This is a genomic window from Streptomyces sp. NBC_01635, from assembly GCF_045209715.1.
Classification (GTDB): domain Bacteria; phylum Actinomycetota; class Actinomycetes; order Streptomycetales; family Streptomycetaceae; genus Streptomyces; species Streptomyces hirsutus.
On the sequence record NZ_CP109277.1, the window covers coordinates 5866907 to 5982249 of the forward strand.

General features: G+C 70.9%; 107 protein-coding genes and 4 pseudogenes (2 of these 111 running past the window's edge). 66 read left to right on the forward strand and 45 right to left on the reverse strand.

Features of this window, described 5'->3' with window-relative positions:
- The 9 genes and pseudogenes from OHB56_RS27370 to OHB56_RS27410 form a co-directional block, all read right to left on the reverse strand.
- Positions 1-30, reverse strand: a pseudogene (locus OHB56_RS27370) (transposase family protein) (it extends 735 nt beyond the left edge of the window).
- 339 nt (positions 31-369) lie between these two features.
- Complete coding sequence (locus OHB56_RS27375) at positions 370-1512, reverse strand: Fic family protein (RefSeq protein WP_406356198.1); 1143 nt, start codon at positions 1510-1512, stop codon at positions 370-372.
- Between the two features lie 50 nt (positions 1513-1562).
- Complete coding sequence (locus OHB56_RS27380) at positions 1563-2249, reverse strand: hypothetical protein (protein ID WP_406356200.1); 687 nt, start codon at positions 2247-2249, stop codon at positions 1563-1565.
- On the reverse strand, positions 2246-2764 hold the full coding sequence (locus tag OHB56_RS27385; protein WP_406356201.1) for a hypothetical protein: 519 nt from the start codon (positions 2762-2764) through the stop codon (positions 2246-2248). The genes OHB56_RS27380 and OHB56_RS27385 overlap by 4 nt, the downstream gene beginning before the upstream one ends.
- Positions 2761-3261, reverse strand: coding sequence for a hypothetical protein (locus OHB56_RS27390; protein WP_406356203.1), 501 nt, complete (start codon positions 3259-3261; stop codon positions 2761-2763). Before OHB56_RS27390 ends, OHB56_RS27385 begins: the two co-directional genes overlap by 4 nt.
- A 341-nt stretch (positions 3262-3602) precedes the next feature.
- On the reverse strand, positions 3603-3911 hold the full coding sequence (locus OHB56_RS27395; RefSeq protein WP_406356205.1) for a HEAT repeat domain-containing protein: 309 nt from the start codon (positions 3909-3911) through the stop codon (positions 3603-3605).
- Positions 3908-4288 carry a CPCC family cysteine-rich protein gene (locus OHB56_RS27400; protein WP_406356207.1) on the reverse strand — a complete coding sequence of 127 codons (381 nt, stop codon included), beginning with the start codon at positions 4286-4288 and terminating at the stop codon, positions 3908-3910. The genes OHB56_RS27395 and OHB56_RS27400 overlap by 4 nt, the downstream gene beginning before the upstream one ends.
- 383 nt (positions 4289-4671) lie before the next feature.
- Positions 4672-5064 carry a twitching motility protein PilT gene (locus tag OHB56_RS27405; RefSeq protein WP_065002042.1) on the reverse strand — a complete coding sequence of 131 codons (393 nt, stop codon included), beginning with the start codon at positions 5062-5064 and terminating at the stop codon, positions 4672-4674.
- Complete coding sequence (locus OHB56_RS27410) at positions 5061-5327, reverse strand: hypothetical protein (protein ID WP_109376801.1); 267 nt, start codon at positions 5325-5327, stop codon at positions 5061-5063. The genes OHB56_RS27405 and OHB56_RS27410 overlap by 4 nt, the downstream gene beginning before the upstream one ends.
- Before the next feature lie 335 nt (positions 5328-5662).
- Between OHB56_RS27410 and OHB56_RS27415 the strand changes: the two genes are divergently transcribed.
- The 9 genes from OHB56_RS27415 (at position 5663) to OHB56_RS27455 (ending at position 17343) form a co-directional block, all read left to right on the forward strand.
- Positions 5663-8035: a 2OG-Fe(II) oxygenase gene (locus tag OHB56_RS27415; RefSeq protein ID WP_406356210.1), complete on the forward strand. Its 2373-nt coding sequence runs from the start codon at positions 5663-5665 to the stop codon at positions 8033-8035.
- A 514-nt stretch (positions 8036-8549) separates the two neighbouring features.
- Entirely contained in the window at positions 8550-9968 is a 1419-nt protein-coding gene (locus tag OHB56_RS27420; RefSeq protein ID WP_326754539.1) for a DUF234 domain-containing protein, read from the forward strand.
- A 513-nt stretch (positions 9969-10481) separates the two neighbouring features.
- Positions 10482-10610 carry a hypothetical protein gene (locus OHB56_RS27425; protein ID WP_406356212.1) on the forward strand — a complete coding sequence of 43 codons (129 nt, stop codon included), beginning with the start codon at positions 10482-10484 and terminating at the stop codon, positions 10608-10610.
- Positions 10607-12805: a DUF4132 domain-containing protein gene (locus OHB56_RS27430; RefSeq protein ID WP_406356214.1), complete on the forward strand. Its 2199-nt coding sequence runs from the start codon at positions 10607-10609 to the stop codon at positions 12803-12805. The genes OHB56_RS27425 and OHB56_RS27430 overlap by 4 nt, the downstream gene beginning before the upstream one ends.
- Positions 12805-13197, forward strand: a complete 393-nt coding sequence (locus OHB56_RS27435; protein WP_326754541.1) for a hypothetical protein — start codon at positions 12805-12807, stop codon at positions 13195-13197. Before OHB56_RS27430 ends, OHB56_RS27435 begins: the two co-directional genes overlap by 1 nt.
- A 297-nt stretch (positions 13198-13494) precedes the next feature.
- A complete protein-coding gene (locus OHB56_RS27440; protein ID WP_307824990.1) occupies positions 13495-15615 on the forward strand; it encodes a carbon starvation CstA family protein in 2121 nt (706 codons plus the stop codon).
- Positions 15612-15851, forward strand: a complete 240-nt coding sequence (locus tag OHB56_RS27445; protein WP_326754542.1) for a YbdD/YjiX family protein — start codon at positions 15612-15614, stop codon at positions 15849-15851. Before OHB56_RS27440 ends, OHB56_RS27445 begins: the two co-directional genes overlap by 4 nt.
- A gap of 812 nt (positions 15852-16663) precedes the next feature.
- Complete coding sequence (locus OHB56_RS27450) at positions 16664-16948, forward strand: hypothetical protein (RefSeq protein ID WP_406356217.1); 285 nt, start codon at positions 16664-16666, stop codon at positions 16946-16948.
- The gene (locus OHB56_RS27455; RefSeq protein WP_406356219.1) at positions 16930-17343 is read left to right on the forward strand and encodes a PIN domain-containing protein; all 414 of its coding nucleotides are present in this window, start codon (positions 16930-16932) and stop codon (positions 17341-17343) included. The genes OHB56_RS27450 and OHB56_RS27455 overlap by 19 nt, the downstream gene beginning before the upstream one ends.
- A 343-nt stretch (positions 17344-17686) precedes the next feature.
- Here OHB56_RS27455 and OHB56_RS27460 read toward each other — a convergent pair whose 3' ends face one another.
- From OHB56_RS27460 to OHB56_RS27475, 4 genes and pseudogenes are all read right to left on the reverse strand, one after another.
- A complete protein-coding gene (locus OHB56_RS27460) occupies positions 17687-18307 on the reverse strand; it encodes a DUF6000 family protein (RefSeq protein WP_406356221.1) in 621 nt (206 codons plus the stop codon).
- 6 nt (positions 18308-18313) lie between these two features.
- Positions 18314-18508, reverse strand: a complete 195-nt coding sequence (locus OHB56_RS27465) for a hypothetical protein (RefSeq protein ID WP_406359325.1) — start codon at positions 18506-18508, stop codon at positions 18314-18316.
- Between the two features lie 79 nt (positions 18509-18587).
- A pseudogene (locus OHB56_RS27470) lies at positions 18588-18764 on the reverse strand (CPCC family cysteine-rich protein); the annotation flags it as partial.
- Positions 18765-19099: 335 nt separating this feature from the next.
- Positions 19100-19492 (reverse strand): DNA-binding protein, encoded by a 393-nt coding sequence (locus OHB56_RS27475; RefSeq protein WP_326754543.1) that lies wholly within the window; start codon positions 19490-19492, stop codon positions 19100-19102.
- Between the two features lie 192 nt (positions 19493-19684).
- On the opposite strand from OHB56_RS27475, the gene OHB56_RS27480 reads away from it, so the two are divergent.
- Complete coding sequence (locus tag OHB56_RS27480; RefSeq protein ID WP_326754544.1) at positions 19685-21400, forward strand: aldehyde dehydrogenase; 1716 nt, start codon at positions 19685-19687, stop codon at positions 21398-21400.
- Entirely contained in the window at positions 21397-21960 is a 564-nt protein-coding gene (locus OHB56_RS27485; RefSeq protein WP_326754545.1) for an EF-hand domain-containing protein, read from the forward strand. The genes OHB56_RS27480 and OHB56_RS27485 overlap by 4 nt, the downstream gene beginning before the upstream one ends.
- A 152-nt stretch (positions 21961-22112) precedes the next feature.
- On the opposite strand, the gene OHB56_RS27490 is transcribed toward OHB56_RS27485, so the two are convergent.
- Genes OHB56_RS27490 through OHB56_RS27505 form a run of 4 tightly spaced genes read right to left on the reverse strand, consistent with a single transcriptional unit; the run spans position 22113 to position 24819 of the window.
- Positions 22113-22949, reverse strand: coding sequence for a GvpL/GvpF family gas vesicle protein (locus tag OHB56_RS27490; RefSeq protein WP_406356224.1), 837 nt, complete (start codon positions 22947-22949; stop codon positions 22113-22115).
- Positions 22946-23260, reverse strand: coding sequence for a gas vesicle protein K (locus OHB56_RS27495; RefSeq protein WP_055592082.1), 315 nt, complete (start codon positions 23258-23260; stop codon positions 22946-22948). The genes OHB56_RS27490 and OHB56_RS27495 overlap by 4 nt, the downstream gene beginning before the upstream one ends.
- Before the next feature lie 37 nt (positions 23261-23297).
- Positions 23298-24248, reverse strand: a complete 951-nt coding sequence (locus OHB56_RS27500) for a gas vesicle protein (protein WP_406356226.1) — start codon at positions 24246-24248, stop codon at positions 23298-23300.
- Positions 24238-24819, reverse strand: a complete 582-nt coding sequence (locus tag OHB56_RS27505; RefSeq protein WP_406356228.1) for a gas vesicle protein — start codon at positions 24817-24819, stop codon at positions 24238-24240. The genes OHB56_RS27500 and OHB56_RS27505 overlap by 11 nt, the downstream gene beginning before the upstream one ends.
- A 70-nt stretch (positions 24820-24889) precedes the next feature.
- Between OHB56_RS27505 and OHB56_RS27510 the strand changes: the two genes are divergently transcribed.
- The 18 genes from OHB56_RS27510 to OHB56_RS27595 all read left to right on the forward strand — a co-directional run bounded on the left by OHB56_RS27510 (position 24890) and on the right by OHB56_RS27595 (position 45640).
- The gene (locus OHB56_RS27510) at positions 24890-25213 is read left to right on the forward strand and encodes a zinc-binding dehydrogenase (RefSeq protein ID WP_406359229.1); all 324 of its coding nucleotides are present in this window, start codon (positions 24890-24892) and stop codon (positions 25211-25213) included.
- 449 nt (positions 25214-25662) lie between these two features.
- Positions 25663-26637 carry a phosphotriesterase gene (locus OHB56_RS27515; protein WP_406356229.1) on the forward strand — a complete coding sequence of 325 codons (975 nt, stop codon included), beginning with the start codon at positions 25663-25665 and terminating at the stop codon, positions 26635-26637.
- A 48-nt stretch (positions 26638-26685) separates the two neighbouring features.
- Entirely contained in the window at positions 26686-27645 is a 960-nt protein-coding gene (locus tag OHB56_RS27520; RefSeq protein WP_326754550.1) for a phosphotriesterase, read from the forward strand.
- A gap of 139 nt (positions 27646-27784) precedes the next feature.
- Positions 27785-28900, forward strand: coding sequence for an FAD-dependent oxidoreductase (locus OHB56_RS27525; protein ID WP_406356231.1), 1116 nt, complete (start codon positions 27785-27787; stop codon positions 28898-28900).
- Between the two features lie 4 nt (positions 28901-28904).
- The gene (locus OHB56_RS27530; RefSeq protein ID WP_406356233.1) at positions 28905-29828 is read left to right on the forward strand and encodes an alpha/beta hydrolase; all 924 of its coding nucleotides are present in this window, start codon (positions 28905-28907) and stop codon (positions 29826-29828) included.
- Positions 29829-29863: 35 nt separating this feature from the next.
- Positions 29864-30859, forward strand: a complete 996-nt coding sequence (locus tag OHB56_RS27535; RefSeq protein WP_326754553.1) for an MBL fold metallo-hydrolase — start codon at positions 29864-29866, stop codon at positions 30857-30859.
- On the forward strand, positions 30856-32595 hold the full coding sequence (locus OHB56_RS27540) for a CocE/NonD family hydrolase (protein WP_326754554.1): 1740 nt from the start codon (positions 30856-30858) through the stop codon (positions 32593-32595). Before OHB56_RS27535 ends, OHB56_RS27540 begins: the two co-directional genes overlap by 4 nt.
- A 409-nt stretch (positions 32596-33004) precedes the next feature.
- Positions 33005-34585, forward strand: a complete 1581-nt coding sequence (locus tag OHB56_RS27545) for a S8 family peptidase (protein WP_326754555.1) — start codon at positions 33005-33007, stop codon at positions 34583-34585.
- Positions 34586-34854: 269 nt separating this feature from the next.
- A complete protein-coding gene (locus tag OHB56_RS27550) occupies positions 34855-36111 on the forward strand; it encodes a DUF4190 domain-containing protein (RefSeq protein ID WP_406356236.1) in 1257 nt (418 codons plus the stop codon).
- Positions 36112-36258: 147 nt separating this feature from the next.
- The gene (locus tag OHB56_RS27555; protein WP_326754557.1) at positions 36259-37011 is read left to right on the forward strand and encodes a GntR family transcriptional regulator; all 753 of its coding nucleotides are present in this window, start codon (positions 36259-36261) and stop codon (positions 37009-37011) included.
- A 365-nt stretch (positions 37012-37376) separates the two neighbouring features.
- The gene (locus OHB56_RS27560; protein ID WP_326754558.1) at positions 37377-37565 is read left to right on the forward strand and encodes an SPOR domain-containing protein; all 189 of its coding nucleotides are present in this window, start codon (positions 37377-37379) and stop codon (positions 37563-37565) included.
- Positions 37566-37845: 280 nt separating this feature from the next.
- A complete protein-coding gene (locus OHB56_RS27565; RefSeq protein ID WP_326754559.1) occupies positions 37846-38247 on the forward strand; it encodes an NUDIX domain-containing protein in 402 nt (133 codons plus the stop codon).
- Positions 38248-38514: 267 nt separating this feature from the next.
- Complete coding sequence (locus tag OHB56_RS27570; protein WP_406356239.1) at positions 38515-38949, forward strand: hypothetical protein; 435 nt, start codon at positions 38515-38517, stop codon at positions 38947-38949.
- Positions 38950-39088: 139 nt separating this feature from the next.
- A complete protein-coding gene (locus OHB56_RS27575; protein WP_406356241.1) occupies positions 39089-39541 on the forward strand; it encodes an ATP-binding protein in 453 nt (150 codons plus the stop codon).
- Between the two features lie 290 nt (positions 39542-39831).
- Positions 39832-42603, forward strand: coding sequence for a SpoIIE family protein phosphatase (locus tag OHB56_RS27580; protein ID WP_406356243.1), 2772 nt, complete (start codon positions 39832-39834; stop codon positions 42601-42603).
- A gap of 68 nt (positions 42604-42671) precedes the next feature.
- Entirely contained in the window at positions 42672-43265 is a 594-nt protein-coding gene (locus OHB56_RS27585) for a GNAT family N-acetyltransferase (RefSeq protein WP_406356245.1), read from the forward strand.
- Between the two features lie 85 nt (positions 43266-43350).
- On the forward strand, positions 43351-44568 hold the full coding sequence (locus tag OHB56_RS27590) for a hypothetical protein (protein ID WP_406356247.1): 1218 nt from the start codon (positions 43351-43353) through the stop codon (positions 44566-44568).
- Positions 44569-44683: 115 nt separating this feature from the next.
- A complete protein-coding gene (locus OHB56_RS27595; RefSeq protein WP_406356249.1) occupies positions 44684-45640 on the forward strand; it encodes a class I SAM-dependent methyltransferase in 957 nt (318 codons plus the stop codon).
- 141 nt (positions 45641-45781) lie between these two features.
- On the opposite strand, the gene OHB56_RS27600 is transcribed toward OHB56_RS27595, so the two are convergent.
- The 4 genes from OHB56_RS27600 to OHB56_RS27615 form a co-directional block, all read right to left on the reverse strand.
- Positions 45782-46558 (reverse strand): succinate dehydrogenase/fumarate reductase iron-sulfur subunit, encoded by a 777-nt coding sequence (locus tag OHB56_RS27600; protein WP_388444367.1) that lies wholly within the window; start codon positions 46556-46558, stop codon positions 45782-45784.
- Positions 46555-48498, reverse strand: a complete 1944-nt coding sequence (locus tag OHB56_RS27605; protein ID WP_406356251.1) for a fumarate reductase/succinate dehydrogenase flavoprotein subunit — start codon at positions 48496-48498, stop codon at positions 46555-46557. Before OHB56_RS27605 ends, OHB56_RS27600 begins: the two co-directional genes overlap by 4 nt.
- 99 nt (positions 48499-48597) lie before the next feature.
- A complete protein-coding gene (locus tag OHB56_RS27610) occupies positions 48598-49434 on the reverse strand; it encodes a hypothetical protein (protein WP_055598074.1) in 837 nt (278 codons plus the stop codon).
- A gap of 66 nt (positions 49435-49500) precedes the next feature.
- On the reverse strand, positions 49501-49794 hold the full coding sequence (locus OHB56_RS27615; RefSeq protein ID WP_055594642.1) for a hypothetical protein: 294 nt from the start codon (positions 49792-49794) through the stop codon (positions 49501-49503).
- Between the two features lie 301 nt (positions 49795-50095).
- Between OHB56_RS27615 and OHB56_RS27620 the strand changes: the two genes are divergently transcribed.
- The 12 genes from OHB56_RS27620 (at position 50096) to OHB56_RS27675 (ending at position 67786) form a co-directional block, all read left to right on the forward strand.
- Positions 50096-52534, forward strand: a complete 2439-nt coding sequence (locus tag OHB56_RS27620) for an ABC transporter family substrate-binding protein (protein ID WP_406356253.1) — start codon at positions 50096-50098, stop codon at positions 52532-52534.
- Between the two features lie 179 nt (positions 52535-52713).
- A complete protein-coding gene (gene typA / locus OHB56_RS27625) occupies positions 52714-54630 on the forward strand; it encodes a translational GTPase TypA (protein WP_406356255.1) in 1917 nt (638 codons plus the stop codon).
- A gap of 1085 nt (positions 54631-55715) precedes the next feature.
- Positions 55716-56753, forward strand: coding sequence for an ABC transporter permease (locus OHB56_RS27630; protein ID WP_055594640.1), 1038 nt, complete (start codon positions 55716-55718; stop codon positions 56751-56753).
- Between the two features lie 101 nt (positions 56754-56854).
- The gene (locus tag OHB56_RS27635) at positions 56855-58657 is read left to right on the forward strand and encodes an ABC transporter substrate-binding protein (RefSeq protein WP_055594639.1); all 1803 of its coding nucleotides are present in this window, start codon (positions 56855-56857) and stop codon (positions 58655-58657) included.
- Positions 58658-58761: 104 nt separating this feature from the next.
- Positions 58762-59739, forward strand: a complete 978-nt coding sequence (locus OHB56_RS27640) for an ABC transporter permease (RefSeq protein WP_055594638.1) — start codon at positions 58762-58764, stop codon at positions 59737-59739.
- Positions 59740-59749: 10 nt separating this feature from the next.
- A complete protein-coding gene (locus OHB56_RS27645; protein ID WP_406356259.1) occupies positions 59750-60811 on the forward strand; it encodes an ABC transporter ATP-binding protein in 1062 nt (353 codons plus the stop codon).
- A gap of 13 nt (positions 60812-60824) precedes the next feature.
- Positions 60825-61946, forward strand: a complete 1122-nt coding sequence (locus OHB56_RS27650) for an ABC transporter ATP-binding protein (RefSeq protein WP_055598180.1) — start codon at positions 60825-60827, stop codon at positions 61944-61946.
- A 237-nt stretch (positions 61947-62183) separates the two neighbouring features.
- Complete coding sequence (locus tag OHB56_RS27655) at positions 62184-63815, forward strand: ABC transporter substrate-binding protein (protein ID WP_406356261.1); 1632 nt, start codon at positions 62184-62186, stop codon at positions 63813-63815.
- A 6-nt stretch (positions 63816-63821) separates the two neighbouring features.
- Positions 63822-64745 (forward strand): ABC transporter permease, encoded by a 924-nt coding sequence (locus OHB56_RS27660; protein ID WP_326754571.1) that lies wholly within the window; start codon positions 63822-63824, stop codon positions 64743-64745.
- Positions 64738-65718, forward strand: a complete 981-nt coding sequence (locus OHB56_RS27665; RefSeq protein WP_406356263.1) for an ABC transporter permease — start codon at positions 64738-64740, stop codon at positions 65716-65718. The genes OHB56_RS27660 and OHB56_RS27665 overlap by 8 nt, the downstream gene beginning before the upstream one ends.
- A gap of 9 nt (positions 65719-65727) precedes the next feature.
- Positions 65728-66723 (forward strand): ABC transporter ATP-binding protein, encoded by a 996-nt coding sequence (locus OHB56_RS27670; RefSeq protein ID WP_406356265.1) that lies wholly within the window; start codon positions 65728-65730, stop codon positions 66721-66723.
- Positions 66704-67786 (forward strand): ABC transporter ATP-binding protein, encoded by a 1083-nt coding sequence (locus OHB56_RS27675; RefSeq protein ID WP_406356267.1) that lies wholly within the window; start codon positions 66704-66706, stop codon positions 67784-67786. Before OHB56_RS27670 ends, OHB56_RS27675 begins: the two co-directional genes overlap by 20 nt.
- Positions 67787-67841: 55 nt before the next feature.
- Here OHB56_RS27675 and OHB56_RS27680 read toward each other — a convergent pair whose 3' ends face one another.
- Positions 67842-69629 carry an ABC-F family ATP-binding cassette domain-containing protein gene (locus tag OHB56_RS27680; RefSeq protein ID WP_406356269.1) on the reverse strand — a complete coding sequence of 596 codons (1788 nt, stop codon included), beginning with the start codon at positions 69627-69629 and terminating at the stop codon, positions 67842-67844.
- Positions 69630-69990: 361 nt separating this feature from the next.
- Entirely contained in the window at positions 69991-72147 is a 2157-nt protein-coding gene (locus OHB56_RS27685; protein WP_406356271.1) for a prolyl oligopeptidase family serine peptidase, read from the reverse strand.
- Positions 72148-72325: 178 nt separating this feature from the next.
- Here OHB56_RS27685 and OHB56_RS27690 point away from each other — a divergent pair, with 178 nt between their 5' ends.
- From OHB56_RS27690 to OHB56_RS27700, 3 genes and pseudogenes are all read left to right on the forward strand, one after another.
- Positions 72326-72520 (forward strand): hypothetical protein, encoded by a 195-nt coding sequence (locus OHB56_RS27690; protein WP_055593820.1) that lies wholly within the window; start codon positions 72326-72328, stop codon positions 72518-72520.
- A gap of 88 nt (positions 72521-72608) precedes the next feature.
- Complete coding sequence (locus OHB56_RS27695; RefSeq protein WP_095534253.1) at positions 72609-73109, forward strand: hypothetical protein; 501 nt, start codon at positions 72609-72611, stop codon at positions 73107-73109.
- Positions 73110-73156: 47 nt separating this feature from the next.
- Positions 73157-73441, forward strand: a pseudogene (locus OHB56_RS27700) (amidase); the annotation flags it as partial.
- A gap of 173 nt (positions 73442-73614) precedes the next feature.
- On the opposite strand, the gene OHB56_RS27705 reads toward OHB56_RS27700, so the two are convergent.
- Positions 73615-74838 (reverse strand): serine hydrolase domain-containing protein, encoded by a 1224-nt coding sequence (locus tag OHB56_RS27705; protein ID WP_406359230.1) that lies wholly within the window; start codon positions 74836-74838, stop codon positions 73615-73617.
- A gap of 495 nt (positions 74839-75333) precedes the next feature.
- Here OHB56_RS27705 and OHB56_RS27710 point away from each other — a divergent pair, with 495 nt between their 5' ends.
- The 3 genes from OHB56_RS27710 to OHB56_RS27720 are packed head-to-tail and all read left to right on the forward strand — an operon-like array spanning position 75334 to position 77734.
- Complete coding sequence (locus OHB56_RS27710) at positions 75334-75567, forward strand: hypothetical protein (RefSeq protein ID WP_141666142.1); 234 nt, start codon at positions 75334-75336, stop codon at positions 75565-75567.
- 47 nt (positions 75568-75614) lie between these two features.
- Entirely contained in the window at positions 75615-77036 is a 1422-nt protein-coding gene (locus OHB56_RS27715) for an amidase (RefSeq protein ID WP_406356274.1), read from the forward strand.
- A complete protein-coding gene (locus tag OHB56_RS27720) occupies positions 77033-77734 on the forward strand; it encodes a class I SAM-dependent DNA methyltransferase (protein WP_406356276.1) in 702 nt (233 codons plus the stop codon). The genes OHB56_RS27715 and OHB56_RS27720 overlap by 4 nt, the downstream gene beginning before the upstream one ends.
- Positions 77735-77744: 10 nt before the next feature.
- On the opposite strand, the gene OHB56_RS27725 is transcribed toward OHB56_RS27720, so the two are convergent.
- Together OHB56_RS27725 and OHB56_RS27730 are read right to left on the reverse strand one after the other, a co-directional pair.
- A complete protein-coding gene (locus tag OHB56_RS27725) occupies positions 77745-77954 on the reverse strand; it encodes a DUF397 domain-containing protein (protein ID WP_406356278.1) in 210 nt (69 codons plus the stop codon).
- Positions 77951-78835: a helix-turn-helix domain-containing protein gene (locus OHB56_RS27730; RefSeq protein ID WP_406356280.1), complete on the reverse strand. Its 885-nt coding sequence runs from the start codon at positions 78833-78835 to the stop codon at positions 77951-77953. The genes OHB56_RS27725 and OHB56_RS27730 overlap by 4 nt, the downstream gene beginning before the upstream one ends.
- 155 nt (positions 78836-78990) lie before the next feature.
- Between OHB56_RS27730 and OHB56_RS27735 the strand changes: the two genes are divergently transcribed.
- From OHB56_RS27735 to OHB56_RS27750, 4 genes are all read left to right on the forward strand, one after another.
- Positions 78991-79467: an ATP-binding protein gene (locus OHB56_RS27735; protein WP_406356282.1), complete on the forward strand. Its 477-nt coding sequence runs from the start codon at positions 78991-78993 to the stop codon at positions 79465-79467.
- Between the two features lie 219 nt (positions 79468-79686).
- Entirely contained in the window at positions 79687-80571 is an 885-nt protein-coding gene (locus OHB56_RS27740; RefSeq protein ID WP_406356284.1) for a helix-turn-helix domain-containing protein, read from the forward strand.
- A gap of 52 nt (positions 80572-80623) precedes the next feature.
- Entirely contained in the window at positions 80624-81286 is a 663-nt protein-coding gene (locus OHB56_RS27745; RefSeq protein ID WP_406356286.1) for a Uma2 family endonuclease, read from the forward strand.
- Positions 81287-81413: 127 nt separating this feature from the next.
- Positions 81414-82076: a hypothetical protein gene (locus OHB56_RS27750; RefSeq protein ID WP_406356288.1), complete on the forward strand. Its 663-nt coding sequence runs from the start codon at positions 81414-81416 to the stop codon at positions 82074-82076.
- Positions 82077-82166: 90 nt separating this feature from the next.
- Here the strand turns inward: OHB56_RS27750 and OHB56_RS27755 are convergent, their stop codons facing one another.
- Positions 82167-82922 (reverse strand): DUF6585 family protein, encoded by a 756-nt coding sequence (locus OHB56_RS27755; RefSeq protein WP_326754590.1) that lies wholly within the window; start codon positions 82920-82922, stop codon positions 82167-82169.
- Between the two features lie 236 nt (positions 82923-83158).
- Positions 83159-83262 (reverse strand): annotated as a pseudogene (locus OHB56_RS27760) (DUF397 domain-containing protein); the annotation flags it as partial.
- 188 nt (positions 83263-83450) lie between these two features.
- Between OHB56_RS27760 and OHB56_RS27765 the strand changes: the two are divergent.
- Positions 83451-83699, forward strand: coding sequence for a hypothetical protein (locus tag OHB56_RS27765; RefSeq protein ID WP_326757302.1), 249 nt, complete (start codon positions 83451-83453; stop codon positions 83697-83699).
- An 81-nt stretch (positions 83700-83780) separates the two neighbouring features.
- Here OHB56_RS27765 and OHB56_RS27770 read toward each other — a convergent pair whose 3' ends face one another.
- A complete protein-coding gene (locus OHB56_RS27770; RefSeq protein WP_406356290.1) occupies positions 83781-84461 on the reverse strand; it encodes a response regulator in 681 nt (226 codons plus the stop codon).
- On the reverse strand, positions 84458-86926 hold the full coding sequence (locus OHB56_RS27775; protein WP_326754592.1) for a histidine kinase: 2469 nt from the start codon (positions 86924-86926) through the stop codon (positions 84458-84460). The genes OHB56_RS27770 and OHB56_RS27775 overlap by 4 nt, the downstream gene beginning before the upstream one ends.
- 394 nt (positions 86927-87320) lie before the next feature.
- Here OHB56_RS27775 and OHB56_RS27780 point away from each other — a divergent pair, with 394 nt between their 5' ends.
- Both OHB56_RS27780 and OHB56_RS27785 read left to right on the forward strand, forming a co-directional pair.
- Complete coding sequence (locus tag OHB56_RS27780; RefSeq protein WP_326754593.1) at positions 87321-87647, forward strand: SCO4225 family membrane protein; 327 nt, start codon at positions 87321-87323, stop codon at positions 87645-87647.
- Between the two features lie 17 nt (positions 87648-87664).
- Entirely contained in the window at positions 87665-87850 is a 186-nt protein-coding gene (locus tag OHB56_RS27785) for a hypothetical protein (RefSeq protein WP_406356293.1), read from the forward strand.
- 119 nt (positions 87851-87969) lie between these two features.
- On the opposite strand, the gene OHB56_RS27790 is transcribed toward OHB56_RS27785, so the two are convergent.
- From OHB56_RS27790 to OHB56_RS27800, 3 genes are all read right to left on the reverse strand, one after another.
- Positions 87970-89160 carry an SPFH domain-containing protein gene (locus tag OHB56_RS27790; RefSeq protein ID WP_364739939.1) on the reverse strand — a complete coding sequence of 397 codons (1191 nt, stop codon included), beginning with the start codon at positions 89158-89160 and terminating at the stop codon, positions 87970-87972.
- A 61-nt stretch (positions 89161-89221) separates the two neighbouring features.
- The gene (locus tag OHB56_RS27795; protein ID WP_406356296.1) at positions 89222-89392 is read right to left on the reverse strand and encodes a hypothetical protein; all 171 of its coding nucleotides are present in this window, start codon (positions 89390-89392) and stop codon (positions 89222-89224) included.
- A 209-nt stretch (positions 89393-89601) separates the two neighbouring features.
- Positions 89602-89844 (reverse strand): hypothetical protein, encoded by a 243-nt coding sequence (locus tag OHB56_RS27800; RefSeq protein ID WP_055629929.1) that lies wholly within the window; start codon positions 89842-89844, stop codon positions 89602-89604.
- 195 nt (positions 89845-90039) lie between these two features.
- Between OHB56_RS27800 and mshB the strand changes: the two genes are divergently transcribed.
- The 5 genes from mshB to OHB56_RS27825 all read left to right on the forward strand — a co-directional run bounded on the left by mshB (position 90040) and on the right by OHB56_RS27825 (position 96031).
- Positions 90040-90984 (forward strand): N-acetyl-1-D-myo-inositol-2-amino-2-deoxy-alpha-D-glucopyranoside deacetylase, encoded by a 945-nt coding sequence (gene mshB / locus OHB56_RS27805; RefSeq protein ID WP_406356298.1) that lies wholly within the window; start codon positions 90040-90042, stop codon positions 90982-90984.
- The gene (locus OHB56_RS27810) at positions 90981-91409 is read left to right on the forward strand and encodes a DUF6113 family protein (protein ID WP_326754598.1); all 429 of its coding nucleotides are present in this window, start codon (positions 90981-90983) and stop codon (positions 91407-91409) included. Before mshB ends, OHB56_RS27810 begins: the two co-directional genes overlap by 4 nt.
- Positions 91410-91605: 196 nt before the next feature.
- Positions 91606-93987, forward strand: a complete 2382-nt coding sequence (locus tag OHB56_RS27815) for a hypothetical protein (protein ID WP_406356300.1) — start codon at positions 91606-91608, stop codon at positions 93985-93987.
- 104 nt (positions 93988-94091) lie between these two features.
- On the forward strand, positions 94092-95417 hold the full coding sequence (locus tag OHB56_RS27820) for a sensor histidine kinase (protein WP_406356302.1): 1326 nt from the start codon (positions 94092-94094) through the stop codon (positions 95415-95417).
- A complete protein-coding gene (locus OHB56_RS27825; RefSeq protein WP_326754601.1) occupies positions 95414-96031 on the forward strand; it encodes a response regulator transcription factor in 618 nt (205 codons plus the stop codon). Before OHB56_RS27820 ends, OHB56_RS27825 begins: the two co-directional genes overlap by 4 nt.
- A gap of 119 nt (positions 96032-96150) precedes the next feature.
- Here OHB56_RS27825 and OHB56_RS27830 read toward each other — a convergent pair whose 3' ends face one another.
- Positions 96151-96588 carry a hypothetical protein gene (locus OHB56_RS27830; protein WP_326754602.1) on the reverse strand — a complete coding sequence of 146 codons (438 nt, stop codon included), beginning with the start codon at positions 96586-96588 and terminating at the stop codon, positions 96151-96153.
- A gap of 63 nt (positions 96589-96651) precedes the next feature.
- Positions 96652-97095, reverse strand: a complete 444-nt coding sequence (locus tag OHB56_RS27835) for a PLDc N-terminal domain-containing protein (protein WP_406356305.1) — start codon at positions 97093-97095, stop codon at positions 96652-96654.
- 156 nt (positions 97096-97251) lie between these two features.
- Here OHB56_RS27835 and OHB56_RS27840 point away from each other — a divergent pair, with 156 nt between their 5' ends.
- Complete coding sequence (locus OHB56_RS27840) at positions 97252-98661, forward strand: DUF2252 domain-containing protein (protein ID WP_406356307.1); 1410 nt, start codon at positions 97252-97254, stop codon at positions 98659-98661.
- 86 nt (positions 98662-98747) lie between these two features.
- Here the strand turns inward: OHB56_RS27840 and OHB56_RS27845 are convergent, their stop codons facing one another.
- The 6 genes from OHB56_RS27845 to OHB56_RS27870 all read right to left on the reverse strand — a co-directional run bounded on the left by OHB56_RS27845 (position 98748) and on the right by OHB56_RS27870 (position 106759).
- Positions 98748-98945, reverse strand: coding sequence for a hypothetical protein (locus OHB56_RS27845; RefSeq protein WP_055597428.1), 198 nt, complete (start codon positions 98943-98945; stop codon positions 98748-98750).
- A 118-nt stretch (positions 98946-99063) separates the two neighbouring features.
- Complete coding sequence (locus tag OHB56_RS27850; RefSeq protein ID WP_406359231.1) at positions 99064-101781, reverse strand: LuxR C-terminal-related transcriptional regulator; 2718 nt, start codon at positions 101779-101781, stop codon at positions 99064-99066.
- Positions 101782-102269: 488 nt separating this feature from the next.
- Positions 102270-103907 (reverse strand): MFS transporter, encoded by a 1638-nt coding sequence (locus tag OHB56_RS27855; protein WP_326754605.1) that lies wholly within the window; start codon positions 103905-103907, stop codon positions 102270-102272.
- Between the two features lie 238 nt (positions 103908-104145).
- A complete protein-coding gene (locus tag OHB56_RS27860; RefSeq protein ID WP_055597426.1) occupies positions 104146-104619 on the reverse strand; it encodes a MarR family winged helix-turn-helix transcriptional regulator in 474 nt (157 codons plus the stop codon).
- Positions 104620-104711: 92 nt separating this feature from the next.
- On the reverse strand, positions 104712-105626 hold the full coding sequence (locus OHB56_RS27865) for a transglutaminase-like domain-containing protein (RefSeq protein ID WP_326754606.1): 915 nt from the start codon (positions 105624-105626) through the stop codon (positions 104712-104714).
- Between the two features lie 17 nt (positions 105627-105643).
- Positions 105644-106759, reverse strand: a complete 1116-nt coding sequence (locus OHB56_RS27870) for a GNAT family N-acetyltransferase (RefSeq protein WP_326754607.1) — start codon at positions 106757-106759, stop codon at positions 105644-105646.
- A gap of 140 nt (positions 106760-106899) precedes the next feature.
- Between OHB56_RS27870 and fdxA the strand changes: the two genes are divergently transcribed.
- Together fdxA and OHB56_RS27880 are read left to right on the forward strand one after the other, a co-directional pair.
- Positions 106900-107217, forward strand: a complete 318-nt coding sequence (gene fdxA, locus OHB56_RS27875; RefSeq protein WP_055572727.1) for a ferredoxin — start codon at positions 106900-106902, stop codon at positions 107215-107217.
- Between the two features lie 144 nt (positions 107218-107361).
- Complete coding sequence (locus tag OHB56_RS27880) at positions 107362-108459, forward strand: bifunctional succinyldiaminopimelate transaminase/glutamate-prephenate aminotransferase (RefSeq protein ID WP_055597056.1); 1098 nt, start codon at positions 107362-107364, stop codon at positions 108457-108459.
- A gap of 85 nt (positions 108460-108544) precedes the next feature.
- Here the strand turns inward: OHB56_RS27880 and OHB56_RS27885 are convergent, their stop codons facing one another.
- Together OHB56_RS27885 and OHB56_RS27890 are read right to left on the reverse strand one after the other, a co-directional pair.
- Entirely contained in the window at positions 108545-108892 is a 348-nt protein-coding gene (locus OHB56_RS27885; protein WP_326754608.1) for an ATP-binding protein, read from the reverse strand.
- A 399-nt stretch (positions 108893-109291) separates the two neighbouring features.
- Positions 109292-110302, reverse strand: coding sequence for a heavy metal transporter (locus OHB56_RS27890; protein ID WP_326754609.1), 1011 nt, complete (start codon positions 110300-110302; stop codon positions 109292-109294).
- An 80-nt stretch (positions 110303-110382) separates the two neighbouring features.
- On the opposite strand from OHB56_RS27890, the gene dapE reads away from it, so the two are divergent.
- A complete protein-coding gene (gene dapE / locus OHB56_RS27895; RefSeq protein WP_326754610.1) occupies positions 110383-111462 on the forward strand; it encodes a succinyl-diaminopimelate desuccinylase in 1080 nt (359 codons plus the stop codon).
- A gap of 157 nt (positions 111463-111619) precedes the next feature.
- Positions 111620-112378 (forward strand): TIGR00730 family Rossman fold protein, encoded by a 759-nt coding sequence (locus OHB56_RS27900; RefSeq protein ID WP_326754611.1) that lies wholly within the window; start codon positions 111620-111622, stop codon positions 112376-112378.
- A 246-nt stretch (positions 112379-112624) separates the two neighbouring features.
- Here OHB56_RS27900 and folP read toward each other — a convergent pair whose 3' ends face one another.
- Positions 112625-113485, reverse strand: a complete 861-nt coding sequence (folP, locus tag OHB56_RS27905) for a dihydropteroate synthase (RefSeq protein ID WP_055597290.1) — start codon at positions 113483-113485, stop codon at positions 112625-112627.
- A gap of 134 nt (positions 113486-113619) precedes the next feature.
- Here folP and OHB56_RS27910 point away from each other — a divergent pair, with 134 nt between their 5' ends.
- Positions 113620-113982, forward strand: coding sequence for a DivIVA domain protein (locus OHB56_RS27910; RefSeq protein ID WP_326754612.1), 363 nt, complete (start codon positions 113620-113622; stop codon positions 113980-113982).
- Positions 113979-114563: a DNA-3-methyladenine glycosylase I gene (locus tag OHB56_RS27915; protein WP_326754613.1), complete on the forward strand. Its 585-nt coding sequence runs from the start codon at positions 113979-113981 to the stop codon at positions 114561-114563. The genes OHB56_RS27910 and OHB56_RS27915 overlap by 4 nt, the downstream gene beginning before the upstream one ends.
- Before the next feature lie 71 nt (positions 114564-114634).
- On the opposite strand, the gene OHB56_RS27920 is transcribed toward OHB56_RS27915, so the two are convergent.
- On the reverse strand, positions 114635-115343 hold the 3' portion of the coding sequence (locus OHB56_RS27920) for an enoyl-CoA hydratase/isomerase family protein (protein ID WP_055597287.1). The gene runs 95 nt beyond the window's last position; 709 of the gene's 804 nt are visible here — the last part of the coding sequence; its start codon lies beyond the right edge, outside the window; it ends in the stop codon at positions 114635-114637.

Genomic DNA, 115343 nt, shown 5'->3' on the forward strand with positions numbered 1-115343 from the left:
CAGATCGAGTGCGGCAGGATAGGAGACCAACGAGGCACCTGCGCTGATGAGTTGAGACGTCGAACACCTCCCTCAACAGCACGGGTGCCTCGTGCGTTGCGCACACCGACTCCGTCACCTCATCGGTGGCCACATTGAAAATGCTCAATGTGTAGCCGCTGACATGTCACCACGTCGCTGATCTCGCAAATGCGCAGGTCAAAAGGGGTCTGACTCTTCGGGGTTAGGCCCCTTGATTTTTACGGTGCTGGATATCCTGACCTCTCGTCACCCGTCATCACCCCGCATATCTGTACCGTGCTGGACGAGAGCACATATGCTGGCGCGTACACCGTCCAGAGTCTGGCGGTCGTGGGAATTGCGGATGGGTCAGCGCTCCCGCCGATAGGGGTCCACGTACGGCTCCATGGATTGGCGGACCTCTTCCCGGACCGGGGCCATGCGCGGCCCTGGGGCGTAGTAGCGGGCACGGGCCTTCCCATGAGGGACGAGCCAGCCGCGGGCGACGAGTTCCCGGATGTCGCGGATGGCTTGCTGGTCGCTGAGGTCGGCATCCTGCTGGTAGACGGTGCGGCGGACCTTTGCGTCAGAGAACGCGGGCAGCAGGGCGTAGACGACCCGCTCGTCCAGGCCGGTTGCCTCGACGCTTTCGGCCAGGCGGGTCCAGGCCTGCGACATGACATCGAAGCGCCGCTGGGCCTGCTGGGCTTGCCGGTGGTGGGCGGTCAGGCAGAACCGGATCCAGGGCCGGGTGTCCCGCTCCGGACTCCAGTGCGGGCCGCCCACGTCCTCCAGAACTTGGTAATACGCGTAGGTGTTCTGTCCCCGGCCGAGCCACTCCTCGATGGACGAGAACTCCGGCGGCATCAGGGCCTCGCGGGAGAAAACGAGGGTGGACAGGGCGCGGGACATGCGCCCGTTGCCGTCCTTCCACGGGTGAATCTTGACGAGGTTGAGGTGGGCCATGGAGGCACGGACGTGGACGGGTGCGTCGAGGTCGCCCTCGTTGAGCCAGTCGATGAACTCCTTCATCAGAGCGGGAAAGTCCGCCTGGTCGGGCGCGGTGTAGGCGGGGACCAAGGGGTCGTCGGGGCTGGTGACGTAGACGGGTCCGTCGCGCCAGCGGCCGGGGCGCTTGTCGAGGTGGTGGCCCTGGAGCATGAAGTGCAGGCCGTTGAGCAGGCCAGCGTCGTAGCGGAAGTCGTCTCCGGCGTCGGCTAGGGCCTGGATGTAGGTCATGCCGCGTTGGTAGCCCTCCAGCTCGGCACGTGTCTTCTCTCCGGTCTCCAGCGGTTCCTCGCCGGACATGAGGGCTTCCACGTCATCGACTGTTGCGGTGTATCCCTCGATGGTGTTCGATCCCGCGATCGCGCGGGCGGTGAGGTTGCGGCGCAGTTGGCGGGTCCAGCGCGGGGTGGCCCGGAGCATGTGGCGCAGGGATCGGCGCATGCTCTCGATCTCGTCGAGGGCCTGCCGGTCGTCGGGGTCCAGGGAGGGAGTCGCGTACAGCATGTCTCCATGGCACGATGATTATGTCATCAAGTCAAGTGTGCGTGTCTGGATCAGATCACCGTGGACGGAGCGGTCTTGCCGAGGTAGATCTTGAACGCCTCGCGGATCTGGCCACGCGTGTAGCCGACGGTGTTGACGTTGGCCGGCACGACTTCCCGCTCGTATCCGCGCTTGCGGGCGGACAGATACTTGACCACGCTCGATGCTCCCGTGTTGGAGACGAACAGGTTGCGGGCGGTCCGCAGGTCGCTGTGCAGCCCTTCGAAATTGCGCGCGTGGCCGATGCCGACCCGGCTGGCGGTGTAGTACTTGCACTCGATGGCCAGCAGGCACTTGTTGCCCCGCGGCGCCATCCGGATCTGCCGTGAGAGCGCCGCCTCGTCGGCGGGCAGGATCAGGACGTCGCACTCGTGCAGCACGCCGGAGTTCCCCTGGACCTGGACGCCGAGGTGCACCTCCAGTGCGGGGGCGCGGTCGAATTCCACCACGGCATGGGTGTAGGGGTGCGTGGTGCTGTAGAGCTGGCCGGGGCTGGTGCGAAATACCAGATTGTTGACGGCGTTTCCGCCGACGTCCCTGTAGTGGACGGAGGCTCCCAGGCTGCTCGCGGTGGAGGTTGCCAGGGAGAAAAGGTACCCCTCATAGACGTCCCAGGGCTGGGAGGCGGAGGTGTAGGAGACCCCAGGGCCGGCGAGCAGGGTCTGGATCTCGTGGAGCAGGGTGCTGACGGCGCTCATCGGTTGATCTCCTCGCGAGCTTCGTGGAACAGGCTCTGAAGGTGGGCGCGGGTGTCCTCGGGGAGGCGCGCCGTGACGTCATGGGTCTGGTCGCGGCGCCCGGTGAGTTCCTCATCGGGGACGAACCGAATGCTGTGCACGGGTGCGCGGTGCGGATCACCCTCGGCGCTCACGATCTTGAGGGTTTCCGCTTCGATCTCGGGCAGTTCCAGGAACACTCGGCGCAGGGCATCGAGATGCAACTCTGTACGCTCGTGGGCGTTCATGGGGCGGGTCGTGACCACGACGGACGCCCCGCGCTTGAGGGACCTGTGAAAGATGTCCGTGCCCACGTCGGCGACGGAGAGTGCTTCGTATTCCTCGGTGGACGTTCCGCGGCGGCGCTGCAGGAGCTTCTCCTCCGCGACGCCTGTGGCGATGGCCTCGTCCAGCTCGTCGAGCAGCCAGTCGAGTCCGGCGGACCTGATGCGGTCCCTAAGCAGGTCCTCTACTTCACGCATTTCGAGTGCGTTCACTTTGTCCTCCGGTCTCGTGTGGAACGGGGGTGGGCGGGGCGACTCAAAGTCGGTTGAACTGCCCCGCCCACGTGGGCGTCAGAATCCATGGCGGTGTCCTGGGAGCCATTCGGCCTTCTGCGGGCACCCCTCTGTAACCAGCCCCGGATCCGGCGGCCGTGGTCCGTGTCCGGGCTTAGGATCGCGTCGGCCACCCGGCCGCCGGAATCCTTGGCGCCGCCGCCGAAGTTGAGAGTGCCGGAGGCGCTGGCGGCGACCCCATTCCAGTAGCGGGCCTCGCGCTCGAACCGCACCGGTTCGAGAAGGCGCACAAGCTCGTCCGGGCTCAGACGCGTGCCGGTCGTCGGCCAGCTCGTTGCCTGATGAGTGGCGATGCCGATACCGGCGAGTACGGTGGGAGCGCTGATGGCTTCGCAGATGAACTGCTCGAACCCGTCCCTCTGCCCGCCAGCGCCCAGGGCGCGGATCCGGGTGAGGTCGATATCGGGAAGATGCATTCCCGCCACCCCCTTGCCGCAACGTATGACCAGCGCCGCAGTGGAGAGCAGAAGCGGAATGCCCCCGTGCAGCTGGCAGAAGGGGAGCCCGTTCCGCCTACACCTGGGGCACGACGATATACCGCACCAGAGGGCCTGGACCCCAAGAGCTCCCAGGGCCCGTCCAGTTCCGTGATCGATGGGGTAACAGGCAGGTCGAGTGTTGGGTCGGACCTGGTGTATCGGGCCTACCGTCGACTCTCAGCGTGGACCCCGAACGGAGTGATCTCGCAGCTCTCGAGGCGTCAACCGCGGGTCCACCCGTTGGCGAAGTCGCATTGGAGGTCCGTCCAGCGGCGAAGCTAGGTGCGGCGTACGGGCTCGACCGCGCCGTCGATCCTCAGGCTCGCCAGGGCCATCGCCGCCCATTCTCGGACGGTGCAGTCGTCGCTGCCCAGGAGGGCGATCAGGGCGGGGCCGCAGCGTGGGTCCGCCACCTCTTCGAAGACCTCGATGGCGGTCAGCTGACCGAAGTCGTCGAGGGAGGGCAGTCCGTCGATGATGGCGGGGATGGCGTCGGAGCCGATGCCGATCAGTTCTGCGCGGGCGTCGTACGACGGGCCGGTCGAGTCGTCGAGCTGCTGGATGAGTCTCTCGATGTGAGTGGTCATGGGTGATCGCGCCGCCAGAAGGTGGGCGGCCACCAGCAGAGCACCGAGCGGTCGTCGGGCCACGGGGCGCGGTTCTCGGCTGCCCAGTCCTCGAAGGAGTCGTGTGTCAGATCGATGGGTCGCCAGGCGGGGTCGCGCGGCTCGTCCTCGGTCGGCGGGCGAACGTACTGGCGGCCGTGCTCGTCGCAGGCGCCGAAGTCCTGGTAGTTCCGCTGGGCCTCGATCAGGGAGACCTTGTTCGCCCCTCCGGCCATGGTCGGCCAGCGGAACTGGACCCCGTCGTCCTCCCAGAAGCAGACGGGGCAGATCTCGTAGGAGCCGGGCATGGCGTCGAGCACGCGGTGCCTGCAGCAGGGGCAGGGGTAGCGGTCGCTCACCTGCGCAGTCTCGTTGCAGGACCGGCCGGTGCGCCATGGAATTCTCGGCTTCCGTACGCCCGGCCAGTCCGCAGCCAGTCCGCAGGACACCCGTAAACGGCCGTCGGGTGCCAACGTATGCCAACGAGGAAATCCCAGGTCAGGGCCCTGGGTGGGGCTCCGCCGCAGGTCAGGATCAGACCGCAGGCGTTCCGTTTCAACGTCTAGCGCCTGATTCCTTGATCGCCGGAAGCGGCTGGTCGGGGTAGGGAACCCCAGGTCAGGGGCCAGGTCTTCGGGCCTGGCCCCTTCCTGTTTTCTCCTGCGGATTTGGGCCGTTTCCGGGTCGTGTGCTGACTTGGTGCTGACCCTCCGGCCGGGTGTCGGCCGGGGATCACGGGAGGTCAGACGGTGCGGATGACGGGGGCGGGCTTGATGTCCTGGGCGTCGATGAGGGTGCGGATGTCGTCCGGGTCGGAGGTCCAGATGATGGCGCCGAGGGTGGCGGCCATGACGACGACGGTGGCGTCGACGACGTCGGCAGTGCCTGCCTTGCCGCACAGGATGCCCGCAGCCTTGGCGGTCTCCAGACCCACGGGCGCGACATCGCATCCGGCGAGGAACTTGCCGAGCCGGACCTGGCGCCGGGCGTCCCGCCACGCTTGGCTCACGACGACAGAGGGGACGTGGATGTCCCGGCCGTCCTCCAGAGCCAGATGGTGGCGGGCCCACATGTGCCGGTCACCGTTGTCGATGGCGATGAGCGCACCGGCGTCGTACAAGTAGGGGATGTTCACGCGGCCGAGGCCCTCGAGCTGCTGAGGTACTCGGCGTCGGCGTCGGCCATCTCGGAGCGGGCGGCGGCGAGCTCTTCGGGGGTGAAGCCTCCGTGCTCCGCCTGCCACTCCTGGACCACGGCCCGTCCGGCTCGCAGCCGCAACTCTCGCTCAGCTGCTCCGGCGACGAGCCGGGACAGCGGGATGCCTTCTTCCTCGGCGGCGCCCGCCAGGGCCGCGACCAAGGATTCATCGAGGGTGATCGTCACCTTCTTGGTAGCCATACCAGCACCATACCCCTGTATGGCGTCGATGTGGGGCGGGTTTCGAAGAGGTGGGGGGATGACCCCCTGAGCCTCTTCCGCTCGACCGCCGGGTCTGGGTGTGTCAATTTAACGGCCCTGTCTCACATGCGGTGGTAACGGAAAGCCATTGCTGATGTGCCTGGTCCGAGCTTCAAGGGGGAGCAGCCGCAGGCACGCCATCGAGCAGGACCAGCACGGTGCCGACGGTCGGTCGTTCGCGCGGGAGCGGTGCCCGCCGTCACTACGATCGTCAGGGAAGCCGGAGTGTCCCCGGTGGCACGAAGCGGGGCATGGACGTGAAAAGGGGACGGGGCATGGCGATCTCGGCACGGGAGCGGCTGGCGCGACTGCTTGGTGGCTCGGCCCCGGGCGGCTCGTTCGCCGCCCGGATGAACGCGCCGGCCGACGCGTTCAGGCTGGACGTGGAGGGCGTTGGGCCGGTGGCGCTTCCGCTGCGCGCGCCGCGTACGAAGAAGCTGATCGAGGTGGCGCGGTCGGCGAAGTTCGGGCGCGGTGAGGAGACGTTGAGCGACCCCGGTGTCCGCGACACCTGGGAGATCACTCCAAACCGGTTCGAGCTGGGCGGGACAGGGTGGGTGCCGATGCTGGACGCCGCCCTGGAGTACTTCCGTGACGAGCTCGGGCTGCCGGCGAAGACCCGGCTGCGGGCCGAGCCGCACGCGCTCCTCGTGTACGGCAAGGGTCAGTTCTTCCTTCCCCACCAGGACTCCGAGAAGGACGACGCGATGGTGGGCACGCTGGTGGTGTCGCTGCCTTCGGCGCACACCGGCGGCGAACTGGTGGTGGAGCACGGCGGTGAGAGCAGGGTCTACCAGGCGTCGAAGGAGCGGCTGACCTTCGTCGCCTTCTACGCCGACTGCCGGCACGAGGTCAAGCCGGTGAAGTCGGGCTATCGGGTGACCCTCACCTTCAATCTGCTAGCCGAAGCCGAAGCCGAGGACGCGTCCGGGGACGTCGGCCCGGTCGCCGACCTCGCGGTTTGCCTGACCGAACACTTCGCCGAGCCGGCCCTCCCGCGCTGGGGAGGCCGGGAACTGCCTCCGCCGAACCGGCTGGTCTACCTGCTCGACCACGAGTACACCCAGCGCGGACTGTCCTGGAGCCGCCTCAAGGGTGCGGACGCCGAGCGCGCCGCGCTGCTGCGTGCCGCCGCGGCGCGGGCCGGCTGCGAGGCGGTGCTCGCGCTTGCCGAGGTGAAGGAAACCTGGGACGCCTACCCGCCCGGCGGCGGTGACCCGTGGGACCGCGACTACTACGACGACTCCTATGACGAGGAGGACGAGGAGGACTTGGCCCCCGGCACTGGGAGCGGCGCCGACGACTATGCGGACTACGAGCTCAACGACCTGATCGACGACGAGATCACTCTCGGCTGGTGGACCCGCCCGGACGGCGGGGGCGGCGAGGCGATCTGTCTGCCCGTCTCCTACGAGGAGCGGTGTGCCTCCACGCCGAACAAGAACCTGGAGCCCTTCCAGTCGGAGTACGAGGGCTACATGGGTAACTACGGCAACACCCTTGACCGCTGGTACCGACGTTCCGCGGTCCTGCTGTGGCCGCACGAGCGGGCGTTCGCGGCCCGGGCCGAGGCCGGATCCGAAGGCGCGCTGGCCGAGCTGCGCGACCGGATCGAGGCTGGGGAGCTGGACAGGGTCCGGGCCGATGCGGCCTCGCTGGCGTCGTTCTGGCCGCATACCGAGCCGCGGGCCGAAGCGCTGGGTACGGCCCTTGAGGTCGCGGCCGGCCTGGGCGTGCCCGGGACGGCGGCGATGCTGCTGGAGCCGTTCCACGCGGAGGTGCTCACCCCGGACCATGCGGATGCGCTGGCCGCGGTGGCCGGGGCGTACGGCCGAGAGTGGATGCGTGAACTCGTCGGGGGATGGTTCTCCGCACAGCGCGTCTGGCGCGTGTCCGGGGCCGACCGTGGAGAGTGGGTGCAGGGCCTGCCCCAGCTGTGCGACGCACTGCGCGCCGCTGGGGACTCGTACACGGCACGGCTGCTCGCGGACGCTGCCTGGCGCTGGCTGGAGGAAGAGCTGGGCCTGTGGTGCGCCCGGGCGCGGGCCGAGGAGCGCGGGCCGCGCCTGGCCGAACTCGGCCCGCCCTTGGCACGCGTCTGGCAGGCGGCCGAGGACGAGCGGCGGGCCGCGATTGCGCAGGCGCTGCGCGGATACCCGGACACCGTCCTGGAGTGCGTGGTCCCGGCCCTGCGCGCGGCGGCGAAGCTGCCGGCACAAGTGCGCGGGGCGGCGGGGTTCGCGCTACTCGCGCGGGACTGCGTCGGGCGTCTCGAGGCGTTCCTCGCCACCCCGCAGCGCGCCGAGGGCGACTGGTCGATCACCTGGGCGGGCTGCGGGGCGGGCCGGGGGCTCGTCGCCGGGAGAGGGCGGACGCACGCGGGCGGGTGCGAGCTGTGCGACACGTTGGCCGCGTTCCTCGCTTCCTCCACCGAGCGGGTTCGGGAGTGGCCGCTGGCCAAGGACGGACGGCGGCACGTGCACAGTGCCATCGGCCTGGCGGGCCTTCCGGTGAGCCACTCGACCCGGCGCCAGGGCCGCCCGTACACGCTTGTCCTGACCAAGACCGATGCACTGTTCACGCGCGAGCGGCAGACTCGGCGCACTGCGGGCACGGACCTGACCTGGCTGAAGGCGACCTGGGCGTAGGCCGGAAGGCAAAGGTGGGGAGGGCGCGAGCACGCAGGCGTCTGCCGGCGGATCCGTCATGTATTTCCAGGCAGGTGGAGGACCAGCCAGTCCGCACACAGTCCGCAGGACGCTCGTAAACGCCCGTCGGAGGCCAACGCAGCCAGATGGTGAAACCCCAGGTCAGCGCCCTGGTTTGGACTCCGCCGCAGGTCAGGCTCGGCCCTCAGGCATTCCGCTTCAACGTGTAGCGGGTGACGTACCACTCGACGCCGATCTGGCAAACATGCAGGTCAGATGGGGCCCGACTCTTTGGAGTCGGGCCCCTGGTCCTTCCGTGCCGGGACGGCGCCGGGAAACCTGCCCCCGTCACCCGTCATCACCCCTGCTCGTCCCTGCTGTGCCGAGAGCGCGCAGGGATGACGTGAAGCGCCCGTGCCGGGTGGTGTGCTCATGCCGTCACCGCGGGTGCTCTTGATGCTAACGTCAACGTTACTAACATTTTTGTTAGTGACATGCGTGGAGGTCGGCAGGCATGGTGGATTTTGTGGGCCGTCGCCAGGAGCTGGCGACGCTTGAGCGCGAGCTGCAGAAGGTGGCGGCAGGGGTTGGCGGGGAGCGGCCCGGTCGGTGCGTGATGTTGCGTGGGCGGCGCCGGGTGGGCAAGTCGCGGCTGGTCGAGCGGTTCGCGGAGCGCTCCGGGGCCCCGTTCTTGTTCTACGCGGCGACCGGTGCGTCCCCTGGGGATGATCTGGCACGGCTGGCCCGGGACGCCCAGGCGTCGACGCTGCCGCTGGCGCGGCTGGTGGCCGCCGCGCGGCCGGAGAGCTGGGACGCCGCGTTCGATGTGCTGGCGGCCGCGCTGCCCGCCGACCGGGTGAGTGTGCTGGTCATCGACGAGGTGCCGTACCTGATGGATGCCGGTGGTGCCTTTGAGGGGATGCTGCAACGGGCCTGGGACCGGGTGCTGGAGACCAAGCCGGTGCTGCTGGTCCTCATCGGCTCCGATCTGTCGATGATGGAGGCTTTGAACAGCTACGGCCGACCCTTCCATCAGCGTGGCCGGGAGATGGTGCTGGGACCGCTGAACCCCGCCGAGGTGGGGCGGATGCTCGGACTGGAACCGGCGGAAGCCTTCGACGCCGCGCTGGTCACCGGCGGGCTGCCGCTGATCTGCGCGGAGTGGCCGCGGGGCGCAGGGCTGTGGGACTTCCTGGGCGAGGCGCTGAGCGACCCGGTCTCGGCCCTGCTGGTTTCTGCGGAGCGCTCGCTGGCTGCCGAATTCCCCCCGCAGGCTCAGGCGCGTACGGTGCTGGCGGCCGTCGGCAGTGGTGAGCGGACCTTCACCAACATCGCCCGTGCGGCCGGCGGGATCGGGGCCACGCCCCTGCAGCGAGCCCTGGAACTGCTCACGAACAGGCGGATCGTCGCTGCGGAGCTGCCCGTATCGCTGCGTCCGTCGAAGGATCGCCGCTACCGGGTGACAGATCCCTACCTGCGGTTTTGGCTGCACCTGCTCGGCCCGTCCATGGAGGAGATCGAGCGGGGGCGGGGCGATCTGACCTTGGCGCGGGTTTGGGAGAATTGGACCAGTTGGCGCGGCCGGGCGATCGAGCCGCTCATCCGCGAGGCGCTCGCCCGGATACTGCCCGACGACCGGCTCCCCGCGGCCCCCGCAGTGGGCGGCTACTGGACCCGCACCAACGACGTCGAGATCGACATCGTCGGGGCGGACCGGGCTCCCATTGCCAAGGAGCTGATCTTCGTCGGCTCCGTCAAGTGGCTGGAGCAGTCGCCCTTCGACCGGCACGACCTGGCAGCCCTCCATCGACACCGGGCCGCCCTCACCGACGCCCCTGTTCCCGTCGTGGCGGTCTCCCGCAGCGGAGTCGACTGTCCGGGGCTCGATGCCGCCTACGGCCCCGGCGATCTGCTGACCGCTTGGCCGCTGTGAGTGGCGGATGGCAGGCGAAGCAAGGGAGTCGGTGAGCGGGATCAGGCCGCAGACGTTGCGGAGAAGTCCCACGGACCTCGGCTCCTTGTCGGCGCTGTTGTGCAGCGTCGGCGATCCCGAGTCTTCTCGTACTCTGTTGCGGATCCCGTGCTGGGACGGTGCTGGGAAGGCCCCCTCGAACGAACCGCCTCGACCGTGGGGACCGGGCGCCAGTGGAGGCAGAGCGCCGGCAGGATCAGGACGAGGTCGACCGTGTCGAGATCGATCGCCCGGTGGTCGACGCCGCGGACGACGAGGGCGATCTCCTTCGCCAGGATGGCGGTGCCCGTCCGGCCCGCGGTCGGGCGTTGTCGGCACCGGCCGGACCCGCTGTCCGAGGGGCACTACTGCCCATGAGGCGCCGGATCGGATTGTCAGTCCGGCCTGCCATGATCGCGTCATGCCGTTTCCACCCGACCCCCGCACCGCGACCGCCGGCGTGATGCCCCTGTGCCCGGTACGGAGGAGCGTCTGATGGACTTCGCCACTCAGCTGCTGCACGTGATGACCGATCCGGACTTCGCATGCGACATCAGGTACCGCGACGTGCCGCGGATCTCCGACCAGGAGCTCGGCGCTCTGCTCCCGGCGGCCACACCGTGAGCTTCTCCGCCGGGCGCTCGGCCAGGGTGATCGGCTCCGCCGTCAGGGGCGAGGGCCGGGAGCGGCAGCCGCGCTACACGACCGAGGCGTGTCGCCGGATGTTCGAGGCGCTCGTCGCGCAGCTGAAGGAGCGCCTGGGGGCGGACCTCGCGTTCGGAGCGTCCGCCGTGGTGCGCTGCACGGGCCCCTTGCCCGACCTCGCCGACCTCGCCCGCACACTGGTCGACTTCGGTGTGCAGAAAGGTGACATGCGCCAGCCGTACGCACTGCTCGCGGTGGCGGGGCTCGCCGGTGACAAGGTGCTGCGCCGTGCCGCGGAGCGCCTCTGCCGGGACCAGGGCCCCATCGCCGTGGACGAGATCGTGGTGCTCGCCGGCCTCGACGTCGACCCGGTCGACCGGGCGCTGCTGGCCGAGACCGAGCGCGACGGTTCGTTCAACGCGCCGCCGCCGCTCCCGGACCTGTGGCGGCGGATCGCCGGCATACCGGCCTACGCCGCGTTCGCCCACCGTGCCCTCACGGCGGCGGTGGACCGCGCCGACGCGATCCACGCGGGCGAGATCCCGTACCGGGCGGACAAGGCCTTCACGGCCCGGGAGGTCGTCGTGCTCGGGCACGCCGCGCGGGTGGCGCTGCTGCGTGACGAGCCGTGGCTGCCGGAGCTGCTCGACCGGTTGCTGCCCCGGATCGCCCTCGCCCCGACGGCTGCCAGGACCCTGCCGTCGCAGGCGCTGCTGTACGAACTGGTTCGCGCCGGGCAGGACTTCCCCACTCCGGAACTGGTGACCGCGATCCGTACCGTGCGTACGGCCGTACGGCACGCCGGAGTGCCCAAGCAACTCGACAAGATGCTCAAGAAACTCGAGGCGGCCCTGGCCGAACGGGCCGAAGTGGCGCTGCGGCTCCCGATGTCGGGGTTCGAAGCCGACGGTGTGCTGCGCAGGGAGGCGGGCGACTGCACTGCGGTCGTCACGGTCACCGAGACCGCCGAACTGACCTGGCACAAGGACGGCCGCCCGCTGCGCGGTGTCCCGGCCGCCGTACGCCGCGACCACGGCGGCCTGGTGAAGGAGCTGCGGGACCTGGTCAAGCGAGTGGCCGTCCAACTCTCCACTCTTGCACGTGCGTTGGAGGGTGGCTTCACCGTCGAAGCCGTCCACCCGTACGGGTGGTGGCGCACCGAGCTGGCCGGGCATCCGCTCGCGCGGTCCGTCGTACGGCGACTGATCTGGGAGATCGAGGTCGCCCCCGGTGAATGGCGAGCTGTGCTCCCCGAGGCCGGGGATCTCCCCGTCGCGCCCGACGACGCCTCGGTACGGCTCTGGCACCCGGTCCGTTCCGAGCCCGCCACCGTGCGGGCCTGGCGGGACCTGCTCATCGAGCGGCGGATCCGGCAGCCGTTCAAGCAGGCGTTCCGCGAGATCTACCTCCTCACCCCGGCCGAGGAGGAGACCCGTGTCTACTCCAACCGCTTCGCCGCGCACCTCGTCCACTACCGCAGGATGTTCGCCCTGTTCAGGTCTCGTGGGTGGTCGAGCGACCTGCTGGGCCCCTGGGACGGCGGCAGCGAGGACGAGGCCGTGCGGACCCTGGCGGCGGGGCAGTGGCAGGTCCGCTTCTTCCACTCCCTGGCGGACGGAACGCACGACCACGAGTTGGCCGCGACCGATCAGGTGCGCTTCTCCCGCCATAAGGACGGCGCATGGCGGGAGGCGCCGCTCGCCGACGTGCCGGCGATGGTGTTCAGCGAGGCGATGCGCGACGTGGACCTTTTCGTGGGCGTGACCTCGATCGCGGCCGATCCCGACTGGAGCGACCGGGGCCCCGAGCGCGCCTATTGGGAGCGGGCCTCTTTCGCCGAGCTGACGGAAAGCGCCGAGGCGCGCCGCGACGCCCTGGAGCGGATCCTGCCGCGCCTGAAGATCGCCGACCGGTGCTCACTCGACGGCCGCTTCCTCGTCGTCCGCGGAGACCTGCGTACGTACCGGATCCATATCGGTTCGTCCAACATCCTCATGGAACCGGACAACGCCTATCTGTGCATCGTTCCGGCACGCCCCAAGGGAGGCGGCACGGTGTTCCTGCCGTTCGAGGACGACCGCCTCTCGCTGATCCTCAGCAAGGCGTTCCTTCTCGCCGCCGACACCGCGATCACCGACGAGTCCATCCGCAGGCAGATCGAGCGAGGCGCCTGATGGCCACCGTGACGTTCCGGGACGAGACCGCGGCGGGCCGGCCGGTCACCGAGTGGCAGGTCGCCGGACTGCCGGAACGGATGACCGTACGGGAGCTGATCAGGCTCCGGGTCCGCGAGGAGGTCGCCCGGCACAACGCCCGCCCGACCGATCGCTTCAACGGACTCGTCCGCCCCGACGACGCCGAGACGGAACTGAACGGCTACCGCCTCCGCGAGCCCCGCCGCATCGACTGGGAGCGCCAGGCGGAGATCGCCGAGCACGCCTTCCTGGTCAACGGGTTCTTCGTGCTGGCCGGTGACCGTCAGGTGGAGAGCCTCGACGAGACCGTGGACCTCACGGCCGACCCGGGCCTGGTCTTCGTCAAGCTCGTAGCCCTCGCCGGCGGCTGATGCCGGGCCGTTCGTCTCCGCCTGGGCGGACGGACAGCGGTCCTGTACGCGCCGGGGAAAGATGTGGGATACAAGCACATTATTGACGTCGCAACTACTCGCGCTTAAGTTCTCCGTTGCGGAATACATCATTCCGCGATGGTGGACGGCGATACGGCTGGGTGTCGCGTCCGATGCCGACAGTCGTGCCGTTCGGCAGGCCGCGTGTTGTCCGACCGACGTCGGCTCCGCCCGTGGCCGGACGCTGCCCTGGCACCAACCCGCCGGCCGGCTACGAGAGAAGCAGGGAACGTAACAGTGCGCAGATTCAACCCCGCCCAAGTGGCGATCTGGGCGGCCGTCGCCGCGCTCGGCGCAACGGGCTGGTCCGTGCTCGCGCTCTCCCGTGGTGAGAAGGTTTCCGCGATCTGGATCGTGGCCGCCGCGATCGGCTCGTACCTGATCGCCCAGCGCTTCTACGCGCGGTTCATCGCGCGCAAGGTCCTCAAGGTCGACGACCGGCGCGCCACCCCCGCCGAGCGGTTCAACGACGGCGTCGACTATCACCCGACGGACAAGCGCGTCCTCTTCGGCCACCACTTCGCGGCCATCGCGGGCGCCGGCCCCCTGGTCGGTCCCGTGCTCGCCGCGCAGATGGGCTATCTTCCCGGCACCATCTGGATCATCGTCGGTGTGATCTTCGCAGGCGCGGTCCAGGACATGGTGGTCCTGTTCTTCTCGATGCGCCGCAACGGCAAGTCGCTCGGGCAGATGGCCCGCGACGAGATCGGTCGCGTCGGTGGCATCGCGGCCCTGATCTCGGTCTTCGCCATCATGATCATCATTCTGGCCGTGCTCGCGATGATCGTGGTCAACGCCCTCGCCGAGTCCGCGTGGGGCACCTTCTCGATCGCGATGACCATTCCGATCGCCCTGTTCATGGGCTGCTACCTGCGCTATCTGCGGCCGGGCAGGGTCACCGAGGTCAGTGTGATCGGGTTCGTCCTGCTGATCGCGGCGATCCTCGGCGGCAACTGGGTCTCGGAGTCCTCGTTCGCCGACGTCTTCGTCCTGTCGCCCACCGCGCTGGCGTTCTGCCTGGTGGCCTACGGCTTCGTGGCTTCCGTCCTGCCCGTGTGGCTGCTGCTCGCACCGCGGGACTACCTCTCCACCTTCATGAAGGTCGGAGTGATCGTGCTGCTCGCGCTCGGTGTCCTGTTCGCGATGCCGGAGCTCGCGGTCGACCCTGTCTCCAGCTTCGCCCGCGAGGGCAACGGGCCGGTCTTCGCCGGCGGGCTCTTCCCCTTCGCCTTCATCACCATCGCGTGTGGCGCCCTCTCCGGCTTCCACGCGCTGATCTCCTCGGGCACCACCCCGAAGATGATCGAGAAGGAGTCGCACGTCCCCCTCATCGGCTACGGCTCGATGCTGATGGAGTCCTTCGTCGCGATCATGGCTCTGGTGGCCGCGTGCATTCTCGACCCGGGCCTGTACTACGCGATGAACGCCCCGGCGGGAGTCCTCGGCGACACCTTGCAGTCCGCGTCCGACGCGGTCGCCGGCTTCGGCTTCCACATCACCCCCGAGTACCTGCAGCAGATGGCGGACTCGGTCGGTGAGGAGTCGCTCGTCTCCCGTACCGGCGGCGCGCCGACGCTCGCGGTCGGTATCGCGGTGATCCTCGCGGATGCTTTCGGCAGCACCGGCATGATGTCGTTCTGGTATCACTTCGCGATCATGTTCGAGGCGCTGTTCATCCTCACCGCGGTGGACGCCGGCACCCGCGTGGGCCGCTTCATGCTCCAGGACACGCTCGGCAACGTCGCACCGCGGTTCCGGGACAAGGACTGGCGGCCCGGCATCTGGATCACGTCGGCCGTGGTCGTCCTCGCCTGGGGTTATTTCCTCTGGGTCGGTGTCACCGATCCGCTCGGCGGCATCAACCAGCTCTTCCCGCTCTTCGGCACCGCCAACCAGCTGCTCGCCTCCATCGCCCTGGCCATCTCCACCACCCTGCTGATCAAGTCGGGTCGCCTCAAGTGGGCCTGGGTGACCGGGGTTCCGCTGGCCTGGGCGCTCGCGATCACCATGACCGCCTCCTGGCAGAAGGTGTTCTCCGACGACCCGGCGATCGGCTTCTTCGCGCAGCGCGCCAAGTACCAGGACGCGCTCGACCAGGGCACCGTCCTGGCCCCGGCCAAGTCCCTGGACGACATGGCGACCGTCGTCACCAACTCGACGGTCACCGGCACGCTGTCGGTGGTGTTCGCGGTCCTGACCATCGTCGTGGTGCTCGCCTGCGCCCGGACCGCCGTCAAGGCGATCCGCAACGGCGGATCACTGCCGCTCGCGGAGTCCGAGTACGTGGAGTCCCGGATTCCGGGCCGGCCCGAAGCGGAGACCGCCGACGCCGTGCGCACCCCGGCGGGCTCCCGGTGACCGCCCCCGGAGCCGTCGCGTCTGCCACGGCACGGGGCGGTGCCCTCGCGCGCGCCCGCCGCGGTGCGGCGTGGCTCCGCTGGTACCTGGGTGAACTCAACGGCGAGCACGCATACGACCGTTACGTCGAGCGGGCCCGGGCGTCCGGCCAGCGGGTCCTGAGCCGCCGGGAGTTCGAGCACGACCGGACCGACCGCCGGGACAGCGACCCGCGTGAGGGCGGATGCTGCTGCTGACGAAACGGCGCCGTTCGCGGAGCCGAGGTGTGGAATGCCGGGCCGCGTTCAGTCCGCGTGGGGTGGCCAGTGGCGGGCGGAAAGGGGATCGTCATCCTTGCCGTCCGTCATCTACGAGGCCGTGCGAGCGCAGTTCGACCCGCAGCTCGGGTACATACTGCGTCCTTTCCATCGCAGGTGAGCCCGGCGTAACGAAGTCAAGTACCGGTCTTCGGAAGCTCCAGCCGTGACGCCGGAGGAGGTCGAGGCCGACTCGACGAAGGTTGAGGCGCTCATCGAGCTCGCGGAGAAGGTGATCCCGAACATGCCGCGCCGTGGAGGCTGCCCCACCTCTGTGGGGTGCCCGCCGGTCCGCAGACAGTCCGCAGGACACTCGTAGAAGTTCGTCGAAGGCCAACGCAACCAAACGGTGAAATGCCCGGTCAGGGGCTCGATTGCGGCTCCGCCGCAGGTCAGGGTCGGACGTCGGACATTCCGCTTCAACGTGTAGCGGGCGCTGTACCGTCACGTCACTGATCTAATAAACATGCAGGTCAGGAGGGGTCCGACCTTTCGGGGTCGGGCCCCGGGTCGTTTCCCGTGCTGGGATGGTGCTGGGAAGCCTGCCTGGTCTTCACCTGTCATCATCCCTGGTCATCCCCGCCGTGCTGAGATGGTGCCGGGATGGTGGCCGGCTCCTGTGCTGAGTCGCGGACTGTGCGGCGTGCGACGAGAGGGGGCGGGGACGACTCTTTCCCGACCTTTCCCGGGTGGCTCCCGCGTGGGTGGCGCGGGCCGTAGCAGTTTTCCTACTCGTTTGACACACTTGGGTCATGGGTGAGACGGCGTACAGCATCGGGGAAGGGCCGGCGACGCGGGTGAGCCTGTCGCTTCCGGAGGGGACCGCGGAGGCGATCCGTGCGCGGGTGGGCAAGCGGGAGTTCTCTGCGTTCATCGCCGCGGCGGTCGAGCGTGAGCTGCGCGGCCAGGTGCTGGACGAGTACCTGGCGGACTACGAGAACCGCAAGGGGCCGGTCTCCGAGCAGGCTCGTCAGCGGGCGCGGCAGGTCTTCGACGAGGTGTTCGCGGAGGAGGCCGAGTGGCCCGCCGCAAGCTGAGTCACGAGGGGACGCTGGTCCTCGACAGCGAGGGGCTCTCGAAGCTCCTCGCCGACGACGAGCAGGTGGTGGCTCTGGTTGCTGAGGCGCGCTCGCGGGGCATGGAGGTCGTGATCAGTGCGCTCACCGTCATCGAGGTCGTCCATGTCCGTACGAACAAGTCCCGTCTGAAATGGGTGCTTTCCGGACTGCGCGTGGTCCCGGTGGGCGACGAGGAGGCGAGGGCGGCCTCGAAGCTGCTGATGGATGCCGGTTTGCACGGGCACAAGTATGCGATCGATGCCGCGGTCGCCGAGGCCGCGTTGCGGCAGCACCGCCCCGTGGTCATGTTGACCTCCGATATCGACGACATGGTCAAGCTGTGCGGCGATCGCGTCCGGCTCGTGGCGGTGTGATGTCCCTTTGTCCGGCTCACCCACGCAGTCTCATCCGGCACCGACCGCATCACCTTCCGCGGGGCTGATGCAGAGAGCGACAACGCGGTTGACATGGGTGAGGACTTCGACTTCGACGACGACAAGGAGATGAGCCGTCGGCTTCCCCGTCTGGCCGCTCTGTTCCTTGACTCAAACCCCTGAAAGGTGGGTGGGTCGGCGAGACCGAACGCGTGCCCTGGGCATGACGCGAGGTCCACTCCGGCGAACCTGTGAAGAGGAAGACAGCCGAGGCGGACGACAGGCACCGGCAAAGCGACATCTTCGGCGCGTCCCGCAGCGCTCCTCGGTATCAAAGACGTGACTACCCGTTGGCGAACTCGCACTGGAGATCGACCCAGCGCCGCTGTTCGTCGGGGGTGTAACCGGACTGGTCGCGGAGGTGGACGAGGGCATTGACCCACTGGCCCCAGAGGCCGTCGGGCTGGGTGAAGCGGTCGGCGTGGTGGGTGCCGAGGTGGGCGTCGAGACGGAGGAGGGCGCCGAGGGCTGCGGGCTGGTCGTAGCGGAGGTCGGTGCGGGGCAGGTAACGGTCGAGGTAAGCGGTAAGGATCTCGGCGTCCGCGTGCGTGCCGAGGCGGGCGAGGGCGAAGCAGTATCCGCGGCCGGAGTAGCAGACCTCGCTGGCCAGGAGCAGATCGCCGAGGGGATCGCGGAACGCTTCGCGGCGGTCGATGCCGATCAGCCAGGCCGCAGTCAGTCGCGCACGCCACTCGAAGCCGAGGAGAGCCACCAGTTCGGCGTCGGTGATCGTGGCCGCGTCGTCGAGCAGACGGCGCGTGAAGCGCTTGGAGTGTGGCCATCCGGGGCGTAGGAACCGGTAGCTGTTCAGTTCGAGGTAGCGCGGATGAGGCGAGTCTTTCCTCGTCACGTAGCGCTTGATCACATGGCCGAAGCCGATCTCCTCAGGGTGCTGGAACGGCATGGGTTCTCACCTTTCCGGGTGCAGGTCGGTGCGGTCGATCCAGGCGGGGGTGACGAAGATGCTGTCTCCGGCAGGGGCTTCGGAGGATTCCAGCAGGCACCAGGTGCGGGCCTCTTCGGCCAGGTGCTCCCAGGGCGCGGTCCAGTCGGGTTCCCAGTCCGGGCCGGTGCCGGAGATGCCGTACGTGCGACTGGCGTCCACCCGCCAGAACTGCGAGCGGCTCGTTCGCGGCCGGAGGGCGGGCGTACCGCCGGCTGGGTTGGTCGCAGGCGCCGAGGTCCCGGTAGTCGTGCTGGGCCTCGATCAGGGAGACCTGGTCCGCTCCGCCGGGCATGGTCGGCCGGCGGAACTGGACCCCGTCGTCCTCCCGGAAGCAGACGGGGCAGATCCCGGAGGAGCCGGGCACGGCGTCGAGCACGCGGTGCCCGCAGCAGGGACAGGGGGAGCGGTCGCTCACGTGCGCAGTCTCGTTGCAGGTCCGGCCGGTGCGCCATGGATTTCTCTGCTCGGCGCCCCGGCCAGTCCGCAGCCAGTCCGCAGGACACTCGTAAACAGCCGTCGGGAGTCAACGCATGCCAACGCGGAAATCCCAGGTCAGAGGCCTAGATGGGGCTTCGCCGCAGGTCAGGATCGGGGCTCGGGCATTCCGCTTCAACGTCTGACGAGCCGTCGAGGACGTTGCCCGGCCCGCCTCTTGGCGGTCGGGCGCAGGTTTCTGTCTGCCGGGGCCCTCGTCTCATGAAGTGCTGTGGCCGACGGCCGACCCGGTGGGCGGGGCTGTGGCCGGCGTTTTCAGACCTTGACGACCTCTACGGAAGGGCCGCACAGGAGCGTCAGGTCCTCGGGGTCGGAAGTGAGGGCGGTGACCGGCTGGGACGTGCTGCGGGCGATGACGGCGAAGGCGGCGTCGATGGCGTACTTGTGGCCGTGGAGACGATGGGCGCGAAGGAGAGCGGCGGCCTCGTCGGTGATCTCCTCGGTGACGTCGTGAACGTCGACGCGGGAGAGGACCCACTTGATGCGGGCCGGGTGGATCCGCTCGTAATCGGCCTCGAGGGTGGTCATGGCGCTGGTGGCAACGCGGATGCCCTCCTCCGATGCCGCTTGGACCAGGGCCACGACGGTGCGGTCCTTGCGGTAGGGCTTGGAGAGTCCTTCGCTGTCGAGCAGCAGGGTTCCGGGCATCAGGCGGCGACACCTTGACGTGTTCGGGCTGGTCAGTGGCGCACTTCTGACCGTCGGGCGGTGCCTCGGCCGGCACTGGTGCTTACCACGCCAGGGAGACGGGCCGGGCGGCAATGGGTGGATTTCCCCTGTTCCGGGTGGAGGGTGCCGTAACAGGGCTGAAGCTGGGCCCCGATGCGAAGAATCCGGGATGTGAATGCTTCCTCGGGGACCGCGCTTCGGAGCTATCCGGTCCTGCTGGCCGGCGTACCCGCCGACGGCGAGAGTTGGGTGCACTGGCCCAGGAGCAGCGCCGTGCTGCTCGACACCTACGAGACGGTCGCGCTCAAAGCGCGTCTCGACCACGACCGGGCCGGCCCGGCGGACCACGACGACCCCCGGCTGGTCGGCAGGGTGGCGCGGTCCACCGGCGAGCAGGCCCTCGCGGCGCTCGCCGCGGCGCGCGAGGCGCAGCCGGCCTGGGCGCGCGTCCCGCTCGATCACCGGCTGGACTTCGTCCGCGCCTTCCACCGCCTGCTGCGGGAGCGGGCTGAGGAACTCATGTCGGTCCTCGTCGCCGAAGGGAACCCGCGGCAGGTGAGTCGGTGGGCCCTGTCCGCCGCGCTGAATCTGACGCACCCCGACTCGGTCGCGTACGCGCGTGCCGCCATGGTCTGGGAGGGCGGTCATGCGGGCCGGCTGGTGCGGCTGGTGCGCAAGCCCGACGGGGTGGTCTGCCTGGACCCGGCGCGCAACGCCCCGATGCTCACCGCTCTGTCAGGGGTGCCGACGCTGGCGGCGGGCAACGCGCTGGTGGTCAACGCCCCGCCGACGGTCCCGCTGAGCACCGCCTACCTCTTCCACGAGCTGGTCGCTCCGCTGCTGGCCGACCACGGGGCGCCGCCCGGCACGCTGAGCGTGCTGTGCGCGCCGGCCCGGCCGATGCTGCGCACGTGGCTCGCCTCCCCGCACTGCGACGACATCTTCTTCTTCGGCGGTTCGGCCCAGGGCGCCGAACTCACCCGCTCCTGCCTGGAGCACGGCAAGAAGCCCATCATGGAGCTGGCCGGCAACGACGCCCTCGTGGTCTGGCGGGACGCCGACCTGGACGGCGCCGTCGAAGCGGCACTGGAGCGCTACCTGGGGTCCGGACAGCTCTGCCTGGCACCGAAGTTCGCCCTGGTGCATCCCGCCGTTGCGGACGACTTCACCGAGCGGCTGCACCGGAAGGTGGCCGCCCTGCGCGTGGGGCTGCCGGACGACCCGGAGGTCGTGCTCACCCCGGTGATCAAGCGGAACCAGTGCAAGGAGGTGCTGGACGACGCCGTGGCCCGGGACGCCGAGCTGCTCTGCGGTGGTGACCTGGTCGACGTGCACGGCCGTCCCTCCCCGCGGGGCCCGTTCGTCCGGCCCGCGCTGCTGCGCGTACGGGGTCTCGAGCGGGCGGCGACCATGAACGCCGTCACCGAGGAGACGTTCTTCCCCCTGATGTGCGTGGTCGTGCCGGAGGCCGCCACGTCTCCGGCAGCGGCCTCGGACGACGCGCTGCTGGACGCGGTCCTCACGTTCGTCAACGCCAATCGGTACGGGCTGCGCAACTCGCTGTGGGCGCGTGATCCGCACGTCGTCCACCGGTTCACGGACGAAGTGACCAACGGTGGTGTGCTGAAGGTCAACGACAGCCACATCGGGACCCTGCCCGTGCTGCCCATCGTCGGCGGCACGGGGCTGTCGGGCGGTGTCTTCGGGGAGGCCAACGTCTCCTTTCTGCGCACCACCCGCCTCCAGGGCATCAGCCTCGCCACCGGGACCGGTGAGCCCTTCGACCACCTCGCCGCCGCCGGAATGCCCCTGGAGGCCCGGCCGGCTCCCTCCACCCGTATCCCTCTGCCGGGACAGTCCGGTACCAGCAGAAAGGCCGACACATGACCATGCTCTCGGGCATGCCCCTGCTCCACCGCAAGATCGACCTGTGCTTCCGGCACTTCGACACCGACGACAACGGCTCCATCGACCGCGAGGACCTCCTGACCCTGGGATCGCAGCTGCTGTCCAAGTTCGGCGAGCCCGTCACCTCGCCCAAGGGCACCGCGCTGATGGACGGCATGACCCGCTTCTGGGATGCCCTGGTCGCCGCCGCGGACCAGGACGGCGACGAGCGGCTCACCCGCGACGAGTACCGGGACTGCATGACCGGCGCCTTCGTCGAGTCGCCCGAGGGCTTCGACACCTCGTTCCGGCCCCTGGCGGAGGCGGTGTGCGCGCTGCTGGACACCGACGGGGACGGTGAGGTGGACGAGCGGGAGTTCGAGGCATGGCAGGAGGTGTTCCGTACCGCGCCCGAGAACAGGGCCGATGCCTTCCGCAAGCTGGACGCCGACGGGAACGGCAGGCTCACGGTCGACGAGCTGCTGGCCGCCGTCCGCCAGTACTACCTCAGCCCCGACGCCGACGCGGCCGGCAATTGGCTCTACGGCGCGGTCGCCTGAAGCAAGCACGGGCCGGGGCCCGGCGGGTAGCGGCCTCGCCGTCTGCCGGCCCCCGGTTCCCCGGCCGCCCGTCCGCCGACGGCCGTCACTTCAGGCAGGATGTCCCCACCGCAGCGCCGAACACCGGCAAGGATCGGTTCGTTCACGGCCGTTCAGGGGGCCATTTCCTCCGCCCGGGCGCGGTGGCGGGTGTCGATGAAGGAGTACGGGGGCCAGGGGCCCAGGAAGCGGATGCGGACGGCGGGCTGCCGGGCCCGCAGTTCGGTCAGGACGGTGCCGACGGTGTCGATGTCCTCCCGCCGGACGAGCAGGGCCGCGCACAGGACGTCCGTCTCGCCCGCGACGCGGTGGGTGGGGCCGCGGTCGCGGTAGTCCTCGGCGATGGACAGCAGCCGGTGCCTGATCTCGGCGTGCAGGGTGTCGGCGAACTGCCCGGCCGCGTTGCGGGCCCGGTGCTCCCGCTGCTTGGCCATCAGCCTGCGCATGCCGGGCGACAGGCCGTCCGGCCCGTCCTCCGGTGCGTCCTCCCCCGCGTCGCCCGCGTCGCCCGCGGTGGCGGCCGTACGGTCCACGGTGATGTCGACCCGCAGTTCGCACCGGCCGGCCAGCTCCTCCAACTGGCCCCCGATGTCCGCCGCCTGCTCGGTGACCCACTCCGTCAGGCGCCGTTCGGCGCTCCGCCCGGCCGCGGGCCGGTCCTCGGGTGACGGTTCGTCGGCGACCAGAACGTTGAAGGTCATCGGCAGGATGCTGCCGGTGCGTTCCCACACGGTGTCCACCGCCCGGCTCTGCTCCTCCACCCAGCGGCGCACCTGGTCGTCGCCGCCCTCGAGGGGGGCCGGCGCGGCGTCGTGCACCAGTGCCGCGACGGAGGTGCCGGGAACGCGTACCAGCCGCAGGGGGCGACCGTCGATCCCGGTGACACCGTCGGCCGCGGCGGGCCGGTCCGGGAGCAGTGCGTACACGTACAACGCCGTGTCCTCGGTCATCGGTCCGCCTCCTCCGCCCAGCGCTGCGGGTTGATCAGCTTGTCCACGACGTCGTCGACCACTTCGTCCAGTCCCCTGTGCAGATCGGCGACCGAGGAGACGATGCCGTGGTCCTCCTTGATCTGCTCCATCGCCTCGTCCAGTTCCAGCAGGGCGTTCGCCAGGCGTTCGGCCTCCTGGGGGGTCAGGTCGTGGCCGTTCATGCGGCGCAGCGCCTGGCGGTCCAGCGCCTCCTGGATGACCTCCACCAAGGTGACCACCAAGGACAGCACCCCGTGTTTGAGGCTCTTCTCGTCGACGGTCAACGGCATGTCGGCTCTCCCTCCTCCTGCTGTCGTACTCGGTCGCTCATCCGGCCGCCGCCACGGGCCCCGCCATGGACCCCGTCGCGCGCAGCCGTTCCGTCCAGGCCTCCGGATCGTCCGCGGCCAGCCGCACCTCGTCGCCCGCGGTGGTGTGGACCGCGATGACGCTGCCCTCCCCGGCAGGGCTGTACGCGGGTACCCGCCGCACGGCGGTGACGTCCGCCGTGGACAGCACGAGCGCCGGCCTGGAATCCACGGGGGACTTCCACGTCAGCCTGTCGGCGGTCAGGCGTCCCTGCCCGCCGCGCCACAACGGTCCGCCCCGGCGCGGCTCGTGGTACCACAGATGCCCCTCGGCGAGAGGCGGATCCTCCTCGGCGGAGGGCGTGAACGTGAAGGGGAGGGCGGGCGTCGCGCGGCCCGCGCACGCCTCGGTGAGGAGGGCGTGCAGCTCTCCGGGCTCCCGGGCCGAGAGGCGTTCCCGACCGCCGTCGGCCAGCGCCACGTCCAGGCGCAGCCGTTCCTCGCCCCCGACCGTCCTCTCCGGTTCGAGCCGCACGGCGGTGACGGCGTCGAGTCCGGTCTCCCACAGGATCTCCCGTGGTTCGTCACGCAGGACGACGAGGCGCCGGTCGGTGAGGTAGACGGTGCCGGGCCGCCATCCGTGGTAGAGCCCCTCCGTCAGGAGGTGGCCGCCGCTCATCCGGCAGACGACGTTCTCGTCCTCCCTCAGGTCGAGGGCGCGGCGGGCGACGGACCGCTCGGCCCAGGCGCGGGTGTCCTCGTCCCAGTGGCGCATCATCCCGTACTCCAGCATCGTCTCCATCCCGGCGATGGCCGCCCGGAGGGAGACGCCGATCAACGGGATGTCGGCCACGGCGACGATCAGGTCCAGGTGCAGGACCGCGCCCTTGTTCAGCACGACTTCCAGCAGGTCGTCCAGGGTGACCCGCGGGTCCCGCGTGGGACGCATCGGGGACAGGTCAGCCGTCACGCCGTTCCGCCTCGCCCTCGGCCGGGGACGGTTCGGCCGCCCGGCGGTCCTGGGCCTCGTCGCCCTCGTCGTCGGCGGCGGGCTCCTCCCCGCGCGCGGTCACCGCCGGCCGGGTGGGCTCGGGGAGGTCCCGCATCCGGGCCTGCGCGCTGAGCCACCCGCACCAGGGGCACCACTTCTCCAGCAGTTGCTCGACCGGGGAGCGCTTGCCGCAGGCCGGGCAGCTCTCCTTCTCCTCGCGCGTGTCGCGCCACGCGGCGGTCTCCGTGTCCGTGCCGGACGGGAACTCCAGCCCGTAGCGGGCGGCCGTCTCGAAAGAGGCCAGCGCCGCGCGCAGACGGATGCCCAGCAGTTCCACCCCGGCCACCGAGACCATGATGTCGGCGTTGAGCACGAGGCCCTTGTCCAGCAGGGTTTCCACCACGTGGGCGAGGCTGCCGTCGCCGTCCCGCCGTGGCTGCATCGGGGACAGGCCCGCGCTCGGCGCCCCGCCCTGCGGCGGGCCGGACCGGGAGACCGTGGACGGGAATCCGCTGTCGCTCGGGGTGATCCTCTCGGGGTAGCTGCTCATTCCGCGCGTCTGTCCGCTCTCCTGTCACTTACACCCCCGGGCCCGGGGGTGAGGGTGCGGGCCCGAGGGGCTGGACGCCGTCGCGGACGTGGCCGGCGGACCGTGGCTCGAAGGGCTGCTGCCCGCGCTGCGCGACGGGGCCCGCCGGGTCATCGCCGGAGCCGTCGCCGGGCCCGTCGTCACCTTCGACCTGCGCCGCCTGTACCTGCACAACCTCAGCCTCATCGGCTCCTCGATGCACACCCGCGCCCACTTCGCGTCCTTGGCGGACCCGGCCCGGACCGGCACCGTACGGCCGCGCATCGCCGGCAGCCATCGACTGACCGAACTCCACGCCGCCCAGGAGGAATTCCGGCGCGGCACGCACGTAGGAAAGATCACCGTCACCCCGTGAGGACCGTCGGCACCTCGCGACCGCGGAAAGGACCTTGCGCGCTGCTCTGCCCGTACGAACCGAAGCCCGCCGGTTCCCCCCGGACCGGACGGTGCCGTCGTGGTCGGTACCTCGGCAGCCCCCCGTACCGCGCTGGCCGTGGTCGGCGGACGGGGCCGGCCCCGTCGGCACGTGCCGAAGCAGGCGCTGCCGAGTTAGTACAATTCAGGCATCTTGCCCACGGTGAGATGCTCGTAACGGGGAGTCCGCGTCAGTGGCGCCGGCCGTTTTTCGGGGCGTCGTCGCAGGGTGGGCGGGCTGTGTCGGACGTGCGACCCGCCTTCCATGAATTGTTTTTTCGTGGTGTCAGTTTCATTGACGCAATGTAAAGCGAATGGCTACCTTGACATCAGCCACAAGGGTGCGGTGCGCCCCTGCGGCGTACCCCACCCCGGACACGTGAGGCAGGCATGAGCGTCGAGAGCAACACTGTGAACACCGTCCTCGGCCCGGTGGCAGCCGAGGAGCTGGGCGTCGTGTCGGTCCACGAGGCGCTGCTGTCGGTGGTCCCGGGCGCGGAGTACGCCTATGACGTCACCCTCGACCGTGCCGAGATCTTCGAGACGCTCGCCGCCAAGCTGAAGGACTTCCGCGCCCACGGCGGCGGCACCCTCGTCGACAGCACCGGTATGTTCCACGGCCGGGACGTCCGGTTGTACGAGGCCCTCTCCCGCACGACCGGTGTCCACATCGTCGCCTCGACGGGCCAGGGCCCCGAGGAGATGCTCGGCGGCTACTTCCTGACGCCGCAGACCAACCCGCCGACGCCGTGGCCGGCCGAGAAGTTCGCCGACCTCTTCACCAAGGAGATCACCGAGGGCATGGTGGTGCCCCGCGTGGAGCGACGCGGCGCCGCCGGCCTGGTGGCCACCACCGCGACCCCCGACGGCATGACCGCGACCGACGAGAGCCTGTTCCGCGGTGCGGCCCGGACCGCGCTGAGCACCGGCGTCGCGGTCTCCATCCGTTACGGGAGCGACGCCCTCCACGACCTCGACGTCGTCCTGGACGAGAAGCTGCCCGCCGACCGCGTCGTCGTCGGCGGACTCGACCGCAAGGACGCCGTCGCCGCCGGCGCGCCCCTCGAGATCGCCCGACGCGGGGCCTATGTCGCCCTGGACCACGTCGGTGCGCAGGACGACGCCCACCTCACCGATGACGAGCGTGCCGTTCTGGTCGCCGAGCTCGTGCGGGCCGGCTTCGGCAACCGGATCCTGCTCTCGAGCAGCGCGACCGGTGTGGCCAAGGGCCACTCGGGCAACGACCTGCCGTACAGCTACGTCCTGACCACCTTCGTCCCGCTCCTGAAGGCACGGGGTCTCAGCGACGAGGACACGCGGCGGATTCTCGTGGAGAACCCGCGCGACCTGCTGTCGGCGCGCTGAGCGCCCCCGCGAGCGACCGTCAAGTCTCTTTTCTCAAAGGTGAGTGTTGTGTCGAGAGTGAACACCGTTCTGGGGCAGATCCCGGCCGAGGAGCTGGGTCTCGTGGCCATCCACGAGCACATCGGCTACGGCATGCCCGGCTCCGAGCTGGACACGAAGTGGTGGAAGACCCCCGAGCAGCGGTACGAGGAAACCGTGCCGAAGCTGCGCAGGTTCCACGAGCTGGGCGGCGGTACCTTCGTCGACGCGACCGGCATCTGCAACGGCCGTGACGTCGACTACTACAAGTCGCTGTCCGCGAAGACCGGCGTCCACATCGTCGCCTGCACCGGCTTCGTCGGCGGGGACACCGCCCTGCCGCACTTCGCCCGGGCCGACGTGGACTACCTGACCCGCCAGTTCGTTCACGAGATCACCGTCGGCATCGGCGACACCGGCAGCCTCGCCGGTGTCATCAAGGTCGGGGTGAGCCGCGGTGGCCGTATGACGGACCTGGACAAGCGCATCTACCGGGCCGCCGCCCGCGCCTCGCTCACCACCGGCGTGCCGATCCTGACCCACCTCGCGATCGACGCCGAGAACGCGATCGCGATCTTCGACGAAGAGGGTCTTCCCCTGGACCGCGTCCTGTTCGGGCACGTCGACGACGGCGTGAACGCCGACAAGACGCGCGACGTCTGGATCGCGGAGCAGGGCGGGCGCATCGGCTTCGACACCTTCGGCTACGAGACCGAGCTGCCGGACCCGCCGTTCTGGGCCCGCCCCCGCCAGGAGCGGCTGGACCACTTCCTCCGGTTCATCGGCGACGGCCGGCTGAACCAGGTCCTCGCCTCCGCCGACGCCAACTGCAGCCCCCTGGGCTGGCCGGGCGTGAAGGGCCACACCGTCAACTACATCTTCGAGGACCTCATCCCGGACCTCCGCGCCGCCGGTCTCGACGAGGCCGCGATCAAGACGATCTTCGTCGACAACCCGGCCGACTTCCTGGCCCTTCGGAAGTCCTCCTGACCCTCCGGAAGCACTCCCGGCCCTCCGGGAACCTCCCGACCCTCCACGGCCTTCCCGGACCCCACGGTCTTCCCGGCCCCCCACGGTCTTTCCCACCCTTCAAGGTCTTCCTGACCCTCCAGAATCAGAGAGAACCACCATGCAGACCGCAGAACTGAAAAACCTGAAGATCGCCATCGTCGGAGCGGGATACGGCGGCGCGGCGGCCGCCAAGGCGCTGAGCCTGCTGGGCGCCGAGGTCGGCGTCTACGAGCAGGCGCACCAGATCCGGGAGGTCGGCGCCGGGATCGGTCTGCGTCCCGCCACCATGAACCGGTTCCGCCAGTGGGGCATCTTCGACGCGATCGCGAAGGTGACCTCGCCCAGCGAGTACTTCGAGATCCTCACCGCCACCGGCGAGCCGATCATGAAGGAGGCCTGGCCGGCCGACGGCGAGCAGAGCCACACCCACCTGATCCACCGCGGCGACTTCATCGAGGCGCTGCTCGGCGTGCTCCCCGAGGGCATGGTGCACCTCGGCCACAAGCTGGAGAGCATCCGGGACAACGGCGACCGCTCGGTGCTGACCTTCGCCAACGGCAAGACCGTCGAGGCCGACCTGGTGGTGGGCGCCGACGGCATCAAGTCGGTGGTGCGCAAGGAACTGTTCAGCGACAAGGGCCCGGTGTTCTCCGGCGAGCACGCCTACCGCGCGGTGATCTCGGTGGACGACGCCCACGGCATGGTCACCGACGACAACCTGCGGATGTACATCGGCAAGGGCACCAAGGTCTACCTGCTGCCGCTGCGCCACCGCGACCAGGTGTCGTTCGACATCACCGCGCTGTGCCCGGACGGCGCCTGGAACCCCGAGGTCACCAAGGACGACATCCTGGCCACGGTGGAGGGCTTCGACGAGCGCCTGGTCAGCATCACCCGCGACCTGGACATGAGCACCGTGAACATCCGCGCGGTCTACGACATCGACCCGGTCGACACCTGGCACTCGGACAGTGTGGTGCTGGTGGGCGACGCGGCCCACTCGATGCTGCACCACCAGGGCCAGGGCGCGAACTCCGCCATCGAGGACGCCGGCGCCCTCGCCGACGCCCTGCGGGACGCGGACTCCCTGAGGGAGGCGCTCGCCCGGTACCAGGCCGTCCGCAAGCCGGAGACCGACAAGCTGCAGGCCATCTCGCGCCAGGGCTGGTCCGAAGAAGAGATCGAAGACGTCTTCCCCGGCCAGAAGCCCGCCGACGCCGCACCCAAGGAGTAACGGAATGCCCCTGCACCCCGAGATCGCCAAGTTCCTCGCCACTTTGCCGGCCCCGCCCGAGGGCCCGCTCGACCCGGTCGCCATGCGCGCCGCGGACGAGACGCACGTCGCTCCCCTCGAGGAGCGCCTGCCGCTCCACGCGGTCGAGGACGTGACCGCACGGACGGCGTCGGGCGAGGTACCGGTACGGATCTACACGCCGGTCGAAGCCGACCGCCACGGCGTGCTGGTCTACTTCCACGGCGGCGCGTTCTTCCTCGGCAGCCTGGAGACGCACGACCACGTCGCGCGCTCGCTGGCGAAGGAGACCGGGCTCAAGGTCGTCTCCGTCGGCTACCGCCTGGCGCCCGAGGCCGCCTTCCCCGCCGGTCTCGACGACTGCTACGCGGTCGTGCGCTGGGTCGCCGAGCAGGGCGGGAGCCTGGCCTGGGACGGCACGACCCTCGCCCTCGCCGGCGACAGCTCCGGCGGCACCTTCGTCGCCGCGGTCGCGGCCAAGGCGCACGACGACGGTTTCGACCGGATCACGCACCAGATCCTCTACTACCCCTCGCTCGACCTGGACTTCGACGTCGACCGCTATGCCTCGCTGCGGGAGAACGCCGTGGGCTACGGCCTGGAGACGGCGGGGCTGAAGCCCTTCAACGCCTTCTACATCGACAGCGGCGCCGACCCCGCGGACCCGCTCGTCTCGCCGATCAAGCGGGCGGACCTCACCGGGCTGCCGCCGGCCCTCGTCGTCACCGGGGAGTACGACCCGATGCGCGACGAGGGCGAACTCTACGGCCGGCGGCTGCGGGAGGCCGGCGTGGAGGCGACGGTGAGCCGGTACGAGGGCGCGGGCCACGGATTCGTCCAGCACTTCTCCTGGATCCCGGAGTACCACAGGGTCTTCGAGGAGACGCGCGACTTCCTCGGCCGGCGCTGACCCGGCCGGCCGCGTACGAGTTCGGAAAGAGGACCATGACGCACGCAACCCCCGTCCATCCCCTGGTCTCGCCGTGGGGCCGGTTCGGTCTCTACAGCTTCTTCATCGACGCACCCGAGCCGGCCGTCGTCGACACCGGGATCGGCTCCTCACCCGCCGAAGGGATGGCTCCCGCCCTCGAGGCGATCGGGCGCCGGATCGAGGATGTGCGCTGGATCCTGCTGACCCACGGTCACATCGACCACGTCGGCGGGGCGTACGCCCTGTGGGAGCTCACCGGCCGGCGGGCGCAGGTGGTGATCCACGAGGCCGACGCGCCGATGCTCCGCTCGCGGCGGGCCCACGTGGAGGAGTACCTCGCGGGACGGGGCCGGTACCTGGGCGACCCGGAGGGAGAGGCGAAGGTGACGGCCGCCGCGAACGCCGTCATCTCCGGCGAGATGGAGCCCACCCTGCTCGTCAAGGGCGGCGAGACCCTCTCCCTCGGCGGCGACGTCACCGTCTCGGTGCACTCGATACCGGGCCACACGCCCGGTTCGGTCGCCTACGTCGTCGACGGGCAGCGCTCGGTGTTCGTCGGCGACTCCGTGCAGGTCCACGGGGCCGCCAACGGCTTCCCCGGCTATGTGGACCCGGTCGCCTACCGCGCCAGTCTGGAGTACCTGCGCGACGAGGTCCGTCCGCGGCACCTGTACCTCGGGCACCCGTACCGCCGCGCCGACGGCACGCCGTACGGCGTCGAACTCGACGCCGCGCAGGCCCGGGAGGCCATCGAGCAGAGCCTCGCCGTCGAGGGCCGGGTCGCCTCGGCCGCCTGCGGCTGCCTGGAGGCCGGCCTGAAGGAGACGGACTCGCCGTACTCCCCGTTCGCCCGCAGTGCCGAGGAGCTCGGCTACACCGGCGACCCCACGCTCGAGCCGTCGCCGTTCTTCACGTCGATGCACGGCTATCGCACGCAGTACCACCAGAACTCGTACAGCACTGTCCTGGGGGACGCCCCCCAGACCCCCGGAGGAGCTTCACACTCATGACCGACTTCCAGACGATCCGGGCGGGCCGGCAGGAGATCGCCGTCCGCAAGGATCTCCGAGTGCCGATGCGCGACGGTGTCCTGCTGGCGGCCGACACCTACAGCGGCGTCGACGACAAGCCGCGTCCGGCGCTCGTGGCGCTCAGCCCGTACGGCAAGGAACTGCAGGCCCTCGCGCTCACCACGCCGCCGCAGCGGCGCCCCAGCCCGATGTGGGACGGCTGCATCGAGGCCGGTGACATCGCGCGCGTCGTCCAGGAGGACTACGTCCACGTCATCGGCGACCTGCGCGGCTCCGGCGCCTCCGAGGGCGAGCACATCGGCAACTACAACGCCGGTGGCGTCTCCCTCGGGCAGGACGCGTACGACTTCATCGAGTGGGTCGCCCGGCAGCCGTGGTGCGACGGCAACGTCGGCATGATCGGCATCTCCTACTTCGGCTCGATGCAGGTGCTGGCCGCGGCCGAGCGGCCGCCGAGCCTCAAGGCGATCTTCGTCAGCGGCGGTCACTACGACTTCTACGAGACCACCTACCACGGCGGCGTCATGTGGTTCATGCCGCGTGCCGCCCGTGAGGGCCGCGGCGGCGACTCCGGCTGGGCCTTCACCGACGGCGTCAAGTCCCGCATGCTCGAGACCTTCTCCCCCGAGGAGATCAAGGAGAAGGTCGCCGAGCGGCTGCGGGACCCGGACGTGGCCGCCTGGCCCAACCTGGTTCATGTGCTCAACTACCCGAAGAACCACGAGGCCTGGTTCGACATCGTGATGAACGAGGTCGACGGCGACTGGTACGAGGAGCGCAACCCGATCACGCTCGCGCCCCGCATCGACATCCCCGTCTGGCTCCAGATCGACCAGGGCCGCGGCTGGACGATGGACGGCACCATCGAGCTGTACAAGTCGCTGAAGGGCCCGAAGAAGCTCGACATCGGCCCCTACCCGCCGATGCAGTCGCGCCCCTTCATCGAGGAGCACGACAAGATGTTCCGCTGGTACGAGTACTGGCTCAAGGGCATCGACAACGGGATCATGGACGAGCCCGCCGTCACCGTCCACGTCGAGGGCTCGCGCGAGACCGTCACCGGCGCGCAGTGGCCGCCGAAGGACGTGGAGTACAAGTCGCTCTACCTGCGCCCGCGCCGCAAGCTGTCCTTCGAGCCCGAGCTCATGGGCGCCGAGTACGCCGCCCCCGACGGCTTCTACCAGGCGCCGCTGACGGTGACCGACAAGGTGGAGATCCTCAACTGGAGCACCGCTCCGTTCACCGAGCCCACCGAGATGATCGGCCAGGGCGCGGCGCACCTCTTCGTGGAGATCGACCAGCCCGACACGAACTTCATCCTGCGCATGTGGGACGAGGCCCCGAACGGCAAGCGTCAGCTCATCACGACCGCCTACCTCAAGGCCTCGCACCGCGAGCTCGACGAGGAGCGCACCACGCAGGGCGACCCCCACCACCCGCACACCCGGGCGGTGCCGGTCGAGCCGGGGCGGATCGAGGAGTACGTGCTGCGCGTCTACCCGTTCGGTGCGACGTTCCTGCCGGGCCACAAGCTGGTCGCGGAGCTCTCCAACGCCGAGCCGCTGGCCGACGAGCACAACGCGCTGCTGCCGCCGGACGCCTTCCACCTGCCGGTGGGCCGCCCCGTCACCCACAAGATCTACCGCGACGCCGAGCACCCCTCCCGGCTCGTGCTGCCGTTCACGACGGTCACGGCGTCGGACGCGACCGAGTAGGGCTCTGCCCGCCACCACGAAGGAGAGCGGCGCGACGGCTTCTGACGCGCCCTCACGACAACGGCCGGCCGGGCCGCCGTGCCCTCGGCGGCCGGCCGGCCGTTCGCGTCGTCCACGGCTCGCCGCACCGTCCCGGCGACGTCGCTCTCCCGGCTCCGGGGGTTCCCCGGGCGGGGAGGCCGACGGGACGGTGAACGTGTCGTCCGCATGGCGGGGCTGTTTCGTTCCTGTGGGCCCTCTTGTGCGATTCCTGTGGACCCCTCAATCTTTCGACTGACGCAGGTAGTCGTTCCGACAGCAACCATTGACATGGTCACGTCACCAATGTCCGGCTGTGCCCCCACACGCGGCACGTGCGTCGACAGCACCACCCCACGGCAACGCACCCCGACCGAGGAGGAACCCTCACATGGCGTTGATGCGTCACCCCCACCGAAGACTGGCCACCCTCGGCGTCGCGACCAGCGCGGCGCTCATGGCGGGCCTGGTCTCCGCGCTCCCCGCCGGCGCTGCCCCGGTCGCCGCCGAAGGCCCCATCCAGTACGAGGGCGCTGCGAACGCCGTCAGCGACAGCTTCATCGTGACCCTGAAGGCGGATCGGGCGAAGTCCGGCTCCGCCGAGGGCCGCGCCGTGGCGAAGAAGTACGGCGCCGAGATCGAGCGGACCTACACCAAGGCGCTCAACGGGTACGAGATCGAGGCCTCCGAGGCCGAGGCGAAACGTCTCGCCGCCGACCCGGCCGTCGCCTCGGTGGTCCAGAACCGCACCTTCCGCACCACCGCCACCCAGACCAACCCGCCCTCCTGGGGCCTGGACCGCATCGACCAGGCGAACCTGCCGCTGAACAGCTCGTACACCTACCCGGACTCGGCCGGGCAGGGGGTGACGGCGTACATCATCGACACCGGCGTCCACATCTCGCACAGCGACTTCGGCGGCCGCGCCTCCCACGGCTACGACGCCGTCGACAACGACAACGTCGCCCAGGACGGCAACGGCCACGGCACCCACGTCGCGGGCACCGTCGCGGGCACCGCCTACGGCGTGGCCAAGAAGGCCGACATCGTCGGCGTCCGCGTGCTGAACAACGCCGGTTCCGGTACCACCGCCGGGGTCGTCGCCGGCATCGACTGGGTCGCGCGGAACGCGGTCAAGCCGGCCGTCGCCAACATGTCCCTCGGCGGCGGCGCCGACAGCGTCCTCGACGCGGCCGTGCGCAACGCGATCAACGCGGGCATCACCTTCGTCGTCGCGGCCGGCAACGAGTCCACCAACGCCTCCACCAAGTCCCCGGCCCGGGTGACCGAGGCGATCACCGTCGGCGCCACCACCTCCACCGACGCCCGCGCCAGCTACTCCAACTACGGCTCGGTTGTGGACATCTTCGCTCCGGGCTCCTCCATCACCTCCAGCTGGCACACCGGTAACACGGCCACCAACACCATCTCGGGCACGTCCATGGCGAGCCCGCACGTCGCCGGTGCGGCCGCCCTGCACCTGGCCGCCAACCCCTCGGCCACCCCCGCCCAGGTCTCCTCCGCGCTGACCTCCGCCGCCACCAGCGGCGTCGTCGGCAACCCGGGTACCGGCTCGCCCAACCTCCTGCTGCGGGTCGGGCAGGGCGGCACCACCCCGCCGCCCACCGGTGACCGCTTCGCGAGCACCGAGAGCGTCGCCATCGCCGACAACTCCACCGTCGAGACCCCGATAGCCGTCTCCGGCGTCTCCGGCAACGCGCCCTCCGCCCTGGGCGTCGAGGTGGACATCACCCACACCTACATCGGTGACCTCCGGGTCCAGTTGATCGCCCCCGACGGCACGGCGTACACGCTGAAGGCGTCCGGCACCGGCGGCAGCGCGGACGACATCAAGACCACGTACACGGTCAACGCCTCCTCGGAGACCGCGAACGGCACGTGGAAGCTGCGCGTCAGCGACAACTACACGCGTGACACGGGCCGGCTGAACGGCTGGGCCCTGCAGTTCTGATCCGACGGGACCGGCCCGCGGGCCGGTGACCGGCCTTTCGTCCCACCCCTCGGCCTCGTCCCCGTGGTCGGGCCCCGGATCCGTGATCCGGCGTCCGCCACGGGGACGAGGCATGTGCGCGGGAGGTGTGCCGGCCCCGGTCCGGCCCGAACAGGGGTACCCCCCACTGCCCCGCCCGGCCGCGCTTACGATGCGCGGAGCCGCATGTCGGCCCGCACCAGCGCAGGCACCTCCCGCAGCAGCACGGCAGAACCAGGAGCACGGTACCCGTGTCCATACCCCCGCCCGCCGGGCCCCGGCAGCCCGAGGGCTCCCCGGGGCAGCACCCCCAGGGCCAGTACCCCACTCCCCAGCCCCAAGGGGCTTGTCCGCCAACGGAGTTCCCCCAGGGCCCGCACAACCCTCAGGGTCCGGGCCCCTACGGCCCTCATGGCGCCCACGGCCCCTACGTCCCGTACGGGTTCCGGCCCCCGCCCCCCACCAACGGTCTCGCCATCGCCTCGCTGGTCTTCGGCATCCTGTGGATCGTGCCGGTCCTCGGACTCGTGCTGGGGCTCGTCGCGCTGCGGCAGATCCGACGGCGGGGGGAGCAGGGCCGGGGCATGGCGATCGGCGGGGCCGTGACGTCCGCCGCCGGGATGGTGGCGTGGGCGGGGATGGTCCTCTCCGGCGCCGCGGCAGATTTCTGGGGCGACTTCCCGTGGGTGCGCGGCAACGAGGTCCTCACCCTCGAGAAGGGCGAGTGCTTCGACTCGCCCGGCGGGCTGGTGGGCTGGGCGTCCGAGGCCGACCGGGTGCCGTGCGCGGGGGAGCACGACGGGGAGGTCTTCGGCGTCGTCCTCCTGCCCGACGGCGCCTACCCGGGCGCCGCCGACCTCGGCCGGACCGCCGACGACCGGTGCTACGCCCTCCAGGACGCCTACGCCATGGACGGCTGGGCCCTGCCGGCCGACGTGGACGTGTACCACCTCACCCCGTCCAGGGACAGCTGGCGCTACGGCGACCGCGTGATCACCTGCGTGTTCGGCAACCGGGACGAGAACGCCACCCTCACCGGTTCGCTGCGCCGGGACGAGACCACGCTCGACGCGCACCAGGTGGCCTATCTGAAGAGCACGCACGTCATCAACGCGGCGCTGGAGGAGGCCCCCGAGTCGGAGTTCGTCGAGGACGACCTGCCCGGCCACAAGGAGTGGGCCCGGGAGATCGCCGGGGCGCTCGCCGAGCAGAGCGGGATGCTGCGGGAGCACGAGTGGCCCGCCGACGCCGAGGAGCCGGTGACGGATCTCGCCGGTGACCTCGAGAAGGCCGAGGCCACGTGGGCGAAGGCCGCCGGGACCGACGACGCGGACACCTTCTACGAGCACTACAACAAAGGGTGGGAGCTCATCGACCCCCAGCGGTCGGTCACCGCACGCGAGGCGCTGGGCCTGGCCACCACCCCGCCCACGTACGACGAGGACGAGGACGGGACCGGGACCGGGGGCGGAGACGGCGGTGCCGACGAGGACCGTATCGAGGTGTGAGGCCCGCCATAGCGGGGAGAAAGAGCCTGCGTAAAGACCCCCTCCGGGATCTGTCATCACATCGAGTGATTCTCTGGCCTTCGCTTGCCTGGTACAACCTGCGGTTGCCACGCTGTCGCTGTCTGTACAACCTGATGGGAGCGGCCAGTGACATTCGGTGAGCAGCCGGCGTATCTGCGCGTCGCGGGTGATCTCCGTAAGAAGATCGTCGACGGTCGGCTGCCCCCGCACACCCGCCTCCCGTCCCAGGCGCGGATCCGCGAGGAGTACGGCGTCTCCGACACGGTCGCGCTGGAGGCGCGCAAGGTGCTCATGGCGGAGGGCCTCGTGGAGGGCCGCTCCGGTTCGGGGACGTACGTCCGCGAGCGGCCCGTGCCCCGGCGCGTGGCCCGTTCCGGGTTCCGTCCGGAGCGGGGCGCCACCCCGTTCCGGCAGGAGCAGGCGGACGGGGACGTGCGCGGCACCTGGGAGTCGAGCAGCGAGCAGACCGACGCCCGCGGGGCCGTCGCCGAGCGGCTCGAGGTCGAGCCGGGGGACAGGGTGATGCGCACCCGGTACCTCTTCCGGGAGGCGGGCGAGCCGATGATGCTCTCCACCTCCTGGGAGCCGCTCTCCCTGACCGGCCGGACGCCCGTGATGCTGCCCGAGGAGGGCCCCCTCGGCGGCATGGGCGTGGTCGAGCGCATGCGCGCCATCGACGTGATCGTGGACAACGTGACCGAGGAGGTCGGCGCTCGCCCCGGCCTTGCCGAGGAACTGGTGCTGCTCGGCGGTGTCCCCGGTCATGTCGTCCTGGTCATCCAGCGCACGTACTACGCCTCGGGCCGCCCGGTCGAGACGGCCGACGTGGTGATCCCCGCCGACCGGTACCGGGTCGCGTACCACCTCCCGGTGAAGTAGCCGAACCGGCGGCCGTCACGGACCGCGACCCCGAGCCGTCGCCGACCCCGAAACGCTCCCTGTGCGCCCCGTCCGGACGTTCGCTCGCCGGACGGGCAGCGGCATGCCCGTTCGGGCGCCGTACGAATCTGGCCGTTCTCGCAGGTGGCCCCCGAGTGACGGGCGTGGGGGCGGCGTGCCCCTGACCGGATACGTCGAACTCGCGTACGGCGCATTCGCCGTGATGCGCCCCCTGCGTATTGGCTGGTTGCGTACCTCTTTGTGCAAAGCCATATTCGCTGCGTGAAGGTAAGGCGTAGGCTCGGGCATATGCGGACTGGGGATTCCTTACCGGGTGGGTCGCGGACGGGAAGCGGAGGGGCGCGATGAACGACAGCACGGCCACGCTTCCCTGGCTCGTGGTGCGACAGGACGACAACGGCAATCGCTATCGCGTGGGCCGGTACGCGACCCGCGCCGAGGCGCAGAAGATCGCGGACAGTCTCGACGGCCGCGGGCACAAACAGCTGTACTGGGTCGAGCGCATCGGGCGGAACGCGACCCCCGCCGACTGATCTCCCACGGATCCGCCCGGGCAGGGGGAGCGGACTGTGTTCCTCGGCGAGTCGGCTGCCGGGTGAGGAGTTGCCGGGTCCGTGACGGGGATGCCCGGGCGGCTCCGGTCGTGGTCCGCGCCGTCGGACGTGCCGTACGCCGGCGCCGGTCGACGCATGACGCCGCCCGTGGCGACACCCGGGGGCGATCGGCGGGCCGGAGGGCAGAGCGCCCCCGCCGGCCGGTCCGCGCCCCGCTAAGGTCCTGCCCGACCGGGTTTCCCATGGTGAAGGCGGAGTGATGTCGGTCCTGATCGACACGGTGGCGTGGGTGCGTGTGGAGGGCGGCAGGATTCTCTGCGCGCGGCCACGGGGAAAGGACGTCTTCTACATCCCCGGCGGCAAGCGCGAGGGTGCGGAGAGCGATCTGGAGACCCTGCTGCGGGAGATCGAGGAAGAGCTGACGGTGCTGCTCGACCCGCGGACCGCTGCCCACGTGGGGACGTACGAGGCCGGCGTGCCCGGCCTCCCGGACGGTGCCGTCGTGCGGATGGCCTGCTACACCGCCGAGTACCGGGGGGAACTGACGCCGAGCAGCGAGATCGAGGAGATGGCCTGGTTCTCGTACGCCGACCGGGACCGGGTGCCTCCGGTCGACCAGTCGCTCTTCGACGATCTGGCCGCTGCCGGCGAACTCGCTTAGCCCGCCCGCTGCGTGGGGCCGCCCGCCTTGCGCGGCCTTTGGGCGCACGCCCGACTTCGCGAGGACGGCCGCCCTCGGCCTGCCGTTTTGGATCGCGGGCGGCCGGTGCGGACCGGAGCAGGTCCGCCGGGCCAGGGCGGTGGGCCAGGGCGGTGGGCGCGGCGGGCGTTCAGGTCGGCAGCCTCTTCGCGGCTCTGCGAGGAGCCGGGCCTGGAGGAGGGGCTGCGGCGGGAACTGATCGAGTGTGAACTCGCGGGCGGGCTGACGGTGCGTAATGATCCGGCGGCCTCCCCGACTTCCTCCCCGTTCAAGGTCGCCGACCTGCCGGGCACCCTCGCCGACGCGAAAACGAGTGCCGCCCGTACCCGCGTCCGCGACTTGGGCTGTCTGCGGACCCCGTACCGGACCGACCGCGGCACCGTCGGCCACCGCTGCCTGGCGGAACCCGTGGCCGCCCATGTCCGCAAGGGCGGAACCCCCGAGGAGACGGAGGGTCGGCAGTGTCTGTGCGACGGGCTGCTCGCCGCCGTCGGGCTGGGCCGGGGCCGCCCGAGGGGCGTGGTGGAACCACCCGTCGTCACCCTCGGCCAGGACCTGGGCTCCCTGCGGCACATCGCCCCGGACGGCGGTGAGTACAGCGTCGAGGCGGGGGTGCGCCGGCTGTCCGCCGGACTGGTGGAAGAAGCCTCCGCGTCTGTGTGAGCGCCGGAGTGCGGAGCGGTCGGGGGTGGCGGCGCGCGGTGGCGGAGCGGGGGAGAACCGTCCCGCTCCGCGGGTGCCACGATGCGCCGCAGCGGACGGTAATCAGCCCTGAAAGCCGGGTATAGGACTGTTAGTCCCCATGAAGTACGACGTGGGAGGATCTGCCGACCGGGAAGTGACGGAAGTGATCCACGTGATCGACATCGAGGACGGCCACGTCACGTGGACCTTCCCCGCGGACCCGGGTGCCGTGGGCGCCGCACGCTCCACGGTCCGGGCCCAGCTGCACGGCTGGGGTCTCGACGGTGTCAGCGACCTCGTGACCCTGCTGGTCAGCGAACTGGTCACCAACGCCCTGCGGCACGCCACCGGCCCCATAGACGTCCGCCTGGTGCGCCCCTCCGGCCTCGACGGGATCCTGCGGGTGGAGGTCTCCGACCCGCTGCCGGAATTTCCGCACGAGCGGGTCGCCCGGCCCGGGGACGAGGGCGGACGCGGACTGCAGCTCGTCGCCCGCACCACCCGCCGCTGGGGCACCCGGCCCGGCGATGTCGGCAAGACCGTGTGGTTCGAACTCGCGGTGCCGAAGTGAGCGTTCGCCCCCGGCTGAAACGAGGCGCTGTGCCGCTCCTCGCCGGTGTACGTACGGGCCGTCCCTGTCGAACGGCCGGTTCAGGCCCCTGATGGTTGCCGATGAAGGGGGTTCGATGGCGTGTCCGCTGGTTAGAAGACTGGGAGTGTTCTCACAGCCCGGACCGAAAAGCATCGGGACCGTGCTGTGATCGTGAACACCGTGTTGTGCGGCGCCGTAGTGCTGGATACTGCGGGCAGCCGCCCCCGGTGACCGGTGCCGGACGCGGTGAGCTGGAGGGGACGGTTCGCGTGAGCGAGATACCAGCGAAGGCCACGGAGTCCAAGGACCCGTCGGACGGCGCGAGGGCCGAGGCCGCGGACGGCCTCTCTTCCGGCGATGCCTCGTCCGCCCACTTGTCAGCCACTGACATATCGGCCGCCGGCGGCACCGGCGCCTCGTCCTTTGCCACTCCCTCCGACGACCGTCCGTCCGCCGGTGACCTCCCGCCGCCGGGAGGGACGTGGCAGGTCAGTCCTCCCGGATCCATGTACGACTACATCAGGGTCGCGTCCTTCTCCATCGGCCCCGACGGACTGGTCGACCAGTGGAGCCTGCGCGCCGAGCAGATCTTCGGCGTCCCGGCGGAGCGGGCCGTCGGGATGGATCCCATCGCGGCCTTCATCGACCCGGACCGGCGCGAGCAGGGCCAGCGCAAGATGGCCGAGATCCTCGACGGCCGGGAGTGGACCGGGGTCGTCCCCTTCCGGCTTCCCGAAGCGGAGGAGGGCGGCGAGCCCGGCGGAGAGGCCCTCGCCGAGGTCTACGTCATGCCCACGCACACCGAGGAGGGCGAGAGGGCGGCCGTCTGCATCGTCGTCGACGTGCGCACCCTGCGCAGCATCGAGACGGATCTCGCCGCTTCGCAGGCCATTTTCGGACAGTCTCCTTTCGGATTCCTGCTGATCGACCCCGACCTTCGGGTTCGCCGCGCCAACCAGCGGTTCGCGTCCATCTTCGGCGGTACGCCCGAAGACCACCGGGGCAGGGACGTCCACGACTATCTGCCGCGCGGTGAGGCCGAGCGGGTCGACGCGACCATGCGCAGGGTGCTGGACACCGGCGAATCCATCACGGACATGCACGTCACGGGCTTCGTGCCGGGCACCGAAGGACGCCGTCACTGGTCCATCAACCTGTACCGCGTGCACAGCGGCAGCGGCCGTCCCATCGGCATCGCGTGGCTGGCGACGGACATCACGGCCCGCCGCGCCGCCGCCCGCGAGGCCGCCGCCGCGCGACGCAACCTCGCCCTGCTCAACGAGGCCGGTGCCCGGATCGGCAACTCCCTCGACCTGGAGACCACGGCCCGCGAACTCCTCGACGTCGCCGTCCCCGGCTTCTGCGACCTGGCCACCGTCGACCTCTACCAGGGGCTCCTGGCCGGAGACGAGACCCCGCCGGGGCTGGCCGACGGCAGTGCGGACGTGCGCCGCGTCGCCTTCGCCAGCGCCGTCTCCGAAGCGCCGTTCAGCGTCACCGGCGAGCCCGTCAAACTGGGCGCCGTCCACAACTACGCGTTCAACTCGCCGTGCGCGGACGCCCTGCGCACCGGCCGCCCGCGACTGGTGCCGGGCGAGGAGGGCGGGCTGGTGCGGACCACGCTCGCCGTGCCGATGGTCGCCCACGACACGGTGGTCGGCCTCGCCCAGTTCGCCCGTACCAAGGGCAGCGAGCCGTTCGGGGACCGCGACCGCGACCTCGCCGTGGAACTGGCCGCGCGCGCTGCCGTCTGCATCGACAACGCCCGCCTCTACCGGCGCGAGCACGAACGCGCCCTGATACTGCAGCGGTCCCTGCTCCCGCCCGGCGACCCGGAGGCGTCCGGCCTCGACATCGCCTGCCGCTACCTGCCCGGCAGCGCGGCGACCGGCCGGGCCGGCGAGGTCGGCGGCGACTGGTTCGACGTGATCGAACTGCCCGGCCACCGCACCGCGTTGGTCGTCGGGGACGTGATGGGACGGGGCCTGCGCGCCGCGGTGGCGATGGGTGAACTGCGCACCGCCGTCCGCACCCTGGCCCAGCTGGACCTCGAACCCGCCGAGGTCCTCTCCCAGTTGGACGAGATCGCCCGGGGCCTCGGCGCCCCCGGCGGGGTCCAGCAGGCGACCCGGGCCGCCCGCCGCCCCCGGGAGGCCGACCTCTCCGAGATCTACCTGGCGACGTGCATCTACGCCGTGTACGACTCGGTGACCAGGCGGTGCACCTTCGCCAACGCGGGCCACCTGCCGCCCGTCCTGGTCGAACCCGGCGAGTCCGCACTGATGCTGGACGTGCCGCCGGGCCTGCCGCTCGGCGTCGGCGGGGAACCCTTCGAGGAGGTCGAGGTCGAACTGCCCGAGGGCGCCCTGCTCGCGCTCTACACGGACGGGCTGGTCGAGAGCCGCGACCATCCCCTCGACGAGGGCCTCCAGGCCTTCGTGGGCGCCCTCACCGGCCCCGTCCGGCCGTCGGGCGACGCCGCCTACGACGGCTCGACGCCGCCGCGCGCCGACACCCGGAACCTGGAGGACGTCTGCGACCACGTCCTCAACACCCTCCATACCCACCACGGCGAGGACGACATCGCGCTGCTCATGGCCAGGGTCCAGGGACTGCCCGCCGACTCCGTCGGCGACTGGGCGCTGCCGCGCGAACCCCGCAGCGTGGGCCGCGCCCGGGAGTACGCCCGCACCCAACTGCTCGCCTGGGACCTGGAACCCCTCGTCGACACCACGGAACTCCTGGTCAGCGAGCTGGTCACCAACGCCCTGCGGTACGGCGAGGGCGAGATCAGACTCCGTCTCCTCCTCGACCGCACCCTGGTCTGCGAGGTCTGGGACGCGGGCCTGGTCCAGCCGCGCCGCCGCCGCGCCCGCGACACCGACGAGGGCGGCCGCGGCCTTCAGCTCGTCGGCCTGCTCAGCGCGGCCTGGGGCTCCCGCCGCACCCCCCGCGGCAAGACCGTCTGGTTCGAACTCCCCCTCCCCGGTGCCGACACCGCGCTCACCGACCCCGCAGAGGCCCTCCTGAGCCTCTTCTGACCTCGCCCGCCTGTCCCGCCGGCCCCGGGGCCCCGGAGCCGGGCGGCCCGTCCTCCTATCCTCGCCGTATGCACGCGACTCCGACCCGCCTGACGGCGGGCACCCTCACCCTGCGGCCCTGGAATCCGAAGGACTCGGCGGGGCTGGTCGAGCTGTACCGGGACGAGGCGCTGCGCCGCTGGACGAGCGACGCCGTGCACGACGAGGCCGGCGCGGCGCGCTGGGTGACGGCGCAGCAGCGGGGCTGGGAGGCGGGGGACCGCCTCGCGTTCGCCGTGGAGGAGGTGCCGGAGGAGACACTCGAAGAGACCCCGGCGGAGACGCGAGCACCCGGCACCGCGACGCGGCTCGTCGGCAACGTAGTCCTCAAGTACGCGGCCAGGGGCTCGGGTTCCGCCGAGGTGGGCTACTGGACCGCCGCCCACGCGCGGGGCCGGGGAGTGGCCCCGCGCGCTCTGAGAGCGCTGACCGACTGGGCGTTCACGGCCTTCGCCCACGAGGGCCTGACCCGCCTGGAGCTGCTGCACCAGGTCGACAACGTGGCCTCCTGCCGGGTCGCCGAGAAGGCCGGTTTCCCCCTGACCGGCACCCTTCCCGCCGCACCTCCCGCCTTCCCCCTGGACGGGCACGCGCACGTACGGCACGCGCCCACGGCCGCCTGACCGCAACCGCGGCGCTCCCGTTGCCGTCCTCCTCCCCAAGATCAGCCGCGGGCCCGGACGGGGCCGGCGGCGGAGGGGACGCGCGATGTCACGCACGGAGCGTACGGAGCCCACGGAACCCGAGTCCGCGAAGTCCACGGCGCCCATCGAACCCACTGAGCCCACTGAGCCCACGGCGCCCACCGGGCCGGACGAGTCCGGACCCGACGACGTGGAGAACACCCGTCCCGAGCCCGAGCCCGAGCCCGAGCAGGGGCAGGGGCAGGGGGAGGGCGAAGGGAAACCGCCCCGGCGCTGGAGACGCCCGCTCACGCGGGTCACGCTCGCGGTCGTGCTCGTGGTGCTGGTGCCGCTGCTGACCGCCGGGACGGTACTGCGGGTCAACTTCACCGGCGACCCGGCCGACGGGACGTACACCCGTGGCCGTGACGCCCTCTGGCTCGGGCACGCCTGGGTCGACGGGCGGAAGAAGGACGCCGACGTCACCGCCCTCGCCCGGCAGCTCGACGGCACCGGGATACGCGACCTGTACGTCCACTCGGGTCCGCTCGAGCACGACGGGAGCCTGCCGAAGTCCGCCTACCCGCGTGCCCGTTGGCTGATCGATTCGGTGCACCGGGAGATCCCCGGCGTCCGGGTCCAGGCCTGGCTCGGCGACATCCTGGCCCCCGAGCACCCCGAGGCACTGCACCTGGAGCGCGCCGAGTCCCGCGCCGCGATCCTCCGGTCCACCCGGGAGATCCTGGACACCGGCTACGACGGCGTCCACTTCGACCTGGAGCCCCTGCACTCCGGCGACGGCGATTACCTCACGCTGCTCGACGCCCTGCACGAGGAGACGGGCTCCCGCGACGTCCCCCTGTCCGTCGCCGCCCACCAGATCGACCCGCTCCCGGGCTTCCACTCCTTCTGGGGCGCGGTCACCGGCCATCCCAAGTGGTGGTCGCAGGAGTTCTTCGGGCAGGTCGCGCGCCGCGTCGACCAGATCGCCGTCATGTCGTACGACACCATGCAGCCGCTGGAGGGCACCTACGGCGGGTACGTCGCCCAGCAGACCGCGCTCGCGCTGGAGGCCACCCCGCCCGGCACCGACCTGCTCATGGGCCTGCCCTTCTTCAAGGAGAACCGGTTCGGCCACTGGGCCCACGCCGAGACCGTCCCGGCCGCCGTCCGCGGCGTACGGCTCGGACTGTCCCGCGCCGACGCCGACCGGCCGGACTTCGGGGTCGCCCTCTACGTGGACTTCGCGGCGACGGAGGAGGACTGGGCCGCGTACCGGAAAGACTGGGTGAACACTCCATGACGGCAGCCCGTCGGCATCGAGAGTTTTCGCAGCAGGGAGGCGGCGTTCGTTGTGGGTGTCCGGTCCGCCCTCTACGGTCGGTGCCACCTCCCACCTCTGTGAGGATCACCGACCCATGCGAGCGCTACTCACCAGCAAGGTCGCCCGGCGCGGCCTGCGTCCGATCGCCGAACTGATCGACCAGCGCATCCAGCGCCAGATCAGACGCGCCCTCGCGGACACCGCGGGCGAACCGCTGCGACAGGAGCTCAGGACGCTGCGCAACCGCCAGCGTCCCCTGGAGCTCTTCTTCGACGGGACGGGGCGCGGCGCGTCCCGGCTTCCCTCCGCCGCCCACCTGGAGCGGACCGTCACGGAGCTGACCGGGGTCACCGGGGACCGCGACGGCGCGGAACGCAACGTCGCCCAGGCCTTCCGGCTGCTCATCGCCCTGGAGGCGCTCGGTGTCGGCCGGATCGCCGGCGGCACCATGAACATCTGCGGCAAGCTCTCCGCCGTCCCCCTGCTCGATCCGCCGAACGACGAGATCCTCGAGATCGGCACGCTGTACGGCATGTTCGGCGCGGGCCTGATCCGGATGATGGAGCGCGCCGGACGCGATCCGAGGCTGACCATCGTCGACCCGCTCGCGGGAACGCAGCTCCAGCCCGGCACCTCCATGACCGGCGACGTCACCGGGACCCCGGTGCGCGGAGCGGCGGTGCGCGCCAATCTCGCCCTGGCCGGTGCCGCCGGTACGGCGACCCGGATCCAGCAGGGCTTCTCCGAGGACCCCGAGGTACGGGCCCTGGTCTCCGACCGTTCCTACGGTGTGATCGTCGTGGACGGCGACCACTCGGCCGCCGGTGTCGCCGCGGACCTGGAGTGGGCCGAGCGGATCGTGGCACCCGGCGGCATCGTCGTCCTGGACGATTTCGGGCACCCGAAGTGGCCGGGGATCAAGGAGGCCTTCGAGAAGCACATGGCCACCGACACCAGGCTGACCTTCCTCGGTCAGGTGGCGCACTCCGGCTATCTGCGGGCGGCGGAAACCCCGGTGGAAACCCCGGTGGGCACCTCCGGAACCGACTGACCGGCCAGGGCCCGCTCACCGAGCCCTCCGCGCCCCTCAACCCCCGAGTCGCCGGCTCCCTGAGCCCTCGAGCCCCCGAGCCCTTGAGTCCCCCGGGCCCCCGACGCCCGGGGGCGCCGGGGACGTCGAGGGCCCGGGGCGTCAGGACGGTGCCGACCGGCGCCGGATCTTGGTCCCGAGCCAGACGAGCGGGTCGTACTTGCGGTCCACCGCCCGTTCCTTCAGCGGGATCAGCGCGTTGTCCGTGATCCTGATGCCCTCGGGGCACACCTCCGTGCAGCACTTGGTGATGTTGCAGTAGCCGAGCCCGTGCTCGTCCTGCGCCGTGCGCTTGCGGTCCAGGCCGGACTCGTCGGCCGCGTCCAGCGGATGCATGTCCAGCTCCGCCACCCGCATCAGGAACCGCGGGCCGGCGAAGGCCTGCTTGTTCTCCTCGTGGTCGCGGACCACGTGGCAGGTGTCCTGGCACAGGAAGCACTCGATGCACTTGCGGAACTCCTGCGACCGCTCCACGTCCTCCTGCGTCATCCGGTACTCGCCGGGCCCGACGCCCTCCGGCGGCACGAAGGCCGGCACCTCGCGGGCCTTCGTGTAGTTGAAGCCGACGTCCGTCACCAGGTCGCGGACCACCGGGAAGGCCCGCAGCGGGGTCACGGTGATCGTCTCGTCCCGGTCGAACACCGACATCCGGGTCATGCACAGCAGTCGCGGACGGCCGTTGATCTCGGCCGAGCACGAACCGCACTTGCCCGCCTTGCAGTTCCAGCGGACGGCGAGGTCGGGGGCCTGGGTGGCCTGGAGCCGGTGGACGATGTCGAGGACCACCTCGCCGTCGTGCACCTCGACCCGGAAGTCCTCCAGGCCGCCGCCCCGCACGTCCCCGCGCCACACCTTGAAGCGGGCCTCATAGCTGCTCACTCGTACAGCTCCTCTTCGGTGAGGTACTTCACCAGCTCCTCCTTCTCGAAGAGGGCGAGCAGGTCGGGGCGGATGGGTTCGGTGGTCTCACGGGTCAGGACGATCTGGCCGCGTTCCGGGGCGGTGGCCGCGACGCCGCCCGTCGGATCGGCCATCGCACACAGCAGGTTGACGTTGCGCCAGGCGCGTTCCATCGCGGAGTGGTCCTCGCGGGTGTGGCCGCCGCGCGACTCGGTACGTTCCAGTGCGGCCCGCGCCACGCACTCGCTGACCAGCAGCATGTTCCGCAGGTCCAGGGCGAGGTGCCACCCCGGGTTGAACTGGCGGTGCCCCTCGACACCGGCCCGCCGGGCGCGTACCCGCAGCTCGGCCAGTTTCCGCAGGGCCTGCTCCATCTCGTGCTCCCGGCGGATGATGCCGACCAGGTCGTTCATCGTCTGCTGGAGTTCCTGGTGCAGGGTGTACGGGTTCTCCGGAGGGCTCCCGTCCCCCTCCTCGCCGGCCCCGCTCTCCGCCGAGAACGGGCGCAGCGCCTCCGCGGCGGCGGCGTCCACCTGGACGTCGTCCACCCGGGGCCGCTCCCGCACCTGCCCCGCCGCGTGCTCGGCCGCGTGCCGGCCCGCCCGGCGCCCGAACACCAGCAGGTCGGAGAGGGAATTGCCGCCCAGCCGGTTGGAGCCGTGCATGCCGCCGGCCACCTCACCGGCCGCGAACAGCCCCGGCACCCCGCGCGTCGCCGCCGTGTCCGAGTCGACGGCGACGCCGCCCATCACGTAGTGGCAGGTCGGCCCGACCTCCATCGCCTCCGCCGTGATGTCGACGTCCGCCAGCTCCTTGAACTGGTGGTACATCGACGGCAGCCGTCGCTTGACGACCTCGGCCGGCATCCGGGTGGACACGTCCAGGAAGACCCCGCCGTGCGGGGAGCCGCGGCCCGCCTTCACCTCGGCGTTGATCGCGCGGGCGACCTCGTCGCGGGGGAGCAGTTCGGGGGGACGGCGGTTGTGGTCCGGGTCGTCGTACCAGCGGTCGCCCTCCTCCTCGGACTCGGCGTACTTCTCCTTGAAGACGTCCGGCACGTAGTCGAACATGAACCGCTTGCCCTCGGAGTTGCGCAGCACCCCGCCGTCGCCGCGCACCGACTCGGTGACCAGGATGCCCTTCACCGACGGCGGCCAGACCATGCCCGTCGGATGGAACTGCACGAACTCCATGTTGAGCAGCGGCGCCCCGGCCAGCAGCGCCAGCGCGTGGCCGTCGCCCGTGTACTCCCACGAGTTCGACGTCACCTTGAACGACTTGCCGATGCCGCCCGTCGAGAGGACCACGGCGGGCGCCTGAAGGACGAAGAAGCGCCCGGACTCCCGCTCGTAGCCGAAGACGCCGGAGACGTGGCGGCCGTCCTTGAGCACGCGGGTGACCGTGCACTCCTGGAAGACCTTCAGCCGGGACTCGTAGTCCCCGGTCTCGCGGAAGTCCTCCTGCTGGAGGGCGACGATCTTCTGCTGGAGGGTGCGGATCAGCTCCAGGCCGGTGCGGTCGCCGACGTGCGCGAGGCGCGGGTACTCGTGGCCGCCGAAGTTGCGCTGGGAGATCCGGCCGTCCTTCGTCCGGTCGAACAGCGCGCCCCAGGTCTCCAGCTCCCACACCCGCTGCGGTGCCTCCTGGGCGTGCAGTTCGGCCATCCGCCACTGGTTGAGGAACTTCCCGCCGCGCAGGGTGTCGCGGAAGTGGACCTTCCAGTTGTCGCCGGTGTTGACGTTGGCCATGGCGGCGGCGATCCCGCCCTCGGCCATCACGGTGTGGGCCTTGCCGAACAGCGACTTGCAGATCACCGCCGTACGGGCGCCCCGCTCGCGTGCCTCGATGGCGGCGCGCAGCCCGGCGCCGCCCGCACCGACCACGACGACGTCCCATTCCTGCCGGTCGACCACGGTCATCTCAAAGGCCCCACTCGTCGGAAACCGTCATAACCTGCGAGAACTCGCAGCACTCGCAGCACTCACAGCACTCATGGAAAGCGCAGAACACTCGGAGGGTCAGAAGAAACGCGGATCGTCGAAGGCGCCGGACGCGACGAGATAGACGTAGAGGTCGGCGACCGCCACGCTCACCAGCGACGCCCAGGCGAGCTGCATGTGCCGGGCGTTCAGCCGCCCCACCCACTGCCACATCCGGTAGCGCACGGGATGCCGGGAGAAGTGCTTGAGCTTGCCGCCGACGATGTGCCGGCAGGAGTGGCAGGAGAGGGTGTACGCCCAGATCAGCGCGATGTTGACCAGGAAGACGAGGGTGCCGAGCCCCATGTGGCCCCACGCGTAGTGCTCGTCGCGGAAGGCGAGGACGGTGTCGTAGGTCAGCACCAGGGCGACCAGGAGTGCCGCGTAGAAGAAGTACCGGTGGACGTTCTGCAGGATCAGCGGGAAGCGGGTCTCCCCGGTGTACTTCTTGTGCGGCTCGGCTACCGCGCAGGCCGGCGGGGACGCCCAGAAGCCCCGGTAGTAGGCCTTGCGGTAGTAGTAGCAGGTCAGGCGGAAGCCGAGCGGGAAGATCAGGATGAGGATCGCCGGCGAGAGGCCCCACCAGCTTCCGAACAGCTCCCAGTTGGGCCCGCCGCGCATCGGCTCGCAGTTCTCGGCGAGGCACGGGGAGTAGAACGGCGAGACGTACGGCGCCGCGTAGTAGTCCGCGTTCGAGAGGGCCCGCCAGGTCGAGTAGACGACGAAGGCGAGCAGACCGGCCGCGGTGGCGGCCGGGGCCAGCCACCAGCGGTCGGTCCGCAGGTGCGGAGCGGCGATCGCGGCGCGGGTACCGGTTCTCACACCGGTACGTCGGGGTTGGGGGTCTGTGGCGGGAGGTTCCGTACCAGTGGCCACTTGTCCGCTCCGGTCGGGGTCGGGGGGCGCGTCGGGTCCTGCGAGGTGGGGGAGGGGAAGGAGGGATCAGGGAGCGTGGCGGTCGCGTGCGCCGAGCCCTTCGTCGTCCGTGTCCACCCACAGGGACGGGTCGTACGGTGCGTCGGAGATGGTGACGAGGTCGGTCCGCTTCGGTACACCGGGCGTGGTGACGGCCGTCTCCCGGAGCAGTGCGACGCTCTCACGTAGATGGTTGGTGTCGGACCGGACGCGGCGCATCTCCAGGCCGCCGCTGCCGAGCTGCTTCTCCAGGCGCCCCACCGACCGGATCAGGTCGTCGAGATTGCGCTGGACGGATGCCAGTTCGTCGTGCACGGACATGACTTGCCCTCACTTCTCGCGGGTCCTTCAGGGTCCTTCAGGCCCAAGGCGGCAACGTTCATGCGCCTGCGAGTGTTGCGCGTCACACCTTGCGCTGTGAAGGGATGTGCATCGATTGGCCGAGGCGCATGGGTGCACCGCGCGGTGTTGTACGCCGTACGGGTGCCCTTCCGATCCGTGGCCGCCGTGTCGCTCTTGGTTGCCGAACCCTTTCCTCTTCAGTGGCCGCATACATTCAGATGAAATCTAAATACCAACAAAAGTGATCATAACGCCCGCGGCTTCACGGAGGTAACCAGAGATGTCCCACGACGGCGTCGGCCCGCGCGCGGTCATGCGCTCGGTCGCCTTCCTCACCGCGGGCGCGCTCGCAGTACCCGCGCTGGCCGGATGCAGCTCCGACGACGATCCGGCCGGCCGGCCCCTCGCCGGCGGGGACATCGCCCGCGCCGACCGCGCGAGAGTCGCCGACGGCGGCACCCTGCGCTGGGGCGTGGACACCGTCCCGGACACCCTGAACACCTTCCAGGCGGACGCCGACGCCACCACCACCCGGATCGCCCAGGCCGTGCTGCCGTCGATGTTCCGGATGGACAGCCGAGGACGTCCGGTGCGCAACCCCGACTACCTGGAGTCCGCCGAGGTCGTCGAGACCGAGCCCAAGCAGGTCGTCCTCTACAAGCTCAACCAGCAGGCCCTCTGGAGCGACGGCCGGGAGATCGGCGCCGCCGACTTCGCCGCCCAGTGGCGCGCCCTGTCCGGCAAGGACTCCGCCTACTGGACCGCCCGCAACGCCGGCTACGACCGCATCGAGAAGATCGAGGGCGGCAAGGGCGCCCTGGAGGTCAAGGTCACCTTCAACCGGACCTACGCCGACTGGAAGTCGCTGTTCGCACCGCTGTACCCGAAGGACGTCATGGGCACCCCCGACTCCTTCAACGACGGGGCCCGCAAGAAGCTGAAGGTCACCGCCGGCCCGTTCAAGGTGAAGAAGGTCGACAGCGAGGACGACGAGGTCACCCTCACCCGCAACGCCCGTTGGTGGGGCGAACCGGCCCGGCTCTCCACGATCGTGCTGCGCGAGGTGCCCCGTGACGAACGCGTCGCCGCGCTCACCGCCGGAACCCTGGACCTGGCCGAGATCGACGCCACGGCCGCCCGCCGCATCTCCGTCGCCGCCGGCCCGCGGGGCACGAGGACGAGCGGGAGTGAGAGCGGGGGCACGAGCGGGAGTGCGAGCGGGAGTGCGAGCGGGAGTGCGAGCGCGCCGAGCCGTGCGGACGAGGGCGGTACGCCCCTGATGGGCCCCGGAGCCGCCGGTCGCGGGGCCGGCCGGTCCGCGGCGAAGGCCCTGCGCTCCTGGGCCGTCGCGAACGGTTCCGACGAGGAGGCCGCCGACAAGGAGGCCGCCGCCCGCGAGGAGCGGCGCGAGGCCGCCGCGGAGCTCGCGCGTGAGCGGCAGGCCCTCAGCGGCTTCGAGGTGCGCAAGTCGCTGGAGCCCGCCTACACCCAGCTCGCCCTCAACGGAGCCGAGGGCCCCCTCGCCGACGAACGGGTCCGCCGCGCCGTGGCCCGGGCCCTGGACCGGCGGGACCTGGCGGAAGCGGTCCTGAAGCCGCTCGGGCTGCCCGCCGAGCCCGTCGGCAGCCACCTCGCGCTCGCCGGGCAGACCGCCTACGCAGACAGCAGCGGCGCCCTCGGCGACCAGAACGCCAAGGAGGCGCGGGCCCTGCTCGCGGACGCCGGCTGGGTGCCGGGCGGCCCGGTGGAGAAGAAGAAGGGGGAGAAGGCCGCCGGCGGGAAGGGCGAGAAGGCGGCATCGTCCGACAAGGGCGCGGACGACGACGGCACGTACATCGTCGGCGAGGACGACGGTGACGCCAAGGAGCACGGTGACGCCAAGAAGCACGGTGACGCCGACAGCGACGGCGACAACGGCGACGACCACCTCGCCCAGGACGGCGCCCAGCACACGCGGCTGAAGCGGGGCAGTGTCCCCGGCGCCTACGCGCCCCGGGGCACCGCCGCCCCGGCCCGGGCCGAGAGCGCCCCGCTCGCCAAGGACGGCAAGGCGCTCACGCTCGACTTCGTGCTCCCCTCCGGGCCCGGCTCGGAGGTCCTCTCCACCGTGGCCGGCCGGATCGCGAAGATGCTGGAGCGGGTCGGCATCCGCACGGAGATCACCAAGGTCGACGACGAGAGTTATTTCACGGACCACATCGCCTCCGGGGAGTACGACCTCGCCCTCTACTCCTGGCCCGCGACCGCCTTCCCCGCCACCGACGCCCGCCCCGTCTACGCCAAGCCGGTGCCGGCCGCCGACGGCTCGCTGAACATCGAGCAGAACTACACCCGGGTCGGCACCGACCAGGTCGACCAGCTCTTCGACCAGGCCCTCGCGACGCTCGACGACGCGAAGCGCGCCGAGCTGATCCGCAAGGCGGACGCCCGCATCTGGGCGGCGGCCGGCTCGATCCCCCTCTACCAGCGCCCCCAGCTCACCGCCGCCCGCAAGGATCTGGCCAACGTCGGCGCCTTCGGATTCCGCACCCCGGTCTACGAGGACATGGGCTACCTGAAGAAGGGCGCGCGGGGCCCGGCCGGGACACCGGGGGAGAAGCCCGCCGAGCCGCCCGCCTCCGTCTCCGCCTCGGAATCGGGCTCGGACCCGGACTTCGCCCCGAGCTCGGACACCGAGTCGGATACGGGCTCGGATACGGAGTCGGATACGGATTCCTGATCAGTCCTGATCACCCCGTGTGACGGGTCCGGTGGGCCGGTCCGGAGGAGGAGGGCGAGCCCCCGGTGCCGAGGGCCCGTACCATGGGGAGAGGCCGTGGCGTGTTCAGCCCGGCAGGGCCCGCGCACCACAGCCGTTTGCGCAGGGCGCTTCTCACCATTCCGGGAGTACGCCAACTCATGGCTTTGTCCATCCAGCGTCACGACATCCGCAACGTCGCCATCATCGCCCACGTCGACCACGGCAAGACCACCATCGTCGACGGCATGCTCAAGCAGGCAGGTGCCTTCGCCGCCCACCAGCTCGACCAGGTCGACGAGCGCATGATGGACTCCGGCGACCTGGAACGTGAGAAGGGCATCACGATCCTCGCCAAGAACACGGCGGTGAAGTACCACCCCAAGGACGGCGGGGACCCGATCACGATCAACATCATCGACACCCCCGGCCACGCCGACTTCGGTGGTGAGGTCGAGCGTGCCCTGTCGATGGTCGACGGCGTCGTGCTGCTCGTCGACTCCTCCGAGGGCCCGCTGCCCCAGACCCGCTTCGTGCTGCGCAAGGCGCTCCAGGCGCGGCTGCCGATCATCCTGTGCATCAACAAGACGGACCGGCCGGACTCGCGTATCGACGAGGTCGTCAACGAGGCCTACGACCTGTTCCTCGACCTGGACGCCGACGAGGAGCAGATCGAGTTCCCGATCGTCTACGCCTGCGGCCGTGACGGCATCGCCTCGCTGACCAAGCCGGCGGACGGCACGGTCCCGACCGACTCCGACTCCCTGGAGCCGTTCTTCTCCACCATCCTGTCGCACGTCCCGGCCCCCACGTACGACGAGGGCGCCCCGCTCCAGGCTCACGTCACCAACCTGGACGCCGACAACTTCCTCGGCCGGATCGCCCTGCTCCGCGTCCACCAGGGCGAGCTGAAGAAGGGCCAGACGGTCGCCTGGATGAAGCGCGACGGGTCCGTGTCCAACGTGCGGATCTCCGAGCTGATGATGACCGAGGCGCTCACCCGCAAGCCCGCCGAGAAGGCCGGCCCGGGTGACATCTGCGCGGTCGCCGGTATCACGGACATCATGATCGGCGAGACCCTGGCCGACCCGGAGAACCCCATCCCGCTGCCGCTGATCACGGTGGACGAGCCCGCGATCTCCATGACCATCGGCACCAACACCTCGCCGCTGGTCGGCCGCGGCAGCACCGGCAAGGGCGCCGACGCGAAGGCGGCCGTGAAGGACCGCAAGGTCACCGCCCGCCAGGTCAAGGACCGCCTGGACCGCGAGCTGATCGGCAACGTCTCGCTGCGCGTCCTGGACACCGGCCGTCCCGACGCCTGGGAGGTGCAGGGCCGAGGCGAACTGGCGCTGGCGATCCTGGTCGAGCAGATGCGCCGGGAGGGCTTCGAGCTCACCATCGGCAAGCCGCAGGTGGTCACCCGGGAGATCGACGGCAAGGTGCACGAGCCCGTCGAGCGGATGACGATCGACGTGCCCGAGGAGCACATGGGCGCGGTCACGCAGCTCATGGGCGTCCGCAAGGGCCGCATGGACAACATGTCGAACCACGGCTCCGGCTGGGTGCGCCTGGAGTTCGTGGTGCCCTCGCGCGGTCTGATCGGCTTCCGTACCGAGTTCCTCACCCAGACCCGGGGCACCGGTATCGCGCACTCCATCCACGAGGGCCACGAGCCCTGGTTCGGGCCGCTCACGACCCGTAACAACGGCTCCCTGGTCGCCGACCGCGCCGGCGCGGTCACCGCGTTCGCGATGACCAACCTGCAGGAGCGCGGTGTGCTGTTCACCGACCCCGGCACCGAGGTGTACGAGGGCATGATCGTCGGCGAGAACTCCCGCGCCGACGACATGGACGTCAACATCACCAAGGAGAAGAAGCTCACCAACATGCGGTCGGCCTCGGCCGATTCGTTCGAGGCGATCGTCCCGCCGCGCAAGCTGTCGCTGGAGCAGTCGCTGGAGTTCTGCCGCGACGACGAGTGCGTCGAGGTGACCCCGGAGTCCGTGCGCATCCGCAAGGTGAACCTGGACGGCCGCGAGCGCGCCCGCGCCGCGAGCCGCGCCAAGCACGGCTGATCCACAGGCCGGCATTCGGCCCCGCGCACGCGGACACATACGGCACCGGGCACCCCTGAACGCAGGGGTGCCCGGTGCCGTTCGTGCGGGCGGCGGAATGCGCGCCGGATCAGCGGACGGGGACAAGTCGGAACAGTACGGAACAGGCCGGAACGGTACGGAACAGCGCGGCGCAATGTCAGGGCGCAATGCCGCGGCGCGGTGTCGTGGCGAAGGGGAGCAAAAGAGGAAGGTAGGGATAACCCTCGATCTTGCCGGGAGATGCCCCTGAAGTGGGCAATGCCCACTACCCTTCTCCCGGAGCGGACGACCGTCGCGCCGGCGTGGTCGAGTTCGCGCCCGATACGCGGCTCGAAGGCCAACGGCCTTGTCGTCCAAGCGTGTTGAGTGCACGACAGTCCTTTGAGGACCTTGCACGGGGACCGCGCTATTCGCAATGGATTTTGTTGAGACGCGTGTCCGGTATGCGGACGCGCACCCCCGATAGATGTGTAACAAGTCCGTTTCGCAGGGATCTCCGACGAAACCCTTTGTCCGGATTTTGGAAGATGTAGTACCTAGCTGTGATCGAACCGAGACCTCGTGGGTGTGGCTCGGTCTTGTCGCATGGCAGATAGTTAGGCGCGTAGAACTCGGCCGAACGGGTCACGCGTCATCGATGCGGGCCCGCGGGTCAGGGAGCACCTGACGATCTCCGACACCAGTGACGGGCGGTGAACGAAGACATGTCGTGTGCTCCCCTTTGCGGTGAACCAGTGAATTCATGAGGAGGAACCCATGCGAGGTGCTACAAGCGCCATATGGGTCGCGTCGTCCCCGATGACAGGTGCGGACCCCGCGGGTACGTTCAGCCCCGTTCACGTTCCCGCTCTCGAGGCCGAGGCAACGATCCGGCGTCGCGAACTTCCTTGACTGCCCCGGCCCGGGTCCGGCCGGCGCCGGTCCCGGGTCAGGGTCCCCCAGCGGTGGGGTCGACCTCCAGTCGCTGTTCCAGTCGCGCGCTTCGAATGACGTACGCCGTGCGAAGGCCGTCGGGCCGCTTGTGCACTCCCGACGACCTCCAACACCTGTGAAACGGACGAATCATGACGAGTCCAACCGAGATCGAGGGTGCTGAGGCCTCTTCCGTCTTGGACAAAGAGAGCGAGCCGCAGGGCGACGCCCAGGAGCCGAAGAAGCTCGCGGGCCGCAGTCCCGGCCAGTTGATGTGGCAGCGCTTCAAGCGCGACCGCACCGGAGTGGTGTCCGCGTGCGTAGTGATCTTCTTCTTCGTGGTCTCCGCGCTCGCACCGCTCATCGCGAAGGTGTACGGCAAGGATCCCTACACGCTCTACGCCCAGGAGCCGGACTTCCCGTTCCTCCTGGACGACTTCGCCATGCCCACCGGTTCCTTCGGCGGCATGTCGGGCGAGTTCTGGTTCGGCGTCGAGCCCAAGCTCGGGCGTGACGTCTTCACCATGCTGCTGTACGGCGTCCGCACCTCGCTGTACATGGCCGTGGTCGTCACGACGCTGTGCGTGCTCACCGGTGTGCTCATCGGTTTGGTCATGGGCTACTTCGGCGGCCGGGTGGACTACTGGCTGGGCCGGGTCACGGACTTCTTCCTGGCCTTCCCGCAGCAGCTGTTCTTCATCGCCTTCATGCCCGTGGTGACCGCGATGTTCGTTTCCCCGCAGGACGAGACCCCCACCTACCTGCGGGCCGTGGCGATCACCCTGGTGATGTGGTTCCTCGGCTGGATGGGTCTGGCCCGTCTGGTGCGCAGTTCCGTGCTGTCGCTGGCGGACCGGGAGTTCGTGGAGGCGGCGAAGGTGTCCGGTGCCTCTCCCTGGCGCATCGTGCGCAAGGAGATCCTGCCGAACATCGTCACCCCGATCCTGGTGCAGGCCACCTACATCCTGCCGGGAACGATCCTCTCCATCGCCTTCCTCTCGTACATCGGTGTCGGCTTCGTCGAGCCGACCCCGGACTGGGGCCGGATGTTCGCCATCGGCTCCGAAGTGTACGAGCAGGACCCGATGTTCATGTTCTTCCCCGGCGTGGCACTGGTGGTCTTCGTGCTCGCCTTCAACCTTCTCGGAGACTCCGTCCGGGACGCATTCGACCCCAAGACCGGACGCTGAACCGTCCATTGGTGGGTGGGGGAGCTGCCGCCCCCGTTCCGACTTTCGGACCGTCAGGCAGCACTCGTGGACAACTAATGACAGGTAGGTGCATCCGCATCATGAAGCCCATCAGAACGCGTACCGTGCGTGCCATAGCTGTTGCCCTCGTGGCCGGCTCGCTGACCCTGACCGCTTGCTCCAGCGAAAGCGGCAGCAACAACAAGGGCAAGGACGACGCCAAGTCCCAGAAGGACGCCGCCAAGCAGCAGGACCCGGTCGCCTACGGTGACGCCGCCGCGTCCAACGGTCCGGCCGAAGAGGTCGCCGGCGCCAAGCCCGGTGGCTTCATCAGCGTGTACATGCAGTCGGACCTGACCCACATGGACCCGGGGCAGATCTACGTCAGCGACGCCGGTCAGTTCTCCAACCTGATCCACCGGGGTCTGACGAACTTCCAGGAGGACAAGGACGGCAACCTGACGGTCGTCGGTGACATCGCCACCGACTCCGGCAAGTCCTCCGAGGGCGGCAAGACCTGGACGTTCGAACTCAAGGACGGCATCAAGGACGAGGACGGCAAGGCCATCACCTCGGCCGACGTCCGCCACACCATCGAGCGTCTGTACTCCAAGGTCATCTTCGACGGTCCGACCTTCGTCCAGTCCTGGCTCTCGGGCAACGACTACCGCAAGGCGCTGCCGGACGGCCCCTACAAGGGCAAGCACCTGCCGGACTCCGTGCTGGAGACCCCGGACGACAAGACGGTCGTCTTCCACTTCGACCAGCCCCGCCCGGACCTGCCGCAGGCCCTGGCCATGGCCGGCTACTCCATCGTGCCCGAGAAGGCGGACACGAAGGAGAAGTACGACAAGGCCCCGAAGTCCCTCGGCCCGTACAAGATCGCCGAGCACAAGCCGGGCAAGTCGATGAAGCTGGTCAAGAACGACCAGTGGGACGCCAAGACGGACGCGGTGCGTCACCAGTACGTCGACGGCTACAACTTCAGCAGCACCGTCGGCCAGCCCAGCCAGACCAAGCGTCTGATCGCCGACCAGGGCGAGGCCAAGAACGCCATCCAGTTCACCGACTCGGTGGACCCGGCCCAGATGTCCACGGTCATCGGCGACGCGGACGCCAAGAAGCGCACCATCCAGGGCTACCAGCCCTACGTGTGGCAGCTGAACTTCAACCTGGACCGGATCAAGGACAAGAAGATCCGCGACGCGATCACGTACGCGATCCCGAACCAGTCCATGGTCCAGGCGGACGGTGGTCGCTACGGCGGTGAGGTCGCCGGCGGTCTGCTCGCCCCGACCCTGCCGAACTTCGACCCGACGTACGACCCGTTCGGCAAGCTGAAGAAGCCCAACGGTGACCCGGAGAAGGCCAAGGCGCTGCTGAAGGAGGCGGGTGTCAAGGAGGGGACGAAGCTCTCCTACGCCTACTCCAACACCCCGCGCGGCCAAGCCCAGATGGTCATCATCAAGGACGCGCTCAACAAGATCGGCTACGACGTCCAGGCGAAGGAGATCGACCGCGCCAGCTTCTACGAGCAGATCGGCAAGCTGAAGAACCCGTACGACATCTACATGACCGGCTGGGGCCAGGACTGGCCGTCCGCCTCCACGGTCATCACCCCGGTCTACGACGGTGAACTCGTCGCCGACGGTGCGTCGAACTACTCGCACATCAACGACAAGCAGGTCAACGACCTCATCAAGAAGGCCCTGACCCAGGAGCCGGAAGAGGCCGCCAAGACCTGGGAGCAGGCTCACCACCGCATCGTGGAGGAGATCAACCCGGCCGCCCCGGTCTACTACTCGAAGCAGATCCAGCTCTACGGTTCGAACATCGGCGGCGCCACGTACAGCAACGAGTCGAGCTACATCAACATCAACGACCTGTACCTGAAGCAGCCGTAACCCGTCAGCTCGGCTGACCGCGGGGGTGTGCGCCAGGCGGAGCGCACCCCCGCGGCCGGTACCCCCTCCCTGCCGCCGCGTTCCGAAGAGAGCATTCACCCGCCATGCTTCAGTTCCTCATCCGCAGGCTGATCGGCGCCGTCGTCATCATGTTCCTGATCGGCGCCTTCACGTTTTTCCTGTTCTATACGATCCCCCAGGACTTCGCAGAGCTGTCCTGCGGCAAGAACTGCTCCCCCGAGAACATCGCGGTGATCCGCGAGAACCTCGGCCTGGACAAGCCCATCACCGCCCAGTTCTGGGAGTTCATGAGGGGCATCGTGGCCGGGCGGGACTTCACTCAGGGACACTGCTCCGCGCCGTGCCTGGGGATGTCCTTCGACAGCGGCGAGTTCGTCTGGGACTCGATCATGGACCGCTTCCCGCTGACGCTGTCGCTGACCGTCGGTGGTCTGGTGATCTTCCTGCTCGTGGGTCTCGGCGCGGGTCTGCTCGCCGCGTGGAAGCGCGGCACGGTGGCCGACAAGGCCGTCAGCGGTGCTTCGATCGTGCTCAGCTCGTTCCAGATCTACTTCCTCGGCCCGATCGTCCTCGGCATCGTCGTCTACCAGACCGGCTGGATGGAGAACCCGAGCTACCAGCCGTTCACCGAGAACCCGTTCGCCTGGGCCGCCGGCATGATCATTCCGTGGGCCGTGATGGCCACGATCTTCACCGCTCAGTACACCCGTATGTCCCGCTCCACCATGATCGAGCAACTGCAGGAGGAGCACGTCCGCACCGCCCGCGCCAAGGGCATGAGGCAGCGGTACGTCTTCTTCCGCTACGCCTGGCGCGGCTCGCTGATCCCGATCGTCACGATCCTCGGTATCGACCTCAGCGCACTGCTGTCCGGCGCCGTGGTCACGGAGTTCACCTTCGATCTGGCCGGTATCGGACGTCTCGCGGTCGATTCGTCACTGACGAAGGACCTGCCCGTGACGATGGGCGTCATGCTGTTCGGGGCCTTCTTCATCCTGATCCTGAACATCATCGTCGACCTCACGTACGCGTACATCGACCCGCGCGTGCGCCTCAGCTAGGAGAGACACCGTGACCACTCTGACCAAGACCGAAGGCGGGACGGCCCCGACCGGGCCGGATGCCTTCCTCTCGGTCCGCGACCTGCGGGTGCGGTTCTCCACCGAGGACGGCACCGTCAAGGCGGTCGACGGACTGTCCTTCGACGTCGAACGCGGCAAGACGCTCGGCATCGTCGGTGAATCGGGCTCCGGCAAGTCCGTCACCAACCTGACCGTGCTCGGCCTGCACAACCCCAAGTTCACCACCGTGGAGGGCCAGATCCTCCTCGAGGGACGGGACCTGGTCACCACGGCCGAGAGGGACATGGAGAAGATCCGCGGCAACAAAGTCGCGATGATCTTCCAGGACCCGCTCACGGCGCTCTCGCCGTACTACACGGTGGGCCGGCAGATCGCCGAGCCGTACATGAAGCACACCGGCGCCTCCAAGAAGGAGGCGCGGGCACGGACGATCGAGATGCTGGCCAAGGTCGGCATCCCGCAGCCCGAGACCCGGGTGGACGACTACCCGCACCAGTTCTCCGGCGGTATGCGCCAGCGCGCCATGATCGCCATGGCACTGATCTGCGACCCCGACCTGCTGATCGCCGACGAGCCGACCACGGCCCTGGACGTGACCGTCCAGGCGCAGATCCTCGACCTGCTCAAGGAACTCCAGCAGGAGTTCGGCTCGGCCATCATCTTCATCACCCACGACCTCGGCGTCATCTCCGACATGGCCGACGACCTGCTGGTGATGTACTCGGGCAGGGCCGTGGAGCGCGGCAGCGTCCGTGAGGTGCTGCGCGCGCCCAGGCACCCCTACACCTGGGGCCTGCTCAGCTCGATGCCCCGCCTCGGCGGCGACACCTCGCAGGCGCTCAACCCGATCCCCGGATCGCCGCCCAGCCTGCTGAACCCGCCCTCCGGCTGCCCCTTCCACCCGCGCTGCGCCTTCACGGGCGAGGTGCCGGGCGACCTGTGCAGCACCGAGCGTCCGCCGCTCGGCGAAGGCCGTGCCACCGCGTGCCACCTGACGGCGGAGCAGAAGCAGACCATCTTCATCGACAAGATCCAGCCCCGGCTGCGCTAGGGAGATCCGAGACATGAGCGACAACCTCACCCTCCCCGCACAGCAGGGCTCCGCCGGCGCGTCGACCGAGACGCTGCTGAAGGTCGAGGGCCTCACCAAACACTTCCCGATCTACGGCGGCTTTCCGATCAAACGGAAGGTCGGCGCCGTGCAGGCCGTCGACAAGGTCGACCTGACCGTCGGCGTCGGAGAGAGCGTCGGTCTGGTGGGTGAGTCGGGCTGCGGCAAGTCGACCACGGGCCGGCTCATCACGCGGCTCCTGGAACCGACCGGCGGGAAGATCGAGTACCGGGGCCAGGACATCACGCACGCCTCCCGCAGGCAGCTGGCCCCGGTGCGGTCCGAGATCCAGATGATCTTCCAGGACCCGTACTCGTCGCTGAACCCGCGGCAGACCGTCGGCACCATCATCAGGTCGCCGATGGAGGTCAACGGGATCGACCCGGCGGGCGGCCGGGAGAAGAGGGTCCGTGAGCTGCTCGAGCTCGTCGGCCTCAACCCCGAGCACTACAACCGCTTCCCGCACGAGTTCTCCGGCGGCCAGCGCCAGCGCATCGGCGTCGCCCGTGCCCTCGCGCTCAACCCGAAGCTCATCGTGGCGGACGAGCCGGTCTCCGCGCTGGACGTGTCGATCCAGGCCCAGGTCGTCAACCTGCTGCAGAAGGTCCAGGAAGAGCTGGGCATCGCCTTCCTGTTCATCGCCCACGACCTGGCGGTGGTCCGGCACTTCTCGCAGCGCCTGGCCGTGATGTACCTCGGCAAGGTGGTCGAGGTCGGTGACCGGGACTCCATCTACAACCGGCCCCGGCACCCCTACACCCACGCCCTGCTGTCGGCCGTGCCCGAGGTGGCCATGGACGACGAGAGCGAGAACCGGGAGCGCATCCGGCTCGCCGGGGACGTGCCCTCGCCGATCATGCCGCCGTCCGGCTGCCGCTTCCGCACGCGCTGCTGGAAGGCGCAGGACAAGTGCGCCACCGAGGAGCCGCCGCTCGTCCGGATCTCCGGCAACAGCGAGGGCCACCTGACTGCCTGCCACTTCCCGGAGGACCCGACCACGGAGGCCCGTGGCGAGGACATCGTCCTCGACCCGGCGCTGAAGGCGTTGGAGAACGAGTCCGCCGAGAAGGAGTGACGCGGAGCACGCGACGCGAAGCACCGCCAACGGCTGCTGCCCACCCCGGAAGGGGTGGGCAGCAGCCGTTGGCGTTGGCGGTCCCGCGGTCGTACGCGTGGCCGACCCGGTCATGCGCACGTACATACGGTGGGAGTTGTCCCCGTACAGGTGTCGTACACATGCGGCCCGTGCTTTTTGCGCCGATATTGGCGTAAAGCGTCAGCGCGCCACTGCGTACGTACGAGGAGGCACTCCATGCGCGGAGCCACGCACGCCAGATGGATCGTCTGCGCGGTGGCGGTCGCCCTCGCGGCGACGGCCTGCGGAGGCGGGGACGGCGGCGGCAGCGGTGACGCCGGCGCGGTGCTGAGTGCCTCCTGGGGCGACCCGCAGAACCCGCTGGAGCCGGCCAACACCAACGAGGTGCAGGGCGGCAAGGTCCTCGACATGATCTTCCGGGGCCTCAAGCGCTACGACCCAAAGACCGGCGAGGCCCAGGACATGCTCGCCGAGTCCATCACGACCACGGACTCGCAGAACTTCACCGTCGAGGTCAAGGACGGCTGGACCTTCTCCAACGGTGAGAAGGTCACCGCCAAGTCCTTCGTCGACGCCTGGAACTACGGCGCGAGCCTGAAGAACAACCAGCGCAACGCCTACTTCTTCGGCTACATCGAGGGCTACGACAAGGTCCACCCCGAGGACGGCGGCAAGCAGAGCGACGACACCCTCTCCGGGCTCAAGGTCACCGGCGACCGGACCTTCACCATCAAGCTCACCCAGAAGTTCTCGACCTTCCCCGACACCCTCGGCTACGCAGCCTTCGCCCCGCTGCCCCAGGCCTTCTTCGACGACCACGACGCCTGGGTCGCCAAGCCGGTCGGCAACGGCCCGTACACCGTCGACACGTACACCAAGGGCTCGCAGATCTCCCTGCGCACGTGGAAGGACTACCCCGGCGACGACAAGGCGCGGAACGGCGGCGTCGACCTCAAGGTCTACACCGACAACAACACCGCCTACACCGACCTCCTCGCCGGCAACCTCGACCTGGTCGACGACGTCCCCGCCGCCCAGCTGAAGAACGTCAGGAGCGACCTGGGCGACCGCTACCTCAACACCCCCGCCGGCATCATCCAGACCCTCGCCTTCCCCTACTACGACAAGGCCTGGAACAAGTCCGGCTCGGAGAAGGTCCGCAAGGGCCTGTCCATGGCGATCAACCGGGACCAGATCACCGAGACCCTCTTCGTGAAGACCCGCACCCCCGCCACCGACTGGACCTCCCCGGTCCTCGGCAAGGACGGCGGCTTCCAGGACGGACTGTGCGGGGACGCCTGCGAGTACCGGCCCGACCAGGCGAAGAAGCTCATCCAGGAGGGCGGCGGCCTGCCCGGCGGCAAGGTCACCCTCACCTACAACGCGGACACCGGCTCCCACAAGGACTGGGTCGACGCCGTCTGCAACTCCATCAACAACGCGCTGGACAACGAGCGCGCCTGCGCCGGAAACCCGGTCGGCACCTTCGCCGACTTCCGCAGCCAGATCACCCAGCAGAAGATGAGCGGCCCGTTCCGCGCCGGCTGGCAGATGGACTACCCGCTCATCCAGAACTTCCTCCAGCCGCTCTACTACACCAACGCCTCCTCCAACGACGGCAAGTGGTCCAACAACGACTTCGACGAGTTCGTCGACCAGGCCAACCAGGAGACCGACACCGCCAAGGCCGTCGGCCTGTTCCAGCAGGCCGAGAAGGTCGTCCGCGACAACATGGCCGCCATCCCGCTGTGGTACCAGAACGGCAGCGCGGGCTGGTCCGAGCGGCTGTCCGACGTGAAACTCAACCCCTTCAGCGTCCCCGTGTACGACCAGATCAAGGTGAGCTGATCCGCCGTGGGACGCTACGTCGTCCGGCGCCTGCTCCAGATGATCCCGGTGTTCATCGGGGCCACGCTGCTGATCTTCCTCATGGTGAACGTGATGGGCGACCCCATCGCGGGCCTCTGCGGCGAGCGGCAGTGCGACCCGGCGACGGCCGCCCAGCTGGAGAAGGAGTTCGGCCTCGACAAGCCCGTCTGGCAGCAGTACCTGACCTACATGGGGAACGTCTTCACCGGCGATTTCGGTACGGCGTTCAACGGCCAGAAGGTCACCGAGCTGATGGCGACCGCGTTCCCCGTGACCATCCGGCTCACGATCATCGCGATCCTCTTCGAGATCGTCATCGGCATCGCCCTCGGCGTGGTCACCGGACTGCGCCGGGGACGCCCCGTCGACACCGGCGTCCTGCTGCTCACCCTCGTCGTCATCTCCGTCCCCACCTTCGTCACCGGTCTGCTGCTCCAGCTGCTGCTGGGGGTGGAGTGGGGGTGGATCAGTCCGTCGGTCTCCTCCGCGGCCCCGTTCGACGAGCTGATCCTGCCCGGCCTGGTGCTGGCCTCCGTCTCCCTCGCCTACGTCACCCGGCTGACCCGCACCTCCATCGCCGAGAACCGGCGCTCCGACTACGTCCGCACCGCCATCGCCAAGGGGCTGCCCCGGCACCGGGTGATCACCCGGCACCTGCTGCGCAACTCCCTCATCCCGGTGGTCACCTTCATCGGCGCCGACATCGGCTTCCTCATGGGCGGCGCGATCGTCACCGAGCGGATCTTCAACATCCACGGTGTCGGCTACCAGATCTACCAGGGCATCCTGCGACAGAACACCCAGACCGTCGTCGGCTTCGTGACCGTCCTCGTCCTGGTCTTCCTGGTCGCCAACCTCGTCGTCGACCTTCTGTACGCCGTTCTCGACCCGAGGATCCGCTATGCCTGAAAAGCACTTCGACCCCGACCGCGCCATCGCGGGGACCGGAATGGGCGGCACCATGGACCTGGGCGTCGACGAGGCCGAGACCCTGGAGAAGGCCCCGGGAGGCCCCGAGGGCACCGGCCCCCGGGAAAAGCCGCGCTCCCTGTGGTCCGACGCCTGGCACGACCTGCGCCGCAACCCCGTCTTCATCGTCTCCGCCCTGGTGATCCTCTTCCTGGTCGTCATCTCCCTGTGGCCCTCGCTGATCACCTCCGGCAGCCCCCTCACGTGCGACCTGGCCAAGGCCCAGGAGGGCTCCCAGCCCGGCCACCCCTTCGGCTTCAACGGGCAGGGCTGCGACGTGTACACCCGTACCGTCTACGGCGCCCGTACGTCCGTCACGGTCGGCGTCTGCGCCACGCTCGGCGTCGCGATCCTCGGCAGCGTCCTGGGCGCGCTGGCCGGCTACTTCGGCGGGGTGGGGGACTCGGTCCTGTCCCGGATCACCGACGTCTTCTTCGCCATCCCGGTCGTCCTCGGCGGGCTGGTGCTGCTGTCCGTCACCACCAGCAACACCGTCTGGCCGGTCATCGGCTTCATCGTGCTGCTCGGCTGGCCGCAGCTCTCCCGCATCGCCCGCGGCTCGGTCATCACCGTCAAGCAGAACGACTACGTCCAGGCCGCGCGGGCCCTCGGCGCCTCCCACTCCCGCCTGATGCTCCGGCACATCGCGCCCAACGCCATCGCCCCGGTCATCGTCGTGGCGACCATCGCACTCGGTACGTACATCTCGCTGGAGGCGACCCTGTCCTACCTCGGCGTCGGACTGAAGCCGCCCAGCGTCTCCTGGGGCATCGACATCTCCGCCGCCTCGCCCTACATCCGCAACGCCCCGCACGCCCTGCTGTGGCCCTCCGGCGCCCTCGCGATCACCGTCCTGGCGTTCATCATGCTCGGCGACGCGGTGCGCGACGCCCTCGATCCGAAGCTGAGGTGAGCCGCCGTCATGCTGCTCGAAGTGCGTGACCTGCACGTGGAGTTCCACACCCGGGACGGCGTCGCCAAGGCCGTCAACGGCGTCAGCTACGGCGTCGACGAGGGGGAGACGCTCGCCGTGCTCGGCGAGTCCGGCTCCGGGAAGTCGGTGACCGCGCAGGCCGTCATGGGCATCCTCGACACGCCGCCCGGCCGGATCACCGGCGGCGAGGTCGTCTTCCAGGGCCGCGACCTCCTCACCCTGAAGGAGGAACAGCGCCGCAAGGTCCGAGGCGCCGAGATGGCGATGATCTTCCAGGACGCGCTGTCCTCCCTCAACCCGGTGATCTCCGTGGGCGACCAGCTCGGCGAGATGTTCGTCGTGCACCGGGGCATGTCGAAGAAGGACGCGCGGGCCAAGGCCGTCGAGCTGATGGACCGGGTGCGCATCCCCGCCGCCCGGGAGCGGGTGCGGCAGTACCCGCACCAGTTCTCCGGCGGCATGCGCCAGCGCATCATGATCGCCATGGCGCTCGCCCTGGAACCGGCCCTGATCATCGCCGACGAGCCGACCACCGCCCTCGACGTCACCGTCCAGGCCCAGGTCATGGAGCTCCTCGCGGAACTCCGGCGCGAGTACCGCATGGGGCTCATCCTCATCACCCACGACCTCGGCGTGGTCGCCGACGTCGCCGACCGGATCGCCGTCATGTACGCGGGGCGGATCGTCGAGTCGGCCCCCGTGCACGACATCTACAAGGCCCCCGCCCACCCGTACACCCGGGGCCTGCTGGACTCCATCCCCCGCCTCGACCAGAAGGGCCGGGAGCTCTACGCCATCAAGGGACTGCCGCCCAACCTCATGGACATCCCGCCCGGCTGCGCCTTCCACCCCCGCTGCCCGATGGCCCGGGACGTCTGCCGCACCGACGAGCCGCCGCTGTACGAGGTCACGGAGTCGGACGCCGACCGCGGCAGCGCCTGCCACTTCTGGAGGGAGTGCCTGCATGACCGAGCCGAGGGGTGAGGCGGGCGGAGGGCCGGACTTCGAGAAGGGCGCCGGCCTCGCCGGGGAGCCGATCCTGGAGGTCTCCGGGCTGGTCAAGCACTACCCGCTGACCCGGGGCGTCCTGATCCGCAAGCAGGTCGGCGCCGTGAAGGCCGTCGACGGGGTCGACTTCGTCCTCGGCCGGGGCGAGACCCTGGGCATCGTGGGCGAGTCGGGGTGCGGCAAGTCCACGGTCGCGAAGATGCTGGTCCACCTGGAGAAGCCGACGGCCGGCGTGATCCGCTACAAGGGCGAGGACATCACCAAGCTGTCGGGCAAGGCCCTCAAGGCCGTCCGCCGCAACATCCAGATGGTGTTCCAGGACCCGTACACCTCCCTCAACCCCCGGATGACGGTGGGCGACATCATCGGGGAACCCTTCGACATCCACCCCGAGGTGGCGCCGAAGGGCGACCGGCGGAGGCGGGTCCAGCACCTGCTGGACGTGGTCGGGCTCAACCCGGAGTACATCAACCGGTATCCGCACCAGTTCTCCGGCGGCCAGCGCCAGCGCATCGGCATCGCCCGCGGACTGGCCCTGAACCCCGAGGTGATCGTCGCCGACGAGCCGGTCTCCGCGCTGGACGTCTCCGTCCAGGCCCAGGTGATCAACCTGATGGACCGGCTCCAGACCGAGTTCGACCTGGCGTTCGTCTTCATCGCCCACGACCTGTCGATCGTCCGGCACATCTCCGACCGGGTCGGCGTGATGTACCTGGGCCGGATCGTCGAGATCGGCACCGACACCCAGATCTACGACCACCCGACCCACCCGTACACGCAGGCCCTCCTGTCCGCCGTCCCCGTACCGGACCCGGCGGCCCGGGAGCACCGGGAGCGGATCATCCTCACCGGCGACGTCCCGTCCCCCACCAACATCCCTTCCGGCTGCCGCTTCCGCACCCGCTGCTGGAAGGCGCAGGCGCGCTGCGCCGAGGAAGTGCCGCTGCTGGCGGTCCCCGAGGTGTTCCGCAAGGCCGGCGGCCCGGCGGCCCACGACTCGGCGTGCCACTTCGCGGAGGAGAAGCAGGTGGTGCCGTAAGGAGCCGCCGGGGCGGACGAAGGGACGGACCGAAGGGCCCGGCCGGTCAGGCCGGTCAGGCCGGATCGGGCATCAGGTCCTCCCGGTCCTCCCGGTCCTCCCGGTCCTCCCGGTCCTCCCGGTCCTCCCGGTCCTGCCGGTCCTGCCGGTCCTGCCGGTCCTTCTCGTCCTGGAGTGCGGTCACCTCCAGCCGTGGCCAGTGGGCGAGGTCGCGGAGCAGTTGCCGGTCGTGCGTCGCGACGACGACGGCGGCGCTGGTGGCGCGGATCGCGTCGGTCAGCTCGTCGACCAGCGCCGACGACAGGTGGTTGGTCGGCTCGTCGAGCAGCACCAACCCCGGCCGTCCGGCCAGCGCCAGTGCCAGGTCGAGGCGCCGCTGCTGCCCCTGCGACATCCGCCCGACCGGCGTGCGCAGCGCGTCGGAGTCCAGCAGCCCGAGTGCCCCGAGCGGGACGGCGTCGGTGTCGCGGAGCAGGCCGCGCGCCACCAGCCGCCCCACATGGCGGGCGTGCGCCTCCCGGGCGGTGAGTCCGGGGTCCTGCGCGGCGGTCTCCTGGGTGACGCGCACGACCCGCGTCCCCTTCGCCGTCCGGACGTGTCCCTGAGCGGGGTCGAGCGCACCGGCCAGCACGGCGAGCAGCGTGGACTTCCCGGCACCGTTCGGTCCGGTGACGAGCAGTCGGTCACCGCCGTCGAGGGTGAGATCGACGGGGCCGGCCAGCCGCCCGTCGACCGCGACGCCGTGCGCCCGCAGCAGGGGCGCGCCCGGCCGGACGCCCAGGTCCGGCCAGCGCAGCACGGACGGCGGCTCCGGCACGTCGACGCGGTGTGCGTCCAGGGCGTCCTGCTGCCGGTTCAGGGCCTGCACCACGCCCGGCGCGCGGGACTGCCGCTGGTGCTTGCCGGTGCCCTTGTCCGGCCGCCAGCCGGTGGAGAGCCGGTCGCGGGCCTTCGACACCGCGTCCTCCAGCCGCCGGTGCTCGTCCTGCTGTTCCGCGTACTCCTGCTCCCAGCGCTCCCGTTCACGGCGCCGGGCGTCCTGCCAGGCGTCGTAGCCGCCGGCGTACAGGCGGGGCTTCCCGTCGCGGGACGGGTCGAGGTCGAGGAACCGGTCCGCGACGTCCCGCAGCAGCGCCCGGTCGTGGCTGACGACGGCGAGACCGCCGGCGTGCTCGCGCAGCCTGCGGGTCAGGAAGTCCAGGCCTCCCACGTCGAGGTGGTTGGTCGGCTCGTCGAGCAGCAGGATGTCGTGCCGTGCGCCGAGCAGGCAGGCCAGCCGGACCCGGTAGCGCTGCCCGACCGACAGCGTCGACAGGGGGCGGTCGCGGTCGGTGCAGGCGCCGAGGGCTTCGAGGGCGACGTCGACACGGCGTTCCGCGTCCCACGCGTCGAGCCGGGTGGCGGTGTCGAGCGCGGCGGCGTAGAGGTCGTCGGCGGCGGGGTCGTCGCCTTCGGCCAGGGCGAGGGCGGCCTCGTCCAGTGTGCGGAGGGCGGCGAGGGACGGGGCCAGCGCCTCGGAGGTCAGGGTGCCCACGGTCTCGCCGTCCTGCGCGGACAGTTCCTGGCGGGCCAGGCCGATGGTGCCGGCCCGGTGCACGGAGCCCTCGTCGGGCGCGAGCAGTCCGGCCAGGACGTGCAGCAGGGTCGTCTTGCCCCGCCCGTTCTCGCCGACGACGGCGATCCGCGACCGGGCGGAGACGGTGACCGTGACGCCGTTCAGGACGCGGCGTGACCCGCGGGTGACGGTGATGCCCTCGGCACGGAGGTGCGCGCTGCCGCCCGCCGCGACGGGCACGGACAGGGCTTCAGGGGTGACAGGGGTGGTCGGAGGGGTGAGGTTCAACGGATGCTCCGCAGCTCGCAGGGGGAGCCGGGGGCAGCAGAAGGCGGCCGCCCGGCGGGAACCGGAACGGCGAGCGCTTTTTCACCAGGGAGAAGGCGCCGCCGTCAGCGGCGGAATCGAACCTTCTGCGACCAGATACCTCGTGCCATGCCGTCCACCGTAACAGGGGCGCCGTCGTTGCTCCCGTGAATTTCCGTCCGGCCGGGATCCTGCGGATCCGCCCGGCCGGGCAGGGCGACGGGCCGGGGCGACATGGCGCGCCCCGGCCCGTTCACGGCACCCGCACGGCCGTACGCCGACCAGCCTCGCGTGTCCGTATATCGGCACCGCTTCCCCGAAGTTGCCTCTGTGTTAACGCGGTTCATGCCTCCGGGGCGGCGGGTGCGAGCGAGCGCTTGAGGAAGTTCAGCTGGAGGCGGAGCAGGTTCTCGGCGACCTCCTCCTGCGGGGTCATGTGCGTGACGCCGGACAGGGGCAGTACTTCGTGGGGCCGGCCGGCCGCGAGGAGGGCCGAGGACAGGCGCAGCGAATGGGCGACCACCACGTTGTCGTCCGCCAGCCCGTGAATGACCATCATGGGGCGGTGCGGCTCGGCGGCGTCGACCAGGCCCGCGTCGTCGATCACCGAGTTGCGGCGGTAGACCTCCGGCTGCTCGTCCGGGTGGCCGATGTAGCGCTCCTGGTAGTGGGTGTCGTACAGGCGCAGGTCGGTGACCGGGGCGCCCACCACCGCCGCGTGGAAGACGTCCGGCCGGCGCAGCGCCGCGAGGGCGGCCAGGTAGCCGCCGAAGGACCAGCCCCGGATGGCGACGCGGCTCAGGTCGAGCGGGAAGTCGGAGGCGAGGGCCTGGAGTGCGTCCACCTGGTCCTGGACGGTGATCGCGGCGAGGTCGTCCTTGACTGCCTTCTCCCAGGCGGGGGAGTGGCCGGGGGTGCCGCGGCCGTCGGCGACGATCACCGCGAAGCCCTGGTCGGCGAACCACTGCGAGGTCAGGTGGGGGTTGTGCGCGGCCACCACGCGCTGGCCGTGCGGGCCGCCGTAGGGGTCCATGAGGACGGGGAGGGGAGTGTCGCCGTGGTAGTCCCTTGGCATAAGCACGGCGCACGGAATTTTCCGTGCGCCCCCCTGAGTCAGGGTCACCCGGGGGGACATACCGGGGTCTTCGGCGTACGAGCGGACAGTCGCCGTCGGTTTCCCGTCACGCAGAATCCGCGCCTGCGCCCCCGGCCGGTCCGGTGTCGCGGACACCAGGACGGTCACGCCCCCGGCGCGTACCGCCGAGTGCACGCCGGGCTCCTGGGAGACGCGCTCCACGCCCAGTTCGTTCACCCGGTAGACGTGCACCTCGCCGATCTCCGGGCCGCCGTCCGCGGCCCCCGGCCTCGATCCCGGTTCCGCTCCCGCCGACGCCGACACCAGCACATCGTCGTCCGATACGTCCAGTACCGCGCGGACGTGCAACTGCGGTCCGGTCAGCGGGCGTTCGCCGACGGCGAGTCGTCGCGCGCCTCCCTCGTCCGTGATCCGGACCAATTGCCCGGAAGGGCTCCAGCACGGCACCCCCGCGAAAAGATCAAGCCAAACTGGATCTTCGTCGGCGTGCACCATCCGGGTGGCCCCGGTGTCCGGGTCCACCGCCAGGAACAGCTGACTGCGCTGGTCGCGCGCCTGTACGAGCAGCAGCGGCGCACCCGCCGCTGACCAGTGCGCATGCGCCATGTACGGGTACCGCACCCGGTCCCACACGACCTCCGTACGCACCCCGTCCAGCCCGATCACGAACAGCCGCACCTCCGCGTTCGCGGTCCCCGCCGCCGGGTACGCCACCCGCTGAGGCTCCCGTTCCGGATGCGCCGGATCGGAGATCCACCACCGCTTCACCGGCGTGTCGTCCGCGCGCGCCACCAGCAGCCGGTCCGACTCGGGCGCCCACCAGAAGCCCCGCGAACGCCCCATCTCCTCGGCCGCGATGAACTCCGCCAGCCCGTAGGTGACGTTCTCCGTCTCGGGGGTCGCCAGGGCCCTGTCGTCCGCCCCCTCCGCTCCGACGACCCGCAGCGCACCCTGCGCGACGTAGGCGACGTGACGTCCGTCGGGTGACGGCCGGGGGTCGATCACCGGTCCGGGAGTGGGCAGTTCACGAGCCGTCCCGGCCCGCAGCTCGGCTGTGAAAAGACGCCCTGACAAGGCGAAAGAGGCCAACTCGACCTCTGCGTCGGTGGCGTAGCCGACGATGCCGGCGCCTCCCTCGCGACTGCGTTCGCGCCGCGCCCGTTCCTGGGCCGACAGGTGTTCCTCGGCGCCGCCCAGCAGGGCGCGCGGGTCGGCCGCCACGCGCTCCCCGCCGTCCTGGGGGTCGAGCACCCACAGCGCATTCGCCCGGTCCGTACCGGAACCCGAGCGCAGGAACACGACCCGGGAACCGTCGGGTGCCACGGTGAACGATCGCGGCGCGCCGAGCGTGAAGCGCTGGGTGCGGGCGTGCCGTCGGGGGAAGGAGTCAGCGTCGGTCGTCATGCCATGACCATATTGGCCATGCGCCCCCTTGTGCGGCTGTGCGCCGACCGATGCGCACGTACGGATAGTTATGATCGTTAGCGCATAGTGGGTATGAACCTGCTGGCTGCTGTGTGGATTTATCTGCCCCCATATTCCTACCCCCCTGTCGTCCTGGGATCCTTGGAGGTGAGCCGCCGTGGCACTCTCGATTTCGGCGGTAGTGCTGCTGGCGATCATCGTCTTCCTGCTGATCAAGAAGTCGGGCCTCAAGACGGGGCATGCGGTCGTCTGCATGCTCCTCGGCTTCTACATGGCGTCGTCGACGATCGCGCCTACGATCAGCGAGCTGACGACCAATATCGCGGGCATGATCGGCAGCATAAACTTCTGAGTCGGCCGGCCTCGTCCAGCTCAACGCCCTTTCCTTAAAGGGGCGTTGGCGCGACAGGCGGGGCCGTGCGGACCCCAAGGGCTGGTGCGTGGAGGCAATCGAGTCGATCGGTGTGCTCGCCGTCTCCGGGCTCCTCCTCGCGTGGCTGTTGTGGAGCCTCTGGAACCTCTACCGCATCCCCGCCGGCCTGCGCGACGGATCGTGGCAGCGCCCGCTGTGGTGGGCGCGCCTGTGGTCCCTCGCGCTGTTCGTCGGCTGCGTGGCCTGGGTGCGGGGTGCGCTCAGCGGCGGGTTCGACGTCGGCGAGACCTGCGCGTACGCCCATCACCAGACGTACGACAGCGCCTACCGGGCGGCCCATGTCGAGGAGTCCCAGCGGTTGTTCCCGTTGCACAACAAGTGCAACGGGGCGTACGACCTGGTTCCGGCCTGGGTCAACCCGACGATTCTCAACTGCGCCGCCTTCGTATTGCTCGCCACGGCCGTGCTGCTGTGGTTCGGCGTCGCGCGTCTCACCGGCCGTGGCGCGTCGCACATTGCGGTGCGGCGACTCGGGGGTGTCGACCTCTCGCCTGTTACTCGCCGGTAAGGAATGATGGCGGGCAATCATCCACGCGTTCAGGGGCGGTGCCACCGGTGACGACTTCCGAGGAACAGACCAGGGTGCACGTCTTCCGTGACGACGCCCTCGGCGACCACGACGCCGTGGGCCTCGCCGAGGCGATCCGCCGGGGAGAGGTCGGGCCCGCCGAGGCCGCCCGTGACGCGGCGGCCAGGGTCAGGGACGTGGAGGCCCGGCTCCACGCCGTCCAGGTGCACCTCGACGTTCCGGCGCACCGCTCCGAGCCGGCCGGCGCCTTCGCCGGGGTGCCGACCTTCGTCCCTGATCGTTCTCCTTGGTCCTGCGCGCGCACGGGGCACTCTCCTCGACGTTGAATACACCTCAAGATCACATTTTGCTGGGGCGCGCCAGGACGAAAGAAGGAACTGTGAGGCAGACCCCGGGCGAGACGGAGTCCTGCATCCCTTGCGATGCACGATGCGCGCCGTCGGCCCCGCCTTCCGTCCGCCGCGGCTTCAGACCGAGGCCTGCCTCAGCGACGCTCGGGCAGGTCGGCCTCCGCAGGCAGGGTGGAGAGCGTGCGCGGCGCCTTGGTCGACGACGCCACGGGCGCGGTCTCCTTCCCGCAGAAGGCCGCCTCCAGCGTCCCGCCGAGCGCCGTGTTCGCCGCGCCCCGGTTCGAGGTGTTCGCCATGGCGGAGAGCGCGCGCCGGCCGTCACGGGTGGCGAAGGCATACGTGTAGAAGCCCTGCACGGTGCCGGTGTGCCCGTACACCTGGGTGCCGCAGGACAGGTCGTAGCGGCGCAGCCCGAGTCCGTAGAAGCGGGTCTGGGTGGCGTCCGTCGGGGTGACCGTGGTCATGGCGTCCAGCATCCGGGGCGAGAGCAGCCTGCCCCGCATCAGCGCGGTCGTGAAGGTGTTCAGGTCGGCCGGGTCGGAGATGACCGCGCCGGCCGACTGGGCCCAGGAAACGGTCTGCTCCGTGGAGTCGACGAGCGGCGCCCCCACCTCGTCGGGGTGGAGGTAGCCGCGCACGTGCGTTCCCCTGATCCGGGTCTCCGGGTGGACGTAAGAGGTGTGACGCAGCTTCAGCGGCTTGATGATGCGCTGCTCGTACTGCTTGGCGACCGAGGTCCCCGTGGCGTTCTCGATGAGCATGCCGACGACGACGAAGTTGGCGTTGGAGTACTTGTAGGCCACACCGGGCTCGGTGGTGCGGGGTTCGGCCAGGGAGAGGTCGACCAGCTCCTGGTAGGTGAAGACGCGGTTGCGCACGGCTTCGAAGCCGGGCACGGTCTTGGCGAACATGGCCTCGGTGTAGTCGGCCAGGCCGCTGCGGTGGGTGAGCAGGTGACGGACCGTGATGCGGTCGTCGGGCAGCAGCCCGGGAAGGTAGTGGTTGACCGGCGCGTCGAGCTCCAGCCGTCCCTCGTCGACCAGTTGGAGCAGCACAACGCTGGAGAAGGTCTTGCTGACGCTGCCGATGCGGAAGCGTGCCCGGGTGTCCATGGCCTCGCCGGAGACGCGGTCGCGGACGCCGGCAGTGCGCGTCCGGACGCCGTCGGGACCGGTGAAGCGGGCCATCGCGCCCGGAGCGCCGTTGGCCATGGCGGAGTTCAGGGCCGCGGTCACGCCGTCCATGTCGGGGGCGGGGGTCGCGGGGCCGGCAGGGGCCGTGGGGGTTGCCGGTGCCGCGGAGGCCGCGGTGGCGGGGGCCAGACCGCCGGCGAGGGCGGCGATCAGGGTGGCGCTCATGGCCAGACGTCGGTGTGTCGACAGGGGCACGTGACTTCCTCGTTCTCGACTCATCGGAAAAGCGGCACACGCGTGGGGTGTGCCGTGGGGGGCCCGGGAGGAGCGATCACTGCACGCTGTCCCGGATCCCCATGGAGCATGAGTGTCAACGCGTCACGTCGGTTCCTGCCACGGGGCGCCGATATTCCGTCCGACAGGGTGTCAGGAATGTTTCCCGGTAGGCCGGCTGAGCGTCGCCTGGGTTCGGAAGCGGTCCGGGCATAGAAGAGGTCCGGGCACAGAAGAACCGTCCCGGACGGGGGGCGGGGCGGTGGGGGAGAGGGGCGTCGGTATTTCTGTGTGTCTGCCGGACGCCCCGCCGCTCAGGCGCGACCCGCCGCCTTTCGCTTCGAGGCGACCGCGCTGACAGACGATCTGCTCCGCAGACTGCCGCCCGCGACCAGCGTGAGCAGCCCGAGAACCGGTCACACCAGCCCTTTGACCTGCGTATTCAAGATGGCGCAGGCTCAGTTCCAGCGGCTGTTCCCGCTGCACAACAAGTGCAACGCGGAGTACGACCTGGTCCCGGCCTGGGTCAACCCGGCCATCGTGAACCGTGTCGCCTTCGTGCTGCTCGCCACCGCCGTGCTGCTGTGGTTCGGCGTCAGGCACTTCACTGGCGGTGGCGCGTCTCGCATCGCGGTGCGGCGACTCGGGGGTGCCGACCTCTCGCCTGTTACTCGCCGGTAAGGAATGATGGCGGGTAATCATCCACGCGTTCAGGGGCGGTGCCACCGGTGACGACTTCCGAGGAACAGGAACAGACCAGGGTGCACGTCTTCCGCGACGACGCCCTCGGCGACCGCGACGCCGTGGGCCTCGCCGAGGCGATCCGCCGGGGAGAGGTCGGCGTGGCCGAGGCCGCCCGTGACGCGGCGGCCAGGGTCAGGGACGTGGAGGCCCGGCTCCACGCCGTCCAGGTGCACCTCGACGTTCCGGTGCACCGCTCCGAGCCGGCCGGCGCCTTCGCCGGGGTGCCGACCTTCGTCAAGGACAACACCGACTACCAGGGACTGCCCACCGGACACGGCAGCGCCGCGTTCGCACCGAAGGCGGCACGCCGGCACGCCCCGTTCGCCCGGCAGTTCCTGAGCACCGGCGTCACGGTGCTCGGCAAGACCCGGCTGCCCGAGTTCGGGTTCAGCCCGACCACGGAGTACGAGAACGCCGAGCCCGTCCGCAACCCGTGGCACACGGGCCATTCGGCGGGCGGTTCGTCGGGCGGCAGCGCGGCCCTCGTCGCCGCCGGAGCGGTACCGATCGCGCACGCCAACGACGGCGGCGGCTCGATCCGGATTCCCGCCGCCTGCTGCGGACTCGTCGGGCTGAAGCCCACCCGAGGCCGGATGGTCGCGAACGCGCAGGGCCGTCAGCTGCCGATCGACCTCGTCACCGACGGCGTCGTGAGCCGCTCGGTACGGGACAGCGCCGCGTTCCTCGCCGCCGCGGAGAAGCACTGGCGCAACCCGAAACTGCCGCCCGTCGGCCTGGTCGAAGGCCCCTCGGAGCGACGGCTGCGCATCGGGTTCGTGCTGGACTCGCCGAACGGCGTTCCCTCCGACGCCGACACCCGCGCGGCCGTCACGGAGACGGCTCAGTGGCTGGAGCGGCTCGGCCACAGCGTGGAACCGGTGGAGCTGTCGATCGACCCGCGCTTCACCGAGGACTTCCTCACCTACTGGGGCCTGCTGTCGTTCCTCATCGGCGTCACCGGCAGGACCCTCGGCCCGGACTTCGACCGGCGCCGCATGGACGGCCTCAGCCGGGGACTGCGCGAGACGTACGTGAGTAACTGGCAGCGCACCCCGGGCGTCCTGCGGCGGCTGAAGCGTACGCGGGAGCCGTACGCGGCGGCGTTCCGCGGCCTCGACCTCGTCCTCTCCCCGGTGCTCGCCCACACGACGCCCCCGCTCGGCCACCTCAACCCGGCCGTCCCCTACGAGACCCTGATCGAACGCATCCTCGCCTACGTCGCGTTCACCCCGGTCAACAACGTCGTCGGGACGCCGTCGATCTCGGTACCGGCCACGCACACGACACCGGACGGCCTCCCCATCGGCGTCATGTTCTCCGGCCGCCCGGGCGCCGAACGGACGCTGCTGGAACTCGCGTTCGAGCTGGAGGCCGAGGGGCCCTTCCGGGGCATCCGGGCAGTGTGATCGGTCAGGACGGCGACGTCGAGAAGGAGGACATCCAGTACGACCGCGACGACTTCACCGCGACCACCACCAACAAGCAGCTCAACTTCCTGCAACACATCATGTCGCTCACGGCGGTCGGCGGACGTGCCGCCGTCGTCCTGCCGGACAACGTCCTCTTCGAGGGCGGCGCAGGCGAGAAGATTCGCCGCAAGCTGCTCGACGAGTTCGACCTGCACACCGTCCTGCGGCTGCCCACCGGCATCTTCTACGCGGGCGGGGTCAAGGCGAACGTTCTCTTCTTCGAGAAGAAGCCCCCGCGCGCCGACGGCAAGCCGCACACCACCGACACCTGGTTCTACGACCTCCGCACCGGCCGGCACTTCACGCTCAAGCAGCGCCCGCTCACCCGCGCCCACCTGGACGACTTCGTCGCCGCCTACCGGCCCGGTGAGCCCCGCTCCACCCGCGTCGAGTCCGAGGACGAGAACGGGCCGTTCAAGAAGTTCGGCTACGACGAGCTGATCGCCCGCGACAAGGTCAACCTCGACATCACATGGATGAAGGACCCCGCCCTCGACGACGCCGACAGCGGCCTGCCGCCCGAGGTGATCGCCGAGGAGATCGTCCGCGACCTCCAGTCCGCCCTGAACGAGTTCACCGCCATCGCCCGTTCCCTGGGCGGCGAAGTGGACGTACCGGAGGCCGAGGTCGAGTAGGAGTTGCCCGTCAGCCCTCGACCGCGTACGACACGAAGTCGGCCCACGCGGCGGGGGCGAAGGCCAGCCGGTCGCCTTCCACGTTCTTGGAGTCGCGGACGTGGACGGTGCCGGGCGCGGTGGCGATCTCCACGCACGAGTCGCCCTCACTGCCGCTGCTGTAACTGCTCTTGAACCACACCAGGTTGGAGCCGTCCCTGGCTGAGGTATTTCGGATCATGCTTCCCCCAGCAGTTGTTCGATGAAGGCCGTCGACTCACGTGGTGTGAGCGCCTGAGACCGGATGATGCCATACCGCAGTTCCAAGATGCGGAGCTGCTTCAGGTCGTAAACCGGCCGTCCATTGGCCACTGCTGGGGAACGGCCGATCGCTGAACCGTCGTCGAACTTGAGCACCTCGATGCTGCCGTCCACCCCGGCATGTTCATCACGTTCCATCGGCATCACTTGAAGCTCGACGTTACGCAGCCGTCCTGCCTCAAGGAGGTGCTCAAGCTGGGCCCGCAGGACAGCCCTTCCGCCCAGTGGTCGTCGAAGCGTCCACTCTTCCAGGATGAAGCTCAGTTCGGGCGCAGGGTCACGCTCGAAGATCGCCTTACGTGCCACGCGCGCGGCGATGAACTGTTCCACCTCGCCTGCTGAATAGGCGGGGCGCCGCATGGACAGAAGGGCGCGTGCGTACTCCGGGTGCTGCAACAACCCATGGATGTTCAAGGGATCGTAGAGCTGAAGCTCAACCGCCCGCCCCTCCATCTGCGCCAAGTCCCGCACCTTCTTCGGGTACCGGACCTTCTTCACGTCCTCCTTCATCGCCGACAGGAGCCCCCCGGCGTTGAACAGCTCGTCCGCCGTGTCCAGGTACTCGGGCCGGGGGATGCGCTTGCCGCTCTCGATCTTGTAGACGAGGTCGTCTCCGTAACCGACCGCTACCGCGAAGTCGCCGACCCGCATGCCCGCAGCCTCCCGGCGGAGCCTCAACTGCCGTCCCACGGTGGCCACTACCGCGAGTGCCCAGTCGTCGTCCGGGTCGACCTCCCACCCTGGTTCGTCTGTCCGGTCCGTCTCGGTCGTGACCCGCACCGCCTCGCCGTTCACCGACATGTCGCGCTCCTCCGTTGTGCCGCGCCGTACCGTCGCGCGGTGCCGGTGGGAGCCGTATCGACAGTTCGGACAGGGCCGGACAAGCCATGGACGGTCACCCTACGCAGCATCGCGATTACCCATCACGGTACGTCCGGTCGGCCACGCTGAGTGACGTGAATCAGGAAACTCAGGAAATCACCGGGGCGGACATCCGACCCGGCCGCGAAGTCCGCAACGTCACGATGCTGTTGTCGTCCACCCCGCGCGGCGCCCGTCTCGCCCGCCTGCTCGCGGTGGACGCATTGCGCAGCTGGGGCCTGCCGGACGAGGCGGCGAGCCACGTCGTGGCGGAGCTGGCGGCCAACGCGGCCACGCACGGCCGTCTGCCCGGCCGCAGCTTCCGCCTCACGCTGTACGTGGTCGACGCCACGCTCCGCATCGAGGTCACCGACACGCGGGGCGACCGGCTTCCCGCGCGGCAAGTGCCCGATGACGGGGCCGAGTCGGGCCGTGGGCTGCTGCTCGTGGAGGCGCTGGCGGACCGCTGGGGAGTGATCGAGGGGCGGTTCCCGCGGAAGACCGTGTGGGCCGAACTGCGCCTCGTGCCACCGGAACCCGTCCCCACGGGTTCCGGTGCCGTCGACGACTGAAAGACAAAGAACGTGGGGGGAAAGAACCCCACCAAGCCCCACCCCTCCCGCCCGTGACGCGCACTCACTCGGGCGGGTGAACATCCCCGGTCCGGCTGGATTTCGTGGCCCTCCAGGCCCGACGCTCAGCGCAGGACAACAGCAGACATGCGACGGCCCCCGCCGGGACTGCAATCCCAGTGCGAGGGCCTGACCACCGAGGAAGATAGAGGCTTCCCGATGGGTACCCAGGACCCTAGCGTGCCCCCGCACGCCCAGGCCCGTGTTGCGGGCAACAAGCACCCGAACCGGGGCCACCGCACCGGCGGGCTGCTCCACGACAACTCCCGCCACACCGACCGCTTCACGGTGATCGGCAACCACCTCGCCCAGCACGGTCAGCTCTCGCTGCTGGCCATCGGGCTCGGCACCCACCTCCAGTCGCTGCCGAAGGGCGCGCCGGCCGACATCAAGACCCTCACCGCCCGCTTCCCCGAGGGCGCCACCCGTATCGCCGCCGCTCTGCGGGAGTTGGAGGTCCACGGCTACCTGCGCCGCGAACGCGTCCGCACCCCCGCGGGCCGGATCGTCACCCGCACCGTCTCCTGCAACCAGCCGGCGGCGGCCCGCCGCCACGCCGGTACACCCGCCCCAGCCCCCGCCGCCGGCCGTCCGACAGCCCCGGAACCGCAGCGGCGAGAGCGGCAGGAGGGACAGGAGGCGTGCGAGGGCGAGGAAGGCACGCGGCACGGGACCCGCCGGAAGCGGGAGCCCCGCAAGCAGCTCCCGGACGTGCCGCGCCCCGCCTTCCCCGCCCCCGAGCTGCTCCGGGCCGCCACCGACCTCCTCGCGGACCTGCGCCGCCACGGCTCCCACCTGCTGCTCTCCGCCGCCGACACGGCCCACCTGGCACCCGGAGTCGCCGCCTGGCTGGAGCGAGACGTCACCCCCACCGCCGTACGCCACGCCCTGACCACCGACCTGCCGCCCGAAGGCGTCCGCCGCCCCGCCGCCCTCCTGGCCCACCGCCTCACCGCCCAGCTCCCGCCCCCGCCCCCCTTCCGCGCCCCCGAATCCGAAGTCCGCTGCCGCGACTGCCGAACCAATCCTCAGGAGGCCGCCTAGCATGAACGTGACGATCCTTGCCCCTGGGCACAGACGACGAGGAGCGAGCGCCATGACCATCGCACCTGACGACACGTACCAGGGCGCCTCTCACCCGTACCGGGCCATGCGCGACTTCGTTCAGTCCACGGGCGACACGCTTCCGGGCAAATTCGAGATCACCAAGGAAGGGATCGTCCACGACATGATGTCGCCCAGCGGTCGGCACGAGCTGACCACACTGCGGCTCCGGAAACGCCTGGAGAAGGTCATGCCGGAGGAGCTTGTGGCCCATACGGGTGAGCCCGATGTGGAGGACGAGCCCGAAGGCGTCATGCGCCGGCCTGACGTCATGGTGATCGCCGAAGAGGACATGGACATCGAGGGAACCTTCGACGCCCGTACGCTCATCGCGGCCATCGAAGTCGTTTCCCGGTCCAATCCGCGGAACGACTGGGTGGGCAAGATGCGCGACTATCCGCTGCTCGGCATTCCCGTCTACGCGATCTTCGACCCCCGTACCGGCAGTGGCGCTGTCCTCACCGACATCCACCCCACTCCGGACGGCCCCCGTTACGCCACGCGCAAGGACTTCGTCTACGGCGAGGACGTCACCATCGGCGAATGGACCATCGCCACGAGCGGCCTGCCGCGCTACCAGGACGACGGTGCGGAAGAGACCGGGGCCGCTGAGGCCGCCGGAGCTGCTGGGGCCGCCGAGTCCTCAGAGGCGTGATCCGGAAACGGAGGAATCGCTTTCGGTCACCTTCGTCCGGTCCACCCCTCCCGGCTTGACCCGCCCCCCGGCGTCTCCGCGATCGTGCTCGTACAGATCGTGGCGAAGAGTGATCGCGAGGTTGCACATGGCTGTGTCCAGACCGGAGACGCGTCAGTTCGAGGCGTTCATGACGAACCTGTCGTACGCCCGGCGCATGGTCAAGGCGGGCGGGATGCTGACGCCCTTCCGGTCGCCCACGATCGACATCGACGACTTCTACCGGGCCGCCTGGGTCCAGGCCGTCGCCGCCATCGACCACTGGCTGCACGAGGAGGTCCTGCGCCGGGTCGCCGACCTGGCCGCCAAGGACAGCCCCGAGATGCCGTACCAGCTCAGGGTGTACGAACTCCCGCTGCACCGGATCGAAGCGGTACGGCGGGGCGAGGTCACCCTCTCCGAGGCCGTCGTGGAGCACCTGCGCGACAAGCTCGCCGCACAGGCGCTCCAGCACCCCGGGAAAATCGCCGAAGTGCTCAAGCTCGTCACGGAGAAGAAGGTCTGGTACGAGGCGGCGGGATGCGTCAACACGCACTTCTTCCAGGGGCGGACCACCCTCAACGAGAAGACACTCCGCGGCCGTTACCTGGAGATCACCCAGCGCCGCAACAAGATTGCCCACGACGCCGACCTCATCGACGGCGACCTGAAGCAGCGCCGCCCCATCGACGCGGCCGAGGTCACGGACGCCATCGACTGGATCGAGCGGATCGCCCTGGCCCTCGCCCACGTCCTCGACGACGAGAGCTGACGGACTCGCCCGTGCCCCGGGCGGCTCGCGCCCCGCGTGGCCGGCTCTGTCCTGCCCGGCCCCCCCGGGCGCTGCCCGTATTCCGGCGGGTCAGGCGTCCTGGCGCGGGCCGCCGTATCGGAGCCGCTCGACGAGGGTGAGGAAGAGGAAGAGGTTCGGGATCTCCTTGACCGGCATCCTTGCCCAGAACAGTTTCTTGCCGTGCTTGCGCAGCACCAGCGTTCCTTGAGCGATCTCGACCTTCTCGATCTCCGGCCAGGTCAGGCTGCCCTTTGCCGTGGCCACACCGTGCAGGTTCACCGAGAGGCCCCCGTAGGCCAGGGTCTGGCCCTGCTCCAGCCCGGCGAGCAGTCTGGGCAGTTGCGCCCGGGTGATCTCCTCCTGGAACGCCGGGCCCCAGCGCTCCGGCTGGGCGTAGAAGTCGGTCACCTTGAGCGTCGTACCGTGCTCGCGGTAGAGCGTGTAGACGTAGGTGGTGCCGACGTAGATGCCGTTCGCGTACCGCTCGGTGATCTCCTGGAGCACCGTCATCGAGTCCCAGCGGAAGACGGAGACCTCGCCGTTCTTTCCGACCTCGGCCAGGCCGTGCTCGAAAAGGTGCAGCCGGCGGGCAGCCTGCTTGCGCGAGAGGTTGGGCGTTTTGAAGGCGAGCCAGAGGAAGTAGGCGCCCAGGGGAGGAATGACCAGGGAGACGGTTCCCATGAACAGGAGGCCGACCATCCGCACCGTGCCGATGCGCTTCGGCGGGAACGTCTCCCGCAGTCGGCCAAGGCCTTCGGTGCCCGGGGGCGCCGCCTCAGGGGCTGTCGTCTGCCCGGGGACCTGCTGGGCGGTGGGTCCTGTCATGAGCCGCGCTCCTCGCCGTAGTGATCAGAGATTCGGCGATCATTCTGCGGTCGGAGCCGACGCCTGCACACGTCGGGGCCTATCGACGGATACCGGAACCGGCGGGTGGGCGACGGCCGTGTGCAGAACTCCCGGACAAAGCCCGACATCACGTGGCTGAAGGGCCCCGCCCTCGCTGGTTCCCTGAGCAGTGAGGTGGACGTACCGGAGGCCGAGGTCGAGCAGGAGCCGCCGGGTCAGCCCCTGACCGCGTACGGGACGAAGTCGGCCCACGCGGCGGGGGCGAAGCTCAGGCGGGGCGCGCGACGTCCTTCGAGTCGCGGACGTGGACGGTATCGGGGGCGGGGTGGGCGGAACGCGGGAAAAGCAAGAGCCCAAGCCGCTCCCCGCCGTACCAAACCCCGCGTACCCCGGTTCCGCGCGTGGGTGCCAGTGGCTCACGCGGGCGGCTGCCGGCGCAGGACGCGGGCGAGCCAGTCGGTGCGGGTACGGCGGGCTGTGGCAGAGATGTGCGCCTGCGGGTAGGACGTGCTGATCGATCTGTTGAACAGCGAGAACTCCACCGTTCGCCAATGGGCGGCCGAATCCTTGGCAGACCTGGAGATCCAGCGTGCCGTGCCGGGACTTCAGCGAGCCTATGAAGCCTTTCGGCAGCGAGGTGAAGCCCCCGACGGCAGCGAAGGAGTGGCACTTCGTGGTGCACTGAGCGATCTCGATGCCCGTGATGTGGTGGTCCCGCCCCGAGCTGTTGCGCAGGGCTTCGGCGTGGTCGGGTGACGTCCGGTTTGTGATCGAGCGAGGCCGAGAAGGGCGAGGGGGCGGCGGTGGTCGCGGGCGTTGTGGCGGAGTGCCGAGCGGTCAGAGATGGAGGCCGGGTGGGTTCGGGCGGGCGAGGCCGAGATCGTAGGCGAGGATCGTCGCCTGGACGCGGTCCCGCAGGCCGAGCTTTTGCAGCAGCGCGTTGACGTGGGACTTCACGGTGCCGACGGTGATGTCGAGCCGCTCGGCGATCTCCCCGTTGGTGAGGCCGGAGGCGATCAGGGTGAGGACGGTGCGCTGGCTGCCGGTCAGGCTGTCCAGCCCGGGGGAGCTGCCTGCCGGGACCGCGGGGCCCCGTCCGGACGCGTAGTGGCCGATGAGGCGGCGGGTCGCGGACGGCGCGAGGACGCTCTCCCCCGTCGCCACCATCCGGATTCCCTGGAGCAGTTCGGCGGGGTGGACGTCCTTGAGGAGGAAGCCCGACGCGCCGGCGCGCAGCGCGTCGAAGACGTAGACGTCGAGGTCGAAGGTGGTCAGGACCAGGACCTTGGGCGCGTCCTCGCGGCCGGTGATGATGCGGGTGGCGGCGATGCCGTCCAGTTCGGGCATGCGGACGTCCATGACGACCACGTCGGGCGACAGTTCCTCCGCGAGCCGTACCGCGGCGGCGCCGTCGGCGGCCTCACCGACGACCGTCATGTCCTCCTCGGCATCGATCACGGCGGCGAATCCCGCCCGCACGATGCCCTGGTCGTCGACGACCAGCACGTCGAGGCTCATCGTTGTCCCTCCTCGATGTCCGGCGCGCCCGCGAGGGGCAGCCGGATCTGTACGGTGCCCCGGGGGCCGGTGGTCAGCGTGCCGCCGAGTGCGGTCACCCGAGTGGCCAGCCGCTCGTCGGCGGCCGTGTCCGCGGTGTCGGGCACTCCGGTGGCGGTGAGCGTCAACGTATCCGCGTCCGCGTCCAGTTCGACGACGGCGGGTTCGTCCCCGCCGATGGCCAGAACCGTCTCGGCGGCGTGGTAGGCGGCCAGGTCGACGGCGGTGGGAAGACGTGCCGGTACGCGGCCGGTCAGCCGTATCTCCACGTCCCGGCCGGTCGCCCGGCACTGGTGGGCGAGCAGGTCGAGCGCCTGCAGGGTGGGCTGGGGCCGCAGGGCGGGCTCCGCCTCCCCGTCGCGGACCGCGTCGAGCAGGGCGCGCATCGCGGCCAGGGCCTCGCGGGCGCGGTCGGCGGTCGCGTCGAGGCGGCCCGCCTCCGCCTCCGCGACCATGTCGGCGGTGCGGGAGAGGACGGTGGTCTCCAGTCCGGCGGCGATCCTGCGACGCTCGGCCCACGCGTCCCGGACGGCCTCCTCGGTCCATGTGACGAGCCGGTCCTGGTGGGCGCCCCGGGCGGCCCGCTCGCGCCGGCCGCGCCGGCTCCCGGCCCAGCGGCTCGCGCCGGCCACCAGAGCCGTCGCGGCCGTCGTCCCGGCGACGACCGCCACGACGGGAAGTGTGGTGCCCCGGTCCAGGACCGCCGCCGTGGCGGCCCCCGCGTGCACGGCCACGGCGGCGACCGGGAGAAGCAGGCGCCTCACCGGCCAGGTGGCGGGCGAAGTCAGGCGCGAGCGGGTGCCGGTGCCCACGGCCGACGGACCGGCGGTGTCCGCTGCCCGCGCGTGCGGGGGGCGGATCTCGACGAACCGGTCGCGCAGCCGCTCGACGACCCGCGCGTCCGTGTGCGGGGGGCGGGCTCCGGCGCGGGACGGGGCGGCAGCCCTCCGGGCGGCGTCCGCCGCGAGCGCCGCGCAGGTGGCCGGCAGGCTCAGCGCGAGAGGGAACAGCACCGGGCCGGTGTAGTGGCCCACGGACATCGCCACCGGCCAGAGCGGCACCAGGGCGAGCAGGGCACCCCGGGCCGCGCGGGGCGACCGGCGCAGCCACAGCAGGGCGACCGCCTGGGCCACGGCGAGCGGCCCGAAGAACACGCCCGCGGACACCGGATCACCGGGCTCCGGCACCTCCCCCCGGTGGAGCACCAGCATCGGCAGCGTCGGCTGGACGACCAGGCCGAACGCGGCCGTCAGTTGCGCCAGGCGGTAACCGCGCGGGACGGAACGTTCCACCGGGGCTCCGGTCCGGCCCGGCAGAGCCGCGCGCACCTCCCAACCGCCCTCCGCCGTGGGGCCGGTGACGAGGGTGCCGCCCGCCTCACGGGCCCGCGACCGCAAGAAGCCCTGGCCGCGTCCGCCGCCGAGTCCCGCGCCGTGCGCCGCCGCACCGGCCGGCGGTGCCGAGCTGGTGACCGCGACGTCGGTGCCGGTGTCGCCGTACCGGACGCGCACCGTCGTCCGCGCGCCGGGGGCGTGCCGCGCCACGTTGGTCAGCGCCTCGCGCACGATGCCGTACGCCGCGTCCGCGACGGCGCCGTCCGGCAGCGGGTCGATCTCACAGTCGACCCGCTGGTCCAGGCGCCGGAAGCCCGCGACCAGATCCTGCAGCCGCTCCTCCGGTGAGGGAACGTCCTCGCGGGAGGGCGCCGGGGCCCGTACGGCACTGAGCGCGCGGGTGACCTCGCGACCGGTGCCAACGGCGAAGTCCAGTGCCTCCTCCACGAGTTCGGGGCGGCGGTCGCGCAGCCCGAGCGCAGCTCCCGCCGTGACGACCACGGCGGTCAGATGGTGAGCGCTGACGTCGTGCAGCTCCCGTTCCATGCGCCGCCGTTCGACCGCCGGCAGGCGGTGGCGCTCGGCCTCCGTACGCTGCCGCAACCGCTCGGCGGCGCGGCGCGCACGGCGGGCCCGGCGTACGCGGACACCGGCGCCGCACGCGGCGGCGTACAGCAGCACCGTCAGGGCGAGGTGGAGGCCGTCGCGGCTGCTGATCCCGTGCAGGCTGACGTTGTACAGCGGCTGCCAGACGGCGAGCGCCAGGACGCACAGCACCGCGGTGAAGGCGTCCCGCCGGGCCGCCACCGTGAACAGGGCCAGCCCCACCCCGGCCGTGCCGAGCACCGCCGTCGCCCCGGCGGGCAGCGGGCCGGCGCCCAGCGCGCAAGCGGCGACGACCACGAGGAGGGCGACCACCGGACGGTTGCGGCGCAGGACGAGCGCGGCCGTCACCACCACGGCGACGAGCACCGCCACCAGGAGGGCGCCCGCGGACGGGACCGCCCCGCGCACCAGCGCCGCCCCCGGCCACACCAGGGCCTGGGCACAGATCAGCAGGACCGGGAGAAACCGGTCGTCGGTTCGCTTCATGAGACGCCAAGGCTATGACCGCGGACGAGGGGCCCGGCTCCCGCTGAAGGCGGATTCCCGTCTCTTACCTGGGTTGCAGATGCTCTGCCCGCGGTTCTATCCGCCGGTCATCCCACAGGGCGACGACCGCGCCGTGTGCCCGGACCTAGGCTCGATCACATCGAGAAGACGGCCGACCACCGCCTCCCCGAGAACGTCCCACCAGCGCCTTCGCCGCGTTCAGCGGTCCTTGCTCGCCGTACACGCCGTACCCGGGTGAGCGGGCGCGTCCGATTCTCCACCACACGCGATTCCAGGGGGATTTCCCATGTCCAAGCGCATTGTTCCCGCCCCGCCCGCCCGAACCCGCCCGGCACCCGTCTCCGACCGCTCGACCCACTCCAGGAGTGCACCCATGCCCGGTACCGTCCTGGACTCCCGCCCGTCCCTCCTGCGCCGGCTGCGCGACCGCGTCGGCCTCGCCGCGCTCGCCTACCTCGGGCTCTGCGCGGCCGTGCTCGTGTGGGCGGTGGTGGCGATCGCGACCGACGACTCCGGCGAGGCGATGGCGCTCATCTTCCCGCTCCTCATCACGGCCCCCGGGAGCCTCGTCGTCTTTGTACTGCCGGAACACGGTTCGATGTTCTTCGCCTCGCTCGTCTTCGGGGCCGCGGTCAACGCCGCGATCATCAGCTGGTGCACCAGCGTCCTGCGCGGGGGGCGCCCGGACCCGGAGTCCTGACGCCGCTCCCGGGTGCGATGGCGGGCGGTCGCCCGAATCCGGAGATCACGCAACGGCGCAACAAGATCGCGCACGATGCCGACCTGGTCGACGGCGACCTGAAACAGCGCCGCCCCATCGACGAGGCGGCGGTGACGGACGCCATCGACTGGATCGAACGGATCGCCCCGGCGATCGCCCACGTGCTCGACGACGAGGCGTGACGGCTCTTGGCGCAAGGGCGGCCCGCCCCTGCCGGTGTACGGCAGGGGCGGGCACGTGTCGTGCGTGATCGAAGTCTCCCGGCCGCGGCCCGTGAACGGGTCCGGCCACAGGACTGCCGCTACGGGGTCCGGCCGGGAATCCGCAGGCTGCTCTTTCCGTTGACGGCGGGATTCTTCGTGTTCTGGAGCGCGTCGAGAATGGCCAGGCCCTGGCCCACCACGCCCGCGGCCAGCTGATTGACGCCCTCGGTGCCGTTGAGGACGGTGAGGCTGGCGCCCGACATACCGCGGGCGGCCGCGTCGGCGAGGGCCGGCAGGTTCTCCACCACACGGTTGGCGGCGATCAGTTCCTGGTTGCCGTCGCGCAGCGAGAGGGCGCGGGCGGTGTTCGCGTCGGCCTGGGCCTGCGCGAGGGTGCGCTCGGTGTAGGCGTTGCCGTCCGCCTCGAACTTGGCCCTGTCCCGTGCTGCTTCGGCCAGGGTGCGCTGTCGGTACGCCTCGGCGTCCGCCGGGCGCCTGACCTCCCCTTCGAGGCGCTGGGCCGCCAGGTCGGCCTGGCGCTGGGCGAGCGCGGTCTGTTCCTCGATGACCTCGTGGGACGCCCTGGCCTGAGCGAGCGGGCCGGCCTGGGCGGCGCGGGCGTTGGACTGCTCGGTCTCGGCGAGGAACCCGGCCCGCTTGATCGCGGTGTCCCGTTCGTACTCCGCCTTGAGGGCGGCCGCCTGCTGTTCGCGTTCGGTCGCCTCCTGGTCGGCCTTGGCCTGGGCGATACGCGCCTGGCTGGCGACCGCGGCGGCGTGCGGAGCGGCGAGGTTGTTGATGTACCCGGTGGCGTCCTCGATCTCCTGGATCTGGAGCGCGTCGACGACGATGCCGAGTTTCTCCATCTCGCTGTGACTGCCCGCCATCACTTCCTGGGCGACCCGGTTGCGTTCCCGGATGATCTGTTCGACGGTCAGTCCGCCGACGATGGACCTGAGGTGTCCGGCGAAGATCCGGCCGACGAGCTCCTCCATCCGTTCCTGTTCGGAGAGGAAGCGGCGGGCCGCGTTGGCGATCGAGACCGCGTCGTCACCGACCTTGAACACGCAGACCGCGCGCACGCTCAGCCGGATGCCCTGCTGGGTGACGCAGTCCTCCGCGATCTCCGCTTCCCGCAGTGCCAGGGACAGCATGCGGGCCTTCTGCTTCACCGGCAGTACGAAACTGCCGTGACCTGTGACGATACGGAACTGCGTCGCCTGCGCCTGCCGTTTCGTACCGGATATGAGCATGGCCTCATTGGGCGCGGGGACCTGCCAGAACAGCATGAGAGAACTCCCGTCGGGCAGCGGGACGCAACGCACTTTTTCCAGCCCTTTGCAGGACCGTTCAGGGCGGCAGCGGCTCGACGATCACCGAGCGCGCCGAAAGGGAGTCGACGACGAGGACCCGTGCGTCTCGTGCGAGGGGGGTGTGGGTGCGCGACCACGCCGCGTAGGTCTCCGAGCCCCCGCGCACGGCCACCAAGACCTCACCCGGTCCGTCCGGAGGAATCCCCACGGTGATTCTTCCGATCGCTCCGACCGGACTCTGGGAGGACTCGTCAGTGCTGGGCATGGGCCCTCTCGCCGGGCATACGTCTCATGATCACAGGCGATCACCTCCGGCCCTGTCGTCGATCGGGAGCGGCCACGACACACGAGCCGACGGCGACGATTCTCTCGATGTCTTCACGGTACTCCCGCCCCCTGCCGGGCGGGAGCATGGCGTCAGTACCCGCCACCGGTCTGCTGGGCCTTGCCGGTGACGCTGTTGCCGGACGTGTCGAGTACGTACCAGGCGGCACCGAAAGCGGTGGAGCCCTGACCGTTCGTGTCACCGGCCTTTGTGTCGCCCTCGAAGTAGTACAGGGGATGCCCGTTGTACGTGATCTGCTTCTCGCCGCCGCTCCGGCCGGTGGTCCCCAGCAGATCCGCCTTCGCGCCCTTTCCGGCGGCCGGCGTGCCGGTCACGGTAAAGGCCACATGCTCCGGGTGCCCCGTGGGTTCGCCTTCTCCGCGCCTGCCGGCCCCGCGCCAGGTGCGGCTCCCTCCCTTCCCACGGCTTCCTCCGGCGGAGGGAGGGAGCCACCGACCCGGACCACGAGGCCGGGTGACGGACGCTCCGGGTGCGGGCGAGGAGGACCCGGCGCCTCATAGGGTGGAACCATGACGGAACAGCCCTCCCCCAGTCCCCAGCCGGGGGAACCTCCATCCCCCGCCGCCCGGCGGCTGCTGCTGGTGCACGCCCACCCGGACGACGAGTCCATCAACAACGGCGCCACCATGGCCCGCTACGCCGCCGAGGGCGCCCACGTGACCCTGGTCACCTGCACGCTCGGTGAGCGCGGCGAGGTCATCCCGCCCGGACTGGCCCACCTGAGCGGCGCCGCCCTCGGGCAGCACCGGATGGGTGAACTGGCCGAGGCGATGCGCGCCCTCGGCGTCGACGACTTCCGGCTGCTCGGCGGCGCCGGGCGCTACAGCGACTCCGGGATGATGGGTCTGCCCGACAACGACGACCCCGGCTGCTTCTGGCAGGCCGACGTCGATCAGGCCGCCGGTCTGCTCGCCCAGGTGATCCTCGAGGTCCGGCCCCAGGTGCTCGTCACGTACGACGACGACGGCGGCTATGGGCACCCCGACCACATCCAGGCGCACCGCGTCGCCATGCGGGCCGTCGAGCTCGCCGCCCGGGACGGGTGGGACCTGCCCAAGGTCTACTGGAACCGGGTGCCCCGTTCCGTCGCCGAGGCCGCCTTCGCGCGACTGGACGACGACCTTCCCGCGCTGCCGTTCGACAAGGCGGGCGAGATCGGTGACGTCCCCGGAGTCGTCGACGACGCCCTGGTCACCACCGAGATCGACGGCACCGCGTACGCCGCCGCCAAGGCCGCCGCGATGCGCGCCCACGCCACCCAGATCACCGTGGCCGAGCCGTACGCGCCCTACTTCGTGCTCTCCAACGAACTCGCGCAACCGCTGTTCACGACCGAGTACTACGAGTTGGTGCGCGGTGCGCGGACCCCCGGCGGCCGGGAGAGCGACCTCTTCGCCGGGACCGGGACCGGGACCGGCAGCGGCACCACGGCCGGCACCGGGGAGGCGTCATGAGCGGCCGGACGAGCGGGAACGCGCCGGTGTCAGCGCTGGCTCAGCCGCTGCGGCTGCCCTCCGGCGGGCGGATCGCCGCCTGCGCGGGGCTGTTCCTGCTCGGAGTCGTGGTGGGGGTGGCCGGGGCGCTCGTGCAGCCCGCCTGGTTCCCGGGCGGACTGCTGCTCGCCCTCGCCGCCGAGGCCGGCCTCTGCCTGGGCGGGGCGCTCGCGCTGCGCAGCCGTGCCGGGGCCGCGTCGGCCGGCGGCGGCTGGGTCATCGTCGTCCTCCTGCTCACCGTCAGCCGTCCGGAAGGCGACTTCCTGTTCGCCGCGGGAGCCGGCTCGTACCTCTTCCTGCTCGGCGGCATCGCCGTCGCTGTGATGTGTGCCACCCTCGCGCCGGGGCGGCAACCGCAGGGCGATCCTGTCCGACTTGGGAAGTGACGTACCACTTCGCCGCGGTGCGCGCGTGCGGTTCCGGCGGGGGTTTCCGCCACGGTCCGGCAATACGGGCCGGATGCGGCCAGTATGGTGGTGCGCGCGCCGCTGAGCCTCCCCGAACTCTCGGCTCCGGTCGAGTTGGGGGAGACCCCCACCGTGAGGTCGTGACGGGCGGCGGAGCCAACCGGGAGAACCTGCCTTGAGTCGTGAAACTGACACTCCGTCCACTGGGCCCAACGGGCACGGCGGAGCCGCATACCCGTCGGGCACCCCGCCCTACGGCATTCCGGCGGTTCCGGGTGAGGCGGCGGCCACGGGCCGACCCGCCGCGCGGCCGGACGAACAGCGCCCGGGCGACCAGCGGTCGGGCGGCCCACGTTCGGACGAACGCAAGACCGAGACCACGCTGACGACCAGAATCCGGATCAACATCCCCGGTTCTCGGCCCATTCCGCCGGTCGTCGTGCGCAAGACCGTCAAGGACGGCGAGAGCACGGGCGCCGGCGACACCCAGGGCGCGGCCCCGGGTGGGGCCAAGGACCGGCCCTCGGCGCCCGCACCGGGTGCCCCCAGGGCTCTGGGCGCCGGCAGCGGCGCCGCTTCCGGCCCGGGTTCCGGCCCCCGTGCCGTCGAGCCCTCCACCGCGACCGCCACCGGCGCCGCGGGTGGCCCGCGGCCCGCCCCGCAGCAGTCGGTCCCGCAGCAGGCGGCCCCGGCGGAGAAGCCGGCCAGCGACTGGTTCGCGCCGCGCAAGTCCGGTGCGGGCAAAAGCGGTACGGGCGGCGGCTCCGGCAACGGAGCGGGCCCGGCGGGCACTTCGGGTCCTGCGGGCGGCGCTTCGGGAACTTCCGGTGCGCCCGGCCCGTCCGGCTCGCCCGGTGCTTCCGGTGGCGGCGCGCGTCCGGGCGGACGTCCGGCCGGTGTGTCCGGCGGTATGAGCGTGACGGGCGGCGGCTCCCGGCCCGGCGGCTCCGGTGGTCCCGGTGGCACGAACGGTTCCGCACCCGGCGGCAACGGCTCCGGGCTCTCCGGCGCCACCGGTGGGCCGGTCGCGCCCGGACACGGCGGCGGCACCGGTTCCTTCGACGTGACCGAGGCACTCGCCGCCGGCCCGCTCGGCAGCGGCGGTACGCGTCCGGGCACGGGCCCGGGTGCGGGCGGGAACGGGGGCGGCGAACCGCGCCTCGACGACCTGCCGTTCTTCACCGACGACGACCTCGAAGCACGGAACGGCCAGGCGAGGTACCCCGGTCAGTCCGGCCCCTCCGGCCAGTCGCCGTACGGCGACCAGGGCGGGCCCGGTGGTCCTGCCCGTCCCGGGGCCGGCCGCCCCACGGCCGGGCCGGTCACCGGTGGGCCCGGCCCGCGCGGCCCCCGCGGCGGTCCCCACCCCGGCGGCGGACTGGGCGACGACACCGCGAGCCTCACCCCGCAGTTCCCCACCCCCGAATCCGGCGCCCCGGGCTACGGAGCCCGCCACGACAACCTCTCCGGACACGCCGTCACCAGCGGCATCCCGGTCGTACCGGCGAGCGCCTCCTTCGACGCGGATTTCCCGGTCGGCGGCCCCGGCACGCACACGCCGCCCAGGCTGCCCGGACCGGTCACCCCGCCGCCGGCGGCCTCCTCGAAGGCGCCGAAGAAGAAGGGCCGCAGCAAGCTGCCCCTGCTCGGCGGCGCCGTGATCCTGCTCGCCGGTGGCGTCTACGGCGCCGGCCTGCTGATGAACCACTCCGACGTGCCCAAGGGCACCACCGTGCTCGGCGTCGACATCGGCGGCGGCACCCGCGACGAGGCCGTGAAGACGCTCGACAAGGCGCTCGCCGGCCGGCTGAACAAGCCGCTCAAGCTGGCCGTCGGCGACAAGACCGTCGAACTGGAGCCGGACAAGGCCGGACTCCAGCTCGACACCGACGCCACCATCGGCACGGCGGCCCGCAGCGACTACAACCCGGTCTCCGTCATCGGCTCCCTCTTCGGCAACAGCCGGGTCGTCGACCCCGTCATCCCCGTCGACGAGGAGAAGCTGAACGCCGCCCTGGCGGCCGCGGGCGGCGGCTCCGGCAACGACGGCACGATCACGTTCAAGTCCGGCAAGGCCGTCGCCGTCTACGGCAAGCCCGGCGCGGGCATCGACGTCGACAAGTCGACCGAGGCGGTCGAGGAGGCCTACCGGACCCAGGTGGAGACCGGCTCCTCGCCCACGGTGACGGTGCCGACCACCACTCAGGAACCCACGATCTCCAAGGCCGAGGTCGACCGGATGATGAAGGAGTTCGCCGAGCCGGCGATGTCGGCCAACGTGACGGTGCAGACCGACGCGGAGCACTCGGTGCCGATGAGCCCGCAGAACTCGCTGTGGAAGTTCCTCAGGGTGGAGGCTGTCAACGGCAAGCTGGTCGACAAGCCCGACCTGAAGGCCCTGGAGGAGCTCTACGGCCAGGCATTCGACGGTGTGCTCATCACCCGGGGCAACGGCGAGAAGACACCGGTCACCCCCCAGGACGTCTACGGCGCCCTCCGCCAGGCGCTGACCAGCACGACCGACCGGGTCGCGGTCATCGAGACGAACCCGAGCTGAACCGGGACCGACCTGTCGTCCGGACCCCCGCATGACGGATGTCATGCGGGGGTCCGGACGACAGGCACTGCCCTTCGGGCCCCGTGCGAGTCACGATGGTCGCCATGAGCGCAGCGACGAAAACCGCCTGTGACCCCGTCGTCCCGGTCGACGACGGGGGAGGCGTCGGCCTGGGGAAGCGCCCGGAGAACGTCGGACAACGGGTGATCAAGTTCCTGTGGACCGGCATCTGGCTGGTCTATCTGAGCGCGCCCGTCGTCGACCTGCTCGACGGCGGCCACAGCACGGGCGCACGGATCCTCGGCTGGGCCGGGCTGCTCGTCTTCGTCGCCTGGTATCTGCTGCTGGTCTTCCGCACCGGCCGCGAGGACCACCACGGCCCGGTCCTCGGCTCGCTCGCCGCCCTCGCCGTCCTGTCCTCCGCCCTCGCCCTGAGCCTGGGCCGGGAGTGGCTGGTGCTGTTCGTGTACGTGGCGATCGCCTCCGGCGCCGCCCTGCCGATGCGGTCGGCCGTCCGGACGATCCCGGCGGCGTCGGCGCTGATGGCGGCGCTCGCCTTCGTGGTGCCGGACGGGAGGGAATTCGTGGGCGCGCTGCTCGTCCCGGCACTCCTCGGCGCCTTCGCCATGACCGGCGTACGCGAACTCGTGCGGACCACCATCGCGTTGCGCGAGGCCCGCGCCACCGTCGCGCTGCTCGCCGCCGACGAGGAACGGCTGCGCCTCGCCCGCGACCTGCACGATCTGCTCGGGCATTCGCTGTCCCTGATCACGCTGAAGAGCGAACTGGCCGGCCGCATGCTGCCCGACCACCCCGATCGGGCGGCCCGGCAGGTCGCCGACATCGAACAGGTCAGCCGCCAGGCGATGTCCGACGTACGGGAGGCCGTCACCGGCTACCGTCGTCCCCGGCTGAACGCCGAGATCGCCGGCGCCCGGGTCGCCCTGGCCGCCGCCGGCATCCACGCCGAACTCCCCGCCGGACCGCCCGTGGACCGCGACCTCGCCGAGGTCACTGAGGAACACGAGTCCGCCCTGGCCTGGACGCTGCGCGAGGCGGTCACCAACGTCGTACGGCACAGCGGCGCCCGGCGCTGCACCGTCGAGCTGCTGCACCGCCGGTCGCCGGACGGGCCGGTGCTGGAACTGTCCGTCGAGGACAACGGAGGCCGAGTCCTCGACAGCGACAGCGACAGTGGCGGAGTCGGGCACGGCAACGGTCTGAACGGTCTGACCGAGCGACTGCGCCAGGTCGGCGGCACGCTGGAGGCGGGCCGGACGAGGCACGGCTTCCGGCTGGTCGCCCGGGTGCCGGCCGAAGCACCGGCCGAAGCACCGGCCGAAGCACCGGCGGACGCGACGGCGGGCAGCCCGGCGGGTACTCAGGGCGCCCCGGCGGGTGCTTCGGCGGACAGGGAACCTTCGGCATGAGCGACCGCACGATCAGGATCCTCCTCGCGGAGGACCAGTCGATGGTCCGCGAAGCCCTCGCCGCGCTGCTGGGCCTGGAGGACGACATCGAGGTCGTCGCCCAAGTGGCGCGCGGCGACGAGGTGCTGGACGCGGCCCGCGCCCACGACGTCGACGTGGCGCTGCTGGACATCGAGATGCCCGGCGCCACCGGCATCGAGGCGGCGGCCGCCCTGCACCGTGAACTGCCCGGCGTGAAGCTGGTCGTCCTCACCACCTTCGGCCGCCCCGGCTATCTGCGGGGCGCCATGGAAGCCGGTGCCGACGCCTTCCTGGTCAAGGACGCCCCCGCCGCCCGACTCGCCGCCGCGGTCCGCACGGTGCTGACGGGGGAGCGGGTCATCGACCCCGCCCTCGCCGCCGCGGCCCTCGCCGACGGCGCCAACCCCCTCACCGACCGCGAACGCGAGGTCCTGCGCGCCGCCGCCGACGGCTCCACCAACGCGGAACTGGCCCGCACCCTGCACCTCTCCCAGGGCACCGTCCGCAACTACCTCTCCATCGCCATCCAGAAACTGGCCGTCCGCAACCGCACGGAAGCGGCCCGCGTGGCCCGGGAGAAGGGCTGGCTTTAGCACGGCAGCACGGCAGCACGGCAGCACGGCAGCACGGCAGCACGGCAGCGGCGGCCCGGCCTGGGGCCGCCGCTGCCGTGCTCCGTTCGTTCGAGAGTCAGGGCGTCAGGGCGTCCGGCTCAGATGTCCCCGCGCCGCACCGTGCACAGCGCCCAGATCATGACGCCGGAGAGGGCGATCATCACGACCGACCAGACCGGGGCGTACGGCAGGGACATGAAGTTGGCGATCATGATGAGCCCGCCGATCGCCACACCGGCCACCCGTGCCCACGTACTGGCCTGGAACAGCCCCACGCTGATGAGCACGGCCAGCGCGCCCAGGATCAGGTGGATCCAGCCCCAGGACGTGAGGTCGAACTTGAAGACGTAGTTCTGCGTGGTCACGAAGACGTCGTCCTGGGCGATCCCGGAGATGCCCCGGACGATGTTCAGGATTCCGGCGAGCATCAGCATGACGCCGCCGAAGACGGTCAGCCCGCCGGCCCACTCGCGTTTGGCGGAGGATGTGTGCGTACGTGCCTGGGACTGTGCGTGATGGGCGTGAGCCGTAGCCATTTCACCGCCCCTTTCATGTGTCGTACGGATTGCTCGTACTGGTTCGGCCTGCGGTGCGTGCGGTCAGCGGGTGTGCCCCGTGCCGTGGCCGCTCAGCACCAGTTCCTTGGCCCGGTCGAACTCCTCGTCGGTGAGGTCGCCGCGCGAGCGGATCTCGGACAGCCGGTGCAGTTCGTCGGCGGTGCCGGCCTGTCCGCCGTGGCCCGTCGCGGTCTCCCTGATGTAGCTGTCGAACGCCTCCTGCCGCGCACGGGCCTGCGCGATCTCCCGCTTGCCCATGTTCCGGCCGCGTGCCACGACGTAGATGAACACGCCGAGGAACGGCAGCACGATGACGAAGACCAGCCACCCGGTCTTGGCCCAACCGCTCAGCTCGTCGTCCCGGAAGAGGTCGGCGATGACCCGGAACAGCAGTACGAACCACATGACCCACAGGAACAGCAGCAGCATCGTCCAGAAGGCTCCGAGCAGGGGGTAGTCGTACGCGAGGTAGGTCGCAGAGCTCATGGCTCTCCTTCGTCAGGCGTCCGGCGAGAGTGACGCGTGCCTTACCAGGCTGCCCCGGCCGCGTCCGTGCGGCCTCACCCCTGACGGGTGATCCCGGACGGGCCGGGCCACGGTGAGCTGGAGAGCGGACGTACGCCGAAGCCAGGAGGGCGGACCATGACCGCACCGAGCGCCGTCGCTGCGGCCCTCTCACCGGCCGAGCGGGTCGACCGGGGCCGGACGGCCCGCACCCGCGTGCCCCGCTCGGCGCACGGCCTGTTCGACCCCGGCCCCGACCGCTTCGATCCGGTCGACGTGCTCGCGCGCCAGTCGGCCACGCGGGTGCCCGAACTGGTCCCGATCCGGTACGGGCGCATGCTGGAATCGCCGTTCCGGTTCTACCGGGGTGCCGCCGCGATCATGGCCGCAGACCTGGCGACACTCCCGCACACCGGACTCGAGGTGCAGCTGTGCGGCGACGCCCACCTGCTGAACTTCCGGCTGCTGGCCTCGCCGGAACGGCACCTTGTTTTCGACATCAACGACTTCGACGAGACCTTCCCCGGCCCCTTCGAATGGGACGTCAAACGCCTTGCCGCCAGTCTGGTCATCGCGGGCCGCGCCAACGGCTTCTCGACGCGGCAGCAGAACAAGGCGGTCACCACCTGCGTCCAGGCGTACCGCGCACGGATGCACGGCTTCGCCGGCATGCGCACCCTGGACATCTGGTACGCCCAGGACGACGTCGAACGGATGCGTGAACTCCTCGACTCCTCCCTGGGCCCGTCCGTCTTGCACCGCACCGACCGGGCCGCCGCGAAGGCCCGCACCCACACCTATCTCCAGGCCATCGACCGGCTCACCCGGGTCACCCCCGAGGGCCGGCGGATCACTCCGGACCCGCCCCTGATCACCCCCCTGCGGGACCTGCTGGCCGACGCGCCCGACCGCGGCGAGGAAACCGAACTGCGCACCATCGTCGAGAGCTACACGGACACCCTCTCCTCCGAACGCCGGCACCTCCTGCACCGCTACCGGCCCGCGGACACGGCCCGCAAGGTGGTCGGCGTCGGCAGCGTCGGCACCCGCTGCTGGATCCTGCTCCTGCTCGGCCGCGACGACGACGACCCGCTGCTGCTCCAGGCCAAGGAAGCGCAGGAATCGGTGCTCGCGCCGTACACGGACGGCGAACGCTTTGACAACCAGGGCCACCGCGTGGTGACCGGCCAGCGCCTGATCCAGACGTCCAGCGACATCTTCCTCGGCTGGACCCACGTCCTGGGCCTGGACGGCAGGGAACGGGACTTCTACGTACGCCAGCTCCGGGACTGGAAGGGCATCGCCCGCCCGGAGACCATGGACCCCCGCATGCTCGCCCTCTTCGGCGGCTTGTGCGGAGGCAGCCTCGCCCGCGCCCACGCCCGCTCCGGCGATCCCGTCGCGATCTCCGCCTATCTGGGCAGCGGCGACCGTTTCGACCGCGCCCTCCCCGGCTTCGCCCAGGCCTACGCCGACCGCAACGAACGGGACTTCAAGAAGCTCGGGGCCGCCGTACGCTCGGGACGGCTCACCGCGGAGAGCCTCTGAGGACGTCCTCTGACGTCCTCAGAGGCACGCAGACCGCTCACCGGCGGGCCGGGCCGACGTGCCGGGCGTTCCCCGTGCGCCGGGTGTCACCTGGGGGTCGGGCGCATCTCGACCACACGCAGGCCCAGCGAACGCAGGCGGGCCAGCAGCCCGTACAGATGCGCCTCGTCGACGACATGACCGAACAGCACGGTCTGACCCCACATCACGACATGGTCCAGTTCGGGGAAGGTCTTGGTCAGCGCCTCCGACATGTGTCCGTCGACGCGGATCTCGTAGTGCATGCGGCCCTCCTCCCCTCCCACGGCTCGGGCGCAGGCGGCAAACCGCCCCTGCCCTGCGATCGTCCACCCCGGGCGGCCGTACGCCCTCACCCGGGGCAGGTGAGGGGAGAGCGGGGCTTCACAGCAGCCGGAGCGCGCGGGCCCGGCGTACGGCGTCGGCGCGGCGGTTGACGTCGAGCTTCCGGTAGATGTTCCTGAGGTGGGTCTTCACCGTGTTGACCGACACGTACAGGTCGGCGGCGATCTCCTCGGTCGTCATCATCCGGGCCAGCCGCCGCAGCACGTCCCGCTCCCGGCCGCTCAGCTCCTCCACCAACTCCTTCACCGGCTCCTCCGCGCCGGGCGGCGGCACGTCCGCGGACCCGGTGACGAGCCAGCCCGCGGCCAGGCCCCGCAGCGGGTCCGTGTCCAGCAGCGGCCCGATCCACGGCCCCGCCTCCACGAAGGGGCGCCGCAGGTGCTCGTGCCGGGCGCCGCGCAGCGCCACCGCGAGCCATCGGCGGGCAGTGGCCGGGTCTCCCGCCAGATGGCCGCTCCGGGCCCGTACGAGTGCGGCCCGCACGGACACCCCGGGGCCGGTCCGGCCCGCGCAGCGCAGCGCGTCGAGCAGACCGGCCGCCGCGTCCGGACGGCCCGCCGCGAGCTGCATCCTGGCGGCCTCCACCACGCAGGCCGGCTGGTCGAGGGGGACCTCGCGGAGCGCTTCGGCGGCCGCGTCCGGCCGTCCCCCGGCCAGGTGCGCGGCGGCCGTCACCAGCGCCGCGTGGCCCCGCAGCCAGGGGGAGGACGCCTCGGCGGCGGCGGCGGTCGCGTCGGGGCGCGTGGCGCCGACGGCCGCCCGGAGCGCGGCGTGCGGCTCGCCCCGGGCCAGCAGCAGCCGGGCCGTGACGACGGCCCGCGCCGCCCGGACGACCGGATCGGCCGGGACGCACGGGACGCATGGGTCGGCCGGGGCGTGCGGGCCGTGTGCGGCGGGCGCGGGCGTGGCCGCCTCGTCGAGGAGTTCCCGGGCCCGGTCCAGCTCGTCGCGGTCGACCGCCACCGCCGCCAGCACCAGCCGCTCCAGCCCGGTGCCGGGCGGGCCGGGAAGGCTGTACCGCGCGGTCTCGGCCAGCGCCTGGGACGCCTTGTGCTCCGCCCGGCCCGGCCAGCCGTTGAGCTGGTCGATCAGCGCGAGCTGGGCCAGGGCGTCCTCCCGGGGCAACGCCGTCGACGCCCCGCCGGGACCCGCCACGGCCGCGGTCAGGACCGTCCGGGCGTCTTCGAAACGACCCGCCCACAGCCGGGTCGAGCCCAGATGTGCCAGCAGCAGCGCGGTCAGCTCGGGATGCCGGTCCAGCAGCCCGGCGGGCACGGCACCGCGCAGTTCCCCGGCCAGCCGGACGGCCCGTTCCGCGCGTGCCGGCGCCCCCGTCAGCCGGGCGGCGAACACCTCGAGCAGCGCCCAGCACAGCAGCGCGGCCTCCCGGTCGCCCTCCGGGCTCTCGCCGCCCTCCCGGCCCAGGACGTCGCCAGTGTCGCCGGCGTCGCCGGCCAGCAGCTTTCCGGCCCGTTCCAGGTGGACCGGGCCCCGCTCCAGGTCGCCGCGGGCGAGGTCGCGGGCCGCCCGGACGAGTTCCGGCGCGGGGCCGGTCGCCCCGGACGGCATACGGGAGAACAGGTCGCCCAGACCGGCCGAGCGCAGACCGGTGAACAACTGGCCGACGGCCAGATCGCCCACCAGGGCGTCGGCGGTGAACTCCCAGTCACCGGCGGCGGCGCCGTGGACGAGCGTCTCCGGAAGGAACCCCGCGGCCTTCAGCCAGCGCGCCGCCCGCCGGTGGAGCTCCGGCGCCAGACCGGGCCGCCGCACCTCCAGATGCGCCCGCAGGATCTCCCCGAAGAGCGGGTGCAGCCGGTACCAGGAGTGCCCGAGATGCTGCACGAACGCGTTGCGGTGGTGCAGCGAGGCCAGCACGGCCCCGGCGTCCGAGCGCCCGGTCAGCGCGTTCGCCAGGCCGGGGCAGAACCGCTCCAGGACGCTGACCCGCAGCAGCAGGTCCTGCGTATCGGACGGCTGGATGTCCAGCACCTCCGCCAGGAGGAAGTCGGCCACCGTGCTCTGCCCGGCCTCGAACTCCTTCAGGTACGTCTCCGGGTCGGGGCTCTCCCGCGCGGCCAGCGCGCACAGCCGCAGTCCGGCGGCCCATCCCCGGGTACGGTCCACGAGGGCGTCCGCGACGGCCGCGGGCAAGGACAGCCCGTGCCGGCCGAGGAGCTCCCCGGCCTCCCGCGCGGTGAACGCCAGCTCCGCGTCCCGGATCTCCGTCAGTTCCCCGGCGGCCCGGTAGCGGTGCAGCGGCAGCAGCGGTTCCGTACGGGACGCCACGACCAGATGCAGGCCCGGCCCCGCGTGCCGCAGGACGAAGTCCAGCTGGGCGGCCGTGTCCGGCGCGGCGACCCGGTCGAACTCGTCGAGCACGAGGACCGCCGGCCGCCCCGCCGTCATCGGGCCGCTCAGCTCCGCGGCCAGCCGGTTCAGCAGCGCCTCGTCCACCCGGCCCGGGTCGGCGGGCGAGCCCACCGCCGCGGGCACCGGCACCCCGGCGGCGCGCAGGGCCTGCAGGACGTACGCCCAGAACACGCCGGGGCGCAGCTCCTCCGCGTCGGTGGTGAACCAGGCCACGGGCCGTCCGAGACCGGCCGCCCAGTCCGCGACGAGCAGGGTCTTCCCGGCGCCGGCCGCTCCGTTGACGATCGTCAGGGGAGTGGTCAGGGCACGGTCGAGATGCCGGGTCAGGCGCTCCCGCCGCAGGAAGGTGACGGGCCTCGGGGGAATGGCGTACCGGGTCCGCAGGAACGGGTCCCCCCGGGGATCTACCCCGGAACACCCGGGACCGCCGCCCGGTCCCGACTCCGGTCCCGACTCCGGTCCCGACTCCGGTCCCGGTCCCGACTCCGGTCCCGGTCCCGAGACCGGGTCCAGCTCCGGTCTCGGGTCCAGCTCGGGTCTCGGGTCCAGCTCGGGTCTCGGGTCCAGCTCCGGTTCCGGTCCCGATTCCGGTTCCGGTCCCGATTCCGGTACCGGGTTCAGCTCCGGTCTCGGTTCCGGCTCCGGGAGGTCGCCGATGGTCACCGTACTCACCACCCACCGTCCGGGTCCGCCGGCCGCGTCACGCGCAGGGCTTCACCCCACCAGCATCCCAGCCTCCCTCCGGTCCCGCGCGGCGCGGCGGTACGGCCCGGGGAGTCTGCGGCCGTACGAAAGCGGCGCCGCCGGGACCCGGTCCGGTCCCGGCGGCGCCGCTTCCCGCGCAGGGGCACGCGTGGTGTGCGCGGGCTCGCTCAGTGAGCGGCGACGACCACCACGGCCTCCTCGCCGTCCGCCGACTGGGCGCTCATCTCCTTCGCTTCCTCGGCGCGGCTCTTGATGCCGAGGACGGCGGCCGCGGCACCGAGGACGCACAGGACGCCGGTGACGGTGACGGCGGCGTGCAGACCGTTGACGAACGCCTGGCCGCTGCCCTCGACGACGGCGGCCCTGATCTGCGCCGACATGTCGCCGGAGACCGGGGCGATACCCATCGTGACGGCGTCCTCGGCCTGCTCCAGACCGTGCGCCAGACCCGCCGGGACCCCCGCGCCGGTCAGCTCGCCGAACAGCGAGGAACCGACCTTGCCGGCGATCACGGTGATCAGCACCGAGGTACCGAGGGCGCCACCGATCTGCAGCATGGTGGACTGCAGGCCGGAGGCCACACCGCCGTCCCTGACGGGCGCGTTGCCGATGATCGTGGCGGCGGTGGCGGGCAGCACGATGCCGACGCCCAGGCCGATCGCGATGAATGGCGGCCACATCGTCGCGTACGACGAGTCGACGCTCCACGACAGCATGCCGAACATGCCGGCGCCCGACAGGAGCAGGCCCAGCGGAATCGTGGCGCGCGCGCCGAAGCGGGCGGTCAGCTGGGAACCGAGCGGAGAGGCGACCAGCGACGCGAGCGACATCGGCAGCGTGCTGATACCGGCCTCGACCGGCGTGTAGCCGCGCACGTTCTGCAGGTACAGCATGATGAAGAAGATGCCGCCGAGCATCACGAAGAAGTTCAGCAGGGTCATGACCGCACCGGTGGTCAGCGAGCGGTTGCGGAACAGGCGCATCGGCAGCAGCGGGTGCTCCTGCCGGGTCTCGTACCAGCCGAAGACGACCAGCAGCGCCAGACCCAGGACGATGGCGCCGAGGGTGCCGGCGGAGGCCCAGCCCCACGTCTCGCCCTTGACGATGCCGAAGACGAGCGCGACCATGCCCGCCGCCAGCAGGACGACGCCGGGGATGTCGAAACGCTGCCGACCGCCGGAGTTCTTGGACTCGGCGAGAACCACCGCGCTGAACACCAGCGCGACGAGGCCGATCGGCACGTTCAGGTAGAAGACCGACTCCCAGTTGACGTGCTCGACGAGCAGACCGCCGACGATCGGGCCCAGCGAGGTCGACACGGCCGAGACCATGCCCCAGATGCCCACCGCGAGGGCGAACTTCCTCGGCGGGAAGACGGCGCGCAGGATGCCCAGGGTGTTGGGCATCAGGATGCCGCCCGCCAGACCCTGCAGGGCACGGAAGACGATGACGCCCTCGATGCTGCCGACCAAGCCGATGGCGACCGAGGTGACGATGAACCCGCCGATGCCGACGAGGTAGTAGAAGCGCCGGCCGAACCGGTCACCGAGCTTGCCGCCGAGGATCATCGAGGCGGCGAGCGCGATCAGGTAGGAGTTGGTGACCCACTGCAGTTCCGCGGTGCTGGCATCGAGGTCCTTGCCGATCGCCGGGTTGGCGATGGCGACGACGGAACCGTCGAGCTGCACCATGAGCAGGCCGAACGACACGGCGATCAGCGCGAGCCAGGGATTGGCGCGGAAGCGCTCGACCTTCGACCGGGCGGCCGTGTCGGGAGCGGAGTGATCCACAGGTGTGGACGCCATGAAAGGAGCCGTTTCTTTCTCAAAGGGGGACGAACGAACTGCACGGCGGGGCCGGGAACCGGCAGCCGGCCCGCAGCGCCCGCCCGACCGGTCAAGGGCGGGGCGGAGCGCACGGGGCCGTGCACGGGGCGGTCCGGAAGGACTGCCTCAGGAAAGGGGGAGGGGGCGGACGCGCGGAACACCGGACGAGCGCTTCACCGCGCGACCTCGCGCGAGGCGCCGGTCCGTGACGCTCTCGTCAGAGGGCTGCCGAGTGAAGGTTCCGGGTCAGCAGTTTCAGCGCGCCGACGGCGGAACCGAGCGCGTCCAGCTCGCCGTCGGTGAGGGACAGCATCGCCTGGCCGAGGTGACTCTCCTCGAGGGCGGTGACCTCGGCGATCCGCTGCCGAGAGGACTCCGTGAGGTGGAGGTGGGCGATCCGCTTGTCGACGCCGTCCTGACGGCGCTCCAGCTCTCCCCGCTCGGTGAGCTGGGAGACCAGTGCGCTGACGTTGTTCGGCTTCATCAGCAGCGCCTCGGCCGCCTCACGGACCGTGGCACCCTCACGCTGTGCGACGAACCGCAGCAGTGCCAGCTGCCCCTCGGGCGGCTTCGGGTGCGGATACTCGCTCGCCACCCGCCGCTCCAGGGCCCGGTGCAGCACGGGAAGGCACGCCGCGAGCTCGGAGCTCACGCGTGCGACGCGCTGTTCGGAGGCACTCCTGGTGGACACCCGTAGATATTAGGTATCTAAAAATACCTATGTCAAGCGAGGTATGGGGCGGGCCTCCCCGAGAGTGCGCGGCGGGGCTTGCGGGGCGCGTCTCAGTTGAGCAGCGCCCGTGCCGCCCGGGCCTCGTCGCGCATCCGGTCCGCCGCCGGCCCGTCCACCGCGGCCACCACCTCGGCGTAGGCCTCCAGCTCGTCCGCGCCGTCGAGGAAGTCTCCGCGCCGCACCAGCAACCGGGCCCGTTCGTACCGCAGCTCCGCCGGCCGGGAGGGGAGCAGCAGGGACAGGTCCAGCGCCCACAGCGACACGTCCGACCGCTCCGGGCGGGCCTCGGCCCACGCCCGGATGTTGTTCAGGACGCGCAGCACGACATTCAGCGGATCGGCCGGTGCCAGCATCGACGGGTCCAGCGGCGCCCCCGTCGCCCCGGCGACCAGCAGCTCCGTATCGGCCCCGGTCAGCACCCGGCCGCCGTCGAAGGGATCGACGAGCACCCGCCGCTCCGGGGCCGCCCCGCCCCGCGTGTCCGGCTCGGCCCCCGCCGGCTTCGCCCCCGCCGTCGCGCCGGTCTCCCCGAGGCCGACCACGAAGTGGCCGGGCAGCCCGACCCCGTACACCGGTGCCCCCGCCCGCCGGGCGACCTCCAGCCACACCACCGACAACAGGATCGGCAGCCCGCGCCGGCGCCGCAGCACCTCGTGCAGCAGCGACGACTCCAGACGCCGGTAGTCGCCCGGGGTGCCGTGGAAGCCGCACCGCTCGCCCAGCAGCTCCCGCAGTGCCGACGCCCACGCGTGCGGGGTGCCGGGCCGGTAGGGAAGGCGGCCGGCCAGCGCGTCCAGCTCGATCTGCGCGGCGTCGACGCCCGCCTCGTCCAGCGTGCCGTCCGCCACCGCGCCGACCAGCAGGCACAGCGTGGCCAGATCCGGCCGCTCGGACCGGGCCTCCTCGGCGAACCGCCGCCGCAACTCGGCGGAGCGTTCCGGGAGCGGAGGATGAGGGGAGAGCATGACCGGTTCGTGCCCTCTCACGGCGCCCCGTCGCCGGCCGGAGCCGACGACCGGGGCGCGCGGTAGTGGTGGTACGCGTGGTGCGCGGCGAAACCCATCCCGCCGTACAGGGTGTGAGCCGCCGTGTTGTCGTCCTCGACCTGGAGCCAGGCGGCCGACGCGCCCTCGTCGAGCGCCTGCCGGGCCAGCGCGGCCATCACGGCGCTCGCGAGCCCGCGCCGCCGCAGCGCCGGATCCACCTCGACGGCGGCGAAACCGGCCCACCGGCCGTCCACGACACACCGCCCGATCGCGGCAGGAGCGGCATCGCCCGGAGCACCGCCCTCGGGTCCACCGTGCCCCGCCGGCACGGTCGCGAACCACACCGAGGGGCCTTTGCCGCTCCCGGTTTCTCCTCCGCTCACGGCGGTCCCCCCTCCCAGCACCTTCAGGGCGACCTCGCTCACGCCCCGGCGCTGATAGCGCGCGAGCCACGCCTCGTCGGCCTCCCGGGACAGCAGGACGTCCACCCCGGCCGGTTCGCCGCCGGACGGATCCGGTCCCGCGTCGGCGACCGGCGCGAGCGCGCCGACCCACAGCTGGGCGGTCACCTCCCGCACCCAGCCCCGCCGCTCCAGTTCCGCGCCCAGCGCCTCCTGCGTGCCCTCGGCGCCGGTCGCCGTCTGCACGTAGGCGGGCAGCCCGCGGTCGGCGTACCAGCGGCACACGGTCGTCAGCGCCTCGTCCAGCGGCACGCCCGGGTCGCCGAGCGGCAGCACCGAGTTGGCCCGGCGGGTGAACCCGGCCGCCGCTCTCAGCTCCCAGTCGCCCAGCCGCTCGCTCTCCACGGGCTGCCACGCCCGCGCGGCGGCCCGCGCCAGCTCCTCGTACGAGGCGGCGGGACCGCGCCGGCGGGCCGGTGCGGACGGCACCACCTTGCCCGCGACCAGCGCGGACTCCCGGACGAGGACGCTCTCGCCGTTCTTCCGTGTGATCCGCAGCACACCGCTGTCCCATGATGTGAGAACTCCGACCACGTCGGTGAACCTCTCACCCGGGGGACCATGTTCGATCAAGCTCCGTACGGAGACCCGTTTGCCCACGTCAGCAGTGGTGATGCGGATCTCTGGACGTCCGGCGGCGGAGATTTCCACAGGTCGGTACACCCCTCCTGTTCGGATCGTGCCCAAGAACGGAGATACTAGGGGCGGGCATCGACGACGCCGCGCTCCCGCGCGCCAGGCGGCGGAGCCTGAGGAGGCCCGCCAGCGCCCTATCGAGGAGGAACGACAGCGTGACCTACGTCATCGCGCAGCCTTGTGTCGACGTGAAGGACAAGGCGTGCATCGAGGAGTGCCCGGTCGACTGCATCTACGAGGGCCAGCGGTCCTTGTACATCCACCCGGACGAATGCGTCGACTGCGGCGCCTGTGAACCGGTCTGCCCGGTCGAGGCCATCTTCTACGAGGACGACACTCCCGAGGAGTGGAAGGACTACTACAAGGCCAACGTCGAGTTCTTCGACGACCTCGGCTCGCCCGGCGGCGCCAGCAAGCTCGGGCTGATCGAGCGCGACCACCCGTTCATCGCCGCGCTGCCGCCGCAGGCGTAAGCACCCGGGCGGCCCGGAAGCGGTCCGCGCCCGCGCCGCCTCGGTCCCGTACGGCCTGATCACCCCGATCGGCGCCGTACGGGGCCGAGGCGTTTGCCGTACCGGCGTGTACCGACGCGTACCGATGAAAGTGAGCCAGTAACCGTGTCCGCAGTCTCCGACCGCTTGCCCACCTTCCCCTGGGACAAGCTCGAGCCGTACAAGAAGACCGCCGCCGCGCACCCCGACGGCATCGTCGACCTCTCCGTGGGCACTCCCGTCGACCCCGTCCCCGAGCCGATCCAGAAGGCCCTGATCGCCGCCGCGGACTCCCCGGGCTATCCCACGGTCTGGGGCACCCCGGAACTGCGGGACGCGCTCACGCGCTGGGCGGAGCGTCGTCTGGGCGCCCGCGGGATCACCCACCACCATGTGCTGCCGGTCGTCGGCTCCAAGGAACTGGTCGCCTGGCTCCCCACCCAGCTGGGCCTCGGTCCCGGCGACCGGGTGGCGTACCCGCGCCTGGCCTATCCGACGTACGAGGTCGGCGCCCGCCTGGCCCGCGCGGAGTACGAGGCGTACGACGACCCGACCGAGCTGGACCCGACGGGCCTGAAGCTCCTCTGGCTGAACTCCCCGTCCAACCCCACGGGCCGGGTGCTCCCCAAGGCGGAGCTGACCCGCATCGTCGCCTGGGCCCGCGAGCACGGCGTCCTGGTCCTCTCCGACGAGTGCTACCTCGAACTGGGCTGGGACGCCGACCCGGTCTCGGTGCTGCACCCGGACGTCAACGGCGGCTCGTACGACGGCATCGTCGCCGTGCACTCGCTGTCCAAGCGGTCCAACCTCGCGGGCTACCGCGCCGCCTTCCTGGCCGGCGACCCGGCCGTCCTCGGCCCGCTGCTGCAGATCCGCAAGCACGGCGGCATGATGACCTCGGCGCCCACCCAGGCGGCCGTGGTGGCGGCGCTGGGCGACGACGAGCACGTCCGCGTCCAGCGCGAGCGCTACACGGCCCGTCGCACCGCGCTGCGGATGGCCCTCCTGGGGCACGGCTTCCGCATCGAGCACAGCGAGGGCGGGCTCTACCTCTGGGCCACCCGCGACGAGTCCTGCTGGGACACCGTCGCCCGCCTCGCCGAGCTCGGCATCCTGGTGGCACCGGGCGACTTCTACGGCCCGGCCGGCGAGCGGTTCGTACGCGTCGCCCTCACCGCCACGGACGAGCGGGTACGGGCGGCGGTGGAACGCCTGAAGGCGTGAGCGGGGCAGCAGCACGGACGCCGACGGGGCCCAGGTTCTTCCTGGGCCCCGTCGGCGTCCGTGCGGCCGGGCCGATCCGGGCGGTTCAGCCGAGCGGCAGCGCCGGGGCCGGGAGGGTCCGGGCGGTCTGCACGCCGTCCAGCGGGACGGCGTCGGTCGGCAACGTGCCCTCGGCGGCCTGGGCCGCCACCGGCGCGGCCTGCCCGAGCGCCTGGCCACCGGTGCCGCCCGCGGTCTCGGTGACGGCGTGCGTCGCGTCGTCCACGGTGCCGGTCGCGCCGGCCTGGTCCAGGACGGTCAGACCGCCGACGCTCGGGGTGGCCGGCAGCTCGGGGGCCGCGGTGGCGGAACCGGCCGCACCGACCCCGGCGGCTGCTCCGGCGGCGACGAGCAGCGCGGCACGGGCGATCCGACGGGTCAGGGGGAGGGACATGGTGCTCCTTCGGCGGGAGAGAACGGTGAACGTCCGGCCGGACCCGGTGGTCGATCCACGTCGATCCGTTGGGTCTCCGGTGAGCGGGCGCCGGAGCCGGACGCAGTGAATACCGCTCGAAGACCGGGAAGGTTGCGGTGGGGCGGCGTAAAGAATGGGCAATGCGTCGCATGATCGGTTACACCGAAAAACGGACGAACGGTACACCGTTCGACGGGCTGCCGAATGGTTACAGCGCCCGAGCCCCAAGGAGGACGCCGAACCGGGGGCGAGGACGCGTAAACCCGCTCACCTCGTCAACAGCCGGGCCCCCGGGGCAACCCCCGGGGGTGAGCCATCGAGCAACCGTGCGGAGGGCTGTGCGGGCTGTGCGGGCTGTTGCGCGGGCTGCCGTGCGGTCTAGGGCGCGGCCGTGATCCGGACCGCGTCCGCGCCGCCGTCCGCGCCCGCGGAGTTCTTGCCGTCCCCGCGGTCCTCGCCGTCGACCGGGGTCCACCGGCCGCTGCCGTCCCCGGCGGTCCACTCCCGCCCCGCGTACGCCACCCGCTCTATGTGCAGCTCGGAGGCGTTGGCCACGGCCCAGTGCGCGAGCTGCCAGCCCTGAGCCCTGGCCTTCCGGCCCGGGTTCGCCTCGGTGGACACCGGCAGCGTCACGGTCCGCCCGTCGGAGCCGGCGTGGGAGCCGGCGCCGCCGTTCCGGGGAGCGGAGGGTGCGGAGCCCGCCGCGTCGCCTACCGCGGCGCCGGCCGGTTTCAGGGCGTCCCGCCCGAAGTCCCGGGCCAGCGCGTCACGTACCGCGTCCGTTCCCGCCGCACGGGTCGCCGCCGGACGGCCGGCGCAGGTCAGCGTGGCCTCCGAGCTGCCGGTGAGAGCGGCGGCCAGCAGGGTGGCGTCCGGCTCGTGCTTGGCGTACGCCTGCGGGAAGCCGCTGAGCTGCACCCGCTGGGCGGCGACGGTGAGCGGAAGCCGGGTGTACCCCGGCACCTCCTTCAGGCCGTCGTAGAACTTCCCCGCCGAGTACGCCGGGTCCATGATCTCCTCCGGCGTGCCCCAGCCCTGCGAGGGCCGCTGCTGGAAGAGGCCGAGCGAGTCACGGTCCCCGTAGTCGATGTTGCGCAGCGCCGACTCCTGAAGGGCCGTCGCCAGCGCGATCGTCACGGCCCGCTCGGGCAGGTCGCGCACGGTGCCCGCGGCGGCGATCGTCGCCGCGTTCCCCGCCTGCTCGGGCGTGAACTCGTAGGTGGCCCCGTCGTCCTTGCCGGACACGACCCGGCAGCCCGGCCCGCTCGTCCCGCCGCCCGTGTCGTACCGGACCACCAGGTAGCCGGCGACGCCGAGAAGTACCACGGAGGCGGCTCCGAAGCGGAAGAAGCGGCCTCGACGCTTGGAAGGAAGTGGTGGCTCTGACACGCGTACAAGGTACTGGAGAGTAGGAGCCGTGTGTGCCGGGTGCGGACAGTGTGCCCGGACCAGCGGGTTAGGGTCTCGGCATGGCCGACACACCGCTTGACCTCACTTCGGACGCGGCACGCCTGACCGCGCGGCTCGTCGACTTCCCCTCCGTCAGCGGCACCGAGAAGCCGCTCGCGGACGCGATCGAATCCGTCCTGCGCACCCTGCCGCACCTCACGGTCGACCGGTACGGCAACAACGTCGTGGCCCGTACGAACCTGGGGCGCGAGGAGCGCGTGATCCTCGCCGGTCACATCGACACGGTCCCGATCGCGGACAACGTCCCCTCCCGGCTCGACGAGGACGGCGTGCTGTGGGGCTGCGGCACCTGCGACATGAAGGCGGGTGTGGCCGTCCAACTGCGCATCGCGGCCACCGTCCCCGCCCCCAATCGGGACCTCACCTTCGTCTTCTACGACAACGAGGAGGTCTCCGCGGACCTCAACGGCCTCAAGCACGTCGCCGAGCAGCACCCCGACTGGCTGGAGGGCGACTTCGCGGTCCTCCTCGAGCCCTCCGACGGCCAGGTCGAGGGCGGCTGCCAGGGCACGCTCCGGGTGCTGCTGAAGACCACCGGCGAGCGCGCCCACTCCGCGCGGAGCTGGATGGGCTCCAACGCGATCCACGCGGCGTCCCCCATCCTCGCCCGCCTCGCCTCCTACGAGCCGCGCCACCCGGTGATCGACGGCCTGGAGTACCGCGAGGGCCTGAACGCGGTGGGCATCTCCGGGGGCGTCGCCGGCAACGTCATCCCCGACGAGTGCGTCGTCACCGTCAACTTCCGCTACGCCCCCGACCGCTCCGAGGCCGAGGCCCTCGCCCACGTCCGCGAGGTCTTCGCGGACTGCGGCGTGAGCGAGTTCGTCGTCGACGACCACAGCGGCGCGGCCCTGCCCGGTCTGTCCCACCCGGCCGCGGCCGCCTTCATCGAGGCGGTCGGCGGCACCCCCCAGCCCAAGTACGGGTGGACGGACGTCTCCCGCTTCTCCGCGCTCGGCATCCCGGCGGTCAACTACGGCCCCGGCAACCCGCACTTGGCGCACAAGAGGGACGAACGCGTCGAGACGGCGAAGATCCTCGCGGGGGAGGAGCGGCTGCGGTCCTGGCTGACCGCGTGAGCACGCCACCCCGAGGAGGCGTTTGGAACGCTGTCCTGCGGACATGCTGACGTCCCCCAGACGTAACCCGCGTGGATCTACGCTGAGGTGGAACGACCTCTCCCCGGAATCTCGGCGATCTCCTGAGCCGGGGAGACCGCGAACGGAGGGAGCACACATGGCTACTGGCAACCCCGAGGGCAAGCAGATCCCACCGGAGGAGCAGCGGCTGGGCCCAGTGCTCCGCAGGCGGGACCAGGTCCAGACAAGCACCACGGACCAGCGGCTGCTGGACGGGCGTGCCCCCTCGGACTGGGTGCACACCGACCCCTGGCGGGTGCTGCGCATCCAGTCGGAGTTCATCGAGGGGTTCGGCACGCTCGCCGAGCTGCCCCCCGCCATCAGCGTCTTCGGCTCGGCACGCACACCGGTGGACTCGCCGGAGTACGACGTCGGCGTCCGGCTGGGCCGGGGCCTGGTCGAGGCGAACTTCGCCGTCATCACCGGCGGCGGCCCCGGCGCGATGGAGGCGGCCAACAAGGGCGCCTGCGAGGCCGACGGCGTCTCGGTCGGCCTCGGCATCGAGCTGCCCTTCGAGCAGGGGCTCAACAGCTACGTCGACATCGGCCTGAACTTCCGGTACTTCTTCGTCCGCAAGCTGATGTTCGTCAAGTACTCGCAGGGCTTCGTCGTCCTGCCCGGCGGCCTCGGCACCCTCGACGAACTCTTCGAGGCGCTGACCCTGGTCCAGACGCAGAAGATCACCCAGTTCCCCATCGTCCTGTTCGGCACCGAGTACTGGGGCGGCCTGGTCGACTGGCTGCGCAGCACGGTCATCGCCCAGGGCAAGGCGGCCGAGAAGGACCTCCTCCTCTTCCACGTCACGGACGACGTGGACGAAGCGGTGGCCCTGGTGTCCAAGGAAGCGGGCCGCTGACCCGACGGCCCCCGCCCACTGGCCTCCCGCCCCCGGCCCACCGAGCGGGCCGGGGCCTTCCCGTCCCGCCGAGTGGCCGTCCTGGGCCGTGGGGCACTCTCGGACGCGCCGAGTCGGGTGGCGGGCAGAGGCCGGAGTCCGGGGGCGAAGCCCCCGGCGGGGTCCGGGCGGAGCCCCACGCCAGGGGCTCAGGGCCGGCGCCCGTGAAACGGCGCAGGGACAGAACCGCCACCCCGGGGCGGAGCCCTACGCCAGCCCTCGCCGGGCCACCGCCGGAGCGCGGTGGCCCGCGATGGACGCCACCATGTCCAGCACCTGCCGCGTCTCCGCCACCTCGTGCACCCGGTACACCCGCGCCCCCAGCCACGCCGACACCGCGGTCGTCGCGAGCGTCCCCAGCACCCGCTCCTTGACCGGCCGGTCCAACGTCTCCCCGACGAAGTCCTTGTTGGACAGCGACACCAGCACCGGCCACCCGGTGGCGACCATCTCGTCCAGCCGCCGCGTCGCCTCGAGACTGTGCCGGGTGTTCTTGCCGAAGTCGTGCCCGGGATCGATCATCACCGACTCCCGCGGCACGCCCAGGGACACCGCGCGCTCCGCCAGCCCCAGCGTCCGGTCGAGGATGTCGGCCATCACGTCCTCGTACTCCACCCGGTGCGGCCGGGTCCGCGGCAGTGCGCCTCCCGCGTGGGTGCACACCAGCCCGGCGCCGTACCGCGCGGCGACCTCCGCGAGCCGCGGATCGACCCCGCCCCAGGCGTCGTTCAGTACGTCCGCCCCCACCTCGCACACGGCCTCGCCGACCTCGTGCCGCCAGGTGTCCACGCTGATCACGACGTCCGGGAAGCGCCGCCGCACCTCGGCGACGAAACCGACCGTCCGCCGCGCCTCCTCCTCGGCGGACACCTCCTCGCCCGGCCCGGCCTTCACCCCGCCGATGTCGATGATCGCGGCGCCCTCGGCCACCGCCTGCTCCACGCGCGTGAGCGCCGGTTCGTCGTGGAAGGTCGCGCCCTGGTCGTAGAAGGAGTCCGGGGTCCGGTTCACGATGGCCATGATCACCGGTTCGTGCGGTGCGAATTCCCGCCTGCCCAGCCTGAGCATCCCCAAAGACCTCTTCTCGTCGGTGCGGTCCGCCGGCCGTCCCGGCCACCTGTGACCCCGACTGTCAGACTCGCATGGCACGATCGGAGCCACACATCCGACTCCGGCTCGATCCAATCCTGGGGACCTCAGCGATGGTTATGTTCCTGTTCCTGGTCGTCGCGCTCGCCGTCGTGGTCGCCGCGGTGACCCTCGCCGTGGTGGGCGGCGGAGAGAGCGGCCCGCTGCCCGAAGCGGCCCCCGACCGGCTGAGGGACACCCTGCCGCTGGACCGCCCGGTCGGCCGCGCGGACGTGGACGGCCTTCGCATCCCCCTCGCCGCCCGCGGTTACCGCATGGCCGACGTGGACGACGCACTGAGCCGCCTCGGCGCCGAGCTCGCCGAGCGCGACGCCCGGATCGCCGACCTGGAGTCCGCGCTGGCCGGTGCCCGTGCCGTCGCGGCCCACATCGCCCTGGACAAGCCCGCCGCGCGCCAGGAGGGCGACCAGTCGTGACCGACGGAGCCGCCCTCGCAGGTCCGGACGGCGCCCCGCGCTGCCCCTGGGCCCTGTCCACCGAGGACTACGTCGCGTACCACGACGAGGAGTGGGGCCGCCCGGTCCACGGGGACGACGCCCTGTTCGAGCGCCTCAGCCTGGAGGCCTTCCAGTCCGGCCTGTCGTGGCTCACGATCCTGCGCCGCCGTCCGGGCTTCCGTACCGCCTTCGCCGGTTTCCGGATCGCGGCCGTCGCGGAGTTCACCGACGCCGACCGGGAGCGTCTGCTGGCCGACGCCGGCATCATCCGCAATCGCGCCAAGATCGACGCGACCCTGGGCAACGCGCGGGTGCTGGCCGGGTGGGCGCCCGGCGACCTGGACGCCCTGATCTGGTCGCACGCCCCCGACCCGGCCGGCCGTCCGGCACCGGTGACCCTCGCCGACGTCCCCGCGGTGACCCCCGAGTCGACGGCGCTGTCCAAGGCCCTGAAGAAGCGGGGCCTGCGCTTCGTCGGCCCCACCACGGCCTATGCGCTGATGCAGGCCTGCGGCCTGGTCGACGACCACCTGAAGGACTGCGTGGCCCGACAGGCCTGAACCCCCGAAGGCGAGCGGTCCGCGGCGCGGACCGCCCCGGACCTGCCGCCCCCGGACCTGCCGCCCCGGAGTCAGCGGCCCCGGTACTTCGGCTTCTCCTTGTCGACGAAGGCCTGCACGGCGATCGTGTGGTCCTCGGAGGCGCCCGCCCGGGTCTGGAGCTCGTCCTCCTTCTCCAGGGCCTCCTCCAGGGAGTGGGTGAGCCCGTACGCCACCGACTCCTTCAGCGCCGCGTACGCCACCGTCGGTCCCGCGGCCAGCGCCCGCGCCGTCTTCTCCGCCTCCGCGCGCAGCTCGGCGGCCGGGACCAGCCGGTTCGCGATCCCGAGGTCGTACGCCTCCTGGGCCGTGATGCTGCGGGGGAAGAGCAGCAGGTCGGTGGCGCGGCTCGGGCCGACGACCCGCGGCAGCGTCCAGGAGATCCCGGAGTCCGCGGTCAGCGCGACCCCGGCGAACGACGTGTTGAACGCCGCCGTGTCGGCCACGATCCGGTAGTCCGCCGCCAGCGCGAAGCCGAAGCCCGCCCCGGCCGCCACCCCGTTCACCGCGGCGACCACCGGCTTCGCGGCCCCGGCGAGCGCCTTCACGATCGGGTTGTAGTGCTCGTGCACCGTGCTCATCGTGCGCCCGCCGCCGTCCTCCCGGTCGGCGACCAGCAGCCCGATGTGCTCCTTGAGGTCCTGTCCGACGCAGAACGCCCGGTCACCGGCGGCGGTCAGCAGCACGGCCCGCACGCCCTCGTCGTCCGCGGCGGCCCGGACCGCGTCCCGGAGAGCGACC

Coding starts and splice junctions, on each gene's coding strand:
- OHB56_RS27375 (WP_406356198.1), bottom strand. CDS start 1,512: ATGCTGTACGCGACTCCCTCCCTGGACCCCGACGACCGGCAGGCCCTC.
- OHB56_RS27380 (WP_406356200.1), bottom strand. CDS start 2,249: ATGAGCGCCGTCAGCACCCTGCTCCACGAGATCCAGACCCTGCTCGCC.
- OHB56_RS27390 (WP_406356203.1), bottom strand. CDS start 3,261: ATGCATCTTCCCGATATCGACCTCACCCGGATCCGCGCCCTGGGCGCT.
- OHB56_RS27395 (WP_406356205.1), bottom strand. CDS start 3,911: ATGACCACTCACATCGAGAGACTCATCCAGCAGCTCGACGACTCGACC.
- OHB56_RS27410 (WP_109376801.1), bottom strand. CDS start 5,327: ATGGCTACCAAGAAGGTGACGATCACCCTCGATGAATCCTTGGTCGCG.
- OHB56_RS27415 (WP_406356210.1), top strand. CDS start 5,663: ATGGCGATCTCGGCACGGGAGCGGCTGGCGCGACTGCTTGGTGGCTCG.
- OHB56_RS27420 (WP_326754539.1), top strand. CDS start 8,550: ATGGTGGATTTTGTGGGCCGTCGCCAGGAGCTGGCGACGCTTGAGCGC.
- OHB56_RS27425 (WP_406356212.1), top strand. CDS start 10,482: ATGGACTTCGCCACTCAGCTGCTGCACGTGATGACCGATCCGGACTTC.
- OHB56_RS27435 (WP_326754541.1), top strand. CDS start 12,805: ATGGCCACCGTGACGTTCCGGGACGAGACCGCGGCGGGCCGGCCGGTC.
- OHB56_RS27450 (WP_406356217.1), top strand. CDS start 16,664: ATGGGTGAGACGGCGTACAGCATCGGGGAAGGGCCGGCGACGCGGGTG.
- OHB56_RS27460 (WP_406356221.1), bottom strand. CDS start 18,307: ATGCCGTTCCAGCACCCTGAGGAGATCGGCTTCGGCCATGTGATCAAG.
- OHB56_RS27475 (WP_326754543.1), bottom strand. CDS start 19,492: ATGCCCGGAACCCTGCTGCTCGACAGCGAAGGACTCTCCAAGCCCTAC.
- OHB56_RS27485 (WP_326754545.1), top strand. CDS start 21,397: ATGACCATGCTCTCGGGCATGCCCCTGCTCCACCGCAAGATCGACCTG.
- OHB56_RS27490 (WP_406356224.1), bottom strand. CDS start 22,949: ATGACCGAGGACACGGCGTTGTACGTGTACGCACTGCTCCCGGACCGG.
- OHB56_RS27495 (WP_055592082.1), bottom strand. CDS start 23,260: ATGCCGTTGACCGTCGACGAGAAGAGCCTCAAACACGGGGTGCTGTCC.
- OHB56_RS27505 (WP_406356228.1), bottom strand. CDS start 24,819: ATGAGCAGCTACCCCGAGAGGATCACCCCGAGCGACAGCGGATTCCCG.
- OHB56_RS27515 (WP_406356229.1), top strand. CDS start 25,663: ATGAGCGTCGAGAGCAACACTGTGAACACCGTCCTCGGCCCGGTGGCA.
- OHB56_RS27525 (WP_406356231.1), top strand. CDS start 27,785: ATGCAGACCGCAGAACTGAAAAACCTGAAGATCGCCATCGTCGGAGCG.
- OHB56_RS27530 (WP_406356233.1), top strand. CDS start 28,905: ATGCCCCTGCACCCCGAGATCGCCAAGTTCCTCGCCACTTTGCCGGCC.
- OHB56_RS27535 (WP_326754553.1), top strand. CDS start 29,864: ATGACGCACGCAACCCCCGTCCATCCCCTGGTCTCGCCGTGGGGCCGG.
- OHB56_RS27540 (WP_326754554.1), top strand. CDS start 30,856: ATGACCGACTTCCAGACGATCCGGGCGGGCCGGCAGGAGATCGCCGTC.
- OHB56_RS27545 (WP_326754555.1), top strand. CDS start 33,005: ATGGCGTTGATGCGTCACCCCCACCGAAGACTGGCCACCCTCGGCGTC.
- OHB56_RS27560 (WP_326754558.1), top strand. CDS start 37,377: ATGAACGACAGCACGGCCACGCTTCCCTGGCTCGTGGTGCGACAGGAC.
- OHB56_RS27565 (WP_326754559.1), top strand. CDS start 37,846: ATGTCGGTCCTGATCGACACGGTGGCGTGGGTGCGTGTGGAGGGCGGC.
- OHB56_RS27575 (WP_406356241.1), top strand. CDS start 39,089: ATGAAGTACGACGTGGGAGGATCTGCCGACCGGGAAGTGACGGAAGTG.
- OHB56_RS27585 (WP_406356245.1), top strand. CDS start 42,672: ATGCACGCGACTCCGACCCGCCTGACGGCGGGCACCCTCACCCTGCGG.
- OHB56_RS27590 (WP_406356247.1), top strand. CDS start 43,351: ATGTCACGCACGGAGCGTACGGAGCCCACGGAACCCGAGTCCGCGAAG.
- OHB56_RS27595 (WP_406356249.1), top strand. CDS start 44,684: ATGCGAGCGCTACTCACCAGCAAGGTCGCCCGGCGCGGCCTGCGTCCG.
- OHB56_RS27605 (WP_406356251.1), bottom strand. CDS start 48,498: ATGACCGTGGTCGACCGGCAGGAATGGGACGTCGTCGTGGTCGGTGCG.
- OHB56_RS27615 (WP_055594642.1), bottom strand. CDS start 49,794: ATGTCCGTGCACGACGAACTGGCATCCGTCCAGCGCAATCTCGACGAC.
- OHB56_RS27620 (WP_406356253.1), top strand. CDS start 50,096: ATGTCCCACGACGGCGTCGGCCCGCGCGCGGTCATGCGCTCGGTCGCC.
- typA (WP_406356255.1), top strand. CDS start 52,714: ATGGCTTTGTCCATCCAGCGTCACGACATCCGCAACGTCGCCATCATC.
- OHB56_RS27630 (WP_055594640.1), top strand. CDS start 55,716: ATGACGAGTCCAACCGAGATCGAGGGTGCTGAGGCCTCTTCCGTCTTG.
- OHB56_RS27635 (WP_055594639.1), top strand. CDS start 56,855: ATGAAGCCCATCAGAACGCGTACCGTGCGTGCCATAGCTGTTGCCCTC.
- OHB56_RS27640 (WP_055594638.1), top strand. CDS start 58,762: ATGCTTCAGTTCCTCATCCGCAGGCTGATCGGCGCCGTCGTCATCATG.
- OHB56_RS27650 (WP_055598180.1), top strand. CDS start 60,825: ATGAGCGACAACCTCACCCTCCCCGCACAGCAGGGCTCCGCCGGCGCG.
- OHB56_RS27655 (WP_406356261.1), top strand. CDS start 62,184: ATGCGCGGAGCCACGCACGCCAGATGGATCGTCTGCGCGGTGGCGGTC.
- OHB56_RS27665 (WP_406356263.1), top strand. CDS start 64,738: ATGCCTGAAAAGCACTTCGACCCCGACCGCGCCATCGCGGGGACCGGA.
- OHB56_RS27670 (WP_406356265.1), top strand. CDS start 65,728: ATGCTGCTCGAAGTGCGTGACCTGCACGTGGAGTTCCACACCCGGGAC.
- OHB56_RS27675 (WP_406356267.1), top strand. CDS start 66,704: ATGACCGAGCCGAGGGGTGAGGCGGGCGGAGGGCCGGACTTCGAGAAG.
- OHB56_RS27685 (WP_406356271.1), bottom strand. CDS start 72,147: ATGACGACCGACGCTGACTCCTTCCCCCGACGGCACGCCCGCACCCAG.
- OHB56_RS27705 (WP_406359230.1), bottom strand. CDS start 74,838: ATGAGCGCCACCCTGATCGCCGCCCTCGCCGGCGGTCTGGCCCCCGCC.
- OHB56_RS27710 (WP_141666142.1), top strand. CDS start 75,334: ATGGCGCAGGCTCAGTTCCAGCGGCTGTTCCCGCTGCACAACAAGTGC.
- OHB56_RS27725 (WP_406356278.1), bottom strand. CDS start 77,954: ATGATCCGAAATACCTCAGCCAGGGACGGCTCCAACCTGGTGTGGTTC.
- OHB56_RS27730 (WP_406356280.1), bottom strand. CDS start 78,835: ATGTCGGTGAACGGCGAGGCGGTGCGGGTCACGACCGAGACGGACCGG.
- OHB56_RS27740 (WP_406356284.1), top strand. CDS start 79,687: ATGGGTACCCAGGACCCTAGCGTGCCCCCGCACGCCCAGGCCCGTGTT.
- OHB56_RS27745 (WP_406356286.1), top strand. CDS start 80,624: ATGACCATCGCACCTGACGACACGTACCAGGGCGCCTCTCACCCGTAC.
- OHB56_RS27750 (WP_406356288.1), top strand. CDS start 81,414: ATGGCTGTGTCCAGACCGGAGACGCGTCAGTTCGAGGCGTTCATGACG.
- OHB56_RS27755 (WP_326754590.1), bottom strand. CDS start 82,922: ATGACAGGACCCACCGCCCAGCAGGTCCCCGGGCAGACGACAGCCCCT.
- OHB56_RS27770 (WP_406356290.1), bottom strand. CDS start 84,461: ATGAGCCTCGACGTGCTGGTCGTCGACGACCAGGGCATCGTGCGGGCG.
- OHB56_RS27775 (WP_326754592.1), bottom strand. CDS start 86,926: ATGAAGCGAACCGACGACCGGTTTCTCCCGGTCCTGCTGATCTGTGCC.
- OHB56_RS27780 (WP_326754593.1), top strand. CDS start 87,321: ATGCCCGGTACCGTCCTGGACTCCCGCCCGTCCCTCCTGCGCCGGCTG.
- OHB56_RS27785 (WP_406356293.1), top strand. CDS start 87,665: ATGGCGGGCGGTCGCCCGAATCCGGAGATCACGCAACGGCGCAACAAG.
- OHB56_RS27790 (WP_364739939.1), bottom strand. CDS start 89,160: ATGCTGTTCTGGCAGGTCCCCGCGCCCAATGAGGCCATGCTCATATCC.
- mshB (WP_406356298.1), top strand. CDS start 90,040: ATGACGGAACAGCCCTCCCCCAGTCCCCAGCCGGGGGAACCTCCATCC.
- OHB56_RS27810 (WP_326754598.1), top strand. CDS start 90,981: ATGAGCGGCCGGACGAGCGGGAACGCGCCGGTGTCAGCGCTGGCTCAG.
- OHB56_RS27820 (WP_406356302.1), top strand. CDS start 94,092: ATGAGCGCAGCGACGAAAACCGCCTGTGACCCCGTCGTCCCGGTCGAC.
- OHB56_RS27825 (WP_326754601.1), top strand. CDS start 95,414: ATGAGCGACCGCACGATCAGGATCCTCCTCGCGGAGGACCAGTCGATG.
- OHB56_RS27830 (WP_326754602.1), bottom strand. CDS start 96,588: ATGGCTACGGCTCACGCCCATCACGCACAGTCCCAGGCACGTACGCAC.
- OHB56_RS27835 (WP_406356305.1), bottom strand. CDS start 97,095: ATGAGCTCTGCGACCTACCTCGCGTACGACTACCCCCTGCTCGGAGCC.
- OHB56_RS27840 (WP_406356307.1), top strand. CDS start 97,252: ATGACCGCACCGAGCGCCGTCGCTGCGGCCCTCTCACCGGCCGAGCGG.
- OHB56_RS27845 (WP_055597428.1), bottom strand. CDS start 98,945: ATGCACTACGAGATCCGCGTCGACGGACACATGTCGGAGGCGCTGACC.
- OHB56_RS27855 (WP_326754605.1), bottom strand. CDS start 103,907: ATGGCGTCCACACCTGTGGATCACTCCGCTCCCGACACGGCCGCCCGG.
- OHB56_RS27865 (WP_326754606.1), bottom strand. CDS start 105,626: ATGCTCTCCCCTCATCCTCCGCTCCCGGAACGCTCCGCCGAGTTGCGG.
- OHB56_RS27885 (WP_326754608.1), bottom strand. CDS start 108,892: ATGTCCCTCCCCCTGACCCGTCGGATCGCCCGTGCCGCGCTGCTCGTC.
- dapE (WP_326754610.1), top strand. CDS start 110,383: ATGGCCGACACACCGCTTGACCTCACTTCGGACGCGGCACGCCTGACC.
- OHB56_RS27900 (WP_326754611.1), top strand. CDS start 111,620: ATGGCTACTGGCAACCCCGAGGGCAAGCAGATCCCACCGGAGGAGCAG.
- folP (WP_055597290.1), bottom strand. CDS start 113,485: ATGCTCAGGCTGGGCAGGCGGGAATTCGCACCGCACGAACCGGTGATC.
- OHB56_RS27910 (WP_326754612.1), top strand. CDS start 113,620: ATGGTTATGTTCCTGTTCCTGGTCGTCGCGCTCGCCGTCGTGGTCGCC.